Below are 92,088 nucleotides of genomic sequence, written 5' to 3' on the forward strand. Positions count from 1 at the left end.
TGGAAAATGATTATTATCTTTGCTTGGTAATGGATTTAAGCATGCTTAAGTTTACGTTCAATTAATAATTGATTTTCGGATGTACGGAATAGATTTGAATACCTTGCTGTTTGCATTTGGGCTGACGCTGTTTGCCGGTCTCTCCACCGGTATAGGAAGTGCCATGGCCTTTTTTGCCAAGCGTACCAATACCCGGTTTTTGTCCTTAGCCCTTGGCTTTTCTGCCGGTGTGATGATTTATGTCTCCTTTGTTGAAATTTTCTTTAAGGCGCAGGAGGAGCTGACAGGACATTTAGGCGAAAAATCCGGCACGTGGGTGACGGTGGCTGCCTTTTTTGGAGGAATGCTGTTGATCGCGCTGATTGACCGCTTTATTCCCAAGGGTGAAAACCCCCACGAAATCAACATGGTGGAGAATATGACGGAGGCACAGCGACTTCAAAAGACCAAGGAGAAAAAACTAATGCGCATGGGCCTGATGACCGGACTCGCCATTGCCATCCATAATTTTCCGGAGGGTCTGGCCACCTTTACGGCTGCCATAGCTGATCCCAACTTAGGTATTGCCATTGCAGTGGCCATCGCCATTCACAACATTCCGGAAGGTATTGCCATTTCAGTGCCCATTTATTATGCCACCGGTAGTCGTCGGAAGGCGTTTAAATACAGTTTTTTGTCGGGACTGGCAGAACCCATCGGTGCCATTTTTGGTTTTATGGTATTAATGCCTTTTATGGGGCCCATGTTGTTTGGAATCGTCTTTGCTTCTGTGGCTGGCATTATGGTGTTTATCAGTCTGGATGAATTGTTACCAGCTGCCCGGGAATATGGGGAGCACCACCTTTCTATTTACGGGATGTTTGGTGGGATGGTGGTGATGGCTCTCAGCCTGTTGATGTTCATTTAGTTTTTGCAAGAAGACTAAGATTTGTTTTTTTAGTCACGATTTTAATGAAAAAAGGTTTGAGATAATGCGGAGAACGGAAAGGTTTAAGAAAGTTATTGCCTGGTTTCAGGAGAACATGCCTGTGGCTGAAACGGAGCTGCACTATACCACTCCTTATGAGTTATTGGTGGCGGTGATTCTCTCAGCTCAGTGTACCGATAAGCGGGTGAACTTGATCACACCGCCTTTTTTTGAACGCTTCCCCACGGCTGAAGTTCTATCTAAGGCAGAAATCGCTGAGGTTTTTGAATACATTCGTTCCTGCAGCTATCCCAATAACAAAAGTAAAAGTCTGGTCGGCATGGCCCAGAAGCTGGTGGGGGAGTTCAATAACGTAGTTCCTTCCGATATCACAGAGCTTCAAAAGTTGCCTGGGGTTGGTCGAAAAACAGCCAATGTGATCGCTTCTGTGGTTTTTGATCAACCGGCTCTTGCCGTGGATACCCATGTGTTTCGGGTGGCGGCGCGCATTGGCCTGACCAAAGACGCCAAGACGCCTTTGGAAACGGAGCGGCAGTTGGTAAAGCACATCCCTGAATCCCTGCTGGCCATTGCTCATCACTGGCTCATCTTACACGGCCGATATGTTTGTGTGGCGCGTAAACCCAAGTGTGCTGAATGCGGACTGCAAGCATTTTGTGATTTCTACCACCGAAATAATAAGGTTTAACCTTACCTGGATTTAGAGAATAGCCAGTCGAGCAAGCCAGGAAGTTCAAACGTAGGGTCCCAGGCATTGTGATTGGCATTCGGGAATTCGGTGTATTTAACATCTGCACCGGCCGATTTAAGGGCCTCATACATTTCTTGGGAAAAATTTACCGGCACCACATCGTCCTTGGCCCCGTGGGTTATCCACAATGAGGTGTAGGGGGCATAATTGGCAGCAGCGTTGGTATTGCCTCCTCCGCAAATGGGAATGGCTGCCGCAAACAATTGCGGATGTCTGGCCAGAATATCAAAAGTCCCCATAGCCCCCATGGACAGTCCCATGATATAGAGTCGGTCGGGGTCAACGGCTTCGGATGCCAATAAAGCATGTACTAAATCAATGACCATCTGCTGCTCTTTGACCGGCGTTTCTTTCATGTTTTTGAAAGTGTCACTCAGTTCGTCTCTCAGGGTTGTTCGAACGGCAATCTCCACCCAGTATTTGTTCTCCGGGCATTGCGGAAATACCACAATGGCCGGATAGTTCAGACGGTTTTCCGGGTCTGTAAACAGGGTGGCACCATGTGTGAGCTGCTTTTCATTGTCGCTGCCCCGTTCACCGGCTCCGTGCATAAAAAGGACCAAGGGATACTTTGCAGCCGGGTCGTAGTTGTCGGGATAAAGCACCCTGTATAACAAGGAGTCTCCGGTTTCGCTGTGAAAGACCTTCTTTTTGTAGGCACGCTTCATACTGCTTTGTGAATCGAATTGCAGTTTTACAGCAACTGGCAAATGGTCCGATGGGAAGCGATTGTTTTGAAAGTCGGTCAGCGCACCATATTTAGCCACTTGGAAATCGTCCGATACAAAAACGTAATCGATGCGGTTTTTCAAGGGCGCATTTAAATTGAAACCTGAAAAGGTGCCAACGGGTCCATAAGGTGGGCTTTCAGAAACAACATAGGCATCGTGCAGAAAGTTTGAGATGTGCTTGATTTGTTCCGTATCCGGCGTGGAGTTGAGGTCGCCGCAAAAAATGACAGGCTGATCTCCGGCTATTTCACGGATTTTTTTCACCATTAACTTTCCCGATTCTTTTCGGGCAACGACCCCTTCATGGTCGAAATGCGCATTGAAAACATAAAACGACAGGCCATTTTCTTTATCTAAGAACTGTGCCCATGAGCAGACTCTGTGACAGCATGTGGCATCCCAGCCCAGAGATGGTGCGTCAGGTGTTTCACTGAGCCAGAAGTCGCCCGACTGAAGCAACTCAAATCGCTCCTTTTTATAGAATATGGCGGCATGCTCTCCACCCTGAAGACCATCATCCCGACCCGAACCCGTGTAGGCAAAGGCCTCCATGGTGAGTAAATCTTCTATTTGTCCAAAAAAAGCTTCCTGGGTGCCGATGATGTCGAATTCGTGGTAGCGAATTAGATCCATCACAAACTCACTGCGATGGGGCCAGGCGTTTTCTCCGTCGGATGTGGTGTTTAGACGAAGATTAAAGGAAGCCACGTTGATGGGGATGTCCCGCTGGGCTGTGAGTGATAGTTGCCAGGTGGCAACTATCAGAAATAGTAATAATTTTTTCATTTTATTTTTTTTGTGCTCGAGCCGCATGGGCTTTTCCTTTTTTTCTGAGGCGGAAAAGAAATTTCTGTTTTTATAGGAATTTTTATCCACGCATTAAGCTCCATGCATCTTTAAGTTTTTATTATCTGAACAAGTGTATCAAATATAACTGTTTTTGTAAAAAGAAGCCGCCTGACAGGCACCCTCTTAGTTCAATCATGTAAAAAATAGGAGTCCACGAATCGAAGATCAACGAAGTCAATTTCACTTATGCGAATAAAACAAACTCTTAAAATTTTTAATTCGTTTAATTGGCGTAATTCGTGGATACCCTTTTTTTTATTCCTCCAGCCTAAAATCAGTAGAATTATCAGTGTCTGAATTGGGACCTATGAAGACTTTGAAATCGCCTGATTCAGCGGCCAGGCGCAGGTCCTGGTGATAGAAGGCCAGATCGTCAACGTTGAGCGTGAAGGTCACTTCTTTGGATTCGCCCGGTTTCAGGTTGATTTTCTCAAAGGCTTTGAGTTCTTTCACCGGGGGTGTCAGACTCCTGATAACATCCCTAATGTATAATTGAACGACTTCTTCGCCTTCAAAGTCACCGGTGTTGGTAACTTTTACAGAGGCCTTTAGCTGCCCATCGGGCTGGATACTTGTCTCATCGATTACCACATCGCTGTATTCAAAAGAAGTATAACTCAGTCCGTACCCAAAAGCAAAAAGTGGTGAGTTGGGAACATCCAAATAGTTGGAACGGAATTTCTGGAATTCATCGCCCGGGTTGGGGCGTCCCGTCACTCTTTGGTTATAGTAGATGGGTGTCTGACCCACATTTCGGGGAAAAGTCATGGTGAGTTTGCCAGAGGGGTTGTAGACGCCCAAAAGTACGTCGGCAATGCCATTGCCGGCTTCTATGCCCGCATGCCAGGTCAGCAGAAGAGCATCTGCCAGTTCATTTTCTTCTTCAAGGGCGAGGGGGCGACCACTCATGATGACCAAAACCAGTGGTTTACCGGTTTGGGCCAGTGCTCTTACCAGTTTCTTCTGGTTTTCAGGCAGTGTAATGTCCGAACGACTGGACGATTCGCCACTCATTTCAGAGGCTTCACCAACTACAGCCACGATGACATCAGAGCTGTTGGCCATGGTCAATGCTTCACGCAGCATTAACTCCGGTGAACGTTCATCGATATCGATGCGGGTTCCAAAAACATTCACTTTTTCAGCAAACGCCGGGTCATCACTAATATTGGCCCCTTTGGCATATTGGATTCTGGCATTGGTGCCCAGTGACTTTTGCAGGCCTTCCAAAAGGGGAACCGACATTTGCGGATCTCCGGAAACAGCCCAGGTACCCAGCATGTTGTTTTTGTTGTTGGCCAGGGGACCTACCAGTGCAATGCGTGTGTGGCGACCAAGCGGCAGGGTTTGGTTGGCGTTTTTCAAAAGCACTGCAGAGCGGGCGGCTACATCACGTGCAAAACTTCGGTTGGCCTCGGTAAGGATTCGGTTTTCAGGTCTGCTGTCATCAATGTAACGATAGGGATCGTCGAAGAGTCCCAGCTGGTATTTGGCCTGAAGAATTCTGCGGCAGGCCTTATTGATAGCTTCTTCGGATACAGTGCCTTCATCCAAAGAATTTTTGAGGGTGGTCAGAAAGCCTTCCCCCACCATGTCCATATCCAGTCCGGCCTTCAGCGCCAGGGCCGAAACGGCTTGTAAGTCGCCCAATCCATGATCCACCATTTCATTGACGGAGGTATAGTCCGAAACCACAAAGCCATCAAAATCCCACCGGTCGCGCAAAATGTCCGTCAGCAACCATTTGTTGGCCGAGGCCGGTACACCATCCACGTCGTTAAAACTGGTCATTATACTGCCCGCCCCTTCTTCAATGGCTGCTAAAAAGGGTGGAAAATAATCGTTGAACATTCTTATTCGGCTCATATCTACCGTGTTGTAGTCCCTGCCGCCTTCCGGTGCACCATAAAGCGCAAAATGCTTAACCGTAGCCATCATGGTATTCGCCGCGGTCAAATCATCTCCCTGATAGCCGCGCACCATGGCACGGGCAATTTGTGACCCCAAATACGGATCTTCGCCGCCACCTTCCGCCACGCGCCCCCAGCGGGCGTCCCGTGAGATGTCTACCATGGGCGAAAAATTCCAGTTGAGTCCGTCAGCTGTGGCTTCTTCCGCCGCTACCCGGGCGGTTTTTTCAATCATGGCCATATCCCAGCTGGCTGACAGACCGAGGGGTATCGGAAAAACGGTTTTGTAGCCGTGGATCACATCCGATCCGAATAGCATGGGAATCTTCAAGCGGCTTCTTTCCACGGCCAGGGTTTGTGCCTGTCGAACCTTTTCAGGACCAGTCACCCCAAATATGCCTCCCACTTTTCCCTCAATAATCTTGGCCTCTACATCGGTGCTGACCGCCGAGCCGGTGGGAATACCTCCTCCGGGAGTGATGAGGTTGAGCTGGCCGATTTTCTCTTCAATGGTCATCTGGCTCATCAGGTCGTCCACAAACCCATCCATCTCACTTCCTTTTTCCTCTTGGCTGCAGGCCAGCAGGAGCGTTGTTGCTAAAGCCAATAAAATAATTTGTCTCATAATGGTCTGTTTTTATTTCAATGCTAATTTATTCTGGATATATTTTGTTTTATGGGGCAAAGACCACCCAATGATCTTATGCACGTATTTAAATATCATTTGGTTATGCTATTGTTGTTTTTGTATGATAAGTTTGGTGCTGTATTGATGGGCACCGCAGCGCACATTGGTTAGATATACCCCGTTGGGCAGTTCTGAAATGTTAACCACCAGACCTGTTTCTCCAGCTGTCAGTTGTTGTGATTGCACCATTTGCCCGTGGAGCGTAAATATATTGACATGGATTGGCTGGTTATTGTCCTTAGTCGACCATTCAATGCCCACCTGCTTACTGGCCGGATTGGGATAAAGCCTCAATTCTTCTGATGCCGGGACCGATCGGGTGCTCGTGGATGTTTGATACGCAAAGCCCAGTTGGTTGAGTCCTGCCTGCAAATCGGCATCCTTCATCACGGTGTTCCATAGCAGGCCCGTGCGATGATTTTCCAACATCGACACAATGGGGCCCTGATCAATACCAATATAGCTTTTCTGGACCCAGTTGTACTTTTCGTTAAAAGCATCGTAGGGGCCATACAAACCGAAAAGATCCTGACCTCTTTCCCGGTAGAAATATTTCAAGGCCATCATGGAGGCTTCAGGGAGGTAGGGCATGCTGGACAAGGCGGCGGTAGGACTAATGGTCCCGTTGTCGTTGTTCATGGGTTCATGGGCTGTATAGCCAAAGGGATCATCACTCGCCGTTAATCCCCAGCAATTCGTGCTGTAGCCTTTGTGGTTCAATGGATTGTCTATGGCATAGGCGTGGTGAATCTTAACGGTGTTGACATACTCCTGCCAGTAATTCGCATATTGATCGGACAGTCCCCGGGGATTAATGCCCAAATGGCTGTAATGCACCCAAAACAGCGGGCCACCCCAGTTGGGAGAGAGGAACAGCTCGTGGGTGTAGAACACGCGACGGTTGACCATATCGCCATTTCCAGCCCAGCCCTGTTCGTAGACCTCCTTAGGAATGGAGTGGGTGGGCGAGGCGGCCGCCAGAATGTAGGTGACGAGTGCTTCATTCCAACCGTAGATCTTCATGTTCTTGGCAAAGTGGGTGTTGGGCGACCAGTGCCAGAAAAGAACGTTCTGGTCCCCGTTCCGGTACCAGTCCCATTCAATGGCCTCCCAGAGCTGGGTGGCTTTCTCCCTTATCTGGACGGAGGCGTTGTCCGTACCGGTAAAATAATTGCGCACTGCCAGTAGGCCCTGGGCCACAAAGGAAGTCTCCACCAGATCTCCTCCGTCGTCCCCCGCTGAAAAGGGAAGTGTTTGGTAGGTGTCCCCGTCGTACCAGTGCGACCAGGCACCGTGGTGCCTTTCGCAGGTCTCGAGGGAGGTGAGAATTTTCAGGACCCGCTCCTTAATGGCCTCAGGGTTCTCAAACGCCCGCTCATGCGCCACAATCATGGCCATCAGTCCCATCCCGGTGGCTCCTGAGGTCACGGTACTGCCACCCACATGACTCCTTTCCATGGCCATGCCGCTGCCGGCATGGGCCCCTTCCCAGAAATAGCGGAAACTGTAGCTTTGCACCATGTCCATCAACTCGTCATCCGTAAAATCCCTAATGACAGCACTGGCTTCCGCTGCCTGGGAGGTTTCGCCGGATGCCTCTGCCACAATCCGGTAATGAACCGTGCTGTTGCGGTATTGTTGCGGTACAAAATCCAGACAATAGGGCTCCTCTGTTGTATGGCGCAGCTGATAGGTTTCCTGGTTGTCAAAGGAGGCATATATCTGATAACTCATACCCTCCGCGGGGTGAGCCCACCGGAGTTCTGTGTGGCTGTCATAGCCTGTGGCTGTGACCGTTTCGACGGGTGGAATGACTTCTGAAAGAAGCGCAAAGGGGATGCCTGACAAAACAGAGAGGAGTATACCTTTCATTTTTGAAAAATTAATGGTGTATGGTGTTCGTTTACCACTTCCAACAGAAGGGAAGCCTAATTCTAATCCCGAAGGTGCGGTGTGGCGAAACCTAATCTTTTTAAGCCGCTTTGAACGTCGCTGTTTTGCATAAATAACTCCCACAAAAGAGCACTTCTGTGGTTCTCAATCATGATGGCAATGGGGCCCTGATCAATGGCCAGGTACCTTTGCGGATACCATTGGTATTCTTCGCTAAAGGCATCGTAAAACCCATAAGGCCCCCATATTTGATGGCCCCAGATTCTCATAAAAATGACGCATCACCAGCATGACTTCCCCGGGGGCATAGGGCAGTGACGACAGTGCGGCTGTGGGTGTAATAACGCCTAAATCGAAGGCGGGGCTATGTCCCGCATACCCGGTGAGGTTCGACTGGTCAGAATCCGGTTTTTGGTCCGTTTGTCCCTGGAAGTAGGCCGCAGCCCCCGGTACGCTGTAGCTGGCTGTTAAACCCCAGCTCCTTTCACCATAACCTTTATAGCCGTGGGGATTGTCTATGCAGTGCTGGCGGTTGAGCAGGGTGTGCGCCACATTGTTTTCCCAGTAGTCGGCATACTTATCCGACAGTCCCCTGGGATCCAGTCCCAGAAAGGAGTAATGCGCCCAAAAGAGCGGCCCGCCCTGATCGGATTTGACCCGATGTTTAAGGGTCAATGCCGGATTCTCTGAGGTGGCCGTTATAGAAATGGCCCCACTGCCGGCCCACCCTTCATGGTAGACCGGTGGGGCGATGGGAAAAGTGGGCGAGGCGGCTGCCAGGATGTAGGTAATCATGCACTCATCATAGCCCGTAATTTTATGGTTCATGGCCCATTGCTTGTCGGGCGACCAGTGCCAGTATAGCACATTTTCCCCATCTCTGGTGTGCCAGTTCCATTCTACTTCGCGCCATAGCTGGTCAATTTTTTGTGCCAGCTGCTGTTCATCGCTGTTACCATCTGTAAAGTATTGTTTCACTGTTAGCAAGCCCTGAACCAGAAAGGCTGTTTCCACCAGGTCGCCCCCATTGTCATTTTTGGAAAAGGGCTTCACCTTACCCGTCTGACCATCCAGCCAGTGGGGCCAAACGCCATGAAAGCGGTCGCTTTCTCCAGAAAGCCGACTATTCTGGTCAGGCGCTCAAAGCCTTCCTGTCGCATGATCCAGCCACGCTCTATGCCGGCAATGATGGCCATCAATCCAAAACCCGAACCTCCGGTGGTGACAATGTGTGCGTCATTTTGGGGGTAGTGGCCATCGATGTGAAGGCGTTCACGCGCCATGCCTGAGTTGGGTTCGGCACCTTCCCAAAAATATTGAAAGGTGTAGTATTGAACCGTATCAAGCAGCCGCTCATCTGTTAAAACCTGCGGTTGGGTATCGTTGTTTTTGGGTGAGGACAGGCCACACCCGGTCAGCAGTAAAACGACTGATATAAGGAAGAAAAGATAGTTCATGATGGAAGTTTTTTTGGTATGGAAAAACAGGAGGATGTATCGGTAGCTATACCGTTACATCCCCTGTTAATCATGATTTTACTCAGCGTCTGCGATGATGGTTTCTATCTCTTCCGGCGAGAGCACTTTGTTAAAAAACCTCAGGTCGTCTATGTAACTCAGATCCGATTTATGATCCCAATAGGCAAAGTTGGGCGCCCTGAGCCTATCGAAATGGCATCAGTCCCGGTCCAGTCAATGGCGGCACCTGTCTCAGATGCCAGGGTTTCAACCCCATTGATATAAATAATGCACTCGGTAGCCGAAACGGTGAAGGCCAGATGCACCCATTCTTCAGCGGGCAGGGTAATGACCCCACCATCGTTCCACACTTCGGCGTCGCCTGTGCCAAGGTTCAGTTTAAAACGCTGTTCAGTGGCACTTCCTTCGCGGAAAAAGCGCAGACCTTTGGTTCGGTCTTCACCTTCCGGACTGATGGAAATGATGCCAGCCCGGTCGGGATCGGGATTGGCTTTGTACCACATGGCGGCACTAAAAGCGTCACCGGTCAATCCTGCAGAGGGGAAGGTGATATAAGCGTCGGTGGCTCCCGCATAGGCGTCGGACCCCAGCTTGGCAAGACCTGCGAAGTCGGGCGTGCCGACCATCGCGGCTTCCGTTTCGCTGATGAGCTCTTTGTAGTTGCCATCAAAAGGCATGTAGAAAGTCTCTCCGTCATATTTGGCCTCGTATGTGACGGGCTGACCTTCATCTGCCATTACTGTCTGAACTTCTTCCTGTGACAGGGCTTTGTTAAAGATTCGCAGTTCATCGAAGAGACTCAGATCCGATTTGTGATCCCAATAAGCAAAGTTGGGCGCGCCAGAACCAATTGAGATGTTGGTGGTACCTGTCCAGTCAATCACATCGGCCATTAGGGCGGTTAAAGTGGCTTCTCCGTTGATGTAGATGATGCATTCGGTTTCTGAAATGGAGAAGGCCAGATGTACCCATTGGTTGGCGGTGACATCCACCACGCCGCCATCGTTCCATACTTCTCCATCGCCTGTGCCCAGGTTGAGTTTAAAGCGTTGTTCCGTGGCACTTCCTTCGCGGAAGAAACGCAAACCTTTGGTCCGGTCTTCCCCTTCGGGACTGACAGAAAGCAGTCCGGCCCGGTTGGGTTCGGCATTGGGCTTGTACCAGAAAGCTGCACTAAAGGTATTCCCTTTGAGATCATCCATGGGGAAGGTTATGTAAGAATCGGTGGCGCCTGCATAGGCTTTTCCGGAGATGCCGTTGGCTGAAAAGCCCGGCTCACCTACGATGGTAGCGTCTGTCTGCGAAATCAATTCCATGTAATCGCCATTGAAGGCCATGTAAAACACCTCGCCATCGTATTTAGCTTCATAAGGCGGAACCTTCATGAAATGGACGGTGGCTGAAGAGGTTTTACCCTCAGTGTCTTCGGCTGAAACCACCAGTGTGTGTTCTCCGTTGCTGAGTTCTTCATACAGCAGACTGCCCACAAAACGGCGATAATCTTTAAAGGTATTATAAGTAGCAATCTCAGTGCCATCCAGTGTTACCTTAATTTCGCCAATTTCAATGTCGTCTTCCACCTCAAATTTAATGGTGATGGAGGTGACGGCTTCTGTCACCATTATTTGCGCGCCTTCAGCCGGGTAAGAAATGTCCACTGTTGGCGCAGATTCATCCGGCCCGGCATCTACCGGAGAAATGTCGTCAATGCCATCATTGCAGGCGGTAAAAGTGGCCGTTAGCAATGCGATGATTGTTAAAAATATATGGAATGTCTTCATAATTAACTGTTTAATTAGTTGGCTGCTTTTTTTAGTCTCTTAGAACCGGGAATTGGTCCAGCTGATTTTGTGGATAGGGCAGATAGATGTCGGCTGCTGTGAAGGTTCTTCCTTCATAGTTTAGGGCATTGTACTGTTCCAGGCGTACCATGTCGTAATACCTGATGCCCCATTCCATGGCCAGTTCCGCCAGTTTCTCATCCATCACCTGTTGAGCGGTCACGCCGCTGACAGGGGTTAGACCAGCACGGTCGCGGACCAGATTTACCGCCTGGTCGGCTGTCATTGCCGGGCTGCTGGCACCTCGTGTCAGCGCTTCGGCATGCATCAACAGGATCTCTGCATAGCGGATAATGGTGAAATTTTTATTGTTTCCATAGCCTGTGCGTCCCGGCGTTAGCTGGTCCGAAGGTAAATAATGCTTGCCGCTGGCAAAAGCGCTCTGGGATAGTCATTGATCACGTCACCCGAAGGTGGTATTGCTGATCCAGTTCGGGAGCGTGGCATAGGCCGCATCTTTTTGAATTTCTTCAATGCCCCTGTTGGTAAACAAGACACTGGTTTCCAATCGGCTTTGCTCGCCACGATCCAGCATGAATTTGATCCAGGTGATACTGGGTTCATAAAATCCCCAGCCATCGCTTGCGGTAGCTACTTTGGGCGACCAGCCTGGGGACCATAGAAGGCAAACAGGTGGGCAATGATATCACCGGAGCCCTGACCGAAATCGGAATATTGGATTTCCAGGATGTTTTCGTTGTTTAACTTACCTGGTATTTTAAACAGATTATAAAAGTCCTCTTCCAATTCAAATTTGTCGGAAGCAATGATCGGGGAGGTGGCATCCGCTACTTTTTGGTATTGCTTGAGCTCCAGATTGGCCAGAGCCTGGATGGCCAGGGCTGTATATCTGGTTACGCCGCCACGAATATCGCTTCTCTGGTTGGGATGCAAGTCGGGCAAGTCAGCCATGGCCACATCCATCTCGTCAGAGATGTGTTGCATCACCTGGTCCTTTGTTGCAGGTTCCATGGTTAACAAGTCGGCCGGGTCAGAACTGGTGGGAATAAAAACAGCACCCCATGTCCTGGATAACTGTAAAAGCAACCATCCTCTGAGCACCCTTGCCTCTGCTATGTATTGGTTTCCCAACTGCGCTGAGGCGCCATTAGTAATGTATAAATCTACTTGTTCCATGGCCGAATGGGTAGCAAATATGTCTTTGTAAATGTTTTGCCATAGGGAGTTATACATCCAGAATCCTCTGTTGTAGTTGAATTTATCGGTTTCCGCAAAGTCCTGTTGATCGCCTAATCCACCGTGGTTCACATCATCACCTCTGACAGCAATCAAAGGATGGTCTTCCCAGCCGCGGGACTGAAATTCAGCATAGGCACCTAAAAGCGGTTGAATCATATTTTCAGATACTGTATAGTCGGTTTCCTCCGTGAAAATTCTGTTTTCAGCCGGTTCTTCCAACAGGTCGTGACAGGCAGACACTGATAGCAAAAAGCCGAAGGAGGCGGTGAGCATTAATATATATTTGAATGGTTTCATAACAATCATTTTTGAGGATTAAAATTTAATGTTTAGTCCAACGGTATAAACAGCCGGTATGGGGTAGGTCTGACGATCAATACCATCTGCTACCTCCGGGTTAAAGCCATTGTAATTAAACAAGGTCAAGGGTCGTTCAGCCGTTGCAAAAATCCTTGTCTCAGGAATGGTATTGCCCAGCAGCTCCTTTCCCTTAATGCGATAGCCCAACTGGATGTTTTGAATCCGGAAGAAAGAACCATCTTCCACAAAGTAGTCGCTCATCTTTTGGTTCCAACCTTTCCTGAGGCCTGCCGATGAAGGATATTTGTTGGAGGTTCCCTCGCCATGCCAGCGATTGGTGGCCAAATCAGCATCCAGATTTCCATCGGCCGTCCATATCATTTCTCCTCTTTTTCTGTTGAGTATTTTATTGCCTGTCTGTCCCAAAATATTCAGTGAGAAGTCAATATTTTTATAGTTCAAGCCCAAATTGGCCCCATAGTTAAAGGAAGGGAAGTAGGATCCCAGCACCACCCGATCGGCATCATCAATAGCCCCATCGTTGTTCTGATCTTTGTAGATGAAATCGCCCGGAACCAAACTGTTGGCAACAGCAATCGGATCACCAGACACTTGTGCATCGTTTTGGTAAACCCCTTCAACTTCGTAACCAAAGAAGGCCATCAAGGGTTCCCCGACAATGGATCTTTGTCTGAATTCTGCAGAGCCTCCGTCAATATATTCCTGGCCATACAAATAGAGTACCTCATTTTTCAGGGTGGAGATGTTACCACTGATGCTGTAGGACAGGTCATTGGTCAGCTGGTCGCTCCAGGTAAGGATTACTTCAAGACCTGCGTTCCGTATCTCACCAACATTACGCAACACGGTCTGTCCAATGGAGGGTATGCTTACGTAAATGGCCGCATTTTTAGTGTCTCTTATAAAGTAGTCAATGTCGGTTGACAAGCGACTGTTCAGGAATTCGGCGGTAATCCCCACATTGGTCTCTTCCGTCAATTCCCATTGCAAGGCAGAAAAAGTGCTTTGAGCAATGGTGCCCGTCACCAACTGGTCGTTAATTGCAGTGGTGACGACACTTGTAGTAGCTGCTCCGTCACTGGCTTGTATTCTGTCGTTCCCCAATCTACCCCAGCTGGCGCGCAGTTTTAGAAAGTTGATGGCCATGTTGTTTTGCATAAAACCTTCTTCCGACAACACCCATCCTATACCAACAGTTGGGAAGTAGCCCCATTTTTCCTGGTATTTTGAGCTTCCATCGGCCCGCATGGTTCCATAAAGCAGATATCTGTTGTCGAAGTTGTAGCTACACGGCCAAAATAAGAAAGTCCGTATTGTCTGAGGCCGCCATCACCGACACTGCCTTCCGGTTTGGTTTCAGCCTGACTGATGTACCATGCTTGTCTTTGCTCGTGAGGGAAACCCAGACCACCTGCCATAAGCCTTCATAGGCCTCATCGCGGTAGGAGGTTCCTAACATGGTGACGAGGTTGTGTTGGTTGACTTTTAGTGTGTAGGTGAGTATGTTGTCCCAGTTTTGGTTGATCCAGACCGATGAGGTTTTGTTAATGGTCGATTCTTCCCGCTGAGCTCCACTTGATATAAAGTAGGGTAATCCTATATTGCGCTGGATGAGTGAAGTAAAAGCGTTACTGTAGGAAGTTTTAAAGGTTAAAACCTCAGGAATCAGATCCAGTTCAGCATAGAAGTTGGCATTGAGCTTGCGTATTTTTTGTTGGTTTTCCGTATAATTCATGGCCGGAAAAGGGTTTTTACCATCCCGGTAACCTAACAGCTGAGCGCTGGAGTATTTATCTGGCCAGGCAGCTTCATTCATTTCATCGTACACCGGCATAATGGGGATGGCGTAGTAGGCCGTATGCCAGGCGCTCCCATTTTCCAGATGCTTTGTGGCATTGCTGAAGATCATGTTTCCGCCTACAGTCAGGCGTTCATTAACGTTGTAATCCAGTTTGGACCTTAGATTGAAACGCTCGTAATCATTTTTCATGTCCAGAACACCTTCCTGTGCAAAATAATTGGTACCCAAAGAATAGGATGCATTTTCGCCGCCACCGGTCACATTCAGACTGTGGTTTTGAATGGGGGCTGGTCGAAGAATCTCATTATACCAATCGGTATTGACATTCGGAACATTGGGGTTGATGCGGCTACGGCCATATCTTTGCATGGCATTGTCAATGTAGCGACATCCGTTGGTGAACCGGATTCTAAGGCCATTTGGGTGAACTGCTCGGCGTTGGCCATTTTTAGTATGTCCTGAGCCACCTGATAGCCATAATAGCCATCGTAAGTGATGACGGACTTTTGATTGATGCCGCCCGATTTGGTTTCTATCAGCACTACCCCGTTGGCTGCTCTTACGCCATAAATCGCCGCTGCAGAAGCATCTTTTAATATCGATATGGAGGCGATGTCGGCCGTGTTCAAAAAATCAATATTGTCGAAAAACATGCCATCCACAACGTATAACGGAGCTTCGTTGCCTTGTCCCGGATAGGAGCCAATACCCCTTACACGGATGGTGGGGGCAGCACCCGGTGCACCACTGCTCACTACCTGCAGTCCGGCTACTTTTCCTTGTAGCGCCTGCATGGCCTGGCCAGTCGGTGTTTTATCAAGGTCCTCTGATCTAACTGTGGAAATGGATGAGGTTAAGTCCCGCACCGGTAAGGAGCCGTAGCCTATGACTACTACCTCGTCCAGACTGGAGACTGCAACTTCCATGGCCACATTGATTTGTGTCTGATCGTTAACTGCAATGGTCTGTTGCTCAAATCCAACAGAGCTGATTACCAGGGTCACGCCCGGTTCAGCATCCAGCATGTATTCACCGTCAATGTTGGTTATCGTTCCCTGAGTGGTACCTTCTATTACAACGGATACACCGGGGAGCGGTAAGTCGTCATCTGCTGAAGTAATAACTCCCGAGATGGTCCTGGTTTGTGCAAAGAGCCAGGTGGTAGTTCCAAATAATAGTATCAGGAAAAGGCTCCTTAATAGCGTTCTTTTTCTCATAGTGAAGAAGATTTGAAATTATTACATTTTAACAATTGGTCAAATCTATTAACATTAAAAGACGATGTCCACTAAAAGACCTAATCAAAACTTTCGTCCTGATATTTGTCATCACATCATTGCTTGCTCATTTTTGTGTAAGTGGTTTATTATGAACTAATACTGAGCAGGAAGTCTGTTAAGTTTTCTTCATGGGAGAGCTCGAGTTTTTTCCTTAATCGGTAGCGCTTGAGTTCAAGACTGCGGACAGAGACGTTGAGAAGGGCAGATAATTCTTTGGTGCTGAGGTTCATTTTAAGAAAGGCACAAAAACGCAGGTCATTGCTGGACAGGTGCGGGTACTTTTCACTCAGGTGTTCGTAAAACTTTGAGTTGATATGGTTAAAATTGGTTTCAAACAGTAGCCAGTCGTCATTGCTGTTGAGATTGGAGTCGATGAGCCGGACCAGTTTTGCGATCGCTGCCTTTTGGGTGTCGGGCGCCTTTTTTATTTGGAGGATGCCTTCCTTGAGGGACTCCAACAATTGGTTTTTATTGGCGAGGCGTAAGGCCGAGGTACCTATTTCGTGACTCTTGTGGAGGACTTCCTGTTCTAACCTTTCCTTTTCAAGGGACATGATCTTCTGTTCTGAAAGAATTTTTAAATGCTGCAGTTCTTGTTGTTTTTCCGACTCCAACTCTTTTTTTTGTTTCTGAAGATGGGCGCTGTGGAGTAAAAGTGATACTTTGAGCAGGCCCAAAAGGAGCGCGACATAGGCTGCCAGGGCCCAGTTGGTCAGGTACCAGGGCTTTTGAATGCGGAATTGGTAAAGTAACTTTTGTGACAAGGGGGCTGACGCTACCCTTACGTAGAATTCGTAAGTGCCCGGCGGCAGGTTGTTGTAGCTTTGGTGACCAATGCTTTGTGGGGCCGACCAGTCTTGTTCCAATCCCTTTAACCTTACCTGGTAAAATTGGGGCAAAGCATCGTAACTGGCATTGGTGAAAGTGAAATGCAGGTTGTTTTGATTGGCCTTGAGGGAATGGACTTGTGTGGAATCGGTTGATAGTTGGTAGTTGCGTCGGGCATTACCGGTTTCAGCCACTACCTGGGTGAGTTGAATTCTGGGTATGGCTTCAGATTGATGGCTGAGCGATTCATTCGAGAATAACACCAGCCCATTGTCCATTGTTAACGATGCTAAATGCCCCAGCGTTGAAATGTTTTCGTAATTTTCAATGATTAAGTCGCTTGGCGTCATGAAGCTGGACATTTCCGACAGATTAAATTCCGAGTCGATTTGAAAAAGGTGCGCTCTGTCACTGGAAATGAACCAATACTGATGACGTTCAATCTCAATGATCCGATAAAATCCTTGATAATTGGCCAACTGTTCGTTTATTTTCTCGAAGGGAACAATTTCATCGTTAATTTCATCGTAGGTATAGATGCCGGCAGAGGTGGTGAAAACAATTCGTCCGCGAATGGTGAAAACATGTATGTTGTAATCCTCCGGAAAACCGTCCTCCTTACCGTAATATACCACTCTTTTCAGTTGGGGGCGGTTGGCCTCCATGATGACTTTGTATACCCCTTTTTGATTGTGGGAGGCCCAAAGCACTTCTTGTGAATGCACGGCCACAAAACGAATGGGTTCCTGAAGTCCCTGCGCATGGTGTGAGAAATTCCATTGTCCCCTTTCGTTTTTCCTGTAAAAGGCCAGTCCCACATAAGTGCCCTGCACCATCCAGTCACTGTTAATGGGTTGAAGGTTCCATCCGCCGGCTACCGGCGAAGTCCAACGAGGCGCCTCTCCCGGTTGGTCAATGATAAAAGTCCCGTTGTTATGGCCACAAAAGAGTTGCTGGTCGTGGATGCTTAAATCCCAGACCTGACCCTGTGTGCCTTCAACAAAAGTAAAATTGTTTTTAGAAGTTTGGTTTTGGCTGGCCGCCGTGTAAAACAGCCCGTGGTTGGTGCCGATATACAGGTAGGGGCCAAAAAGGGTGGCATCGTATGAAGCACCCAGCTGACCGGAAATATCGGCAATATAACGGAAGGGCGAATGGGTTTTGACGTAGGTCAGTCCATTGTCAAGTCCCAGCCACACATTCCGGTCCACGTCGAGCAGCATACTCAGAATGGTATTGTTGTTGATACCTTGCGACATATTTAAATGCTCCAGAATTTGGCCTTTTTGATTGACCACGATGCACCATCCTTGATGGTGCCGAACATCATGGTGGTGTCGCTCAATTGAACACTTCTGTTGAGCTGGTTTTTCCGGAGAAATTCCGAGGCTTCACAATTCCAGGAACCCCAAATCTTCCCGGCCTTTTTAAACAAACCATCCAGGGTTGTCCCTACCATTTCATTCGCTCCAAAATTAAACCAGGCAATCACTCTTGAATTCTTAAAAGTGCTGCCACCCTCCATGAGTTGGTAGTCTCCGTTTTTATAAGCGTAGAGGCCCATGTTTTGCAGGTGCACAGCCAATTGACCCTGGTTGCTCATCAGGTACAAAAGGTACGACGGTCCTTTATGGGTGGTCAGCTGGCCATCTTTGTATTCGTAGATGGCTGTGAATGACTGAAAATGAACGGTGCTGTCTTGGCGGATGATTTGCCAGATTTCTTCGTTGTTGGCAATTTTTTGCGGCAACGAATCCGATAGAGAAATGTATTCGAGTGCACCCGTTTTGGCCACTTCGAAAAAACCAAATTCTTCGTAGCCCCCTACATAAACCTTGCCCTGATGGTCGCTCAGGACGGCCCGCACAGGTAGTCGGCTGGGCAAGAGGTAAGTCTGCCATCTGGTACCGTCAAAGCTTAAAAGTCCCTGATTGTTACCAATGTATAGGAACCCGGTGGTGGTATCCTGGTGGAGGTCCCAATTCTGACTATGGGCTTTATAGGCACCTTTGTCGTAGTTTTTGAAAAAATAATTCCCGGTAAAAGGAACTGGCTGTCCATACGCTGGGAGCAGCATCCCCATAAAAAGCAAGGCGTGTACAGCAGCTAAGCGGACCCTTTGCTTTTCTTGGAATGGGGCAATATTTCTCATAAGTAGTCAGCTATTCGTTTCTATATTATCCGGTTTTTTTCGGATAGCCTAAATTACTATTTATCGGTGTTTTATCCAATGGGTAAGGGGTGTATTCATAGAAAAAGCTGCCCTGGCGGGGCAGCTTTTAGATGATCAGAATTTTTGAAATGCCTTATTTCCACAATCCATCGGGGTATTCACCTTTATCGTGCAGCGCTTTCAGCGATGCCTGCACCAATGGCTTGTCCTCCTGGTAAGTTACACCAAACCATTTGGCCGGGGTGTTGATGATTTTTACGCTGGCTTCGCCGGCCTTAACCATATCGTCGGCCGCTATGTTGAAATAGTATTCCGACTTAAGTTCGGATCCTTTTTCTTTCAGGAAGCGCTTAAAGCCATTTTCCAGATGGCCGAAGAATTCGGGTTTGAAAATCCAGAAGTTCATGGAGATGGGCTCTTCACCTGTCAGTTCCTCCTTGTAATCGTCCTCGTAGAAATAGATCTTATCTCCTTCCTTACCAATTTTGGTACGCTCAGTCACCTTGGTCAGGTTGTTGTTGGCATCCGATTCGCATACGCCACGTGAAACGGTGCCATGCTCTGATAGCGTGTTTTTAAGCGCATAGCCAATCATGGCATATTCATTGACATCCTTGCTGCTGTTGATAAACTCGATGGCTTGACCATAGGCATCCTTGCCATAAAAGTCGTCTGCATTGATGATGGCAAAGGGCGTGTTAATCACCTCTTTGGCCATTAACATGGCGTGACCGGTTCCCCAGGGCTTTTGGCGATCCTCAGGAATGGAGAATCCTTCCGGAATTTTATCCAGACTCTGATAGACATACTCGGTTTCAATTTTTCCTTTGAGGCGTGGCTCAAACTGATCTTTGAAGGCCTGGGCAAAATCTTCACGGATCACAAAGACGACCTTGCCAAAGCCGGCACGGATGGCGTCAAATACCGAATAGTCGATGATTGATTCGCCGTCGGGCCCCAGTTCGTCCATTTGTTTAAGGCCACCGTAACGGCTGCCCATACCTGCTGCAAGAATGAGAAGTGTTGGTTTCATGTTATCGTGTATTTAATAGTAGTTTTTACTCTTATTTATAGGACGCTACAAAAGTGCGAATAATTAATTTTTTTATCAAAATTACGAAAAAAGGAGGTGGGGTGCTAATGGGGGATGGCAGTTGCAAACTGCGGGAAGGGATTTGGCGAAGTTGCAAACTTCGCCAAGCAACGTGGAAATAGCATTCCCGATGCCGGGCGAAGTCTCCGACTTCGTCCTTTTTGTTGAATTTGATGGCAGTGTGATAGATCTTTCGTCCTTAATTTTTTCAGTGATTTTGGTTTTGAAAGTCTTTGACGATGCTGGACGTTAGCCAGTTGGCTAAGGCCTGGCGGTTGGATTCAACGACAAAGCGTTGCTGGTCGCGAAAATTCCGGATATTGCCCAGTTCAATAAAAACGGCTACCGGATGGGTGTGTTTGAGCATATATAGATTACGGTGGTTCACCGTGCCGGAGAATCCGCGTTGGGGTTGGTGTTTTTTGTAGTTCTCTTCAAAAGTCTTACTAATGGTTTCGGCCATTTCTTTGCCTTTGGGACTGTTTTCGTGGTGGTAGAAGAAGACATCCAGTTGCTTGTTTTGACTGCGGCTGTCCAAATGTATTTCGATACAGCGTTGATAGGTGGCCGCTTCTTCTTTGGCGAGTTGGTTGATGACCGTCGTTCTTTGTTTGAGCCGCGTCAGTTGATCCAGGGGGATGACCTGTCCCAGAACCGTTTCGTGCTGATCGGGCAGCAGATAGGCACCCGATCGTATGCCATTGAGTGAATCTGCAACAATGACGTGTACGGTGGCACTTTTCTCCAGCAGGTTTTTGGCGAGTCGGAGGGTGATGTCATAGGCATACTCGTCCTCAAAAAGTTGATGTTCGTCATATTGGCCAATGGCGCCCGGGTCGGGCCCCCCGTGACCACTCACCAGATAGAAGACCGCTCCTTTAAGCTCACTGTCGCGAATTTTTAAATTCTGGTGTTCCAACCCAAATAAGGGGTCGACCCATTCTTCGGCCAGAACAGGCACCAGGTACTCCTGGTGCAGATACAGATTGCCGTTGGGGTCGAAACGCCCTTCATTTATTTGCCGAAATCGCTCTGTTTCACTGGCAGGATCCAGGTGGTGTCGACGTAAAAAGGACCAAACACCTTCTCCTTCCTGCGGTTTAGACAGCAAAAAAGTTTCAGCAGGTTGGGCAGAAATCAGTTGGTATATGAAGAATGAAAAAATCCCGATTAATAGAATGCGCATGAAATTCTGGTTGAATGACGCAAAAATAACAGTTTAATCGGGATTTTGTTAATTGTTAGGCGACAATTGGCTTGTTTTTAATGGTGTTAAGATGGATTTTTTAAACGAGCGGAAGTGCTGAAATCTCAATTTATATAAGCTAAGTTGAATAATGCCCCAGATGGGGTTTTTCTGCCTGGCCTCAGCATAGTAATTCGCCAGCATCGACATTTCAATGGGAGATCCGCCCAGGCGTCTGAGGTTAGAGAAGCCGTTGCGATGGGTTTTTCTGCTGTTGAAGCGCATGCGGTTGATGTCCACCAGACTAAAACTGTAACGGTTGTTGCTTTTGTGTACCAAAACGTTGCCCTGACTCAGGTCGAGGTGACGGATTCCCTGCTTGTGCAGTATATGACAGGCATAAAAAGCAAAATCTCTGATGATGGCTTCCTTTTCAGGTAGCTGATTATTGAAGACCTTGGCCAGGGTGAAAGTATGAGCCTCATAAAGTGAAATGTAATAGCTGTGAGAAATAAAGCCGTGCTTATCACGGAATTCGACCCAGGCAACGGGTTCAGGGGTGGCCACACCCATTTCCCGGAGTTTGTAAGCATTGTAGAAGCTTCTTTTGGCTTTGCCCATGCGGAGGAAGGCATAAGCATAACGGTTGATGAGGTTGGGTGGACCAAAGGACTTCACGCATAGTTTATTCCCATTTATTTCGAGGACTTTTATTTCGTTACGAATTTTATAGATGGTCGTGCCGTTTTGGGCAAATCGTTCATTCATTTTGGGAAGTACCGCCGCCAGATGGCCGTAGTTGGGGTTTAATTGATAGCTGAGCATGACAGTCCATTTAATTGTGTGACTGCAATATCAGGTTTTTGAGGCTTGGGGGGCTATTTAAAATACTGAAGTGTATAAATTTAGGGATGGATGGTTGGAAATACCCCTTACAAATCGGCCCAGATACGCGCCATGGAGAAACCCGGAGCTTCCATACTGAGGTTGAGAAAATAGCCAAAGGGCGTGATGGCTGTTTGGTAGTGGCCGTTTTCCAGCCGGGCCTTGGTGGCCTTAAAAAGTTCCCGGGTGAATGAAAGGGAGGCTTTGGAGGCCGACAAATGGGCAAAGGAATGAAGAACAATGGATTCGGTGTTGTTTTTCCGGGCGACCCATTTGAGATGATTGGTCAGTTTCTTTTCACGGCTCAGTATATCCTGAGTTTCATCGGTCTCCTCTGCTTGAATATAGGCCACTATGCAAGAAGAGAACCGGCCCTCCAGGGCCGGTTCGTCCGCTTCTTCGTGGTTTTTATCACCTATGGTATAGGAAAATTTGGAGGTATAAAAACAAAGCACCTTCATGCGCGTATCATTTATTTTAGCAGGGGGGTGATAATTTCATCATAGTCGTCCGCCACCTGGCGAAAGACCGCCATGCTTACACCATGCTCCAATTGCGAAAATTGGTCGTAGTTGGTCCATGATATATAGGTGAGTCCGTCTTCCTTCTCATAGACTGCCACCCGACAAGGCAGCATGGACATGTTAAAACGGTCGTAATCGCTTGTAAGTATCTCTTTGGCTCTGCCACCGTGACAAAGTTCAATGATTTTAGCAGGGGCTACTTCAACGCCGGCTTTGAGCATATTGGCCTGCATGTCGTGGACAATGGGAACAACATAACCCAGTTCTGCCGCATTGGCTTGCAGTTGTTCCACCGTTTGCTCAAAATCGAGGCGACTTTCCCGTTCGGACAGAATGGTTGTCTCATTTTGAGGTTGACAACTCGAAAGGCCCAGCATAAGGGTCAATAAGGCCACTAATGAAATTTTCGTCTTCATGGTTTTAGAATTTAGTGCGTTACTCTATTTAAACAAACCAAGTGCTAAAAGGTTGAAAATCTTGTTTCTTGCTGCTACTTGAGCCATTGATCCAGCCATCCGGAAAACTCCCTTTGCCATAAAATACCATTTTGGGCAGATAGTATCCAGTGATTTTCTTCCGGGAAATAGAGGAATTTGGCCGGAAGGTCTTTGATGCGCGCGGCATTAAAGGCGCCCATTCCCTGCGTGTAGGGAATCCTGAAATCTTTTTCAGAATGAATCACCATCATGGGAGTGTCCCATTGATCGACAAAGAGGTGGGGAGAAAAGGCGTATTGATTGTTGGGATGTTCCCAGTAGGGACCATCCATGTCCCAATCCACAAAAAACATTTCCTCGGTAGTGGTGTACATCATGTCTGCATTGAAAATGCCACAATGGGAAATGAAGGTTTTGAATCGCTTGTTGTGGTTACCGGCCAGCCAGTAAACCGAATACCCGCCGTAGCTGGCGCCTACGGCTCCAAGACGGTCCTCATCCACAAAGGGCTCCCGGGCCAGGGCATCAATGGCGCTAAGGTAGTCCTCCATGTTTTGCCCCCCGTAATCTCCACTGATCTGCTCGTTCCATTCTGTACCAAATCCCGGCAGTCCCCTGCGATTCGGCGCCACAATAATATAATCGTTGGCCGCCATTAACTGGAAATTCCATCGGTAGCTCCAGAACTGACTCACGCCACTTTGCGGGCCTCCCTGACAGTAAAGAATGGTGGGATATTTTTTATTGGGGTCAAAGTCGGGCGGGTAAATCACCCAGGTCAGCATTTGCTGGTTGTCGGTGGTGGTGATCCATCGCTCTTCCACCTTTCCTAAACTTAACTGGTTGAGCAATTGTTCGTTGGTGTTGGTGATGTTGGTGGTGGAGCCATCCTTGATGCCGATTCGGAACAAGTCGGCCGGCGCACTCATACTCACACGTGTGGCAATCAATGCATCCCCGGTATGGGCCACATCATTGAAGTTGTGCTGCCCCTCCGTCACCTGATTGATGCTGCCGTCACGCAAACTCAGTAAATGAATTTGATAGGTGGCCTTGACGTTAGAGGTGAACCAGATAAAATCTCCGTTGCGGTCCCAGGACGGAGCTCCGGCGTTATGGTCGAATGGCGTCGTCAGGTCCCGTTTTTCCCCGGTGGCCATATCCATTAGAAACAGGCGGTTTTTGTCTGCCTCATATCCGTCCCTGGCCATGCTTTCCCATAAAAGACGGGTGCCATCGGGTGAAAATACCGGGTTTTTATCGTAACCAGCCATGCCCTCCGTCAGGTTAGTGGTCAATTTCCCTTCAAGGTCATACATATACAGGTCCGAATTGGTAGAGAAGGCGTATTCCTTGCCCGTCAGTTTCTTGCAGGTGTAAATTAGTTTTTGTCCGTCGGGCGACCACGCCAATTGTTCCATCCCGCCAAAAGGTTTCAGCGGAGCATCGAAGCGTTCGCCTTCCATGATGTCCGTGCCTTCTTTGATCAGCTGACCATTTTCATAGGAAGCAATAAACAGATGGCTGTAAGTATAATCGTGCCAGCTGTCCCAGTGCCGGTACATCAAATCCGTTTCAATACGGGCATTGGCCTTGGGCAGGTCGGGATGCAAATCGTTCACGGTCTGGTCGAGCTTAACCGGTTTAGAATAAGCAATGTGCTTTAAGTCGGGTGAGTAAAGATAGCCCGTAATACCATCTTCAATGTCAGAGATTTGTGTACGTTGACTGCCATCGGGGTTCATTTCCCATAGCTGTGCAGTGCCCGACTCAGAGCTTAAGAAAGTTATTTTTTGGCCATCGGGCCGCCAGTCGGGCTGACCTTCATTCTCTGCTGTGTTGGTTATTTGCGTGGGGCTACCACCATTGGCCGGTACGGTGTACAGATCCGTGTAGGCCCGGTCTTCCGCGATATGGGTATAGGTCACCGAATACAACACCGTTGCACCATCGGGTGAGACTCTGGCATTTCCCAGACGACCAAAAGACCAAAGGGCTTCGGGGGTCATGCGCTCACTGCTTAGCTGCAGGTCGCGGTTGTGATGCGATTCTTTTTCTGAAAGTTTGGATTCATTGGTGCAGGCCGCTGATAAAATCATAAGCGTTAAAAGTCCGGTAATTAAATGTTTCATAGTTTTGTCGTTTCTTTCTTGTTTTCAAAAATAGCTATTATCTTTAAGGGTTGCAAAGGCTTGTTGTTGATCAAAATCTGAAGAGATCCGAAAATTTACCATAAAACATCAAATAATGAAAAGAACTGTATTTGTTGCAGGACTGTTGATGGCTGTATCCATCAGTTTGTTGGCTCAAAACCAGACGGACGTTCGTCTGAAATGGAAAGATAAGGACCATCAGGAAACGGTGATCGTATCGGAGAGCGGGGATTTGTACCGCGATTTGGACCACCACGGCCCGGCTATTGAGAATGAATGGATGGCGCTGCGCTTGTATTTCGATCACAAGGTGGCCATAGATGTGTATAATAAACAGCGTCCCGGACTGGAGTTGGCTGAAGCCGGATGGTATCCTACCGTGGAGCAACAGAAAGAGGGCTGGGGAGCCGATTTGTACAAAGCCGGATCGACTGTTGGCCTGGGTGGTGTCCGGTTATGGGACGGCGAAAAAGAACAGTTTTTGAACCCCGTTACTAAACGCACGGCGCGCGTTCGAAAAGAGGCCAATCATTCGTACATGGAAATGTTATCAGAGGGAATTCCGTATAAAGGGGATACCATCGATGTTCTGGTCCGGGTGACCGTTGTTTCAGGTTTAAGAGAAGCCAAAGTCGAAGCCTTTGCCTTGAGCAGTAAGCCCGTTCAGTTTTTAACCGGCATCAATTACCATGAAGGAACAGAAATCCGGCAGGGGGATGACTTTATCGGTACCTGGGGCGTCCACCCCGAAGATGTGGCTGCTTTTCAATTTGCCATTGGTGCCGGTATCCTTTATAATCCCGAAGATTTTGACAGCATCGACAAGGCCAAAACGCAATTTGTCATGATCAGCAAGCCTACCAAATATTTGGAGACCTGGATCACTTCGGCTTGTGAAAAGGAGGCTGAGTTGAACGATGTCAATGAGTTCTCTCAGTATCTGGATGATTTTCGAAAATAGTTATCCTGACTTTGGTATTAGTAGTTTGTTCTCTGCAATTGTCTAATAAGCTAAAAACCTAACGCCCTATTGTATTATGTGCGTTGTCAAAAAAGCCCGCGATTGCGGGCTTTTTTGGCCTGGATGTTATTTTTTCATCATTTCTTCATCAATCATCCTTAAATTTGCTTTATTAATAATTTGACTACAGCGATATGCAATATCTTTATGGAGTGGTTTTGGTGCTTTTTTTTCTGGTGTCCGGAGGAGGTTTGGCAGCTCAGCAGCAAGAAGTTGAGCAAGAGCCGGAGAAAGAGATGCCGGTAAAAGAAGAGAAGGCCGGGCAGCCGACTGAGGATTTACCTTCTGAAGATAGGTCTCCTGAGAATCAACCTTCTGATTCAAAGCGGGAAAATGATCGTCAGTCGGAACAATCCCAGGCAAAAGTGAAAGAGGTGAAAGGGGCCCGACCTTTGATCAGTAAAGATCGTAAAGGAGCGCGACCTGATATTGAACGTCCCGCAGGTAAAGGTCGCCCGGCAGGAGCAGGACGGCCCGGAGGTGCAGGTCGCCCCGATAAGCCGGAAAAGCCAGACCGTCCCAGCCGACCGGAACGCCCTAATCGACGATAAATGGCCATTATAACAATGAGGAGACTACTGTTTTGCCTTTTGGTAAATGTTCTTACCATCGGTTTAATGGCGGAGACTTCTGCCGACAGTACCAAAACCGATGGTGTGGAGAAAGCCCGACAGGCCTCCTTGTATCTGGGTGCCGGGTATGGCAGTGATTTGCTTTATTCGGGCTATTCTTTGTCGGGACAGAAGCCTTACTACTCCATGGATGTGTTGTATAGTTTTAACAGGCAGTGGAGCGCCTCCGCTGCCATCTATCATTTGGATGGTGCAGAACCAGGTATTGCTTTTTACGATGTGGCGCTGGGTTACCGTCGTTACTTTAATTCGTGGTGGGATGCAGGCGCCTCCCTTTCGGCCTATTTTACCAATCCCTCTATTCAGGACATTTACTTTGGTCATTTTGCCTATTTGACATTGACTGGTGGTTTCGACTGGAGAATACTGTATTCCAAATTGGTGTACAGTGCCTTGCTGGATGATTCCGGGAGTCACTACCTGCAAATGAAAAACAGTCACTATTTTTCCACCAACGATTTTTGGAACGATAAGGCTTATATGGATTTTAATCCGACTTTTAATTTGGTGTTTGGCGACAGGTATAAGTTGATCACAACAACCGCTGGCGACCAAGTCGGACCGGGAGGTGGTGCCGAGGAGGTGGTTGGTTATGAGAGTTTATTTGGCTTAATGGATCTGGAGTTTTCCATCCCCATCGCCTTCAATTATGGCGATTTTAGCGTGGAAGTGGAGCCCTTGTATTACATTCCCATCCATAAAGATCCGGACTATCCTGCTGAGAAGGGGTTTTTCTTCTTTGTGAATATGTATTATAGAATCTTTTAGATCTAACAAATCATGAACACCCTGATAGTTGAGGATGAAAAGGAATTGGCCCAAGAGATAGCCGAGTATCTTCGGAAGGAGCGCTTTATTTGTGATGTGGTGCATACCGGTATGGAAGCCTCTGAAATGATTGCTGTGAATCAGTACGATTTTCTGCTGCTGGATTTGGGCTTGCCCGATTATGACGGACTTGATTTGGTCACTGAAGCGCAAAAGGAGGGGAGTGAAGCAGCCATTATAATCATTACCGCCAGAGGTGCTGTGGAAGATAAAGTAAAAGGACTCAACCTGGGTGCCGACGATTATTTGTCGAAGCCTTTTGCTTTGGTAGAGCTGCTGTCGCGCATGCAGGCTGTGGCCCGACGAAAATTTAAAATGGAGACCAATACCATTGTCTTTGGCGGATTTGAAATGGATGTCAATGCCCGGGTGGTCAAGTTTAACGAGGTCGTGGTAGATGTTACCAGAAAGCAATTTGATTTGCTGCAATATCTGGTGATGAACCGGAATCGGGCACTTTCTCGCATTCAATTGTATGAGCATATTTGGGGGAATATTCTGGATGATCAGTACGACAGTAATTTCATCGATGTACACATTAAAAATCTGCGCAAAAAGTTAAGCGAATATGGTCCGGTAGATTGGTTAGAGACGGTTCGTGGTGTCGGTTATAAAGCCACATTTTAAAAACTAATTAGGAACTAGAATTAAAGGAAGCTTCATGCGATTACAGCACAAACTGGCCTTGGCCAATTTGCTTTTTAAGATAGTGTTCATGGGACTGTTTTTGGCAGTTACACCGTGGTTGTCAGAGCGCATTAATTTGTACCAAACCGATAATGATTTGATTGAGAAGCGGGAGGAGGTGATTGGCCTGATCTCCGATTTCGGTGTGGCGCCTTTTTTGGTGGACGAGACGGAAGACTATTTTGCCAGTTATAACATTCTCAAAGAAGAATTCATTAGTCTTGAGCAGATTGATTTGGACGAATACTGGAATTTTATTGAGGTTACCCAACGCCGCATCGATGATGAGGTGATCGATTACCGGGTGCTCAACTATTCTTTTCTGGTGGATGGGGAGACCTATCTTTTGGAAATCGGTCAAAGCCTTTCCAGTATCGCGGTGACCGAAAGAAATATCCGTCGGGTCACCATCGCCTTTTTATTTCTGTTTTTGCTGGTTTCCGTCCTTTTCGAATTGGCATATACAGGTGCCTTGTTGAAGCCACTTAATAGAATCGTAGCAAAAATCAGGGCCACTACCATACCTGAAAACTACGACCTTACCCCGGTTGTATCATCTACGCAAGATTTTAAGATGCTGGATAGCACCCTTTCTGAATTGATGAAAAAAATTAGTGCTGCCCTTCAAAATGAGCGGGAAATCACCCAGAATATCTCCCATGAACTGCTGACGCCCATTTCCTTGTTACGTAACAAGCTGGAAAATATTTTGATGCGTGAGCAGATAGATGAGGAGCTGGCCATCAAAGTCAATGAGTCACTAGCGACCCTGCACCGACTGAAGACGCTGGTGAACTCCTTGCTTTTAATTGCCCGTATCGAAAGTAACCAGTATTTGCGCAATGATAACGTGCAGATCGGCGATTTGATCAATGAGGTAGTGGAAGAGTTACATCCCATGGCTGATGATGGTGGCGTGGTGCTTATTCAGGATTACACCCGTGAATTGCATTTGTTTCAAGCCAATCGTCCCCTTCTGTTCTCCCTCTTTTTTAATGTGATTAACAACGCTCTGAAACATACACCCAGAGGCGGAGAGATTTGGATCCATGGTTATCGAAAGAAGAAGCGCTGTGTGGTTGAGGTTTTGGATAGTGGTGAAGGTATTCCTGCGGATTTACTGCCAGACATTTTTATGCGCTTTAAGAAGCGCAATGGTGCCGAGGATGATGGCTCAGGCATTGGTCTGGCCATAGCCAAGTCGGTGGCCGATTTTCACCAAATCCGGGTGGAGGTCTCCTCAGAACCGGGCAAGGGAACACGCTTTGTGTTCAGTTGGGAATTGTAATATTTCCTGTTGATTTAGTATGAAATAAATACGGCCGGTGTGGGTGTGCTGTCAGGTCGCTTGGCCGGCGGCTTTTCGCGGATATAATGGTCTTGTCCTCCTTTAAAGCATATATAATAAATATGATTTAAGTTGGTTTTTATAATGCATATGAGTAGAGACCGCATTATATTTGTCATACAAAATCATACAAAAATGCTTCGCTTCTCAAATAAAATAAAATACGGCTTACAGTTTTTGCTCTTCCTCGATGTGGATAGCGAAGATTTTACCGACATACAGCGGGCCGCCTTGTCCTGCGAGATCCCCCAAAAGTTTTTGGAAGGCATCGCTGTCAGCCTCAAAAAACACGGCATACTGGAAGTGAAGCGGGGAGCAGGCGGTGGTTATCGCTTGTCGCGCACCCCCAAAGAAGTTACACTGGCCCAGATTGTTGACGCATTGGAGAGTGTCTCACCCAAAGTGGGCGCCAGCAATAACGAACTAACCAGTCAGGTGGTCGAGGAGACATTAAACGATACCATCGATCAATTTTGGGCTTTGTTGCAGAATATCAGCCTGCATCAAATTCAAAAGAAATATTATGAAAGCGCTGATAAACTGATGTATTATATCTAAAACACGATAGCCATGACAAAAATTGCACAAAACATTACAGAATTAGTAGGAAAAACCCCTTTGGTAAAAATCAACAAGTTGGTCGGCCCCGATGCCGGCGAATTAGTGGCCAAGTTGGAATTTTTCAATCCTGCAGGATCGGTCAAAGACCGTATTGCCTTGAACATGATTGAGGATGCCGAGCGTAAGGGAATTTTGAACAAAGACTCTGTAATTGTGGAACCCACCAGTGGGAACACCGGCGTTGGATTGGCCTTTGTTTCTGCCGTAAAAGGCTACAAGCTGATACTGACCATGCCGGAGAGTATGAGTATTGAGCGTCGCAAGTTGCTGAAAAAGTTCGGTGCCGAGTTGGTGCTGACACCTGCTGCCAATGGTATGAAAGGTGCCATTGCCAAAGCCACTGAAATTGCTGCCGAAAATCCCAATTCTTTCATTCCTCAGCAGTTTAAGAATGCGGCCAATCCGGAAGTGCATCGCCAAACAACCGCCGAAGAAATCTGGGCAGACACCGACGGAAAGGTCGACTTTTTTGTCGCCGGCATCGGTACAGGTGGTACCATTACCGGCGTAGGTGAGGTGCTTAAAGCCAGAAATCCCAATGTGAAAATTATCGCCGTTGAGCCCGAAGCCAGCCCCATTTTGTCGGGCGGACAACCCGGTCCCCACAAAATACAGGGCATTGGTGCCGGATTTATTCCCGATGTACTCAACACCTCCATTTACGATGAGGTAATCAAAGTTGGTAATGAAGAATCCATCGCCATGGCCCATCGGGCAGCCAAGGAAGAAGGTCTCCTTTGTGGCTATTCTTGCGGTGCAGCATTGGTAGCAGCCATTCAGGTGGCCAACCGACCGGAGAACAAAGGGAAGCGCATTGTTGTCATCCTTCCCGACACGGGCGAGCGGTACCTCAGCACCTTCAACATCGAGTAAGTATTTAACGATTTTATCAAATATCGGCTGAAAGTCCGTTTTTTGACATCGCCTTTGAGGTCATCCTTGTGGAGACGCGCCACGTCTTCACAAGGACCCAATATTAAGAAAGTTAAAGAGGTCAATAGATTATTAGGGCGTTAGGTATAAGGTAAGAGCAAGTCCTTAATTATAAGCTTATTACGTATATAGGCAACAGGGTTGTAACTGCTTGTAAATTAAGCAAATAAAAAAAGCATAACGAACTATTGAGAGGCTTTAGCCCCACCATAAATATTAGGTCTTTGGTGCATTAAAGGAGAATGAAGTCATTCTTCATTTTTATCCGTAGAAAGACCTACTTAAATTGTATGTAATAATTTACATAGTTTAATGTATTGCATACGTAGTTACCATTCCTGTTTAAAACCACATCCATTTAACATGTCAGACAACCAGTTATTTAAACCCGAAGAACGCAGTGAGCTGCAGCGGGTGCTTTCGACCATGAACCGGGAGCAGTTGCTTTGGCTTGGCGGCTATATCTCAGCGGCCATCGACTTTGCCCCTTCGGGCCACGATACATACAGCGATCCCATCATTGAGCCCCGTGCGGTGGCCCAGCATGCCGAGCCATCGGCAGCGGCTGAGGACAGTGCCCGCTCCTTGACCATTCTTTATGGTTCCCATTCCGGCAATTCGGAAAAAACAGCTCATATGGCTCGGCATGAGGCCGAGCGTTTGGGCATTTCCTGCAAGGTGAAAAACATGGAGGACTACAACGCCCGCTTTTTGAAAGATGAGGAGCAAATCCTCATGGTGGTCTCCACCCATGGTGAGGGTGAACCGCCATTGGCGGCTCAGGAGTTGTACGATAAACTGGCCTGCAATAAGGGGCCCGACTTGTCGGAGATCCCCTTCGCGGTCATTGCCCTGGGAGATAGTTCCTATCAGAAGTTTTGCCAGACCGGCTATGATTTTCACAGTTTCCTGAAGAAACTGGGCGCCGAACCTTTGCGGGAGGTGGCTGCCCTGGATACGGATTTTAACAATGAACTGCCTTCGCTGATTCCGGCAGTCGTAAAGCTCTTCGCCTCATCCGGATCTTCCCCGGCAGCTGCTCCATCAGCGGCTAAAGAAAGGTCTGCCGATGTGATGGCTTCTGATACGCCCGTGGAGGCGCCAGTGCTGGAAAAGTTGCAGTTGAACGGAAGGGGATCGGAAAAGGAGACCTGGCACATTGAAATATCTACGGATAAAAAAGGATTGGTGTACCAACCGGGCGATGCCCTGGAGGTCTATGCCAACAACAATCCGGAATTGGTTCGGGCGGTACTGGGCAAGGCGGGACTAGAGGGGACCGAAAAGGTGGAAATCAATCAGCGCCGTTATTCACTGGAAGAGGCGCTGACCAATCATTTTGAACTGACCCTGGTCACCCCGCCGGTGGTAAAAAAGTTTGCCACCTTATTGGATGACGACGCGCTCAACAAACTGTTGGATGATGCCGACAAGCTGAACGAATTTATCCGGGGCACCGATGTGCTGGATTTACTGACCAAATATCCGGTGAAGTTGACCATTGGGGAATTGTTGTCCTTTCTGCGTCACCTGCCACCACGTGCTTATTCTATTGCTTCGAGTCCCGCCGAGGTGGGCGACGAGGTGCACATTACCGTCGGTGCCGTGCGCTACGAGAAAGACCAGCGCTGGCGGGGTGGGGTATGCTCTACCTTTTTGGCCGACCGTCTGGAAAACGATGACAGCCTAAAAGTTAAAATTAAGCCCAACAACCAGTTTCGCTTGCCCTCAGATGGTGATACCCCCATTATCATGGTGGGTGCCGGTACCGGCATAGCACCGTTTCGGAGTTTCATTCAGCACCGTTCGGCCACCGGCAGTAAAGGCAAAAACTGGCTCGTGTTTGGCGATCAGCATTTTACCACCGATTTTTTGTACCAGTCGGAATGGCTCAAGTATAAAAAGTCCGGACTACTCACCCGCCTTGACGTCGCCTTTTCACGCGATCAGGCTGAAAAGGTCTATGTGCAGCACCGCATGAAACGCTATGGCAAGGAACTCTATCAATGGATCGCCGGTGGCGCTCACTTTTATGTGTGCGGTGATATGAAAAAAATGGCCGGGGACGTCAAAAATGCTTTTCTCGATATCCTGCAAATTGAAGGTCATATGAGTCGCGAAGAAAGTCAGGCGTATCTGGCCAAATTGCGGAAAGAAAAACGTTACCAGGAAGATGTTTATTAGCGGGCTCGCCCTTGCGCTCAAATGCTCACCCCCAAACTAAAAACAAATTGTATGTCTAAATTACCTGAACCAATTGAGTGGACCCCCTCGCCGGTGGAACACATCAAGATAAAAAGTAACTTTCTGCGCGGCACCATCGTCGAGGGACTCGCCAATGATACCACAGGGGCCATCTGCAGTGATGACACTCAGCTTATTAAGTTTCACGGCAGCTATCAACAAACCGACCGTGACCTGGATGGAGAGCGCAAGAAGCAAAAACTGGAACCGCTTTACAGTTTTATGATACGGGCACGGGTACCGGCGGGTATTGCTACGGCCGATCAGTGGTTGGTGTTCGATCGACTGGCCGATCAGTATGCCAACGGAACGCTTAAATTGACTACCCGACAGGCCTTTCAGTGGCACGGTATTCTGAAGCGCAACCTTAAAAAGACCTTGCAGGGCATCAACACGACACTGCTCGATACCATTGCCGCCTGTGGCGATGTGAACCGCAATGTGATGGCCACCTCCAACGAGGGACTGTCGCCACTGGTGGCTGAAGTGGCGACTTTTGCACAGACCATCAGCGATCATCTGCTGCCAAAGACAACGGCCTACCACGAAATATGGCTCGATAAAAAATTACTTTCAGAAGGTGGCAGCGATGAGGAGCCCATTTTGGGCAAGACCTACCTGCCGAGGAAGTTTAAAATTGCGTTGGCTACGCCGCCTTATAATGATACCGATGTCTTTGCCAACGATATCGGACTCATTGCCATTGGCGAAGGCGACCGGTTGGTCGGCTTCAATGTGGCCGTCGGCGGTGGTATGGGAATGACTTTCGGCAATGCTGAAACTTATCCCAGATTGGCAGACGTGATTGGTTATGTGTCCAAAGAGGAAGCGCTTCAGCTGATTGAAGAGACGGTGAAAATTCAGCGCGATTATGGCAACCGTGAGAACCGCAAACTTGCCCGTTTTAAATATACCCTCGACCGGCTGGGCACGGATGTTTTTAAAGAAATGTTGGAACAACGCAGCGGCATTCGGCTGCAACCTGCCAAACCCTACGAATTTACGCAGAACGGAGATGTTTTTGGATGGAAGCAGAACAGTCGCGGCAAGTGGTTTCTCGGTTTGTTTGTCGAGCATGGCCGGGTGAAGGACGTCGGTAATTATAAGCTCAAATCCGCTTTGCGCGATTTGGCGCGCATCAAGGTATGTGATTTCCGGCTCACCGGAAATCAGGGGCTGGTGCTCGGCCACATCGATGAAGGGGATAAGGTACAGGTCGAGAAAATCCTCAGCAAGTATCAGGTCGATCATGTGGACAATCTTTCTGGTCTGCGCAAGCATGCCATTGCCTGTGTGGCGCTGAATACCTGTACACTGGCCTTTGCCGAAGCAGAGCGCTATCTGCCCCAGTTGAATACCAAAATAGAAGCCATTCTTCAGGAACTGGATCTGACCCACGAGGACATTCTGATACGAATGACCGGCTGTCCCAACGGTTGCGGCCGGCCCTTTCTGGGCGAGATTGGTCTGGTAGGCCGTACCCTTGGAAAATACAACCTTTATCTGGGTGCCGGTTTTTTGGGGGAGCGACTAAATACCCTGTATCGTGAGATGCTTGACGAGAACGAAATCCTGGATGAATTATCTACCCTGTTGGCCCTTTACGCCGAAGAGCGGAACGCGGGGGAGCATTTTGGTGATTTTGTCGTGCGTGCAGGCATTGTAGAGCCCAGTCAGTCAGTTGCAACCATTTAACCGTCAGCCATGAGCAACGAACAAAGACAAAGAAGTATTTTAAAGGCCCTTTCATACCGGATAACCGGCTCTTGTTTCACCATGGCAGCTGCCTACTTTTTTACCGGTGAATTATTGGTGGCCGCCTCCATTGGTGGCATCGAAATTGTCTCCAAACTGCTTCTTTACTATTGGCACGAAAGGCTATGGGATAAGATCAAGTATGGTAAAAAGAAAAGTTCACCAGAATATGAAATTTAAAACAGCGCCATGTCTTTTTTACCCGTTTGTCTGCAAATAGAAAATGAACAAATCCTCATTATTGGCGGCGGCAAAGTCGCCCTTCACAAAATTGAGGGTTTGGAGCGCTTCACCCGTAACATCAAGGTGGTAGCACCCGAGGTGGTCGAGGGCATACGCCAGCGCTCATGGATCGAAGTGGATCAGAAGGGCTATGCGCCTGCTGATTTAGAGGGGCACTTGCTGGTCTTTGCAGCGACCGATGACCCTGAGTTGAATGCCCAAATAAAAAGTGACAGCCTGTCCCACCGCTGTCTTGTGAACCTCGTTGACAATCCCGCCAAGGGCGATTTTGCTTCACCGGCCATTTTCAAGCACAACAACATGGCCGTGGCCGTCAGTTCCAATGGGGAGAACGTTCATGCTTCTGTGCAGTGGCGGAACGAAATTCGCTCGCTGGTGGAGGATGGGACCATTAAGGCCATCCATCACTGATTAATTGGGGGCTACGAAAATAGATCTTATCCGCTCGCTCGGCTTTGCCGCTTTGCTTGCAAAGAATTCCGCTAATTAAACGAATTGAAGATTGACGGAGTTTATTGAGAAAAAGATAGATTTATTCAATTTTAAGGATGGGAATTAAAATCCATATAAATCAACTTTGGTTGATTTAAAATTTATGTAATTCGAGTAATTCGTGGATTCTTTACCCAAAATCCTAAGTGGAAAATAAACATCGAAAACTATGAGTTTGACACTGAAAAAAACATTTCCCCGCGAATCGTGGGGTCATGTCACCATAGCCGGTTTTGGTCCCGGTAATCCTGAATTGCTGACTGTGAAAGCCTTGTCGGCCCTGCAACAGGCCGATGCCATATTTTACGATGATCTGCTGGATGCATCCTACCTCGATAACTTCGAAGCGGAAAAAGTATACGTGGGTAAGCGAAGTACCAATCATGCTTTTCGTCAGGAGGCCATCAATCATAAATTGTGGGAAGCCGCAGTCGCCGGCAAAAACGTGGTACGTTTGAAAGGCGGCGACCCTTTCATTTTTGGTCGCGGCATTGAAGAGTACCACTACCTGGCAGAGCGCTCCGTGGATGTGGAGATCGTGCCGGGTATATCCAGTGCCATGGCAGCCGCTGCCGATGCTTTGGTACCCCTGACCGCACGCGGCATATCCTCTTCGGTGGCCTTTGTATCGGGGCACGACCTCGAAAAGCTGGTCGTTCCCAAGGCCGAAACCCTTGTGGTTTTCATGGGCGCCTCCAATCAGGCGGCTTTGGCCCAACGCTTGATGGCTGAAGACTGGGATCCCGCCACGCCTGTGGCTGTGACGCGCAATGCCTCTTATGCCGATGCGGAAACACGTCGCTATACCCTCACTACCATTCAGGAAACAACAGATTTGTTGCCATCTCCCGCCATTATGATGATTGGCTGGACGGCCGCCCCAACGCCCGATGGTGCTCGTAAGAAATGGTTATATACAGGTTCAGGCATTCAAAATTTCAATGAGGCAGATGGTGTAGCTGTTCACTCACCCCTTATTTCGGTGGAAGGTGATTACAGGGAAAATCCGGACGCATTAGACCAACAGGACCATTTGTTGTTCACCGGAAGAAATGCCGTAGAGCATTTTTTCAAATATCTGAGGCACCACCAAATAGATATTCGTCAGACAGCCGCCATGAAGATTTCGGCCCTCACCCATTCGGCCTCTGTGGCCCTCAAAGAGCGCGGCTTGCTGGTCGATCCGCTGGTCCCGGCCGATGCGAAAAACGGTTTCGCCCAACTCAACCGCTGGATCAGCTTTAAAAATGAGCGCATCCTCATACCGCAGTCAGGAAAGGGCATGCCACTGCTTCTGGAAAGTCTGAAACAGACCGGTAATACGGTTTCCACGCTAACTGTTTATGCCACGCTCAGACATCCCCGTCCCATCCGTCATGATCTCAATGGTTTTTACGGCGTGGTATTCACCTCCGCCTTAACCGTGGAGCACTTTCACGCGTTTTACGGGAGCTTTCCCGACCAACTGGTTTATCGCTTTGGCAATAAAATCGCTGAAGCCATCTTTCACGAATTAAGAGACAAAGAAAAGACCCTATCCGAAAAGGGTGTTAAGCTCGTCCAATAGGGTCGTGTCAGTTTTTGATGAAAAATTATTTAAAGAGTTGCTCCAGCACCCGTTTAATTTCCTCCGTGCCCGGGTTGATGTCGAAGACATGCCGGGGCTTCAGGTAAGTCACTTCCTTTTCCCTTTTGAAGCGTGCTTCACCGCCCCCGGTTATGTTTAGCATGATGGTCGCCTCTTTAGGAACGCGACCTGCCTGCACCTCTGATATAAGGGAGGCTGTGGCGACCGCTGCTGCCGGGTGGATGTCGTTGCCTTCTGTTTCCAAAAAGACCTTCGCCGCCTCCATGGCAGCTTCGTTCGTTACCGCCAGCACATCACCGCCCGCATCCTTCATGCAGTCGTATAAACCACCGGCAATGGGGTAGGGCGGAAAGCGGTTCGAGAGCACCTTGGCCACAATCGTCTCCGCCTGGTGACGGGCATCCTCATCGTCGAGCGGTAACAATTGCCGCGAGTCTGCCTTCCAGGCATTGTATATCGCCAGGAAGGGCGCGTTTTGCGAGACCATTAGCTTCATTTTGTGTCGACCAAAGCGGCCATCCACAATCAGTCGGTCGTTTGCCTCCCAGGCCGCAATGGCACCCGTACCACTGCCCACCGCCTGAAAATAGTAGTCGGGTATTTGACCGATAAAATCAACGGCCGACAAGGTGGTCGTGCCCATGCCATCTCTGCGGGCCACATTGCGTGCTCCACCCTCGGCAAAAAAGCCGGGTAGTGTCACCACCTTGTTAGAAAGGTGGATGGCATCAAAATAATCGCTGCCACTGCGGGTGCAGACCAGCTTAACGTTATCATTAATAGGCTCATCGAACCACATCGCATCCAGATTGTCTTCGGGCACACACAACAACAAAGGCACATTATTATCTGAACACACCCGTGCAAAAGCCCGTGCCGTATTACCCGCCGATGCCACTACCAGCACTCCCTTGGTTGCCTCCGTGATGCGGCCGCACACCGAGTAGGCCTCCGTCTCCTTAAAAGAGCAGGTGCGCATATGGACCCCTTTTTCCGGCCAGTAGCCGCTGAAAGTGATATACAGATTTTCCAGACCCAGGTATTTGGCCAGTCCCTCACTTTTATAGGTCACCGGTGCCGAAGAGCCCTGCAGGTAACGCGTTACCGGCAACCATTCGTCGAAGCGAAAAACCCCCATTGAAGCATCTTTTACCACCAACTGAACCTCCTCGTAAACGGTCCGGACCAGAGTCGGTTCCTTCTCGTTGGGCGCGTCCAGCGTCCATCCCTGGTCGCTAAACTGCTGGCCGGTCTTTATGGATTGCAATAGATAATGTGTTGGCTTAAAATCTTCAGTCATATCACTGTCGTTTAGGACCAGCAAAATTAGGGAATTCCTATAAATGGGGGTGGGTATTTATACTTATTGTGGGAGGAAGGGTGGGGAGGGTATGATGGGTAGAATGGGTAGATGGGGGATTAGGTTGATAGGTTATTAGGTTGATAGGTCGATAGGGTAGGAAGGGTTGATGGGGTGGATTAGGTTATTAGGTCGATAGGGTTGATGGGGTGTGAGGGGTAGATGGGGTGGTGGGGGTGGTTGGAAAAAATAATCTATATTTGGGGGTTGGGTATTAAAGCCCTTCAAACTAATGAACTGTTAACCTAACGATCTATTGCATGAAGAAAGTATTTATATTTTTAGCGGGTTGTTTACTGTTGGTTTTTGGATGTAAACAGACTTCTGCGGAATCTATTGAAGAACAGAAGAAGGAGAATTTCCATATCTACTTATGTTTTGGACAATCCAACATGGAAGGATCTGCTGAGATCGAAGAGCAAGACCAAACGATCCATCCACGGTTTAAAATGTTGTCATCGGTGAATTGCCCGGATGCGCAAAGAGAGCTTGGGGAATGGTATGATGCCGTCCCTCCATTGAGCCAATGCTGGGTGGGACTTTCGCCTGCCGATTATTTTGGAAGAACCATGGTCGAAAATCTGCCGGATAGCATAAAAGTGGGTGTTATTAATGTGGCTGTTGGGGGATGTGATATCCGGTTATTTGATAAAGATGTTTATCAAGCCTATACAGACACCTATCCTGAGGAATGGTTTCAGAATAAGATGGCAGCCTATGGCGGCAATCCCTATGCCCGTCTGGTTGAAATGGCAAAAATTGCCCAGAAAAGCGGTGTGATTAAAGGGATTTTATTGCATCAGGGAGAAACAAACACTGGCGATGAGGAATGGCCCAACTACGTAAAGACTGTCTATGGGAATTTGTTGGCAGATCTTTCCCTGAATGCGGAGGATGTACCCTTACTGGCCGGTGAGGTAGTTGGGGAGGATCAGGGCGGCATTTGTGCCAGCATGAATCCCATCATCAATACACTTCCGGACTTTGTAAAAACGGCCCACGTAATTTCTTCAAAAGGTTGTACCGTAAGAGATGATCAGGTGCATTTTGACTCTAATGGCGTTAGAGAGTTGGGTAAAAGGTATGCAGAAAAGATGCTTTCATTGCTTGCTGTCAAGCAATGAAAGCCTGTTTCTAAAAGGTTTCGTATTCCTCAATATGGATGTTTGGACTGACCTTGATGTCCTCAATGGACGTTTCTTTTTTTCCATTATCAAAAAAGGAAGTGTTTTCATTTTTTGAGGCAGTGGTTTTACTTTCTGTATTCCCCAGCTTGAAGAAAGCGAAAACCTCTTTTAGTTGAACCGCATGAACGTTGAGGTCTTCAGCGCTGGAGGCCATTTCCTCGCTGGCAGCTGCATTTTGTTGGGTTACCTGGTTGAGGTGCTGAATAGAGTTGTTGATCTGGTCGGCACCGACGCCCTGTTCCATGCTGGCCGCTGCAATTTCCTCCACCAGTTGACCGGTTTTTTCAATTTCAGGAAATAGGCTGGTCATCAAGGAAGCAGCATGCTCAGTAGAAGTCAGACTTTTAGAAGTCAGGTTTATGATCTCGTCTGCAGCTGTCTTGCTCATTTCTGCCAATTTACGGACTTCCTGCGCCACTACGGCAAAGCCTTTGCCATGTTCCGCCGCTCTGGCCGCCTCAACCGAAGCATTAAGCGCCAGTATGTTGGTCTGGAAGGCAATGTCATTTACCACTTTTATTTTCTGGTTGATGGTCCTGATGGACTCCAGATTATTGACCGCCGCGTCACTCATCTCTTTGATCCCACTCTGAACTTGTTGGGAAATATGCTGCGTTTGTCGGGCATTTTCCGTGTTCTGATGAATGTTGGCCACCATTTGCTGAATAGCGCTACTGGCCTCCTCGGCATTTGAAGCCTGCTCATTGGCTCCCTGCGACATTTGCTTCGAAACCATTTTAAGCACCTCACCCGAGACGGATAGCTGGTCCGATTTTGAATGCAGATCCGTTATAATGTTGGTTAAATTGTTTTTGAGCTTGTTGATCGACAGCAGAAGTATGCCCAGGTCATGCCGATCATGCATATTTTTATTATCTGTGATAATGGCTAAATCCCCGTCAGCCAATCGGTTGAGGTTGTTGACGGCATCCGACATCGGACGAACAACAGATATAGAAGCATAGTAAAAGCAGATAACGCTAATAATAATATTGGTTAGAGTAATGCCCAGACTAATAAGGATGTTGGCCTCAAAAAACTTGTATTTAAGGCCCGTCATAAACATGATAACAAGCAAATTGATCAACCAAATAACTCCCACCCTCACAAAAACAGACTTCTTAAAAAAACGATTGATCAATAGAACTGCCGTGATACAAGCCAGCGTAATGCTAATTAAGTTACTTACAAAAAAATCCATAACTCTTGAGTTGTTAAAGGTTTAGTAAAATGTGGACATAAATGATTCTTTGCCCGATAGCTGGACAACAGAACACTGTTTTTAGTGGTATGGTATAAGCAAATATATGATAATTGTCATTTAGATAGAATCGTTCCTATCCATTAAGATGGCTGTTTTTGAGCAATAAAAGGAATTGTTTGCTTTCTAATCAATGGTATGTTTCATAATGATATAATAAACATAAAGCAAAAGGAGACTTCTATGTTTCAGAATATCAAATTTTTGATTTGGGGGAACCATCCCTGAAAATGGAACGACCTCAGCCATTAATGCTCTCCCGAAATTGTTCAGTGAATGGTCTTGTTTTTTGACGAAAATCTTATAATTGCTGACGTAGGTTTGAACTTTGGTGGTGGGGTAAAAGTGATATTTTGCAACCACCTACTGGCTTCCGGGTAATCACGAGTATTAACACTTTGATTTGGCCGAAAAAAGTGGTGTGCTTCATGAGCAAATCCGCAGCAATGTGTTTCTGGTAAATAATACTTCAGTGTTACATGGCAACGCTAAACTGATTTTCTCAACTCTTTGGAGTTAAATTAATATCGGTCATGAATGGCTGATAGAAAGAAATCCAAATGATTTTCATCTTATCAAAAATGGAGGTTTTCGCTTTTCAGCAGAGCAATACACTCAACTGCATGAAGAGTGCCTGGATTTAATTCAAAATGAGTTGAAAATTGTCAAGACTGAGAAATTGGCTGTTTTCACCCACCATTGTCCAACCTTTCTCAACTACCCAGAACAATATAAAGGTGATGTACTTAATGAAGCTTTTGCTGTTGAGTTGCACCACCTAATTGAGTTGTCCGAAATTGCTTTTTGGGTATATGGGCATCACCATTGCAATACTCCGGAGTTCTTTATTAGCAAAAGCCAACTTATTACCAATCAGTTGGGCTACGTGCAGCGCAATGAGCACCAATTGTTTGAGGCCAATAAATGCATTGATTTGTGAAAAACAAAATAATAAACCTGTATTTGCTCAATATAGCTAGTTGCTTTATCAATCACAAACAGGTTTATTATGGTCTTTATTTTAACCCAAAAGGGTACCAGTATTTCAATCCAAAAGTATACCATTCTAACTTAATATAAAAGGCAACAGTACGCTATTCCAACAGTACCCCTGGAACAGGGTACTGTTGAGGTGTTTCAACCGCTGATGGGAATATTAATGGCAATATCCGTTTCGGTGCCAATTCCCGCTATCAGACTGAATGCACTGCTATGCATGAAATTACTCATACTTATGGGGTAGGAACATCCTCCAACTGGGCCTATCCTTTTGTTCAAAATTCAATATTTGTCGGTTCAAATGCGGTAGCTAAAATCCAGGAATTTGATGGTTCCAGTGCTACTATTAGCACTGGGGGAAGTCATTTCTGGCCCTATGGACTAAATTATAACTCCAAGTGGTCCACTGCTAATGGTGACAAGCATGCTCAAATTGTTTGGGCAATGGTTCAGGATGGTTTGTAATTGAAAAAATAATTGGAGATAAAAAAAGCTGCCTCTGGTGAGGCGGTTTTTTTAAGGGTCCGGCTTACCTGTAATGATGGCTGTATTCGGTAAAATTGTACTGGTTGAACCGAAATTTTTGGCGTAATAACTCCGAGGGTACTGGCACAAAACGAAGCTTTTTATCCAATTAAAGCTATATTTACTTCTTAAACTAAGCATGCTGAAAATGAAATCTCAATTTTTATTCATTCTATGGATGGCCTTTTTGATAATTGGGTCCTTAAATGCAGTTAGGGCAGAGAGGTGCGAAATGTCTGAATCTGTGCCTTGTGTTTTAAAACCCAGGATAATTAATACAACAGACTTGGGAGCCGATCCGGATGATGAGCAATCGATGGTTCGCCAACTCGTAAGTGCCAATGAATTTGATATTGAAGGTTTAATTGTCGCAACCGGTTGTTGGAAGAGGAGTCAAAGCAACACGGATATGTTGGACAAAATCGTAGAGGCCTATGCTGAAGTTTATTCAAATCTAAGCGTTCATGCTGAGGGTTTTCCCACCCCTGAATACTTAAAGTCCATATCGGTGATGGGGCAAAGGGGTTATGGCATGAGTGACGTGGGGACTGGCAAAGACAGTCCAGGCTCTGATTTGATCATTGCTTCAGTCGATAAGGATGACCCGCGCCCGGTTTGGGTCATGGGCTGGGGAGGCATGAACAATATAGCCCAGGCCATTTGGAAAGTGCGGGAGACACGTTCACCGGAAGAATTGGCAAAATTCTTAAGCAAGCTTAGATTATTTGACATTTTAGGGCAGGATGATGCCGGTGCCTGGATTGCCAGTAACTTCCCTGAAGTTTTTTATATCCGGGCTACAAGTGTTTATGGTTGGCAACCATCCAAAGAGTACCTCGTTGAACACATTCAAAGTCATGGCCCACTGGGAGCTGTTTATCCGGACACCAAATGGGCCACGGAAGGCGATACCCCTGCCTTTATGCATGTATATCCAAATGGTTTGAATGACCCGGAACAAATCGACCAGGGAAGCTGGGGAGGTCGTTTTAATTTATCCAGGAAAGAGAGTATTCGGAGTATGTCTGAAGTGCATAAAATTGAAGAGGAAGGAGAATCAAAATTTGACCCTTATTTTATGTATGGAAACACTGAAGAAGGGGCAGAGGCCATAAAAAGATGGAATAATGGCTATGATAACGATTTTGCTGCCCGAATGGATTGGACCATCGCCAATAGGTACGAAGATGCCAACCATCATCCTTTGGCGGTTTTGAATGGAGATAAGACCCGAAAGGTGTTGCACAGGTCTGCAGTTCCGGGTTCTGTCATAGAGCTAAATGCATCAGGATCGTTAGATCCTGATGGCGATGCATTAAACCATTCATGGTCTATTTATGAGGAGCCCGGTACTTATAAAGGATCTGTAGCCATTCAAAATAGTTCATCAACAAGAGCAAAATTGGAGATACCTGAAGACGCCGGTGGAAAGACCATTCATATAATTTTGGAACTTTATGACAATGGTATCCCCAATTTGTATGCTTATCGCCGCATGATTATTCATGTGCGCTAAGTTAGTGAAGCCGACCAATAATTCATGCGTAAGCCTTTATGGACTTATTCTTTCTTTCTTTGGTTGGGACAGGTGTTTATGCCCAACAGGGCATATAGTCCACAAATCCGAAAGAGGCCGGTAATCAGCAAAATGGCTGCCACAATGAGAAGTGTCATTCCTGCAGTTCCGGTTACCACGCCGCTGAAGTAGAGAATTACCAAAATGGCTGCAATTACAATTCGAACAGCCCGGTCTGTCATACCTACATTCTTTTTCATACTGTTTGTTTTTTTAAGGATAATAACACAATGAGAATTATTTTTGACCTTTCAGGGCCGGCAGGGGTGACCTGAAATTATTATACTTCCGAAATTTGATTCCGCTTGAAGCGGCCTGCACTGAATGGCGTTTGGGCAAAATTCCTTGCTATTGCTCATCGGCTTTTCATCGGCTTCTCATCGGCTTGTTTAATGTAGATAATAGTTGATAATAAAGCAAATTTTATAACAATGAAAAGGAAGGGCATGTAATTTGCTCATTTCGAGGAACTGTTTTTAATCCAAACAATATAAATTCTTTACAATGGGAAAGTGGCTATCCATAATAATTTTGATTTTTCTGATGGCTTCTTGCCATCAGAAAAATTCAGACCAAGCTTCTTATGCTGTGGCTGAAATGGATGAAGAGATGGTTCCAGTATCACGACAATCTGGTGAAGAGCCTCGTCCGCCGGTGGAACCAATCGAAAATCCAGAGGTGATAAAGAAGAAAATCATTAAGGATGGGCGTCTGGGGCTGAGGGTTTCGGAACTTGAAAAGGCAAAAGGGCAAATTGATACCATGATTAAAGATCATGGTGCTATTATGCCAATGAGCGTTTTCATAATACGGACTATGAATCCTCTTATAATCTTCAAATTAGAGTTCCTTCCATAAATTTTGAGCATTTAATTTCTGATATTGAAAATGGGGATGGCCAAATTCTTTACAAAGAGATTGCCGCACGTGACGTAACAGATCAATTTATCGATTTGGAAATAAGACTGGATAATAAAAGGAATTATCTGGAGCGATATAATGATTTGTTGAAACAGGCTAAAAATGTCCAGGAGATACTGGAAATTGAAGAAAAAATTCGCGTTTTGGAAGAAGAAATTGAGAGTACAACCGGCCGACTTAAGTATTTGAGTGACTTGGTGGATTACAGCACGCTTAACTTGACCATCTCTAAGATTGAGGAATTTAAATACAATCCTGATAACCGGGACCGGTTTTCAGAAAGATTGAAACAGTCCTTATCAAAAGGATGGTATGGATTTGTTGATTTCTTGCTCTTCATGATTAGGATTTGGCCATTTTGGATAATTGTTGCCGGGATCGTTTATCTCTGGAGAAAGATTAAAAGGGCTAAACGTAAAAAGTGACGACTAAGCTTGCTCTTTGTTATTTCTCTCGAATTTGTAATGGAATACGGGTGATTTCAACATCTTCCTTGTTGGTGGCATAAGAGACATAAAGAAATTCTCCCCAAATGATACTTTTGGGGTAACTGTATCCTACTCTTTTATATTTCCCCTCGTATCTCAGGGCTTGCAGGTTGTTGCCACTTCGTATTAAAAAGGCTTTGTTGAAAAGAAATCCGCCTTCGCTTAAGGTAATGACCAGCGGATAACGTTGTTTGCTGCCAGTGGGGTTGTCTACCAAAAAGGCGGTGCCATCTGGTAAATTTCCAGCACTTTGCTTGGCTCTGGAGTCGGGGGTGTCGATAATGACAGGGGTGGTCCATGTTTTGCCCCTGTCGTGACTGATAGAGGCTAGTTTTTTATAGGTGCTATGCTGATCGCGAAAAACCATTACGATGGCAGAATCCTTTCTGTAAAACCAGCTGGGCTCAATTTCGCGACTCATTTGGGGGTTGTTGGATGGGAGAAGGGGCATTTCGCCAGCCTTCCAATTGGTGATACCCAAAGGGTCATCTGTATAATAGGGTTTGACTTTCAAGCCGGGTTGCATATGAAAGGCGGTTATGATCCGTCCATCCGGCAATGAACGAAGATCTTGTTCTATGATTCCCATTACCGGTTCGCCATTATCATGGCTGACATGGCGCGGTGCTTGCCAGGTAAGCCCATCAATGGAGGTCATATATTCAGTATGTCCTTGCTTTGATCCGTCGTGAAAGTTGGGCCAGACGCCAATAAAGGCCACTAGCGTTGAGCCATTACTCCACCATCCGCCACTGGTTCTGATTCCCTTATCCCAAGGTTCGGTCAAGGCAATAGGTTGAGCCCATTTTTCCCCATCCTCACTGATGCTGTAGTAAATTTGAGTGTCTTCCCCGTCTTCATCTACAGAGGAACTTTGCCATTGAGCATATAACTTTCCCTTGAAGGGAAATAATACCACCCCATGGTTGTACTTGTTGTCATGCTCCCCCGGACTGAAAATGGTAAAGGTTTCAAGGCCTTCGGCGTATTCCAGTCCTAAAGTATTTGGCTCTTGCAGGTCATACAAGGGCAGGACGGAAAAAGGAGGTTCGCCTTGTGCTGTTAGTTTGTTGGGTAAGCACAGGGAAGCGAAAAGAATTATAGTGGTGAATAGATGAGAAGCTACCATGGTTTTGTTCTGGTTTATATTTTTTGTTTTTTTAGAAAGGAATGGGCATAACCAACTTAAAAATAGAAAAAATCTATATATATCGCTAGATTTTTTGTGCTCTCAGCCTTCTATATGGTGGCCAGATGAAAGGTGTTCTGTAAAACAATGTCCATTTTAGTCTGTTTAACTGACTAGACTCTTGAGGTTTCATCACATTTAAATTCAGTAAAGATGAAAAGGAATTTATTAGTTGTCCTAACGGTTTTGTTGGCAGGTCAATTAACGATGGCCCAAAATGATGGTTTGAAATGGCTGGATATTGAATTGGCCAATTATCCATATCCATATGAGGTTTCGACCTTGTCTTTGCAGGTGCAAAGACAGGATTTAAAAATGGCTTACATGGATGTTAAGCCGGACAATTATAATGGAAGAAACATCGTTTTAATGCACGGAAAAAATTTCAATGGTGCTTATTGGAAAACGACCATTGAGGCTTTAATTCAGGAGGGATTTCGTGTTATTGTGCCTGACCAGATTGGATTCGGGAAATCGTCCAAGCCTGAGCATTTTCATTATACCTTTCAACAATTGGCTCAAAATACCAAGACGCTACTCGACACTTTAGAGATTGATAAAGCTGCCATATTGGGACATTCCATGGGTGGGATGTTGGCCACCCGCTTTGCCTTAATGTATCCTGCCACCACTGAAAAGCTGATTTTGGAAAATCCCATTGGATTGGAGGACTGGAAGCTAAAAGTGCCCTATAAACCAGTTGAATGGTGGTACAAGAATGAGCTTAAAAAGACTTATGAAGGCATTAAAGAATATCAACTGGTCAGCTATTACGACAATCAATGGCAACCTGAATATGACCAATGGGTCAACCTGCTGGCTGGATGGACACTCAATTCAGACTATGAAACCATTGCCTGGAATGCTGCGCTCACCTACGACATGATTTTCACACAGCCCGTTGTTTATGAGTTCCTAAACATAACAATGCCCACGCTTTTAATCATTGGCACAAGAGACCGAACAGCTCTGGGAAAGTCTTTGGTTTCTGATGAGGTACGCAAAACGATGGGCCTCTATAATGAGTTGGGCCGACTAACGCAAAAGAAAATCCCAAATTCACAGTTGGTGGAACTGGCGGATGTGGGACACTTGCCCCATATTGAAGTTTTTGATAAATTTATTCGTTCGTTACTTTTGTTCCTGAAGGAATAGGAGGTGAATGTGATTGGTCTTGTCTGGTAAATGGCTGATGAAATAATAAAGGCTCAGGAAAAGGAAATTGCCGAAATGAAAGCCCTGATTAAAAAATGGCAGTCAGAAAAATAAACAGATGTGACAGATTTTTATAACTTGGAACACTCAATACCTGAAAAAGAAATGGATGAATAGAATGAGGTTATTTGTTATTGTTGTTTTATCGGTATTAAATTCCCATCTGTTGCTGGCTGTCCGGGCGCCAGGTTTTATTGTTACAAATGATTCAGATACCATAACAGGAGAAATAAAGATTCCAATATTTGATAGCTACACAGGTGGACTCAGCCTGTCCGGGATTAATCTGGAGCAATTTCATTCGGTTTTGAGATTTAGAGAAACCGGTACCGGTCGGTTTGAATCCTTTAAACCACATGAGATTGCAGGCTTTGGCTTTGAATATAAGTCAATAGATTACAGGTTTAAGGCATTTTCGATCGCGACCAATAGTATCATCGAGTCTGAAAGGACAAGGTCCCGGTTTTTAGTTTTGTTGTTTAAGGGAGAAGTTTCTGTTTATAAGGATATGGTAAGGATGGATAATTTTGTTGCTGAGAATGCGCTTAGCGACAGGGTTATTGACCATTATGATTATTATTTGTTTGACGATAGACAGGGATTGAAAAGGGTAATTAGAACAGCAAATTATAGAACTGTATCTGAATTATTGAGCTTGTATCAAATTGACCAGGATTTCGTTGAGCAGCTGCCATCTGATTTAAGATTTAAGGATATTGTAGAAATCCTTCAGGGATATGAGAGTTGGAAAAAGCGAAATGTTGCACAGCATAAATTGTGAATCAAAATAAATTATATCTTTGGTTGGTAATCTTAATTCAACCAAATATGAATACTTGTACTTTCCTATTAACAGGATTTTCCTGAACTTCCGGATTTAGTTTTAAATCAAATATATACCGTGATTGTTTCCCAAATAAATGCTTTGTGTGTTTTTTTGGGTAACCGATTATTAAATAGTGAGAATGAGTGATAATACGATTGATAGTTTACGAGAGGCACTGAAGCACTCGCCTGAGAATGGTCCGTTGCGACTATTGCTGGCGGATACTTTATTGGCATTGAGTAGATTTGAGGAAGCTGAAGCGGAGTATTCGACGCTTCTTAAATTGGGTGATCATACCAAAGCGAAGATCGGCCTGGCGCAGGTGTTTTTTAGTAAGGGCAGCTATTCCGCCTGTAATGTGATTTTAGAGGAGGTGATCGATAACGGTACAAGGGATGTAGAGGTATTCACCTTGTATGCGAAAGGCCTTTTGAAAGAAAATTCAGTGGATAGAGCCATTGAAGCCTACCAAAAGGCATTGGCCATGGACCCCGATCATTTTGATGAGGAACTGGACAGCCAGTTGCGACTAAGAGGTGGTAATGAGTCCCCGGAAGAGGGTGAGGAAGAAGAGGTGGACAACCGTTTTTTGCAAAAGCCCGACATCAATTTTAATGATGTTGGTGGAATGGAAGGGGTGAAGAAGGAAATTGAATTGAAAATTATTAAACCCCTACTTCATCCGGAGCTTTACAAAGCTTACGGTAAAAAAACAGGTGGAGGGATTTTGCTGTATGGGCCTCCGGGTTGTGGTAAAACATTTATAGCCAAAGCCACTGCGGGACAAGTAAACGCTAAGTTTTTAAGTATTGGTTTGAATGATGTGTTGGATATGTGGATTGGCAACAGCGAAAAGAATCTGCATGAGTTGTTTGAGCTGGCCAGACACAATACGCCATGCGTATTGTTCATCGATGAAATTGATGCCTTGGGAGCCAGTCGCAGTGATATGAAACAATCAAGTGGCAGGCACTTGATCAATCAATTCCTGCAGGAACTGGATGGCATAAATAGCACCAACGAGGGGGTTCTTATTGTGGGTGCCACCAACACGCCCTGGAATCTGGACCCTGCTTTCAGGCGACCAGGCAGGTTTGACAGAATTGTTTTTGTCCCACCTCCGGATGTGAAATCACGGGACTCTATTTTAAGATTGAAATTGAGCAATAAACCGACAGGGACCATCGATTTTCAGAGCATCGCGAAGAAAGCGGAGAATTATTCGGGGGCGGATATCGATGCCATCATTGATATGGCCATTGAAGAGAAGTTGGAATCCGCTTTTGTGGATGGTATCCCAAAACCGCTTGAAACCAGCGATTTGGTTAAGGCCTTAAAAAAGCACAAGCCCAGCACGCAGGAATGGTTTGCCACCGCGAAGAATTATGCCTTGTTCGCCAATGATTCAGGCCTTTATGATGATATTTTGACTTATTTGAAAATAAAAAAGTAACATGGCAGAAGACAATCGACTGGTTAAAGTTGAAATATTTATTCAACAGAATAGATTTTTGGAGGCTGAGAAGGTCCTTTCCGACTTGCTCTCTGAAAATCCCAATGATACCCAATATCTGTCGTTACTTGCGGAGGTTAACCTGCAACAGGGCAAATTGGACAATGCTCATGTGATCATTAACAGTGCTATCGGACTATCGCCGGATGCGCCGCATTTATTCTATATCAAGTCGCGTATTGCCATTCAGCAGGGGACTTTGGGGGAGGCGGAAAAGTTTATTCATCAAGCCATTGATCTGGATCCCTATGATGCCGACTATTTTGCATTGTTGGCCAGTATTCAGCTGGGTCGCAAGCGCTTCAACGAAGCGCTTGAAACGGCCAACCGTGCCCTGGAAATTGAAGCGGAGCATCTGTTGGCCCTGAATACCAGAAGTACGGCCTTAAATAAGCTCAAACGCAGCGAAGAATCATTCGATACCATTGAAGGGGCCTTGCGTGAGGATCCCAACAATGCTTATACGCATGCCAATTATGGCTGGGGTTTGCTGGAAAAGGGCGATCATAAAAAATCCTTGGAGCATTTTAAGGAAGCTTTAAAAAAAGACCCCACTTTTGAATATGCACAAGCTGGCATGCTGGAAGCCTTGAAAGCCGCTAATCCGGTTTACCGACTGTTTTTGAAATACGCTTTTTGGATGAGTAATCTGACATCCAGATACCAATGGGGAGTTATTATCGGTTTTTATATTGTGATTAGAGTATTGAATGCGGTTGCCCGTAATAACGAGGGTCTGCAGCCCTATCTGACCCCGGTAATTATCGGACTTGCCCTGATTGCCTTTTCAACCTGGGTTATTGCCCCAATCAGTAATTTGTTTCTGCGTTTCAATAAATACGGACAGTTGCTGCTCGACAAAAAAGAAAAGTTGAGTTCAAATTATGTGGCTGCCAGTTTTGGATTGTTTGTGGCTGGACTCCTGGCCTATTTTTCCCTGTCTGATGCCAGGTTCTTACCCATTGCGATTTTTGGATTTGCCATGATGGTGCCTTTTAGCGCGATGTTTTCTCCCTCGAAGTATAAAAATGCTTTACTGATCTACGCCGTTGTCATGGCGGTGGTAGGTTTAATGGCCATTGGTCTGACCTTTGCTACCGGTGATATTTTCAATACTATGACGCTGGTTTTTGTGGTCGGCTTTGTTGGCTTTCAATGGGTGGCTAACTTCTTGCTTATTAAAGAGGATAATCAGTAAACACGAATGAAAAACTCCTGTCAATAACTTAACTTAAATCTTAATTCTACCTGATATGAAAACAAAAATAAGCGTAATTGGGCTATTTGTTTTAACCCTTATGATTACCAGTTGTACCTCCAGCGGGAAGCCGAAGGATTTTGATTATGGGCATGCGCAAAATAATAAATATCTCAACTCGTTTTTTGGGTTAGAGGTTTCATTGCCAGAAGATTGGGTTGTTCAAAGCAAGGAGCAGTTTGAGGATATTGCTAAGTTGGGAAAGGATATTGCTGTTGGCGATGACGAGAATTTGAAAGCTGTGGTAGAGGCTTCAGAAGTAAATTCAGCCAACTTGCTGGCCGTTTTTAAGTACGAAATGGGTGCGCCTGTTGATTATAACCCCAGTTTCATGTTAGTGGCTGAAAATTTAAAAAATGCACCGGGTGTTAAAAATGGTGGCGACTATCTCTTCCAGACAAGAAAGCTTCTCAAACTCTCGCAAATACAATACGACCATATTGATGAGGCGTTTACAAGGGAGATGATTAACAATCAAGAGTTTTACCATATGAATTGTACCATAAACTATATGGGGTTTATTATTCACCAAAAGTATTATTCCACTATTCAGAATGGGTTTTGCCTAAGTGCCATTATATCATTTGTTGACGAGGAACAAAGGAATGATCTGGAGCAGGTGGTTAATGCAATGGTATTCAGTAATTAATAAAAGGATTTGAACTTGTTGAATTAATGAACTTGCAACCTTATGATAATTAAAAGCTATGGCAGAATTGAAAACAAAGCAAAATGATGCGGACGTTCACGAGTTTATCAATGCCGCAGCTGATAGTGAGCAAAAGCGAAAGGACAGCTTTGAGTTGTTGAAGTTGATGCAGGATTTTACAGGTTATGAGCCTAAGATGTGGGGGGCCTCCATCATCGGATTTGGGAGTTACCATTATAAATCTGAAAGAAGCAGCCAGGAAGGAGATTGGCCCCTTGTGGGATTTTCTCCCAGAAAATCGGCTATTTCTTTGTATGTGTATTCTGGTTGTTCCGGCCAGGAGGATTTGCTGAAAGACTTGGGGAAATTTAAAATGGGTAAGGCTTGCATCTATGTTAAAAAATTATCTGACATTAATCAAGAGGCCTTGAGAAAACTGGTGATATCAACCATTGATTTTCTTCAATCAAAACATAGTAATCAAAATAAGTAAAATCGAATTCCGATGTTGACATATGAACGAATTTATGGTTGTAATCCTTCGGGTAGGTTAGTTTTGGGTGAATTAAATAAAACTAAAAACAGAAGAATATGAATACCATGATAAAGATTTATTTGAAGTTGTTTTTGAGGTTTGCATTGATTTTTGGACTGTTAATATTTTTATTTGATTTCCTTCTGGATGGAAAAGTGGAATACGTCCAGAAAAGTATTACAACCCTCCTTTTTGCTGCATTTATGGCATGGTTTTCTGTTCGAAGTGCCAGAAAGAGGAAACTTGAAATCGTCGGGGGAGAATTGACCGAAGCGGATTTTGTTGTTTCTAAAAGTGAGTCAGTGCCAAAGCATCATACAATTCAGGAAGTATATGAGTTGCTGAAAACGCATGACACGACCAGGAAATGGAAATTTAAATTGAGCGATTCGGGAATTGTTGGAAAAACCAAGTTGTCATGGTCCTCCTGGGGCGAGCGGATTTTTATTCGGGATTTGGATGATAAATTGGTCATTGAAAGTAAGCCGATCTTTATAACAACGATTGTGGACAATGGAAAAAACCATGAGAATGTGCAACTGATTAAGGAGGTCATAGCGCAATAAGATTTCTCCCGGAAAGAATACTTACCGGGTCATGTCATTTCGAAAATATGGAAAAATTCATGGATGATAAAGTGATGCAGGATAAGGCAGTAAGCCTTATGGATAAAGGGTTTAATTGTTCGCAATCTGTTTTGTCCGCCTATTCGGAGGTTCTGGGTTTCGATAAGGAGCTGGCACTAGGTGTGTCATGCGGATTTGGTGCTGGTATGGGGCGCTTGCAGGGAACTTGTGGAGCGGTTACCGGAGCTATATGGTTTTGGGTATTTATTGCAGCCAAAAGTATTCGGATAACGGGACGCGAAAGGCCCATTCATACTTGATGATTCAGGCGTTTAATAAGGAATTCATCAAAAAACATAAAAGTACAGATTGTCGTAAGTTGTTGAATTGCGATTTGACAGCAGAAGAGGGGCAACAATATTTTCAGGATAACCAGCTGGTGGATTCTGTTTGCAAGCACTGCATCCGGGATTCCGTTCAATTCATCAATAAACAAATTGGAACCTGAAATAATGGATGGTCATAAATGAATATGGCCAATGTTTAATTATGGATGGCTTCCTCTCAATAGCGATTTAATTGGCTGAGCAACTCATAATAGGTGTATTCGGTTTCTAGAAATTGCATCCAGGTTTCCTGGATAAAACGGACATCTGTCAGATATTCCGAGAAGCTTATCTGACCGGCTTTCAGCAATTCTAAATGGCTTTGTGAAACTTGTTCTTCTTCCATTACTGCCTTCATTTGCTGGAAATTGTTTTGGAGTGTGGCGGCTTGATGAAATAAATTGGAGGCCCTCCTTTCCAGCTCACCTTCTTGTTGGGTCAATCTCGCTGCTGCCCAGTCAATTTGCAAGCGGGCCTGTTTGACCTTGTTGGTGTTTTGCCACAGGGGAATGCTGATGCCTACGTGAAATCCTTTCAGGTTTTGGTCCATAAAGGATTCCGATCTGTAGCCGGCCGCGAAAGTGGGCAGCCTGTTCATTTTTTGATGGCTTACTTCTTTTTCTGATTGCTTGAGGCCTAATTGGGCCATGGTTAAATCGGGGTGGCTGTCAGCCAGGTTTATCAGGAGGGAATCCAGATCCGGCAGCTTCCATTCCAGGGGGTATTCATATATAAGATGGTCGATGGAATGACCGCCGTTGAGTTGACGGAGATATTGTCTTTGCACTTTTATTTCGGATTGCGTCTTTTGCCATTCCGTTTGGACCCCGATGTTGTAGATTCTGGCCTTGTCGAAGGCTGGCTTGGATATTTCACCCCTTTCAAAACCTTCTTGCATGATGGCCACCAATTGTTCCCCATCTTTTTTTCTTGTTTTTAGCAGCGCTTCTTGTTTGTTGAGCCATACCAGGTGGAAGTAAACCGACCGGGCATTGTGCAGAATTTCTCTTTTTTCTTTCTCGGCCAATGCCTCCTTTTGCTGGTAATTTAATTCTTGAATGGCTGATTTAGAGGTATAGTATCCCGGCCATTTGAAGGATTGGGTAATTTCCAGTTCCTTTTGGTTTCCTGGCAGGTCGGGTCCGGACCAAAGGTGGTTGTAGGTGACCTCGGGATTTTCGGGGTAGGTACCAGTTTTGGCTTTGGTCTTTTCTGCATTTAACCATTTTTGAAGGGTGATTAATTGCGTGTTGTTTTGTTCAATGCTTTGCATCAGGTGGCTGAACGACTGTCCAAACCCCGGAAGTGAAAAGCATAGCAATAGGAGGATATTAATGGCTCGTTTCATCTTTTTTTGTTTTAACCAGGTAATAAACGGCAGGAACGATAAAAGCATTCAGTAAAGTGGCGCTAAATAAGCCCCCCAGGATGACTACGGCCATGGGACTTTGAATTTCATTGCCGGGCCGGTCACCCGCTATGGCCAGCGGAATGAGTGCCAGGGCAGCTGTTAAGGCGGTCATTAAAATGGGGTTGAGCCGGTCAAGTGCACCATGTAAAATGGCTTTTCTAAGGGGCTCACCTTCCTCCAACAGGGCGTTGAAGCGCGATACCAGCAGAATGCCGTTGCGGGTGGCAATGCCAAACAAGGTGATGAAGCCTATTATGGCCGGTATGCTCAACATGCCTGAGGTGATCCAAATGCTAAACACACCACCAATTAAGGCCAATGGCAGGTTGAGCAGGATGACTGCCGAAACGGTGACATTTCGAAATTCCATGTACAGCAGCAGGAAGATGATTAAAATGGCGATCATGGAGGTGTAAAACAACAGTCCGGCCGCCTTTTCCTCACTTTCAAACTGTCCGCCATACTCAATGTAGTAATTTTCAGGCAGTTGGATGTTTTGCTCAATGGCGTTCTGAACATCCGTGACGACCCCCCGTAAATCGCGGCCGGATACGTTGGCGGAGACCACCACTTTGCGCTGCACATTTTCCCTGCCGATGGTGTTGGGGCCCGATGCCGAAAGGATCTCTGCTACTTCTTTCAGGGCTATTTTTTTTCCATCGTGGGTGTCAATCAGGGTGTTCTTGATGGATTCTATGGATTGACGGTAACGGTCGTTGTACCGCAAAATCAAATCGAAACGCCTGTCGCCTTCGTAGACTTCCGATACTTTTTCTCCGGCAAAGGCTACATCAATGAATTCGGCCAATTCGTTGACCGGTATGCCGTATTGCAATAGCATTTCCCGTTTGGGCTTTATCTGTAATTGCGGAATTTCTACCTGCTGTTCTACATTGACATCTACCAGACCATCAATATTGGTTATGACGGATTTGATCTGGTTGGACAAGGAAAACATTTGATGCAGATCGGTTCCAAATACCTTGATGGCGATATTGGCCCGGGTGCCCGAAAGCATGTGGTCGATGCGGTGAGACAAGGGCTGACCGATGGTGATGTTGATGCCCCGGATGGTTGCCAGACGACTGCGTAATTCTTCCAAAAAGGCCTCTTTTGACCGGCCGTTTAATGTGAAAGGAATATCAATTTCAGATGAGAACACGCCCTGGGCGTGTTCGTCCAGTTCGGCCCGTCCTGTTCTCCGGACAACCGTATTAATCTCCTCCATTTCGAGCATTTCCTTCTCTAACAGGAGGTTCATTTTGTTGCTTTCGTCTAAGGAGATGCCTGGCAGACTAACAGTACTCAGGGTGAGCATGCCTTCGTTAAACTCAGGCAAGAAGCTTCGTCCCAAAGAGAAAAAGACAAATATGGCGGCCATAAAGAGCACGCCAGCTGCGGCCAACATGCTCTTTTTGAGCTTGAAGGAACGCTCCAGTGCCTTTCCATATTGTTTGTTGAGCCATCGTACCCAGCGACTTCCGGTTTTGTGACCGGCCAGTTGTTTTTCGCTGGTCAGCATGTAGCTGCAAAGCACCGGTGTCAGTGTAAGGGCCACTATCAGGGAGGCAAAAAGGGACACGATAAAGGAGATGCCCAGGGGTTTTAACATTTTACCTTCCATGCCTGATAGAAAGAACAGGGGGATAAAAGCCACGATAATGATCAGGGTCGCATTTAGAATGGAGGCCCGGATTTCTTTGGAGGCATTGAAGATGACCGAGAGTTTGGCTTCCTGCTCCTGTTTGGGTAGGCGGGCATTTTCTTTGAGCCGTTTGAGCACATTGTCCACATCAATGATGGCATCATCCACAAGGGAACCGATGGCGATGGCCATACCACCCAGCGACATGGTATTGATGGTTAAGCCCAGCCATTTAAGGGTAAGCACCGAAACCAGAAGGGATAAGGGGATGGCAATGAGGGAGATGATGGTTGTTCTGAAATTCAACAGGAAGAGGAAGAGGATGATGGCGACAAACAACCCGCCTTCCAGCAGCGCGCGGATGACGTTATCTACGGCCCGGGTTATAAAATCAGCCTGTCGGAAAACGTCGCTTCTGATTTTTACGTGGGCAGGCAGATTTTCCTGTAAACTGGCAATGGCCGCGTCAATTTTTTCGGTTAAAACAAGCGTGTTGGTGTTGGGCTGTTTTAGAATCGTCATAACCACTGCGGGCTGACTATTCAAATAACCAGCCCCAATTTTAGGTGAGGTGCCTGTCTTTATAAGGGCTACATCATTGATGGATATGGGCTGACCATTATGAACTTTAATTACCGAACGCCCTATGTCCCCGAGATGATTGGTGCGAATGATGCCACGAATAACGTACTCATTGCCAAAATCGTTGAGGAAGCTGCCAGTGGCATTTTCATTCAGGTGTTCGCAAGCCTTCAACAGCTCCTGAAAGCTGACTCCGAAATGGTCCATTTTTTCAGGGTCGGCCTCTATGATATATTGCTTGTGATCACCGCCCATTACTACTACCTGAGACACACCACCTATGGAGAGCAGGCGGTTACGTATTTGCCAGTCGGCAATGGTTCTCAAGTCCATCGGCGAGATGGAATCGGACGAAACGGTCAGGACCATAATTTCTCCAATGATGGAGGATTGGGGAGCCAGCACCGGATTGCTGGCATTTTCCGGCAGTTGTTCTGCTACCGTTGCCATTTTCTCACTGACGATCTGGCGGGCCTTGAAAATATCCGTATCCCACTCAAAATCGACCCATACAATGGAAATGCCGGTGGCTGAGGAGGAGCGTACCCGGCGGACATCTGCTGCGCCGTTGACGGCTGTTTCAATGGGAAAGGTGACCAGTCGCTCAACTTCTTCGGTGGCCATGCCATGGGCCTCGGTTATAACAACCACCGATGGGGCCGTCAGGTCCGGAAATACGTCCACTTCCATTTGGGTGGCGACATAGCCTCCCCCCAATAAAAGGACCAAGGCCAGAAACAACACCAGAAGCCTGTTTTTTAATGAAAAGTCAATAATTTGGTTCAGCATGGTTTCCTATTTAATGGGTGTGACCATGTATGGGTAAATCGCCCGACATGGCTGCCAGTTTTATCTGATAGGCACCTTGGGTGACGATGCGTTCACCAACCGCAAGGCCTGAAGTGATTTCTACCTGAATCCCGTCGTTGTTGGCCAATTGAACGGGCCGCTTGACAAAGGATTCGCCGCCGGTTTGCACAAAAACAAAATATTGTCCCTGCTCTTCAATGATGGCCGACAAAGGGACGACCAAGGCCTGGTCCTTCTTGCCTGTTTTCAGAAAGGCTTCCAGGTACATGCCGTTCATGAGTCGGCCGTTGTTCTGAACCGCAAATGTTATGGGTATGCGGCTGTGGTTTTCGCTGACAAAGGGGGTTTGGGCGATTAATTGTCCCCGGACAGCTTCAAGTGTTAAAGCCTCCTTGTCATCGGGCAGGGAGAAGGTGGCATCGAATATTTCGCTGACTTTCTGAAAATCAGACGCATTTACATAGGCTTCGTTGCGTAGGTCCTGATTGCTGCCGATGTCCATGAGGACAGAACTTTTATCCACAAATTGTCCGTTGCGCACAGCGATATGACTAACGAATCCGTCGATGGGGGAGGTGATTTTCAGGCCATTCCCGGAGACTTGATTGGCCAATTGATAATACCGCAATGAATCCTGCTGGTATTGTGTTTCGATGGCCAGAAAATCTTTTTCTGATATCACTTGCTTTTCAACCAACTGTTTGGTGCGGAGATAATCGGTTTTGCTTTTGTTGAAGGCTATTTGGGCTTGTGTAAGTCGTGCATCCAGACTGTTTTCGATACCGGTGCTGGCGACTACGGCCACCAGGTCGCCTTTCTGGAGTTTTTGTCCAGGCACAACCATCAGCTTCACCTGTCCCTCCGTTTGAGCATTCAAGGTCAAGGAGGATAACGCCTGTCCCTTAACTTTTGCCGAGGTGTGAATAACCGAATAGAAGGGTTGAAGCTTTATTTCCTGTGTGGCAAAATCCGTCTTCCAGGCCTGCTCTTTTAAAAAAGAAATGGCATCGGCATCGTGCTCATCCTCTGTTGCGTGGGACGCTTCATTCGCATGGCCGTAAACCGGTATGTCAGGTATTTCAAAGGAGGCCTTTCCGGAGGGGCTTTCAAGTTCAAATTTTAGCTGGTAGTTGCCTGCTTCTTTAGGTTGCAGAGCGGGTCGGAAGATTCCTTGGGAAGCGGGGCTTTCAACCCGGTGCCGAAGACCTTTGCCATCTTTTACAATGCTAACTGTTAGCTGGCCTTTGGTCACCGGTTGGTAGTCGTCCAGTTGCGTCAAGTGGGCGGCAAAAATGCTTGTCTGCCCTACCGTTAAGGCCGGGAATTCTACAAAAAGTTCGTATGCGTCTGAAAAGAGGGTAAAGCTTTGAGTTTCCGGCACTGGGTTATCATGTGCCTCGTGATCTTCTGTTTCAAGCCCCCCATTGCCATCATGTTCGTGTCCCCCGGTAGGGTGGTTGCAGGACAGGAAGAGGCTGGTCACGGCGATGGTTGAAAAAAATAAGCGTGCTTTCATGGCTTTTAGTTTTGGTAAGATTCCGGAGCCTGAAGCTCCGGAATCCTGATCTTAATGGACATGACCATCTTCGTGGTCATGGTCGTGATGTTCTGCTGGTGTTGAAGTGTTTGTGCTGTCGCCAACGACAAACTCTTCCTGTTCAACCTGTTCATGGTCGTGCTCATGGTCATGGTTTTCAGTGCCATGGTCATGTCCGTGGTCGTCGCTGTTGTCCGTTCTTAAACCACAGGAAGCAGCCATGAATGTCAGGTAAGCAGAGAGCATCAACAAATACATGAATCGCTTCATAATTGATTGAATTTAGTATTCACCCAAAGGTGAATGGAATTAAAAATAGAGTGATCGTTTTCCTGGAAATCAGGCCATAGAAGGAGGAGCCCGTAAGCCGATGGCTCCGGGTTTAAAGATGCTGGTTATCAGGAAGGGCTTGTCGCTAAAGCGGATCAGGTCCATTTCCGGAGGAGGAGAAATCCTGACGTTGCTACTTCTAGAAAGAACGGCAACTGTTGAAAAGGGCACTTGAACATCCTTGTTGAAATTGATGCGGAAATAGTCAAAGTCTCCATCTGCTGAGAGATGCTGATGGAAGGGGAAGTTGCTCGCATCTGCATCCTCTGAATCATGGTGGTGGTTTCCTTCGCCATGATGTAAGTGATCGAAATCAGAGGAAGAATGATGGTGACCAGGATGGGTGGAACGAAGCGAAAGAACAGAATTATCCAGATCATGATGATGATGGGGAATCATCTCGTGACTTAAAGCGGCCAAAAAGGCCAGCAGGAGTAATATGGAATAGATTCTTAACTTCACTTTTACAAAGATAAGGTTTTTAGAATGATTTCAAATAACAGAAATTCAGATCGTTTTTATTAAAGAAATAATCGTGATTCTTTTTGCGTGATTTAATCTTTTTCCCATTTTGGTTATAGGTTATGGTTAATCGAATTTCTCTCTTTTTGTTTCTAGCTTATTTTGTCGGATGACCAAAGAGGCCTAAATATTATATGGCTGGTGCTGGCTTACAGATCCTTTACACACCTGAATCCGAGATGCATCATTCCTGAATCCGGAGAAGATTTCATACGGGCGGAGGCCCGGTATCCTGCACAGTAGGAATCGTTGCATAAAAAGGAACCGCCCCTGATTGTTTTTTGGGGCATGTTGGGCGATAAGGGATCATAGGATTGCTCAGGACCTTTGGGGTTTTTGTTGACCGGGTTGTTTTTGAGAGAGGCATAATATTGGGCGTGGTACCAATCTGCCGTCCACTGCCATACGTTTCCGGCCATGTCATACAAGCCAAAAGCGTTGGGCGCAAACGACGCGACAGGTGCTCCGTATTCATAGCCATCACTGGCCTTGTTGGAGTAGGGGAATTCGCCCTGCCAGTAGTTGGCTCTTTCGGGCGAAACTGGCTCATTGCCCCAGGGGTAAATGTATTCATCATGACCACCTCTGGCTGCATATTCCCATTCGGCTTCTGTGGGCAGGCGTTTGCCTGCCCATTGGGCATACGCCTGTGCATCAAACCAGGAAACATGAACCACGGGGAAGTTTTCTTTTCCCTCGATGGAAGAACCCGGCCCCTGAGGTTGTCGCCAGTTGGCTCCCGCCATCCATTTCCACCACGAGTGGTGGTTGTTTAATGAGACTTCTTTTTGAGGCGCAGAGAACACCAATGAAGCTGGAATGAGCAAAGAATCCGCAGGCTTGGGCGTGCCGGGTGGCAATTGTTGCTTTATTTCTTCCCAATCCGGCGCCACCTCAGCTGTTGTTACATAACCTGTTGCTTCCACAAAGGCTGCAAACTGTTGGTTGGTAACGGGATGTGCATCCATTAAAAAGCTGTCTACCTGAACAGAAGCATTCGGAAATTCGTCCGCTCTGGCAAATTCCTTTTCCCGGGCACCCATGGTGAAGGTGCCACCCGGAATGACCACCATACCTTCTGTTGATGTTGTTTCCTGTCCGGGAGGAGCATTTTCGGCCGACAAGTCAAATCTTGCGTGGGCCTGCGGCATGCAGCAGGATTTGGTGGCTGCTTCATCCTGTTGTTGTTTTGAAGGGTTTGTCTGACAGCCTGCAGTTATTGCGAGAAGCGCCGTTAGCGCTAAAACTATTTTCATTTCCAGGTCCGTTTAAAAATTTTTTGGCATCGCATCCTGGTGAGATGGATACTTTTTAAACAGCCGCTGGTAATTATTGTTTAAGGCAGCGGCTCCATTTAGGCGTGAACAATTCTTTGCAGAGCCGGCAAAATAATCAAGTGATTATTTTGTTCCATTAATTAGTGTTTATAATACAAGTGCGGATTATCAATTCTAAAAAAATTAATTCGCCACTTTTAATTGCTCCACCACTTGCCTCACCTGCTCGGCATCGGGATAGTCTTTCAATATCTCCATGGCATAGCTCAAGGCCTTTTCTCCTTGATTGTTATCCAGGTAGAAGCGCAACAGAGCCGAACGACTGTTCAGGTTGTCGATCACTTCTATCTCGTTTTTCAAATATTGTTCAGCTTTTCCTTTGTCTTTCATGAAATCATACATCATGGCGATGTTGTGATTGACGCGCGGGCGTTCCGGAGCCATTTCTTCCCTGTCACAAACAGCAGCACCATCAGCAGCGCGGCAATACCGCCCAGACCAAAGGTGCGGTTGAATTTGATGGCCCGGGTATCTATTCTTTGGGGGTGCAGGTGCAGAAGGAGTCTGGTGATTGCTTTATGTGTGGCCGGCTCTTTCATCGATGTTGACGTTTTGTGGGTGAATGCAGGCCCTTGAGATGAATTATGAAGGGCAAATATAATAAACTCAATGGAATGTTTTACATTCTTGAAACGCTGTTAAGTTGTTCTGGCAAAAAGATCCGATAGGCTAAGTGATGCCATAAATTTGGCTTCTATTATACTGAAGCAAGGGGGACCTCCAAGGAAAAATCAATAATTGGGATGGTGTCGGTACCTGTCCAATAGCTTTTATTTTCTAGTCAATTTCATAGAAGAACTCCGGATGTTTAATTGGCCGCTTAGGGTAATTTCGTGCGCATCCTGAAAACCACGTATTCTGTTTTTTGTGAGCGAAAGATTGGCTGGGCCAGTCAACTGAAATATTTTCTTATAGTTTTGGTATTTAAGGTGCTCTGTTGCAGAATGAGTTTTATAAACTAAAATGAAGCATTACATTTACCAAATAAAATAAATAACAATGAAACGAGCATGACAAGATTTGTCACTAAAGAACATGTATAAACTTCAATCATGCAAGTTCCATCAGACCAATAACTTAGACTAATTTTATACTGATGAAAAATGTAATTCTGGTTTCATTTCTGGTTCTGATTGGAATCCATTCATTGGCCCAACAGACCGACATTAAATTCCTGTCGGGTACGGATGCTGCAAATACGGTCGAGTGGGATTTTTATTGCACCGATGGCAGGAACAGTGGAAAATGGAGCAAAATACCGGTCCCATCCAACTGGGAATTGCAGGGCTTTGGAACCTACAATTATGGGCACGATGAAGAACGCGGCAAAGAACACGGATTATACAAATACGAATTTGAAGTTCCACAAGACTGGAAAGGAAAAACAGTAAATGTTGTCTTTGATGGCTCCATGACCGATACCCGGGTGAAAATAAATGGTAAATCGGCCGGAGAAATGCACCAGGGCGCATTTTACCGCTTTAAATATGACATCTCAAAACTACTGAAATACGGAAATACAAACCTTCTGGAAGTTGATGTAGCCAAACACTCTTCCAATGAATCGGTTAATCGGGCCGAGCGCCTGGCCGACTTCTGGATTTTTGGCGGAATTTTTCGTCCGGTTTATTTAGAAGCTATGCCGGCTGTGCACATGAAGCGCATTGCCATTGATGCAAAAGCCGATGGTTCTTTTCGCTCATTCATCGAATTAAATCAATCAAAAGCGGATTATTCAGTTACCGTTGATTTATTTGATTTGAAAGGAAATAACATTGGGATCAGTGTGAGCAAAAGCGTTTCGAAAGGCGAAACCGAAACCTGGGTGGAAGGTCAGTTCGACGGAATAAAATCGTGGAATCCGGAGTGGCCTGCCTTATACGATATAAAAATCAGCCTAAACAGGAATGGCCAAGTGATTCATGAACTCACTGAACGAATCGGATTTCGTACAGTTGAGTTACGTGAGCACGATGGTTTTTATATCAACGGTGAAAAAGTCGTCTTTAAGGGTGTTAACCGCCACTCTTTCTGGCCGGAAACAGGCAGGGCTTTAAGCGAAGAAAATCATTTACAGGATATTCGTTTGATGAAGGAGATGAACATGAATGCCGTGCGTAGCTCGCACTATGTTCCTGATAAAAGATTTCTGGAATTGTGTGACTCCCTTGGTCTCTTTGTTTTAAACGAAGTTACGGGCTGGCAGGATGGCTACGATACCATTGTTGGACCAAAGCTTGTAAAAGAAACTGTTTTAAAAGATGAAAACCACCCAAGTGTCGTCATCTGGAATCACGGAAATGAAGGTGGCTGGAATTTTGCCAATGAAAAAGGCTTTCATCAATACGATATTCAAAAACGGCCCGTACTCTATCCATGGCTGCTGAAAAATGGTGCAGATACTTTTCATTACCCTGAGTTCAATCAAGGCATTGGCCGAAATGTTTTTGGTAACGATCCTTTTATGCCGACTGAATTGCTGCATGGTTTGTACGATGGTGGACATGGTGCGGGACTAGAAGCATTTTGGAGAAGCTACGAAGCTTCCCCACTTTTAGCAGGTGGATTTTTGTGGGTATTGTGTGACGAAGCCGTTTTGCGTACCGACAAGGAAGGAACTGTTTATGATTCAGATGGAAATCATGCACCTGATGGAATATTGGGGCCGCATCGTGAGAAAGAAGGCAGTTTTTACACGATTAAAGAAATTTGGTCGCCGGTACAGGTTGAACCGGTGACCATCAATAAACAATGGAATGGCAGACTGTTTTTGAAAAATAAATTCATATATACCCATTTAAATGATTGCGCATTTAGCTGGAGAGCCTATAAAACCGAAGTGGGGACTACCAAAAAACGGCTTACCGGCTCAGGCGTTGTGACCAATGCCGATGCTGAACCTGGTGAAACAGTCAGAGTGACTGTAGATTATGGCGATGCCTTGCAGGAAGCGGATATTTTTGAATTCACAGCTTTAAATCATGAAGGAAGTGAACTCTATACCTGGAGCTGGCCGGTTGTCCAGCCAAAGGAAATTGCCCAAAGAAGTATCATCGGTGACAACACGGGCCAGGTTTCAGTAGAGGAAACCGATACAAACGTTAGGGCTACCGCAAACGGAATTGAAGTGGTTTTCAATAAAAAAGACGGCACCATTCAATCGGTGAAAAATGCCAATGGTTTGGTTTCGTTAAACGGGGGACCAGTTCCGGTTGGTGTTGAAACCGAAGTGGTTGAAACAAATTGGGAAAACAGTTTAGATGGTCATTTTCAATTTGTAATTAATTATTCGAAATATCCCGGACAAGCCGTATGGAAATTACATGAAAACGGACTGCTCGAACTCGAAGTTCAACACATTTCATATATGATTGGTAAATATGGCGGAATACGAAACATTGATTATATAGGCATTTCATTCAATTACCCCGAGGAAAAAGTAGAAGGAATCACCTGGATGGGACAGGGCCCCTACCGTGTTTGGAAAAACCGTACAAAAGGGCATAATCTTGGTGTTTGGCAAAAGGCTATAACAACACCCTGACAGGCGAAAGTTTTAACAACTTAGTTTACCCCGAATTTAAAGGGTATCACGGAAAATTGTATTGGGCTAAACTGGAAACAACGGAATCGGATTTTACGGTAATTTCTGAAACACCCAACCTGTATTTCCAACTGTTTACTCCGGGAACACCGCAAGACGCCAGGCCCGGAACATCACCGGCATTCCCTGATGCTGACTTGTCGTTTTTATATGAAATTCCGGCCATTGGCACCAAGTTTAAAGATGCGAGTGAACTGGGCCCCAAAAGTCATAAAGGTTTATACAGAGGTCATCCGGGCGATGAGGGATATCCCATCAAATTGTGGTTTGATTTCCGGTAGCCATTTTGTTTTTCAGTATTTATAAAACAAATTCAAACAAAATGAGCAAAGTTTTATCTGATTTAAATATTGCCTTGGGTGATCGGGGCTCTTAATCTTCATAAGAGGAAAAATGTTTTTCTGCCTTCTTTCAGGGGTGTTTTCTCAACCAGGCGATGCTAAAGGCTTGTCTACCGTGACGGACTAGGCCTGCGCCAGGGAAAATGGAAATACATTGTAGCGGGTGAGCGCTCTGGTTTTGGCTACAATCGTCACAATATGGGCGAAGGACATAGCCTTCAGATTGAAAAACTGGATGCCACGGAATATTTGTTTGATTTGGAAGTTGACCCTAAAGAAACCGTTAACCTGTCCGAATTGATGAAATCGGCCCGCACGGAATCGGAAGTATTATTTTGTTTATTGTAAATAAAATAATGTCACTTTTGTTTATTAAAGCCTTCTTCCCTGAATGATTCTAAGCAATACGGCTATGACAGCAATCACTAAAAGAATGTGGATGATTCCTCCGGCCTGGAATCCTAAAAATCCAACCAGCCAAAGAATGATTAGCACCACTGCGACTATGTATAACAAATTTCCCATGATTTTTTAAATTTAAGGTGGATATTAACTATACGACAAAGATGCGGCTTCTGAAAACAATAATTGTTACATAACTATTATTACAATTTATATAATTCACTTATTTTTCTGTCTAAAGTTTAATAGATTTATAAATTATGATGTCCTTTAATTGCACAAAAAAACTTCATGATCAAAGGTTTTGTAGTGATAGTGAGGCGATGGTGTTTTGTTAGTATTAAACAAAATCAGAAAATGTTTTTGACGAAATGCTTACCAGCCAGAAGACGAGGGCGGATTGTTTTGAGGGATGCCTGACATGTGCCCAACCCGGTGCGGGAAAGCTGATTTTTATTCCGGAAAAACGTGAAGGATCAGATCAAAGGTGTTCCAGATTATGTCCCCGTTTTTGCTTGAGCAGTTTGTAGAAGGAGGGCGAGAGGCCGGTGACTTTCTTAAATTGATTGGACAGGTGTGCTACACTGCTATACTGCAGTCTGTAGGATATCTGAGTTAAATTCAGATCATCATAAAGCAGTAGTTCCTTCACCTTTTCAATTCTGTGCATGATGATGTAATGCTGCAGGGTAATGCCTTTTACTTCAGAAAAAATGTTGGACAGGTAGGTGTAATCGTAGCCCAGTTTTTCGCTGATATAATCTGAGAAGTTCACCTTGGGTAGCTCATCGCTGTGATGAATCATTTCGGTCACCACATTTTTTATTCTTTCAATCAGGATGCTCTTCTTGTCATCAAGGAGCTCCAGGCCGGATTCAAGCAAGAGTATTTTAAGTTGGTCGTGTTGTTCGGGCGTTATGTCCTCCAGTATCTCCACCACACCCAAATCAATAACCACGTATTTGATACCTAATTTCTTGAGTTTCTCTTTTTTACCATCAATTTGCATCGAAGGCTAACCATGTATTTAATGAAAAGCTTCATGCTCCCAATCTGTTTTTGAATTGTTCCTGCTATGACAAATTTACATCAAAATCATTGAGATAAATAATTTATAAGACGGGACTGTTTTCCATCCCTTCGAAATGCTCGATTTTAAGTTGACTGCTTTCCTTTTGGATCAGGGAAGGATGGCTGCCTTTTTTATCCGTTTTGATCTGTCGCAGTTCGCTTTGGTGCACATCATCCAGAATAAATGCCGGGCGGCCGTCTGACTGCATCAAACGGACTTCAATATGATCAAAGGTCAGATTTTTGGCATGTCGCACATAGAAGCCATGGGCCGGTAAATCACCGAAATACATGGGGTCGGGATAGCCATCTTCATTTTCAGGGACTTCTGTTTGGGCCTGGGTTTCAGGCGCACCGCCATCAGCCAGCATCCGGATGTTGCTGAAGGTGACACCCTCTACGGGGTGTCCCGGAATGCCCATGACCATGGCGCAATAACGGGGTGGAACACCGGTCATGGTGACGTTGGAAATGAGGATGCGATTGGTTTTGCCGGGTACAATACCTTCCGGTCCTCTAAGTCGTCTGCCCAATCGGATAAAAAAGCCCGAGTCGAGGATGTCCCGCATGGTAATGTTGGTGATGGTAATGTCTTCCATGAATCCGCCGTCCACGGTCTCCAGAGCAAATCCCCGGCAATGATCAAAGGTGATGTTGCTGATGGTAATGTTTTTAAAGCCGCCGTTGGATTCGGTACCCAATTTGATGCGACCGGTCACTGCTCCTTTGTCGGGCGCCGCTTTTTGCGTGGTTTGGAAGGTGCCATTCAGCATGGTTCCCAAATCATAGCCCGAAACGTGACAGTTGTTAATGACCACATTTTCAGTGGCACGTGCATAGCCAAGTCCATAGCTGCTTTTGAGCACAATGGCATCGTCGTTGGGGGTGTTGATTTGACAGTTGGAAATGCGTACGTTCCGACAGGCATCAATGTTGATGCCATCCCGGTTGGAGTCTATCTTTACATTGTCAATGGTGAAATTGTCCACCCCTGTGGGTAAAATGCCAAAATGCCCGCCACGGAAGATGGTGATGTCCTTGATCGTGATATTTCTACATTCTTTCAAAGCAATGGCTTTATTCCCCAAACCCGGGGTTCGCCGACCGTGTTTGACCAGTCCGTGCCCGTCAATGCGGCCGTAGCCTTCTATTACAATGTTTTCCAGACCAATGCCCCAAATGAGGCTGTTTTTCCAGTGACTGTGGCCAAAATCCTGGTATTCCAGTGAGTCGCCCCACACATTTGGTTCGGCAGGGTCGTAGCCCTGGCCGGGGTGGTTGTCCGGACTGGCAGCCAGAAGGGTAGCGCCCATGTCGAGATGCAGTCGGATGTTACTTTTAAGACGAATGGAGAAGGAGGGATATATTCCTGGTGGAAAGTAGATGGTTCCGCCACCTTTTTCGGAAGCGGCTTCAATGGCAGAATTAATGGCCTGGGTATCCAGCGTCTTTCCGTCTCCCTGAGCCCCATAGTCTTTTATGTTATGCCATTCGCCGGCCCATGCCGGCGATTGCAGAGAAATAAGGAGGGACAGGGTAAACAGGAATTTGAAATAATTCATGGAAGTCGTGTGTTTTTGTTGAAGGGCCAATCACCCGGGAATCTTTTTGCGTAACAACAAATTTAGTGTTTTTTGATTGATTTAAAATAAGAAGGGGCCGCGAATCGTTATTCGCAGTCCCTTCTACCTTAACCCTAACCCAAAAATCAATATGTTTTTATATTTCCATCACCACATTCAGACTTAACGCAATATCAAGGGTGGTGGTTGTTTTGCTTTCTACTTCTACATTTTCTATGGTTTCGATGACCTCCACTTCACCTTCTTCGGTGGTGCGAACGACGACTAAATCATAGGATCCTTCTGCCAGAAAGGCGATGTGGTAGTAGTCATCAACATCCACGACATCACTGCTCACGGCATTGGGGAAACGCGGCATTTCTTCTTCCGGCTCTGCGGCTTCGTCTTCGGTATAGCTGCCTTCTGCATAGGCATATACCACATAATTGGCTTCGTCTTCAATGCCCGAGAGGTGACCTTCAATGCTTCCGGCCTGGTTGTCAACCACCAGTCGAATGACCGGCTTAAGGATGTAGCGGTCGTTCATGCCGGTTTTTACAATCGACTTGCGAACATCAAAGTCGGCTGTGACATAGGCTTCTCCGTTTACGGGTATGCTAAAGGCTCCAACGGCTTTGAAACCCGACTGGCTACCTGAGGGTACAAATAAGGGGGAGGTGGATCCATCGTCGAATTCGATGTAAGCACCTGAAGTTGTGGGGGCTCCTTGTCCGTATTCCGTAGCGTCCAGCATGAATCTTAGCTGACTGTAATGACCGGCGTTCAATTCAAAATTCCCCAGCATCTCAAATTCCCCACGGGTCAGTGCCAGTAAATCATAGGTTGCTGGTCCTTCAAAATCTTCAATGGTGACCCAGCCATCGGCGGAAGAATGGTATTGCAGCCCCACAACGGTAATATATACACCGGAAATGCCATCCGTATCGATGGGGGCATCCGTAATGGCCAGATTGAGTGTGCCTTTTCCTTTTTCACTTTCTTCACACGCGGTGAAGGCAATTAAGGTAAATGCCATGAGCATTATTCCAAAGATATTTTTCATAGTACTGTTTTTTTATGATTAACTGAATCCGGGTAAATAAACTTTACCCGGATATTTAGTTTTAACGGTGTGTTTATTGTCGGTTACTTTCCGCCCTTTGAACGGTTTTCAGTCCGGGCACGCTGGGCATTGCCTGCTGATTCCCCGGATCTTTCGGGACGGGCATTTTTTCTGTTTTCCATGCGGGCATTTTCCTGGCGCATGGATTGTGAGCGGGTACGGGCTGCTTCGCTGCGCTCTAAACCACGACTGCGTTTCTGAAGGGCTTCTTCTTTACGGGCATTTTTGCGTTCTGTACGTTCCAGTCTTTTTTGCTCACGTTTTTGCAAGGCATCTTCGGCAGGAACGCCATCATGGACGCGTTCTTGCGCCTGTAGGGCTTCACGGGTTCTTGTTTGCTCGGGCTCCTGTGCTATGGCACCTGCACTGACCAGTACGAGGGCTGCCAAAAATAATTTTGTTTTCATTTTTTTTCTTTTAGTTGATGTTTACATCTAAAAGGGTTAAACACCCGATTCTGATTGTTTGATGATTCAAAGATGCGACCCTGAACATGAATAAATGGTGAAGTTTTTAACAATAGGTCGTTAGATTATTAGGTCGTTAGGTATTAGCAAGTCCTTAATTATAAGTCAATTACGCATACAGGCGGCAGGATCATAACTGCTTGTAAATTAAGCAAATAAAAAAGTTTAACGAACTATTGATTAAGGAAGGTTGTTTTTTTTTCGAAATCAGATTTTTTTGCGGATGCAGATAAAAAAAGAGAGCCGGCGTAACCGGCTCTCTGGGAGAATAGTGCTTTTGTTTAAGCGGAAAGAAATGTTAGACGCGCTTGCTTTTAAAAAGAATTATTTCGCAAACAGTTGTTGATGATGGGTGAAAACCTAATGGCTTTCTGCTATTTCATTTTCCGTACTAAAGGACGGCGCTAGCAGTCCGGCACTGTTGAACAGACTGGCTTCACTGCCATTTTTGTAGGCATAGCGGGCATTCACAGGTTCGGATACCTGGGGAGAACTCAGGATGAGGGTGTCACCCTTGATCTCTGTCTGAGCCGGATGGAAAACCCCGTCTTCCTCGGCTATTTCAAACTGGTTGGGTACCTCTTCGTTGATAATTAGGGCATCCTCCGTATGTCTGAACGACAGGTGGAGGGCATTGCCTTGTGTTTCTTTTTCTGCCGGAACAGGGCCCGAGAAGGGCACCTCCATCTGATAATCATGGGCCAGTGCCCATAAAGCTAACCTTTCACCTACATCGGTTTTATTGGCCGGATGTATGTTGTCCACATTACCAATGTCCAAAGTTGAAATCATGCCCGTGTTGGGCAAATCCATCATGCGGCGCTGGGCTTCACGCAGGTGGGCCGATGCATGACCATCTAAATCGTTGTAGTGCCAGGGTGCCAATTGCACATAATAGAAGGAAAGATCAGGGTTTTCGAACTGGTTGCGCCAGTCGGTCACCAACATGGATTTCAGTCGCATGTACTGATGGGCCCGGCCAACGTTGGATTCGCCCTGGTACCAGATGGCGCCTTTCAAGGTATAGGGGGTTAAGGGGGCTATCATGGCATTGTAAAGCACAGATGGCGTGTGAGCGGTCAGGGCCAGCGACAAAGAGGGACGGTCAGCAAAGTCATTGTCTTCGGGATTTAAGAGGTAAAGTCGGTTGCCTCTTAATTCACCTACCACCATGTAGGGCCAATCGCCTGCCAGATGAATGGCTGCTTCCGGCTGATTTTCCGGCGCAATTGTCAGGTCCTCCGACTGCCCGCCGAAACCGCCACCCCCCTGGGTGTCAATCACTCTTACAGCAATGACGGCTCTGCCGGCATTGACCCATTCAGAGGCAATGGTGTAGCGACGCTCCATTTGCCAAAAGCCGTCTTCTTCGGTGGCGCCCACCTGTATGCCATTGAAGTAGGTCACATCCCGATCGTCAATGGGACCCAAATTTAAAACCAAATTCCGGCCTTCCCATTCGGCAGGAATTTTTACTTCCCGGCGCAGCCAGACAGCGCCGTCAAATGCTCCTATCTCGCTTTCTTCGAAGGTGCCGGGGATCGACATAACGGGCCATTCCTCGGTAGAGGTGGATGGATTGGTGCAGTATTCGTCAAAAATATCGATGCCAATTAAGGGGTCCTTATTGTCCTTTATAGAGATTAGGGTGCTTTCGTGTTGATTGAGCCACTCGTTGTACAGCTCTGCCTGTGGACCCAATTCTTTGATTTGTTCGATAATGCTGCTGTAATCTTTATCTATGGCGAGCATTTGGCCGCTGACCCACGCTTCTGCCGGCGTTCCGCCCCAGCTGCTGTGAATGATGCCTATGGGAACGTTCAGCTCCCGGTGGAGTTTTCGGGCAAAGAAATAGGCGGTGGCGCTAAAGCGGCCGGAAGTCTCCGGGGAGGCCATCTGCCAGTTGCCCGTTACATCCTCCAGTGGCAGGGCACTGGTGTTGCGGACCACTGTAAACATCCGGATGTCCGGATTCTCAGAGGCGTTTATGGTGGCTTCTGAATCCATGATCAAATCATTGGGCGGCCAGCCGGTCAGGGGCATTTCCATGTTCGATTGTCCCGACCCCAACCACACTTCGCCCAGCAATACGTTGTTGATGGTGATGGACGACTGGCGGGCCGAAACGGTCAGGACATACGGACCACCTGCTTTAGCAGTGGTCAGGTTGAGCAGCCAGGTGCTGTCATCAGCTGCGGTAGCAGATGCGCTGGCGCCCCAGTCGCCACTCACCGTCACCTCGGTGCCCGGAGAGGCCTTGCCCCAAATGGCGGCTTGGCTGTTTTGCTGCAGTACCATGTTGTCTGTAAACAGGGCAGGCAGACTTAATTGCGCATCTTTGGCGCAAGCGCTCAAAAGAAGGGTGGTCATGACCAGGAGGGCTGTTTTGATGAAGTTCGATAATTGCATTGTGCTGAATTTATAGGATTGTTGATAGAAATAAGCCGTTATTTCGTTTCTTGAACAGAAACAAATGCTATATTGTCCGGGTGCTGATTTTTTAACCCACGTAAATTTAAGAAATATTATCTTTCGGAATTGATATTATTTATGCAATGATGCGTACAGAATTATTAAATAGGTCGCCCAGGAGCGAAAAAATTGATTTGTCGGTGGTCATTGTTACCTACAATTGCCGGTCGTTTGTGCAGTTGTGTTTGTACAGTTTATTGTGGCAGACGGATGAGCGTCTGGAAGTGATTGTGGTGGACAATGACAGTCAAGATGATACGGTTCAGTCAATCAAGGAGCAGTTTCCGCAGGTGATCCTTATCGCCAACCAAAGCAATGTGGGTTTTGGCACTGCCTGTAATCAGGGCATGCAAATAGCGCGTGGACGTTATTATCTGATGTTGAATCCCGATACTTTTGTGCCCGAGGACCTCTCACAAAGGGTGGTGACTTTTATGGATGCCCACCAAACGTGCGGAGCCATGGGCGTTCATATGTGCGACGGTACGGGGCGCTTTTTGCCGGAATCAAAAAGAGGATTGCCCACCTTGTTTCGCTCCTTTTGCCGGTTTTCCGGCTTGTCCACGCTGTTCCCTGCCTCCAAAACATGGGCCGGCTATTACATGGGGCATCTGCCGGTGGAAGAGACCGCTCCGGTTGAAATTCTTTCCGGGGCTTTTATGGTGCTTTCCAGAGCCGCCATTGAAAAGGTGGGCGGTTTTGATGAGACGTTTTTTATGTATGGGGAGGACATTGACCTGTCCTGGCGCATTCATCAGGCTGGTTTCACCAATTATTATGTGTCGGACATTAAGATTGTGCATTTTAAAGGAGAAAGTACAGCGAAGGACCAGCGTTATGTGAAGATGTTTTATGGGGCCATGGAACTGTTTTATAAAAAACATTTTGGCGCGCGCCAAAATGGGGTGCAGCGACTTTTGGTCCAATGGATGATTGCTACCCTCGGTCTGTTATCCTCCTTGCGCCGGCTATTACCGTCTCCTCAGGTGGTAGCTCCTGCCTATCCGCTGCAGGGCGATTATGTCGTTTTGGCGGGCGACCAATGGTCCTCTTCCTGCGTTGCTGATACCCTGATTTCCGGAAAGGGAAAAGTGTTGTCAGATGCTGCTTTAAAGGATGCTGTATCTGCAGAAACCTGCCTTCTGGATGTTTCCTCATGCCGTCCGTCAAAAATTCTTGATTTTGTGCGAATAAAAGGTTTTTTTTGTAAAAGGCTGTTGTGGTTGGCTCCCGGACGAAAAATGGTTTTTCATCCGGTTTCTTCTTCTAACAGAACCGTTATTACCAAACTTGATTAGCCCGATGAAGGTCGTTTTGTGAGATGATGTGATAATAGTCAGTTTGCCGAATGTGTTAATTGTTTGATTTGGGTTTTTGATATTCATTAGAAGCTATTTGATTATGCGGACTATTTTTACTGTTTTTTTGTTACTGAGCTTTTTTGCTTTGGATGGCTTTTCTCAACGTCGTGCATTGCGAACGGCCGAGTCACATATCGACAACAATCGTTTCACACAGGCCATTAGTGTGCTGCAACCCTTATTGGTGGGTGAGGATGTGAACAGGGAAGCCTATCTTTTATCGGGCATTGCTTATTTGAGTGTGCCCGGTGGTTCTGAAAGGGCTCTGGAGTTATTTGATATCGCCATTGAGCATTATCCACTGGAGGACAAACCCTCACGAAGAGCTCTCGAGGCACGGTTTTACAAGGCACAGGCCTTGCACCTGGATTACCGTTTCGAGGAGGCCCTCGGCTTACATACCGAGCTTTTGGAAGTGATTCCTTCATCGGAGGGTGACCTGATTGAGGCCGTGAATCGGGAAATTGCCTATGGAGAGCAAGCGCTCTATATGGTTCAGAATCCGGTCCCCTTTGAGATTCAAACGATGGGCAGGGCTTTCAATTCTTCACACGACGATCATAGTCCGGTAGTGGCTCTGGATGAATCGACCATTTACTTTACCTCAAACCGCCCCCTGAGTGAAACCGAAAGAGAGGAGGGGCAGTATTTTGAAAATATTTATGTTTCCTATTGGCGGGATGGGGCGTGGACAGCTGCCACCCCTTTGGAACTGCCCGGAAATTACTATGGTAACCGGGCCACTGTTAGCTTAAGTCCCGATGGCAATTCCCTTTTCTTTTTTCAAAACGATGGCGCCATTGGGAATCTTTATGAAAGTCGACTGGAGTTTGGCGAATGGACAGAGCCCATTCCCTTTCCTCCGCCAATTAATTCGGGTTATAATGAAAGTCATGCCAGTCTGAGCCTCGATGGCGAGCGCATTTACTTCACCAGTGACCGGCCAGGTGGCTATGGGGGAAAGGATTTGTATGTGTCTCATCTTTTGCCCGATGGCTTTTGGGGTGAACCGCTGAATCTGGGGCCTGAAATCAATACCCCGCTGAACGAGGAGAGTCCTTTCTTGCATCCCGATGGTCGCACCCTCTATTTCTCTTCAGAGGGACATGCTTCCATGGGTGGTTATGATATTTTTTCCAGCATTTTGGACGATGTGGACGGGGAGTGGAGTGAACCCACTAATTTGGGCTACCCCATTAATACACCGGATGACGATATCTTTTTCATGCCTACACCGGACGGACAAAGGGTGTACTATGCCTCGCGCCAACCCGATGGCTTCGGTTCCACAGACATTTACCTGATTACTTTTCCTTCAGAAGATGACCGATCATTGGCCGTTGTGGCCAGCCACATTTATGATGAAAATAAAATGCCCTACAGCGATGCTGTGGTGCGGATCTACGACCAAGAGAATGAGTTGCTGCAAGGTATTTACCGGCCCAATTCTCTCACCGGTAAGTTTGTAGCGGTATTGCCAGCAGGAAGGAGCTACCGCTTAGAATTACAGACTGAAGGTTATGAGCCTTTTGAGCAAGTTTTCACACTTGAAGTGCGAGATGTTTATGGGACCCGTAATCGTGCCACCTATCTGGAGCCTATTATGTTGAAGAGGGGGGAGTAGGCCAATAGGTTATTTGGTCAATGGGGTAGGAAGGGCAGGAAGGGTTGGTCGGGTATTAGGTCAGGAGGTGAAGCGAAGCGGAATCCGCGAAGCGGGACGAAGCGAAGCGGAATCCCGCAAGGCGGGATCAATAGGTTAATAGGTCAATAGGTTGAGAGGGGGAGAAGGGTTGATTGGGCAGGAAGGGTGAGAGGGGGTGATGGGGAAGGAAGGGAAGAAAGGATCAAGAGGGGGAGAAGGGTAGGAAGGGTGGATGGGGAATAAGGTTGAGAGGGGAGGTTGTTGGTTGGGATGGGTCTGGTGTAGCGATATTATAAGGTATTTTCAAATAAAGTATAAAAGGCAGGTGATGGTTTAAATTTCCATCGCCTGCCTTATTTCTTACTGGTACTGAATTTTTCTTTCCTAAGTTCTAATAAGTACCTGGTGAATTCTACCTAAGTTCTTACTGAACCATAATCTTAAATACTTTGTCGAATGGATTGTTTGAAACCTTTACCAGTTTTAATCCCGGACCGTTCAGGCAGAAGCATCCAAAACAATGGTGCCCATTCCTTTGGCCTGGGTGATTAGACTTCCGGTGCTGGAATATACGGTGACATTACCTTCTGTTTGGTCGTTCATGTCAACAGTCAGTTGGCCATTTGTTTCGTTGAACCATACCTGTACATTAGATGCATCGAAATTAGGAATCTTTGTGGCTGCGGACTTACTGATAGCAATGGTTTCTGATTCGAGATCTACTCTGATGTCATATTTTCCGGCATCTGCGGCATCAATGATCCAGGTATTATCAGTTCCTGATCCGGATAGCGTAACCTGATAATTGGTTAAGCCTAAATCTTGACCTTGTGTTAATGGCATAATCCAATCCCAACCATCATCAAAAGTCTTTATGGTGGCTATTTTAAAACTTCCGGCAACCAAATCTCCTGTCCATGTGAATAGGGCCGGATTCAACTCATCCACTTGCATGTCTGATGCCAAATCCAAACTCCAAGCGCCCGGGGTAGCATCACCGACTAGCGAAAGGTTCGGATAATAGTCAAGTTCAATGATTTGAATAGTGGAAGCATCCAAATCAATGGTGATGGAATAACTTCCAGGTGTGGTGACACTCCACTTATTGTCAGGTCCCTCACAGCCGGTCGTAACAATGTAGTCTGTTGCGGTTAAAGCCTGTCCATCCTCTGTTGCATTAATCCATTCACCTTCACAAAAATCACCATTAAAAGCATGGAATTTAAAACTTCCGGCTTTTAACTCACCTCTATAGGTGAAAATTTGGCCATTTTGATCCAGTTGAAGGCCATTAGCAGCCCAACCTGCTGAAGTAGCATCCCCAACAATGGACATGTAATCGTACTGCGCATGGACTGTTGAAAGAGAAAACAAGCCCAGCAAAAACAAACTAATTAAATGTAGATTTAGTTTCATAATTAAAAGTTTTAAGGATTAAAAAAAACTGTCTTAGGAGAAAATCAATGGCAAGAACGAAGTTCGCTGCCATTGATTTATCAGGTGTAAAATTGATTGGTGAATTGAAATGCTTATTTATGGGTCACAGTAAGCTTAAGGTCTTTGTCAGGCTCAGGTATCGTTATCACACAGGTGTTATTTTCCTTATCCCAATACCATTGTAATTTTTCATTGTCGGATGGCCTTCTCGATTGGCGAATCTTTTTGCCATTTAGTTCGATGCGTTTGGGCTCCTGTGTGTTAATTACTTTTATGTGGTAGTCACGTTGGGTCAATGGATAGCCATTTGTTTCCTGAGCGGAAACTTTTAATTCGGCACCACTATTGTTGAAGCTGTACTGAATAATCCGCTTACCAAATTGATCCCTTTTGTAATTATTTGATTCGCCATCGTCTTCATATAACGAAAATTCCGTTGCCTGATGGCCGTTGTTGGCGGGAAACACCATAAATGTCAGAGGGTAATTGTCCTCTTCGTGGATGTATTGCATCACGGGCATCATGGGGATAATGGATCCCTTTTTGACGAAAATGGGAACGGTTGATAAATCTACGGGATAATCTATCCACTGTCGCCCCCTAAAAATATTTGACGGATCATGAAAATCCACCCATTCACCGGCAGGCAGGTAAACCCGTTTGATAGAGGCATACTGTTCCACGACAGGCGCCACCAGCAACTCACTTCCGAAAAGAAACTGATGTTCCGCTTTTAAGGCTTCCGCATCATCGGGATACTCCAAAATAAGGGCCCGCATAATGGGCAGTCCCGTATCGTAAGCCTCCCTTGAATAACTGTACAAGTACGGAAACAGTTGATATTTTAGCTCAATGGCTTCCTTAACAATTTCCAGGACCTCTTCGCCAAACAACCACGGTTCCACGGCATTGTTGCCTTCGTGATGAATGCGGCTCAGTGGATTAAAGGCGCCAAATTGCAACCATCGGGTGTATAGCTCAGCAAAGCCTGAATAGCTTGAAATGTCCCCGCAATAACCGGAAATATCGGTGGCCCAAAAGGGGATGAGTCCCATACCGGATGAGAGGGCCAGGGGAATCTGACCCGCCAGACTCGACCAGCCGTTTAATATATTACCTCCATTACCTGCATCACCCGACCATCCAAAGGTATAGCGCTGTAAACCGGCATAGGCGGCTCTGGTCATCTGAAAAATCCGGGTGTTGGGATTGTGTTTCTCAAACTGTTCCGTCACAATTCGATCCCATTCCAAGCCATATACATTATGTATTTCATCGTGCATGCCTGCATGGTGCTGCATATTGAGTCGGTCTACATCTTCTTCGTTGCTCCAGGCGGGTTCGCCCATGTCTGTCCAAAAACCTTTAACCCCGTCATTGATGGGCTTTTGCTGGTATTCACCCCACCAGTTGGCCACCTCCGGATGGGTAAAATCAACCACCCCACAATTGCCACCCCATGGCCATGGCATGTCATAACTTTCTCCGGTTCGGATGTCGGTAGCGAAAAAGCCCAATGAGTCGGCTTCAAACCATTGACTTTCGTTGACTTGCGAAATAACGGGGTCCTGGGATACCACGACTTTAAATCCTTTATCCGCCAAGTCGCTCAGCATTTTTCGAGGGTTTTCATAATTGCCCTCTCTCCAGTTAAAGTCCTGCAAATGCTGTGTCCATCCAATATCCTGATAGATGATGTCGCAGGGGATATTTCTGGATCTGTAGCCTTCAGCAATGTCCCTTGTCAGGTCTTCTCTGGTCAGCAAGCCGCGACTTTGAGAGAATCCCAGTGCCCAGTTCGGGGGCATGATGGGCTGTCCGGTTAATTGGGTATAGCGACCAATTATTTGCTTATAGTCGGGTCCGTACATTACGTAGTAAACCATTTCGCCGCCTGGTACCTGAAACGAATAGTAATCCTCCGATTCAGAACCCATTTTAAATTCTGTCTTATAGGTGTTGTCCAAAAAGACACCATAGCCATAACTGCTCAAAAAAAAGGGAATACTCTTATAAAGCGGGTCTTCGTCTGCCGAGTAGCAAGGTTTATCACTGTTCCACATCGTAAAGGACTGGCCTCGTCGGTTGAGTGAGCCTCCCTTTTCTCCCAGTCCCAGGAAAAATTCATCTTTTTTGAGGGTTTTATACACCACTTTGTCCGCTTGCTTTTGCACAAAACCGTTTTCCTGGTAGTCATCGAGCAGCAGGCGCTGATATTTATCGAAAATGCTTAGTCTGAAGGGCCGGGCATTAATTCTAAGAATCAACGTCCCTGTATATATTTCATAGCCTGCGGGGTTTCCTGGATATTCACTTCTTCGATACCCTCAAAGGCTTCATTAACAACCGCGAAGGAGGGGTTTGAGCGCATGAATTCACCCTTTGGATCCATCCAGACTTTGATCACATCGGATCCCAATATCGATAATTTGACCTGAAAGTCGTTTTCGCAGGTGAAAACCACTTCCTTTCCATCGATTTTGTATGCCAGAATATTTCCGGGACGAATGTCTTCTGACCGATCCATACCTGTCCCGGTAGCTCCGGGTAACAGAAACCAAGTAAAACAAACCAACAGCAACAACCTATATAACTTCATAATATTTCGTTTAGTATTCTATCACAATCATGCCCCAATACTTAAGACCTGGCATTTTAAAAGAGGTACTCACTGCGTTTTGGTTAAAGCTAATTTCTTGAGGAACGCCACCATTCAAATCTGGTGAAGCCACCCATATCCTCTTAACCGTACGATCGGTTCTGAATTTCATGCCGGCATCTTCAATCATCGTGGGTTCCGGTTGGTTGCCGTTAAGGTCGCGCCAGTCAAAACTGTTGGCCACCGACAGGTTGATTAAATGGATGACCTGTTTGTTGTCCACCAATTTTCCTACAGATGCCACTTTGCCTGTTTGTGGAGGCCATGCGGCCACATCCATGCGTCCGTTGGTGCAGGAAATATCCACACTTTCTGTGTTGAAAGTTCCACCGTCGCGCAAAAGGTTTTGATAGCCCACCATAAAATCGTAGTAGTTGACCAGTGCCCTTTGCAAGTCCCCTTTCATCTGCAGATTATTGTTGGGAAAATACTCTTTGCCCAGCATGTGCTCACCCAGCTCCAGGTGGGAGCCACCGAAGGCAAACATCACCGCGTCGGTCAGCAAAACCCCCGGCGTATTGAAGTAGCCTGGCCATCGGCTACATTGTAATTCATGTAAGCGGCAAAAACGGTTTTTAAATCGTTTCTGAATGCGTTGTTTTCATGGATGATGCGCTCCAAATCAGTGAATTTTGGGGTGTCACCCCAGACTTCATTGTAAAAGAAATCAATGTCTCCTTGTGCAATTTGTTCCTGCCCGTATTCACTCACCGCATTCATGATGAGCGCTTTCTCAGGATGTTCATTTTTCATGGCATCGATGAACTTCAGGTATTGTTCCGGCAGATTCACAACGTTACCGTTGTAATCGTAAACGGTTTCCCTGTTGCCCAACTGATCAATCTGAAAGCCATCAAAATCAAAGACCTGGTACACATCGTCATTTTGTTGGGCCATATAGTTTAACCAACCGGAATGACCCGGATCGGTCAGGTAGATGTCGCTCCAAAAGTACGGTTTGGGCAAGCCATGGTAATCCTTGTTATTTCTGAACTTGTCCTTAAAAATGTACCATTCCTCTTGTACGCCATCACTGGCACCATCACTCAAAACGCCAAAACAAAGGTTGTAAAAGATGGATTTCATGCCTCTCTCTCGTCCTTCAGCAATGTATTGGTCGATCGTCTGTTTTGAATTGGTGCGGTTGGCTATCTCTTTCCATGTTTCTGCCGGGTTTGCCGGAGTACCTGCCAGCGGTTTGTGGTGTTTGTAGTGCCAGTCCTGGTACTGCACACCGTTGATGTGGTGGCGGTTCAGGTTGTGGATGACTTTTTTAATGGCTTCCTCACTCATTGGTCCATAATGCGATAAAAAGCCATATCTGGGGAATTTTTTCCAGTCGGAAGATACATCCACAGCCATGCTACCCATATAGCTTTCATGGTCTTCCCCTTTTGACACAATTTCCACCATATATCCTCTAAAGTCCTCCTGTGGAGGCGTCCAGGTCCATGTTTTACCGCTTGCCGGAACTTCTTCTATCACATCGCCCAAATAGGAGTATCTGATATAAACGTCACTTCCCAATTCTTTATCTGCCTTAAAAGAAACCTGCTCCCCGGGCATGTATAGCGCCTTGTCCTTTTCTAACTGAACAGCTGTAACAATGTTGGCATCGCACCATTGTTGTTCGTTAAATCGTTGCTGTCGTCGCACGATACAAACAGAGCGGCAAGGAGTGTGATTAACAAAAGTCTCATCATAATCAACGTCTTAAAAGTATCTCTGCAGCTGTTGCATAACAACAGCCGTAGAGATTATTTATGTTCAATATTTACTGCTTAACAATACGCACCGTTTCTTTTAATTGATCCAGGGTGATGGTATAGGTTCCGGCCGACTGGATGTTCCATTTCATGTCCACATCCATATAATCGGCATATTCGGGTGCTGATTTGTCGGTGAAAAGCATATCTTCTACCTCACCTGTTGGCACTCTGTCTGCCTCAACCGGCATAAACCATGCCCCATTCCAATCACTTTGCTTGTCGCATGAAAATTTTAATTCGCCGGCGGTAATTGCTCCTGTCCATGAAAATACATACGGATTTTCCGAATCTAAGGTCATGGGGCTTGCATTGCCTAAATCCCAGCCACCGGGTGCTGCACTTCCGACAAGGTACATGTTTTCATAAGGCGTAAACACGCTCATGACCATTTTTTCCTCACCTTCTGTGATGTCCAGGTACAGTTTGTAGGGCTTATTCGATTCGGCTTCACTTAACAACACTTGTGATCGCCTTCGCCATTCTGCATGACCTCTGAATGTGTATAGGGTGCATTCGCAATGGTGGGATGGTACATGTCGTCCCAGCTTCCCGAAGCAGTCCCGAACTTAAATTCGCCTCCTCCGGTCCATTCCATTACATCTCCAAATCGGAATAGGAAGGGATTGATCACATCCTGCTTCATGGCAACATGACTCCATCCGGTGAAGGATCCGACAAAATAGATGTGGTCATATTTTGGTCCCGCCATGCCATCGGTTTCTTCAATGGAATAGGTCAGGTCAATAATGTTGACCGTAATGCGGTAAAATGCACTCGCAGGTACGGTGAATGGCTCATCCGGATCCTCGTCACTTTCGCGTAAATACAAAGCCTCAGATGTGCCAGACATGGTTTTGTTGTAGGAGGGTAAAAATTCGCCCAGACTGGTAATGAATTTAAAGGAGCCTGGGTTGCGTAACTCGCCGGTCCATACAAACCCACCTGCTTCGCCACTTATGGCGGTCATTTTGGTGGCCGCACCGGCATCCCAGCCATTAGGGGTGGCATCGCCTACCAGATAAAGCGTCTTGCTTACCGGGCGATAGGGGGTCACCACTATTTTGATGGGGTCACTTAGCTGTGGTTCTACCGTCTCATTCAAGACTTCCGCCACAATGCTTACTTCTATGGTGGCATCTTCATCAATTGGCAGGGCCAATTCTTCCAGCATTAGCCTGGTCAGCTGCTCATTGGTGTAGCTCAAGGAATAGACGCCTTTACCCATATATTCCACAATGCCTCCCTGAAAGGCGTTGCCTTCCACATCCATGCGAAAAGTGTACTCAATGGCGGCGCCGGTTCCCATGTTCGACCCACTGGTCCATTCAAAGGTAATGGCTCTGGCATCTGGTGCTTTTACGTCCAGATCAAGGGTGTCTGCGCTGGCCGAAACGGTCAAAACATCGTATCCTTTATTTAGTTCCATATGGTCTTCGGTACATGAGGTAAAGCCCATGCCTGTCAAAAGTGCCACTATCCAACTATATATCTTAATTGTTCTCATAACTGGTCATTCTTTAGTTCCTGGTTTGGATTAATACCCTTTGTTTTGTGTCATTTGAGGATTGTCATCAATTTCCTCCTGCGGAATGGGAAAGAGCAATCTGTCCCTGGTCACGTTTTGCTTGCCGATTGATTTGAAGAAATTAACAGCATAGGCCCCATCCTGAATCCGCACCAGGTCGAACCAGCGATGGCCCTCAAACGCCAATTCCATCCTTCTTTCATGAATGATTAGCTCCCTCATCTGATCCTGGGTCTGATCTTCTATTGGAGCAAGGCCTGCTCTGTCGCGAACCATATTTAAGGGCTCTTCAGCTTCGTTGGTGCGTCCCAGTTCATTCAATGCCTCCGCCTTCATCAGAAGCACATCCGCATACCTGTATACCACAAAGTTGGCGGGGTTGGTATTGTACTCATACGAAACGCTGAATGGTGCAAGGAATTTTCGGACATTGTAGCCTGTTCCGCTCCACGAAGGGTCATAATCTTTGCCATCAAAGGATGGTCCGCCTTCATAAAAAATGGTTATGTCTTTGCGCAAATCACCTTCTTCATAAGCATCCACAAATTCCTGGGTGGGTTGATTCCAACCCCAGCCACCGGCTACCAGACCGGAGTTTCGGGGTCCCATGAAGGTGCTTAGCCATGAGGAACGGTTAGCGTTGCCCCAGAAATCTTCGCTGGGATCTCCGTCGTATTGCACTTCAAATAATGACTCCGGATTGTTGTCAATGCGCGCATCAAAATTGTCGGCATAATTGTACAGAGCTAAATCATACCCTAAGGCTGTTACGGAATCACACAGGTTTATGACGCTGGTGTAGAAATCTCCCTGCAGAATATTGGTAGACGCCAGTGTTAGTTTAATTTTTGCCATCATAGCCAGCGCGGCATCTTTACTGGCACGACCTAAATCGCTATTGCCATATTCGCTTTTTGCCGGCAGAAGTTCAATGGCCGCTTGTGTGTCTTTGAGTATTTGACGATAGACCTCCTCCTGAGGTTTTCTTTTCTGACTTAAGTCACTGCCCGGCAGTGCAGGGGTTAGGGACAAGGGAACATCCCCGAATACCCGTACCAAAATAAAGTTGTAATGGGCTCTTAAAAAGTAGGCTTCACCTAACAAGCGATTTTTTAAAGCCTCATCAATGTCCAGCTGCGGGATTTCTTGCAATACGAGGTTGCAACGCAGGATTCCCGGATTGGGTCCCCGCCAAATATCTACGGCAGCTGCGTTGGCCGAAGAGGCCGTGAAATTGGCCAAATCGGAGGTCTCTATACCATCTGTTCCGCCGTTGGCACCCACCACACTATTGCCTGCCATTATATCGGTGGTCCACATGCGCATGTTGTATAGCTTGGGCCATTGTAGTGGCTGGTAGGCGGCATTTACCATGGCAACGGCATCGGCTTCGGTTAAAGTACCATCGGTACTTACCTTGTCCATCGGTGCCTTCTCCAGAAAGTCTTCACAGGAAGTGAAAGTGAGCAAAAGGGCTAAAGTCAGTGTTGCGAAAAAAGTTATATTTTTCATAGGAATATTTATTAGAAGTTCAGGTTTAAACCAATACTGTATGTCCGTGTGAGCGGGTATGCACCATAATCAATACCATTGATACCAACTTCGGGATCAATGCCTGAATAACCGGTGATGGTTGCCAGATTCTGAGCGGACAGGTAGATTCTTGCCTCACCTATGTCAAAGCGGTTTAACAATTCTTTCGGAATGGAATAGCCCAGCGAAACATTCTTTAATCTCAGATAGCTTCCGTCCTCAATGTATCTGTTGGATGCTCTGGTGTTTTTATTTGGGTCATCGTAGATGGCTCTTGGCATGGAGGTGTTCGTATGGCCGGGTGTCCAGCGATTTAAAACAGCTGTGCTCTGGTTCTCAGAAACCTTCATGCCTTCCAGGGTCATTCGGTTGGCATTGTAGATATCATTGCCGGCATGCCCATGCAAAAATATTTCCAGGTCGAACCCCTTCCAGGCTAAACGGTTGTTCATGGAGTAAATAATGGAAGGGTTCGGATTTCCAATGTAAGTGCGGTCCTGGTCATTGATGATGCCGTCGTTGTTCAAATCTTTAAAGCGAATGTCGCCCGGCGCCGTTCCGCCAACAATTTGAACAGCGGAATTGCTAACCTCCTGAGGGTTTTGAAAAATGCCATCTACCACAAATCCGTAAAATGAATTCATGGGGTGATTGACCGATTGAATGGAAATATTGGAATTCTCAATGGAATTCTGATACATGGGTGAATCGCTGTTCAAATCAACGATCTCGTTTTTATTTAAAGTCGTATTCACGGAAGTTGTCCAATCGAACGCGCCTCTCAATATGTGGGTGGTCAAACTCAATTCAACACCTTTGTTCGACATTTGTCCGGCATTGATGTTGGGCACATCATGGTCTGAATACCCTGTAGAAATGGGCACCGCCATCGGCACCAACATGTTATTGGTGTTTTTTACGTAGCCGTCCAAGCTAAGCATGAGTCGTTGGTTAAACATGGTCAGGTCAACGCCAACGTTCATTTGCTCAACTTCTTCCCACATAATGCCTGGGTTGGGCATCCTGTTGGCCACCAGTGTAGATACCGGGTTGCCATTGAACATATAGGTTCCCATGTCATAGATGGCAGCAAACTCGTAATTGCCGATGTTTTGGTTCCCGGTTACACCGTAACCCACACGTGCTTTAAGGTCGTTTAGCAAGTAGAAATCAGGAAACCAGCTCTCTTCACTGATTCTCCATGCTCCCGAGAAAGAAGGAAACAATCCCCATTTGTTGTTTTCGCCAAATCGAGAGGATCCATCGCGGCGGACAGTTGCGGTCACTAAATATTTGTTGGCAAAGGTATAGTTGATACGACCGATGTATGAAAGCAAAGACCACTCACTGGCATTTCCATTCAGACTTTGAATCTTAAGTCCGTTGTCCAGTTGGTTGTTTTCATCCCTTAAAAATGTATTGACAGATCCACTCATAAAATCGAACTGATTGGTCTGCGCACTGATGCCACCCATCGCATTCACGGTATGATTGCCAAAGCTTTGATCGTAAGTGAAATAATTGTCCCACAAATAAGTTAAGCTTTTATTGGCACTTTGGTGCTTAAAAGAAGTCTCCACAGCAATTGGTTTCCAGGCATATGCAGGGGAAAAACTGCTTCCATACCAGCTTTTAAAATCAATACCACCCAGGGTTTTGAATTTTAGTCCTTTAAAAAGAGATATCTCGGCTGAGATATTTCCCAGAACGTTATAGCCTTTGGTTTCCTGCGTGTTTTTTTCTGTTGTGCCAATAGGGTTGCGGATACCTCCTACCCATTCAACCGGACCTTCCGGTCCGCTCCATGAGCCGTCGTCGAAGTAGAGCGATTGGGTAGGTAATGCGCGCATGGTGGCCATTATGTCGTAGTCGCCTTGACTTTTGATGTCGTGACTAACGGTGAGTTGGTTCGAAAATTTGATCCATTCTTTTACCTGGGCATCTTTATTGAACTGAAAAGTGTACCTGCGGAACTTTGTGTTGCGCACCAGTCCCTCCTGATCAAAGACGCTCCCGGATACATAATAAGTGCTGTTGTCTGAACCGCCGGAATAGCTTAAGGAATAGTTTTGCATGGGTGCCAAATCAATTAATTCGCCCATCCAGTCGGTTCCCTTGCCCAAAGCAGTAGGGTCGGTCCAGTCGGGATTGGTCGTCATGCCGGCATTTTGAAGCATGTCATTGTTCAATTGGGCATACTGAGTCGCATTCAACAGGGTAGGCATGCCAATGGCTTCCTGAACGCTGAAGTTACTGCTGAAGGAGATCTGGCTTTCACCTTTCGTTCCCCTTTTAGTGGTAATCATTACAACTCCGTTAGCACCCCGTGCGCCATAGATGGCTGTGGCAGATGCATCCTTTAGAACATCCACCGTTTCAATGTCGTTGGGATTGAGGGCATTCAAACCTAAATCGGTAGGTACCCCGTCAATAACCACTAGAGGATTACTGTCGTTGATGGTGCCCAGACCCCTGATCTTCATCGTTACATTATCACCCGGCTTGCCGGTATTGACTACTTGAAGACCAGAAGCTCTACCCTGAAGGCTTCGCCAATACTGGATACCGGTGCAGAAGTTAAATCTCCCGAAGATACGGAGGAGACCGCCCCCGTCAGGTCGCTTTTCTTCATGGTACCATAACCTATCACAACCACTTCCTCCATGTTAAATATGGTACTTTCCAAAACGATGTCTACCCGCCCCGATGACGGAACAGTTGCTTCCAGGATTTCATAGCCGATAAAAGAAAATACCAGCACATCGCCGGTATTGGCCATGATTGAATAGGATCCGTCGATATCACTCACTGTTCCCAGCGTGGTTCCTTTGACCGATATCGACACGCCCGGTATCTTATCACCGTTTGTCCGGTCGGTTATTTGGCCGGTAACATTAATTTGTTGACTTTCTGCCATGGAAGCAAAAAGAAGTCCCATAACTAATAGGGCGATTTTTAGGTAATTATTTATTCTCTGCATGGCACATTAAAAATAATGGTTAACAATAAGTAAAATGTTCTGTCTGAAAAGGATGTCTTTTAGCCTGTTTTATTCATGTCTTTTCGTCAGTTAACACTTCTTCATTCGTCGAGTTTTTTTTGTCAAATTTCTCATGGCGATTTTCTTTAGATTCGGAAACAAACATTAACACATCAAAAGTACGTCTCCTGTTCGCTGTGGAGAAATTTATATTAAAAATTCAAGATTGCATTATGTGTTAAAAGATTAAAATATAGAATGATAGGGTGTTGTTGGTGAGTGAAAAATACAGATGCCGTTCAGGAAAAATCCATACCGGAATGGCTTTTTTTTCGCTATTTCCTGGTATAAACCATATCTTGGGTCGACTATATTGGTTAGATATTTGTTAATTTTGTCATAGAAAGTAAAGATGCATGTATAGGATAAGACCCATGAGTGCCTTTTTTGTTTCAATAGCCATCCTTACTATGGGGGCTTTTCTTTTTAATGGTTGTCATGACAAATCATCCAGTCAAAAAGAGCTTTTTGATCAGTTGAATGAGTTGATCAGGCAGGATGTTGAAGCCATTGGTGAAAAGGAAAGTGCTATCAGAACCTTTCATTTACCAATGAATAGGGCCCTTGAAACAGGAAACCAGGACAGTATCCTCAAGGCTTATTTAAATTTGGCTAAGGTTTATGAACATTACATTTACGATAGTGCCTTTCATTATTATCGACAGGTGCTGGATCTCAGTGCGCAACAACACCGTGATTCTGTTTATGCTTATTCTAAATTCCGATTAGGGCGCTTGTTGTCCTCGGTTGGCTTATACTCTGAAGCCATTGATTCACTTAGGACCATTGATTTATCGCTACTGGATTCTTTTTACATCGTTAAATATTACGAACAACTTACCTATACGTATTATGATCTTGCCGATTTTCAGGATGATAATTTCTTTGCCCCCGGAAACCGAAAAATTGCCTCAGCCTATGTTGATTCTACCATTCAGGTTGGCCCTCCAAATTCTGGTGAAGTTTTAGGTGTCAAAGCATTCCGGTTTCTGGCTACTCAGCAAGTGGACTCAGCAGAAATTTACTATCAACGTATTCTGAATACTCCAAAAATGGAGTCCGCGCATCAGGCAATGGCCCATGCTGTTCTGGGATTTATTCATTTAAATGATGCGAGAAATGAATCCGGTCAGGATCACCTTATAAAATCGGCCATCATCGATTATGAAATGGGCATCAAAGGTGGTATTTCACTTATTGTCCTTGCCGACCATTTATACAAAACTGGTCAAAACGACATTGCTTATCAATACATCAAAAAGGCGCGCAGTGATGCCGACATTTTTGGATCGAGAATGCGTCGTTTGCATGCTTCTGATGTTTATGCTAAAATTGAGCAGGATGTGCTGTTTTCTGAAGTGAAGAAAAAACAGGTGCTCACCAAATATTTGGTGGGTATAACTTTGTTAATCATTGCACTGACTTTTTTTTCCATTGTGTTGTTCCGTCAGATCTTTAGCATGAAAAAAATCCAGTCAATAATAAGACGAAACTATGTGGAAACGAAATCTGTCAATATTCAATTACAGGAATCCAATAAAATTAAGGAACGTTATATCGGGTATTTCTTACGGATGAATGCCAAATATATTGAGAAGCTGGTTAGTATTGTTACCTCCATTAACAAATTGATAATCAGTAAAAATACTGACAAAATTGAATCCTTGCTGAATAATATTAAACCCAAGGAAGAGCGGGACCATTTACTTAAAAGTTTCGATCAGATTTTTTTAAGCATTTTTCCAAATTTTATTTCTGACATTAAAAATTTATTGCGTCCGGAAGAGGAGTTATTTATAAAAAAGGGGCATCTATTGAACAATGAATTACGGGTTTTTGCCTTAATAAGAATTGGTGTTGACGAGAGCGAAAGTATTGCAGAAATTCTCAATATTTCCGTAAATACCGTTTATTCCTATAAAGCCAAATTTAAGAATAAGACGAATCTCAGCAGCGATGATATTGATGACAAAATCATGCAAATCCGTGCGGGTACCGGACAATGATTCTTTGAATGAATGATTAATTTTTGGGTGTATGATACAAAACGATGAAGTTTTATTGCGCGCGGTAGAGCCGGGTGATGTGGATTTGCTATATGATTGGGAAAATCGTATGGAGCTTTGGCCGGTGAGTAATACTTTGGCGCCCTTCAGCAAAGCCAGTTGGTCAGGTATGTGAAGAATGCAGCACTGGATGTGTTTCAGACGAGGCAGTTGCGCTTAATGATTGATGCACACAAGGTGCACGAGGTACCTGTAACGGTGGGGATGATTGATCTGTTTGATTTCGATCCATTTCATAACCGGGCAGGGTTGGGTATTATGGTGAACCAGGAATGGCGGGGCAGGGGTGTAGCGGCTTCCGCGTTAAAACTTTTTATGTCCTATGCCTTCAGTACCCTGGGACTTCACCAGCTGTACTGTCATATTTCTGAATCCAATACGGCCAGTATTAAATTGTTCGAGTCGGCCGGTTTCACTCTGGTCGGTGTGAAACAGGAGTGGCTAAAGACCAGCAAGGGTTATGAAGATGAATTAATGTTTCAATGTTTCAGACCGTCTTCCCGTTGATGGTTTCAAAATCTGGCATCTGACCTATTACCTGATGGTTTTGCCCGGTTTTGTCGAGCAAAATACAATAATTGTCCATGCCATTGGTCACCACTAAGTAATCCACTTGCAGGGGGATGTTGTACCTGGCCGCCTGCGCCAGGGTCGTGTTATTCACTGGTACTTCCGGTGCTTTGCATTCAACAATCAAGGCGGGTTTTCCTTGTCGGTTATAGAGAACGATATCCGCCCGCTGCCGGAGTCCGTTCACCACCACCATTCGTTCAACAGCCATCAATGAGGCCGGGTATTTGGCCGCCAGCATGAAATGAATGAAATGTTGTCGTACCCATTCTTCGGGTGTGAGCACAACAAATTTCTTACGGATGATGTCGAAAATATGTTTTTTCCCTTTTTCTTCTTTGACCCTTGCGTCGAAAGGAGGCAATTTGAGTGCTTGCATTGGTTGGTTATTTGGCGCAAATTACTATAAAATCATTAAAATCCTCTATCTTAGTCTATCGGCTTTTAGGCAGTCGGCCGCCGAAAATGCTTTGCCTTGTCCATTCCAAAGCGAGATCGTAAAAGCGCTTTGTTTAAATTCAAAGATAACATATGAAGACAAAACAAGAAATAGTTGAAGATTGGTTGCCCAGATACACAGGACGACCGCTCGATCAGTTCGATGATTATATTTTATTGACCAATTTTGGACATTATGTAGAATTGTTTTCTAAATGGAATGATGCCCCCATATTTGGGGAAGGACATAATATGCCAATTGCAGTGCCAAAGGCATTACCATCATTAATTTTGGTATGGGGAGTCCCAATGCGGCGACCATCATGGATCTTTTAAGTGCCATTAATCCTAAGGCGGTTTTGTTTTTGGGTAAGTGCGGGGGTTTGAAGAATATCAATAAGTTGGGCGATTTGATCTTGCCCATTGCCGCCATTCGAAGTGATGGTACTTCCAACGATTATTTACCTCCGGAAGTGCCGGCATTACCGGCTTTTAGTCTGCAACGAGCTGTATCTACCTCTATCAGAGATTCGGGAAGGGACTATTTTACAGGAACCGTTTTTACCACCAATAAAAGGGTGTGGGAGTATGATGAGCGTTTCAAAAAGTACCTGAGTAAAACCCGGGCCATGGCCATTGATATGGAAACGGCGACTATTTTTACGGTGGGTTTTGCCAACTCTATTCCCACAGGCGCTTTGTTACTGGTTTCTGACCAACCCATGATTTCGACCGGAATCAAAACAGCCGAAAGTGATAAGAAAGTCACGAAGGAGTTTGTGGAGAATCATATTCGGGTGGGGGTCAATGCGCTGGAAGAGATTATTCACAATGGGAAATCGGTGAAGCATTTGAAGTTTGATAATTGAGAGGGTGAGAAGGGTAAGAGAGGGTGAGAAGGGTAGGTAGGGTTGATGGGGATTAGGTCAAGAGGTCAATAGGTTGTTAGGTCGTTAGGTCAGGAGGTGGAGCGAAGCGGAATCGGCGGGACGAAGTGAAGCGGGATCAAGAGGGTGAGAAGCGTGAGAAGGGG

86 protein-coding genes and 1 pseudogene are annotated in these 92,088 nt (G+C 46.1%); 37 read left to right on the forward strand and 50 right to left on the reverse strand.

All coding sequences use genetic code 11. The features are described from left to right. Window positions 1-79 precede the first annotated feature (79 nt). Complete coding sequence (zupT, locus tag JCM15548_RS07615) at window positions 80-907, forward strand: zinc transporter ZupT (RefSeq protein ID WP_062124016.1); 828 nt, start codon at window positions 80-82, stop codon at window positions 905-907. Between the two features lie 64 nt (window positions 908-971). After that, complete coding sequence (gene nth, locus JCM15548_RS07620; RefSeq protein WP_062124018.1) at window positions 972-1,616, forward strand: endonuclease III; 645 nt, start codon at window positions 972-974, stop codon at window positions 1,614-1,616. Between the two features lie 2 nt (window positions 1,617-1,618). Here nth and JCM15548_RS23315 read toward each other — a convergent pair whose 3' ends face one another. The 21 genes from JCM15548_RS23315 to dpp5 form a co-directional block, all read right to left on the reverse strand. Further along, window positions 1,619-3,196, reverse strand: a complete 1,578-nt coding sequence (locus JCM15548_RS23315) for an endonuclease/exonuclease/phosphatase family protein (protein WP_227625569.1) — start codon at window positions 3,194-3,196, stop codon at window positions 1,619-1,621. Window positions 3,197-3,514: 318 nt separating this feature from the next. Further along, window positions 3,515-5,794 carry a beta-glucosidase BglX gene (bglX, locus tag JCM15548_RS07630; protein WP_062124019.1) on the reverse strand — a complete coding sequence of 760 codons (2,280 nt, stop codon included), beginning with the start codon at window positions 5,792-5,794 and terminating at the stop codon, window positions 3,515-3,517. 108 nt (window positions 5,795-5,902) lie between these two features. Further along, window positions 5,903-7,729, reverse strand: coding sequence for a glucoamylase family protein (locus tag JCM15548_RS07635; RefSeq protein ID WP_083985027.1), 1,827 nt, complete (start codon window positions 7,727-7,729; stop codon window positions 5,903-5,905). A gap of 62 nt (window positions 7,730-7,791) precedes the next feature. Beyond that, complete coding sequence (locus JCM15548_RS25190) at window positions 7,792-8,019, reverse strand: glucoamylase family protein (protein ID WP_262486934.1); 228 nt, start codon at window positions 8,017-8,019, stop codon at window positions 7,792-7,794. Next, window positions 7,964-8,803, reverse strand: coding sequence for a glucoamylase family protein (locus JCM15548_RS25195; protein ID WP_262486935.1), 840 nt, complete (start codon window positions 8,801-8,803; stop codon window positions 7,964-7,966). The genes JCM15548_RS25190 and JCM15548_RS25195 overlap by 56 nt, the downstream gene beginning before the upstream one ends. Further along, window positions 8,800-9,207: a hypothetical protein gene (locus JCM15548_RS23325; RefSeq protein WP_227625570.1), complete on the reverse strand. Its 408-nt coding sequence runs from the start codon at window positions 9,205-9,207 to the stop codon at window positions 8,800-8,802. The genes JCM15548_RS25195 and JCM15548_RS23325 overlap by 4 nt, the downstream gene beginning before the upstream one ends. A gap of 158 nt (window positions 9,208-9,365) precedes the next feature. Continuing rightward, window positions 9,366-11,009, reverse strand: a complete 1,644-nt coding sequence (locus JCM15548_RS07645; RefSeq protein WP_227625571.1) for a LamG-like jellyroll fold domain-containing protein — start codon at window positions 11,007-11,009, stop codon at window positions 9,366-9,368. A 31-nt stretch (window positions 11,010-11,040) separates the two neighbouring features. Then, a complete protein-coding gene (locus JCM15548_RS23330; protein ID WP_262486936.1) occupies window positions 11,041-11,337 on the reverse strand; it encodes a RagB/SusD family nutrient uptake outer membrane protein in 297 nt (98 codons plus the stop codon). A 135-nt stretch (window positions 11,338-11,472) separates the two neighbouring features. Continuing rightward, the gene (locus JCM15548_RS25200; RefSeq protein ID WP_262486937.1) at window positions 11,473-11,604 is read right to left on the reverse strand and encodes a hypothetical protein; all 132 of its coding nucleotides are present in this window, start codon (window positions 11,602-11,604) and stop codon (window positions 11,473-11,475) included. A gap of 56 nt (window positions 11,605-11,660) precedes the next feature. Continuing rightward, window positions 11,661-12,566, reverse strand: a complete 906-nt coding sequence (locus tag JCM15548_RS23335; protein WP_227625572.1) for a RagB/SusD family nutrient uptake outer membrane protein — start codon at window positions 12,564-12,566, stop codon at window positions 11,661-11,663. 18 nt (window positions 12,567-12,584) lie between these two features. Beyond that, entirely contained in the window at window positions 12,585-13,838 is a 1,254-nt protein-coding gene (locus tag JCM15548_RS23340) for a SusC/RagA family TonB-linked outer membrane protein (RefSeq protein ID WP_227625573.1), read from the reverse strand. 37 nt (window positions 13,839-13,875) lie between these two features. Then, window positions 13,876-14,760: a TonB-dependent receptor gene (locus JCM15548_RS23345; RefSeq protein ID WP_227625574.1), complete on the reverse strand. Its 885-nt coding sequence runs from the start codon at window positions 14,758-14,760 to the stop codon at window positions 13,876-13,878. After that, the gene (locus JCM15548_RS23350) at window positions 14,655-15,608 is read right to left on the reverse strand and encodes a TonB-dependent receptor plug domain-containing protein (RefSeq protein WP_227625575.1); all 954 of its coding nucleotides are present in this window, start codon (window positions 15,606-15,608) and stop codon (window positions 14,655-14,657) included. The genes JCM15548_RS23345 and JCM15548_RS23350 overlap by 106 nt, the downstream gene beginning before the upstream one ends. Before the next feature lie 149 nt (window positions 15,609-15,757). Then, a complete protein-coding gene (locus JCM15548_RS07660; RefSeq protein WP_062124024.1) occupies window positions 15,758-17,758 on the reverse strand; it encodes a triple tyrosine motif-containing protein in 2,001 nt (666 codons plus the stop codon). Between the two features lie 2 nt (window positions 17,759-17,760). After that, window positions 17,761-18,651, reverse strand: coding sequence for a hypothetical protein (locus tag JCM15548_RS07665; protein WP_062124026.1), 891 nt, complete (start codon window positions 18,649-18,651; stop codon window positions 17,761-17,763). A gap of 154 nt (window positions 18,652-18,805) precedes the next feature. Then, window positions 18,806-19,705, reverse strand: coding sequence for a nucleotidyltransferase family protein (locus JCM15548_RS07670; protein WP_062124028.1), 900 nt, complete (start codon window positions 19,703-19,705; stop codon window positions 18,806-18,808). A 268-nt stretch (window positions 19,706-19,973) separates the two neighbouring features. Beyond that, window positions 19,974-20,951 carry an N-acetylmuramoyl-L-alanine amidase family protein gene (locus JCM15548_RS07675; RefSeq protein WP_062124030.1) on the reverse strand — a complete coding sequence of 326 codons (978 nt, stop codon included), beginning with the start codon at window positions 20,949-20,951 and terminating at the stop codon, window positions 19,974-19,976. 48 nt (window positions 20,952-20,999) lie between these two features. Then, on the reverse strand, window positions 21,000-21,776 hold the full coding sequence (locus JCM15548_RS07680) for a lipopolysaccharide kinase InaA family protein (protein ID WP_062124032.1): 777 nt from the start codon (window positions 21,774-21,776) through the stop codon (window positions 21,000-21,002). A 107-nt stretch (window positions 21,777-21,883) separates the two neighbouring features. Then, window positions 21,884-22,297, reverse strand: coding sequence for a threonyl-tRNA synthetase editing domain-containing protein (locus tag JCM15548_RS07685; protein WP_062124034.1), 414 nt, complete (start codon window positions 22,295-22,297; stop codon window positions 21,884-21,886). Between the two features lie 11 nt (window positions 22,298-22,308). Next, window positions 22,309-22,776, reverse strand: a complete 468-nt coding sequence (locus JCM15548_RS07690) for a DUF302 domain-containing protein (protein ID WP_062124036.1) — start codon at window positions 22,774-22,776, stop codon at window positions 22,309-22,311. Between the two features lie 74 nt (window positions 22,777-22,850). Beyond that, window positions 22,851-24,929 (reverse strand): dipeptidyl-peptidase Dpp5, encoded by a 2,079-nt coding sequence (dpp5, locus tag JCM15548_RS07695; protein WP_062124038.1) that lies wholly within the window; start codon window positions 24,927-24,929, stop codon window positions 22,851-22,853. Between the two features lie 115 nt (window positions 24,930-25,044). Here dpp5 and JCM15548_RS07700 point away from each other — a divergent pair, with 115 nt between their 5' ends. The 12 genes from JCM15548_RS07700 (at window position 25,045) to cobA (ending at window position 37,321) form a co-directional block, all read left to right on the forward strand. Continuing rightward, window positions 25,045-25,911 carry a DUF4861 family protein gene (locus tag JCM15548_RS07700; RefSeq protein WP_062124040.1) on the forward strand — a complete coding sequence of 289 codons (867 nt, stop codon included), beginning with the start codon at window positions 25,045-25,047 and terminating at the stop codon, window positions 25,909-25,911. Window positions 25,912-26,105: 194 nt separating this feature from the next. Beyond that, window positions 26,106-26,522 (forward strand): hypothetical protein, encoded by a 417-nt coding sequence (locus tag JCM15548_RS07705; RefSeq protein WP_062124042.1) that lies wholly within the window; start codon window positions 26,106-26,108, stop codon window positions 26,520-26,522. A gap of 15 nt (window positions 26,523-26,537) precedes the next feature. Next, on the forward strand, window positions 26,538-27,371 hold the full coding sequence (locus tag JCM15548_RS07710; protein ID WP_157482515.1) for a hypothetical protein: 834 nt from the start codon (window positions 26,538-26,540) through the stop codon (window positions 27,369-27,371). 12 nt (window positions 27,372-27,383) lie between these two features. Beyond that, a complete protein-coding gene (locus JCM15548_RS07715; RefSeq protein ID WP_062124046.1) occupies window positions 27,384-28,058 on the forward strand; it encodes a response regulator transcription factor in 675 nt (224 codons plus the stop codon). Window positions 28,059-28,092: 34 nt separating this feature from the next. Further along, window positions 28,093-29,406 carry a sensor histidine kinase gene (locus JCM15548_RS07720; protein WP_062124048.1) on the forward strand — a complete coding sequence of 438 codons (1,314 nt, stop codon included), beginning with the start codon at window positions 28,093-28,095 and terminating at the stop codon, window positions 29,404-29,406. Window positions 29,407-29,601: 195 nt separating this feature from the next. Next, window positions 29,602-30,024, forward strand: a complete 423-nt coding sequence (locus JCM15548_RS07725; protein WP_062124050.1) for an RrF2 family transcriptional regulator — start codon at window positions 29,602-29,604, stop codon at window positions 30,022-30,024. A gap of 12 nt (window positions 30,025-30,036) precedes the next feature. Beyond that, complete coding sequence (cysK, locus tag JCM15548_RS07730) at window positions 30,037-30,960, forward strand: cysteine synthase A (RefSeq protein WP_062124052.1); 924 nt, start codon at window positions 30,037-30,039, stop codon at window positions 30,958-30,960. 423 nt (window positions 30,961-31,383) lie between these two features. Then, on the forward strand, window positions 31,384-33,204 hold the full coding sequence (locus JCM15548_RS07735; protein WP_062124054.1) for an assimilatory sulfite reductase (NADPH) flavoprotein subunit: 1,821 nt from the start codon (window positions 31,384-31,386) through the stop codon (window positions 33,202-33,204). Window positions 33,205-33,255: 51 nt separating this feature from the next. Then, window positions 33,256-34,959, forward strand: coding sequence for an NADPH-dependent assimilatory sulfite reductase hemoprotein subunit (locus JCM15548_RS07740; RefSeq protein ID WP_062124057.1), 1,704 nt, complete (start codon window positions 33,256-33,258; stop codon window positions 34,957-34,959). Between the two features lie 9 nt (window positions 34,960-34,968). Next, window positions 34,969-35,199, forward strand: a complete 231-nt coding sequence (locus tag JCM15548_RS07745; RefSeq protein WP_062124059.1) for a DUF2061 domain-containing protein — start codon at window positions 34,969-34,971, stop codon at window positions 35,197-35,199. A 9-nt stretch (window positions 35,200-35,208) separates the two neighbouring features. Continuing rightward, on the forward strand, window positions 35,209-35,673 hold the full coding sequence (locus JCM15548_RS07750) for a precorrin-2 dehydrogenase/sirohydrochlorin ferrochelatase family protein (RefSeq protein ID WP_062124061.1): 465 nt from the start codon (window positions 35,209-35,211) through the stop codon (window positions 35,671-35,673). Window positions 35,674-35,923: 250 nt separating this feature from the next. After that, entirely contained in the window at window positions 35,924-37,321 is a 1,398-nt protein-coding gene (cobA, locus tag JCM15548_RS07755; RefSeq protein ID WP_062124063.1) for a uroporphyrinogen-III C-methyltransferase, read from the forward strand. 25 nt (window positions 37,322-37,346) lie between these two features. On the opposite strand, the gene JCM15548_RS07760 is transcribed toward cobA, so the two are convergent. Next, window positions 37,347-38,642 (reverse strand): cysteate synthase, encoded by a 1,296-nt coding sequence (locus JCM15548_RS07760; protein ID WP_173427657.1) that lies wholly within the window; start codon window positions 38,640-38,642, stop codon window positions 37,347-37,349. Window positions 38,643-38,962: 320 nt separating this feature from the next. Here JCM15548_RS07760 and JCM15548_RS07765 point away from each other — a divergent pair, with 320 nt between their 5' ends. Continuing rightward, window positions 38,963-39,826 carry a sialate O-acetylesterase gene (locus JCM15548_RS07765; protein ID WP_062124065.1) on the forward strand — a complete coding sequence of 288 codons (864 nt, stop codon included), beginning with the start codon at window positions 38,963-38,965 and terminating at the stop codon, window positions 39,824-39,826. Between the two features lie 10 nt (window positions 39,827-39,836). On the opposite strand, the gene JCM15548_RS07770 is transcribed toward JCM15548_RS07765, so the two are convergent. After that, window positions 39,837-41,090, reverse strand: a complete 1,254-nt coding sequence (locus JCM15548_RS07770; protein ID WP_062124067.1) for a methyl-accepting chemotaxis protein — start codon at window positions 41,088-41,090, stop codon at window positions 39,837-39,839. A gap of 715 nt (window positions 41,091-41,805) precedes the next feature. Between JCM15548_RS07770 and JCM15548_RS07780 the strand changes: the two genes are divergently transcribed. From JCM15548_RS07780 to JCM15548_RS07790, 3 genes are all read left to right on the forward strand, one after another. Next, window positions 41,806-42,090 (forward strand): metallophosphoesterase family protein, encoded by a 285-nt coding sequence (locus JCM15548_RS07780; protein ID WP_062124071.1) that lies wholly within the window; start codon window positions 41,806-41,808, stop codon window positions 42,088-42,090. Between the two features lie 272 nt (window positions 42,091-42,362). Beyond that, on the forward strand, window positions 42,363-42,614 hold the full coding sequence (locus JCM15548_RS07785; protein WP_062124073.1) for a hypothetical protein: 252 nt from the start codon (window positions 42,363-42,365) through the stop codon (window positions 42,612-42,614). A 292-nt stretch (window positions 42,615-42,906) separates the two neighbouring features. Next, the gene (locus JCM15548_RS07790) at window positions 42,907-44,190 is read left to right on the forward strand and encodes a nucleoside hydrolase-like domain-containing protein (RefSeq protein WP_062124150.1); all 1,284 of its coding nucleotides are present in this window, start codon (window positions 42,907-42,909) and stop codon (window positions 44,188-44,190) included. Window positions 44,191-44,234: 44 nt separating this feature from the next. Here the strand turns inward: JCM15548_RS07790 and JCM15548_RS07795 are convergent, their stop codons facing one another. Beyond that, entirely contained in the window at window positions 44,235-44,450 is a 216-nt protein-coding gene (locus tag JCM15548_RS07795; protein ID WP_062124075.1) for a YgaP family membrane protein, read from the reverse strand. A gap of 304 nt (window positions 44,451-44,754) precedes the next feature. Between JCM15548_RS07795 and JCM15548_RS07800 the strand changes: the two genes are divergently transcribed. Beyond that, the gene (locus JCM15548_RS07800; RefSeq protein ID WP_062124076.1) at window positions 44,755-45,108 is read left to right on the forward strand and encodes a hypothetical protein; all 354 of its coding nucleotides are present in this window, start codon (window positions 44,755-44,757) and stop codon (window positions 45,106-45,108) included. Continuing rightward, window positions 45,090-45,596, forward strand: a complete 507-nt coding sequence (locus JCM15548_RS07805) for a DUF4349 domain-containing protein (protein WP_083985031.1) — start codon at window positions 45,090-45,092, stop codon at window positions 45,594-45,596. The genes JCM15548_RS07800 and JCM15548_RS07805 overlap by 19 nt, the downstream gene beginning before the upstream one ends. Window positions 45,597-45,615: 19 nt before the next feature. Here the strand turns inward: JCM15548_RS07805 and JCM15548_RS07810 are convergent, their stop codons facing one another. Continuing rightward, a complete protein-coding gene (locus tag JCM15548_RS07810) occupies window positions 45,616-46,788 on the reverse strand; it encodes a sialidase family protein (protein ID WP_083985032.1) in 1,173 nt (390 codons plus the stop codon). 213 nt (window positions 46,789-47,001) lie between these two features. On the opposite strand from JCM15548_RS07810, the gene JCM15548_RS07815 reads away from it, so the two are divergent. The 8 genes and pseudogenes from JCM15548_RS07815 (at window position 47,002) to JCM15548_RS26225 (ending at window position 53,918) form a co-directional block, all read left to right on the forward strand. Continuing rightward, a complete protein-coding gene (locus JCM15548_RS07815) occupies window positions 47,002-48,003 on the forward strand; it encodes an alpha/beta fold hydrolase (RefSeq protein ID WP_062124080.1) in 1,002 nt (333 codons plus the stop codon). 169 nt (window positions 48,004-48,172) lie between these two features. Continuing rightward, window positions 48,173-48,844: a hypothetical protein gene (locus JCM15548_RS07820; RefSeq protein ID WP_157482517.1), complete on the forward strand. Its 672-nt coding sequence runs from the start codon at window positions 48,173-48,175 to the stop codon at window positions 48,842-48,844. Between the two features lie 184 nt (window positions 48,845-49,028). Continuing rightward, entirely contained in the window at window positions 49,029-50,342 is a 1,314-nt protein-coding gene (locus tag JCM15548_RS07825; RefSeq protein WP_062124084.1) for an AAA family ATPase, read from the forward strand. Window position 50,343: 1 nt separating this feature from the next. Further along, window positions 50,344-51,600, forward strand: coding sequence for a tetratricopeptide repeat protein (locus JCM15548_RS07830; protein ID WP_062124087.1), 1,257 nt, complete (start codon window positions 50,344-50,346; stop codon window positions 51,598-51,600). A 55-nt stretch (window positions 51,601-51,655) separates the two neighbouring features. Continuing rightward, window positions 51,656-52,309: a hypothetical protein gene (locus JCM15548_RS07835; protein ID WP_157482519.1), complete on the forward strand. Its 654-nt coding sequence runs from the start codon at window positions 51,656-51,658 to the stop codon at window positions 52,307-52,309. Between the two features lie 58 nt (window positions 52,310-52,367). Then, window positions 52,368-52,802, forward strand: coding sequence for a DUF1801 domain-containing protein (locus JCM15548_RS07840; RefSeq protein WP_062124090.1), 435 nt, complete (start codon window positions 52,368-52,370; stop codon window positions 52,800-52,802). A gap of 98 nt (window positions 52,803-52,900) precedes the next feature. Then, window positions 52,901-53,410 carry a hypothetical protein gene (locus JCM15548_RS07845; protein WP_062124092.1) on the forward strand — a complete coding sequence of 170 codons (510 nt, stop codon included), beginning with the start codon at window positions 52,901-52,903 and terminating at the stop codon, window positions 53,408-53,410. A 98-nt stretch (window positions 53,411-53,508) separates the two neighbouring features. After that, window positions 53,509-53,918, forward strand: a pseudogene (locus JCM15548_RS26225) (C-GCAxxG-C-C family protein). Between the two features lie 56 nt (window positions 53,919-53,974). Here the strand turns inward: JCM15548_RS26225 and JCM15548_RS07860 are convergent. From JCM15548_RS07860 to JCM15548_RS07895, 8 genes are all read right to left on the reverse strand, one after another. Further along, window positions 53,975-55,144, reverse strand: a complete 1,170-nt coding sequence (locus tag JCM15548_RS07860; RefSeq protein WP_062124098.1) for a TolC family protein — start codon at window positions 55,142-55,144, stop codon at window positions 53,975-53,977. Next, entirely contained in the window at window positions 55,128-58,223 is a 3,096-nt protein-coding gene (locus tag JCM15548_RS07865; protein WP_062124099.1) for an efflux RND transporter permease subunit, read from the reverse strand. The genes JCM15548_RS07860 and JCM15548_RS07865 overlap by 17 nt, the downstream gene beginning before the upstream one ends. 10 nt (window positions 58,224-58,233) lie before the next feature. Continuing rightward, window positions 58,234-59,760, reverse strand: coding sequence for an efflux RND transporter periplasmic adaptor subunit (locus tag JCM15548_RS07870; protein WP_062124101.1), 1,527 nt, complete (start codon window positions 59,758-59,760; stop codon window positions 58,234-58,236). A gap of 51 nt (window positions 59,761-59,811) precedes the next feature. Then, complete coding sequence (locus JCM15548_RS07875; RefSeq protein ID WP_062124103.1) at window positions 59,812-60,051, reverse strand: hypothetical protein; 240 nt, start codon at window positions 60,049-60,051, stop codon at window positions 59,812-59,814. Between the two features lie 69 nt (window positions 60,052-60,120). Continuing rightward, a complete protein-coding gene (locus JCM15548_RS07880) occupies window positions 60,121-60,573 on the reverse strand; it encodes a hypothetical protein (RefSeq protein ID WP_062124106.1) in 453 nt (150 codons plus the stop codon). A gap of 209 nt (window positions 60,574-60,782) precedes the next feature. Further along, entirely contained in the window at window positions 60,783-61,889 is a 1,107-nt protein-coding gene (locus JCM15548_RS07885; RefSeq protein WP_062124108.1) for a formylglycine-generating enzyme family protein, read from the reverse strand. A gap of 204 nt (window positions 61,890-62,093) precedes the next feature. Continuing rightward, on the reverse strand, window positions 62,094-62,354 hold the full coding sequence (locus JCM15548_RS07890; protein ID WP_162198195.1) for a tetratricopeptide repeat protein: 261 nt from the start codon (window positions 62,352-62,354) through the stop codon (window positions 62,094-62,096). Next, the gene (locus tag JCM15548_RS07895; protein WP_062124112.1) at window positions 62,312-62,509 is read right to left on the reverse strand and encodes a hypothetical protein; all 198 of its coding nucleotides are present in this window, start codon (window positions 62,507-62,509) and stop codon (window positions 62,312-62,314) included. Before JCM15548_RS07895 ends, JCM15548_RS07890 begins: the two co-directional genes overlap by 43 nt. Before the next feature lie 557 nt (window positions 62,510-63,066). Between JCM15548_RS07895 and JCM15548_RS07900 the strand changes: the two genes are divergently transcribed. From JCM15548_RS07900 to JCM15548_RS21560, 3 genes are all read left to right on the forward strand, one after another. Further along, window positions 63,067-65,514: a glycoside hydrolase family 2 protein gene (locus JCM15548_RS07900; RefSeq protein WP_062124114.1), complete on the forward strand. Its 2,448-nt coding sequence runs from the start codon at window positions 63,067-63,069 to the stop codon at window positions 65,512-65,514. Next, on the forward strand, window positions 65,487-65,855 hold the full coding sequence (locus JCM15548_RS07905) for a hypothetical protein (RefSeq protein WP_062124116.1): 369 nt from the start codon (window positions 65,487-65,489) through the stop codon (window positions 65,853-65,855). The genes JCM15548_RS07900 and JCM15548_RS07905 overlap by 28 nt, the downstream gene beginning before the upstream one ends. Before the next feature lie 258 nt (window positions 65,856-66,113). After that, window positions 66,114-66,263, forward strand: coding sequence for a hypothetical protein (locus JCM15548_RS21560; RefSeq protein ID WP_157482523.1), 150 nt, complete (start codon window positions 66,114-66,116; stop codon window positions 66,261-66,263). Between the two features lie 24 nt (window positions 66,264-66,287). On the opposite strand, the gene JCM15548_RS21565 is transcribed toward JCM15548_RS21560, so the two are convergent. The 6 genes from JCM15548_RS21565 to JCM15548_RS07930 form a co-directional block, all read right to left on the reverse strand. After that, on the reverse strand, window positions 66,288-66,440 hold the full coding sequence (locus tag JCM15548_RS21565; protein ID WP_157482525.1) for a lmo0937 family membrane protein: 153 nt from the start codon (window positions 66,438-66,440) through the stop codon (window positions 66,288-66,290). 358 nt (window positions 66,441-66,798) lie between these two features. After that, window positions 66,799-67,326, reverse strand: coding sequence for a helix-turn-helix domain-containing protein (locus JCM15548_RS07910; protein WP_157482527.1), 528 nt, complete (start codon window positions 67,324-67,326; stop codon window positions 66,799-66,801). Between the two features lie 103 nt (window positions 67,327-67,429). After that, window positions 67,430-68,950, reverse strand: a complete 1,521-nt coding sequence (locus JCM15548_RS07915; protein ID WP_083985034.1) for a rhamnogalacturonidase — start codon at window positions 68,948-68,950, stop codon at window positions 67,430-67,432. A gap of 157 nt (window positions 68,951-69,107) precedes the next feature. Next, the gene (locus JCM15548_RS07920) at window positions 69,108-70,013 is read right to left on the reverse strand and encodes a DUF4382 domain-containing protein (RefSeq protein WP_062124118.1); all 906 of its coding nucleotides are present in this window, start codon (window positions 70,011-70,013) and stop codon (window positions 69,108-69,110) included. A gap of 83 nt (window positions 70,014-70,096) precedes the next feature. Beyond that, the gene (locus tag JCM15548_RS07925; protein WP_062124121.1) at window positions 70,097-70,480 is read right to left on the reverse strand and encodes a hypothetical protein; all 384 of its coding nucleotides are present in this window, start codon (window positions 70,478-70,480) and stop codon (window positions 70,097-70,099) included. Window positions 70,481-70,900: 420 nt separating this feature from the next. Next, window positions 70,901-72,949 carry a sialate O-acetylesterase gene (locus tag JCM15548_RS07930; RefSeq protein ID WP_062124123.1) on the reverse strand — a complete coding sequence of 683 codons (2,049 nt, stop codon included), beginning with the start codon at window positions 72,947-72,949 and terminating at the stop codon, window positions 70,901-70,903. A 146-nt stretch (window positions 72,950-73,095) separates the two neighbouring features. Between JCM15548_RS07930 and JCM15548_RS07935 the strand changes: the two genes are divergently transcribed. Further along, window positions 73,096-74,310: a glycosyltransferase family 2 protein gene (locus tag JCM15548_RS07935; RefSeq protein WP_062124125.1), complete on the forward strand. Its 1,215-nt coding sequence runs from the start codon at window positions 73,096-73,098 to the stop codon at window positions 74,308-74,310. A gap of 103 nt (window positions 74,311-74,413) precedes the next feature. Next, window positions 74,414-75,997 (forward strand): PD40 domain-containing protein, encoded by a 1,584-nt coding sequence (locus tag JCM15548_RS07940; RefSeq protein WP_062124127.1) that lies wholly within the window; start codon window positions 74,414-74,416, stop codon window positions 75,995-75,997. Window positions 75,998-76,516: 519 nt separating this feature from the next. Here JCM15548_RS07940 and JCM15548_RS07945 read toward each other — a convergent pair. From JCM15548_RS07945 to JCM15548_RS23365, 10 genes are all read right to left on the reverse strand, one after another. Further along, window positions 76,517-77,434 (reverse strand): SusF/SusE family carbohydrate-binding protein, encoded by a 918-nt coding sequence (locus JCM15548_RS07945; RefSeq protein ID WP_062124129.1) that lies wholly within the window; start codon window positions 77,432-77,434, stop codon window positions 76,517-76,519. Between the two features lie 113 nt (window positions 77,435-77,547). Then, the gene (locus JCM15548_RS07950) at window positions 77,548-79,722 is read right to left on the reverse strand and encodes a glycoside hydrolase family 31 protein (RefSeq protein WP_227625576.1); all 2,175 of its coding nucleotides are present in this window, start codon (window positions 79,720-79,722) and stop codon (window positions 77,548-77,550) included. After that, window positions 79,719-80,054, reverse strand: a complete 336-nt coding sequence (locus tag JCM15548_RS23360) for an alpha-glucosidase domain-containing protein (RefSeq protein ID WP_227625577.1) — start codon at window positions 80,052-80,054, stop codon at window positions 79,719-79,721. The genes JCM15548_RS07950 and JCM15548_RS23360 overlap by 4 nt, the downstream gene beginning before the upstream one ends. Window positions 80,055-80,064: 10 nt before the next feature. Beyond that, complete coding sequence (locus JCM15548_RS25210; protein WP_262486938.1) at window positions 80,065-80,619, reverse strand: glycoside hydrolase family 66 protein; 555 nt, start codon at window positions 80,617-80,619, stop codon at window positions 80,065-80,067. Continuing rightward, window positions 80,613-81,770, reverse strand: a complete 1,158-nt coding sequence (locus JCM15548_RS25215) for a glycoside hydrolase family 66 protein (protein ID WP_262486939.1) — start codon at window positions 81,768-81,770, stop codon at window positions 80,613-80,615. Before JCM15548_RS25215 ends, JCM15548_RS25210 begins: the two co-directional genes overlap by 7 nt. Before the next feature lie 118 nt (window positions 81,771-81,888). Further along, window positions 81,889-82,344: a SusF/SusE family carbohydrate-binding protein gene (locus tag JCM15548_RS07960; RefSeq protein WP_062124130.1), complete on the reverse strand. Its 456-nt coding sequence runs from the start codon at window positions 82,342-82,344 to the stop codon at window positions 81,889-81,891. Beyond that, window positions 82,335-83,387 carry a SusE domain-containing protein gene (locus JCM15548_RS07965; protein ID WP_062124134.1) on the reverse strand — a complete coding sequence of 351 codons (1,053 nt, stop codon included), beginning with the start codon at window positions 83,385-83,387 and terminating at the stop codon, window positions 82,335-82,337. The genes JCM15548_RS07960 and JCM15548_RS07965 overlap by 10 nt, the downstream gene beginning before the upstream one ends. 30 nt (window positions 83,388-83,417) lie before the next feature. Continuing rightward, window positions 83,418-84,920, reverse strand: coding sequence for a RagB/SusD family nutrient uptake outer membrane protein (locus JCM15548_RS07970; protein ID WP_062124136.1), 1,503 nt, complete (start codon window positions 84,918-84,920; stop codon window positions 83,418-83,420). 11 nt (window positions 84,921-84,931) lie between these two features. Then, a complete protein-coding gene (locus JCM15548_RS07975; protein ID WP_369403683.1) occupies window positions 84,932-87,535 on the reverse strand; it encodes a SusC/RagA family TonB-linked outer membrane protein in 2,604 nt (867 codons plus the stop codon). Then, window positions 87,457-87,879: a carboxypeptidase-like regulatory domain-containing protein gene (locus tag JCM15548_RS23365; RefSeq protein WP_227625578.1), complete on the reverse strand. Its 423-nt coding sequence runs from the start codon at window positions 87,877-87,879 to the stop codon at window positions 87,457-87,459. The genes JCM15548_RS07975 and JCM15548_RS23365 overlap by 79 nt, the downstream gene beginning before the upstream one ends. A 458-nt stretch (window positions 87,880-88,337) precedes the next feature. Here JCM15548_RS23365 and JCM15548_RS07980 point away from each other — a divergent pair, with 458 nt between their 5' ends. Genes JCM15548_RS07980 through JCM15548_RS07985 form a run of 3 tightly spaced genes read left to right on the forward strand, consistent with a single transcriptional unit; the run spans window position 88,338 to window position 90,554 of the window. Further along, a complete protein-coding gene (locus JCM15548_RS07980) occupies window positions 88,338-89,987 on the forward strand; it encodes a SusR-related protein (protein WP_157482530.1) in 1,650 nt (549 codons plus the stop codon). Between the two features lie 31 nt (window positions 89,988-90,018). Then, on the forward strand, window positions 90,019-90,162 hold the full coding sequence (locus tag JCM15548_RS23370) for a hypothetical protein (protein ID WP_227625579.1): 144 nt from the start codon (window positions 90,019-90,021) through the stop codon (window positions 90,160-90,162). After that, window positions 90,159-90,554: a GNAT family N-acetyltransferase gene (locus JCM15548_RS07985; protein WP_227625580.1), complete on the forward strand. Its 396-nt coding sequence runs from the start codon at window positions 90,159-90,161 to the stop codon at window positions 90,552-90,554. Before JCM15548_RS23370 ends, JCM15548_RS07985 begins: the two co-directional genes overlap by 4 nt. Here JCM15548_RS07985 and JCM15548_RS07990 read toward each other — a convergent pair. Then, a complete protein-coding gene (locus JCM15548_RS07990; protein WP_062124146.1) occupies window positions 90,535-90,996 on the reverse strand; it encodes a type I restriction enzyme HsdR N-terminal domain-containing protein in 462 nt (153 codons plus the stop codon). The genes JCM15548_RS07985 and JCM15548_RS07990 overlap by 20 nt on opposite strands. A 355-nt stretch (window positions 90,997-91,351) precedes the next feature. Between JCM15548_RS07990 and JCM15548_RS07995 the strand changes: the two genes are divergently transcribed. Beyond that, window positions 91,352-91,924, forward strand: coding sequence for an AMP nucleosidase (locus tag JCM15548_RS07995; protein WP_262486940.1), 573 nt, complete (start codon window positions 91,352-91,354; stop codon window positions 91,922-91,924). The last annotated feature ends 164 nt before the right edge of the window (window positions 91,925-92,088 follow it).

Origin of the sequence: Geofilum rubicundum JCM 15548, assembly GCF_000974365.1 — a bacterium.
In the GTDB taxonomy this organism is placed as follows: Bacteria; Bacteroidota; Bacteroidia; order Bacteroidales; family Marinilabiliaceae; genus Geofilum; species Geofilum rubicundum.

Coding starts and splice junctions, on each gene's coding strand:
- JCM15548_RS07940 (WP_062124127.1), top strand. CDS start 74,414: ATGCGGACTATTTTTACTGTTTTTTTGTTACTGAGCTTTTTTGCTTTG.
- JCM15548_RS07690 (WP_062124036.1), bottom strand. CDS start 22,776: ATGAAGACGAAAATTTCATTAGTGGCCTTATTGACCCTTATGCTGGGC.
- JCM15548_RS21565 (WP_157482525.1), bottom strand. CDS start 66,440: ATGGGAAATTTGTTATACATAGTCGCAGTGGTGCTAATCATTCTTTGG.
- JCM15548_RS07750 (WP_062124061.1), top strand. CDS start 35,209: ATGTCTTTTTTACCCGTTTGTCTGCAAATAGAAAATGAACAAATCCTC.
- JCM15548_RS07980 (WP_157482530.1), top strand. CDS start 88,338: ATGTATAGGATAAGACCCATGAGTGCCTTTTTTGTTTCAATAGCCATC.
- JCM15548_RS07740 (WP_062124057.1), top strand. CDS start 33,256: ATGTCTAAATTACCTGAACCAATTGAGTGGACCCCCTCGCCGGTGGAA.
- JCM15548_RS07765 (WP_062124065.1), top strand. CDS start 38,963: ATGAAGAAAGTATTTATATTTTTAGCGGGTTGTTTACTGTTGGTTTTT.
- JCM15548_RS07815 (WP_062124080.1), top strand. CDS start 47,002: ATGAAAAGGAATTTATTAGTTGTCCTAACGGTTTTGTTGGCAGGTCAA.
- JCM15548_RS07790 (WP_062124150.1), top strand. CDS start 42,907: ATGTCTGAATCTGTGCCTTGTGTTTTAAAACCCAGGATAATTAATACA.
- JCM15548_RS07685 (WP_062124034.1), bottom strand. CDS start 22,297: ATGAAGGTGCTTTGTTTTTATACCTCCAAATTTTCCTATACCATAGGT.
- JCM15548_RS23360 (WP_227625577.1), bottom strand. CDS start 80,054: ATGAAGTTATATAGGTTGTTGCTGTTGGTTTGTTTTACTTGGTTTCTG.
- cysK (WP_062124052.1), top strand. CDS start 30,037: ATGACAAAAATTGCACAAAACATTACAGAATTAGTAGGAAAAACCCCT.
- JCM15548_RS07915 (WP_083985034.1), bottom strand. CDS start 68,950: ATGAATTATTTCAAATTCCTGTTTACCCTGTCCCTCCTTATTTCTCTG.
- JCM15548_RS07875 (WP_062124103.1), bottom strand. CDS start 60,051: ATGAAGCGATTCATGTATTTGTTGATGCTCTCTGCTTACCTGACATTC.
- JCM15548_RS07820 (WP_157482517.1), top strand. CDS start 48,173: ATGAATAGAATGAGGTTATTTGTTATTGTTGTTTTATCGGTATTAAAT.
- JCM15548_RS07945 (WP_062124129.1), bottom strand. CDS start 77,434: ATGAAACTAAATCTACATTTAATTAGTTTGTTTTTGCTGGGCTTGTTT.
- JCM15548_RS07845 (WP_062124092.1), top strand. CDS start 52,901: ATGAATACCATGATAAAGATTTATTTGAAGTTGTTTTTGAGGTTTGCA.
- JCM15548_RS07900 (WP_062124114.1), top strand. CDS start 63,067: ATGAAAAATGTAATTCTGGTTTCATTTCTGGTTCTGATTGGAATCCAT.
- JCM15548_RS21560 (WP_157482523.1), top strand. CDS start 66,114: ATGGGCGAAGGACATAGCCTTCAGATTGAAAAACTGGATGCCACGGAA.
- JCM15548_RS07910 (WP_157482527.1), bottom strand. CDS start 67,326: ATGCAAATTGATGGTAAAAAAGAGAAACTCAAGAAATTAGGTATCAAA.
- JCM15548_RS23350 (WP_227625575.1), bottom strand. CDS start 15,608: ATGAGAAAAAGAACGCTATTAAGGAGCCTTTTCCTGATACTATTATTT.
- JCM15548_RS07840 (WP_062124090.1), top strand. CDS start 52,368: ATGGCAGAATTGAAAACAAAGCAAAATGATGCGGACGTTCACGAGTTT.
- JCM15548_RS07700 (WP_062124040.1), top strand. CDS start 25,045: ATGAAAAGAACTGTATTTGTTGCAGGACTGTTGATGGCTGTATCCATC.
- JCM15548_RS07865 (WP_062124099.1), bottom strand. CDS start 58,223: ATGCTGAACCAAATTATTGACTTTTCATTAAAAAACAGGCTTCTGGTG.
- JCM15548_RS07680 (WP_062124032.1), bottom strand. CDS start 21,776: ATGCTCAGCTATCAATTAAACCCCAACTACGGCCATCTGGCGGCGGTA.
- JCM15548_RS23365 (WP_227625578.1), bottom strand. CDS start 87,879: ATGGGACTTCTTTTTGCTTCCATGGCAGAAAGTCAACAAATTAATGTT.
- JCM15548_RS23315 (WP_227625569.1), bottom strand. CDS start 3,196: ATGAAAAAATTATTACTATTTCTGATAGTTGCCACCTGGCAACTATCA.
- JCM15548_RS07645 (WP_227625571.1), bottom strand. CDS start 11,009: ATGAAGACATTCCATATATTTTTAACAATCATCGCATTGCTAACGGCC.
- JCM15548_RS23335 (WP_227625572.1), bottom strand. CDS start 12,566: ATGAAACCATTCAAATATATATTAATGCTCACCGCCTCCTTCGGCTTT.
- JCM15548_RS23370 (WP_227625579.1), top strand. CDS start 90,019: ATGATACAAAACGATGAAGTTTTATTGCGCGCGGTAGAGCCGGGTGAT.
- JCM15548_RS07920 (WP_062124118.1), bottom strand. CDS start 70,013: ATGAAAAATATCTTTGGAATAATGCTCATGGCATTTACCTTAATTGCC.
- JCM15548_RS07925 (WP_062124121.1), bottom strand. CDS start 70,480: ATGAAAACAAAATTATTTTTGGCAGCCCTCGTACTGGTCAGTGCAGGT.
- bglX (WP_062124019.1), bottom strand. CDS start 5,794: ATGAGACAAATTATTTTATTGGCTTTAGCAACAACGCTCCTGCTGGCC.
- JCM15548_RS25200 (WP_262486937.1), bottom strand. CDS start 11,604: ATGCTGGATCGTGGCGAGCAAAGCCGATTGGAAACCAGTGTCTTGTTT.
- JCM15548_RS07810 (WP_083985032.1), bottom strand. CDS start 46,788: ATGGTAGCTTCTCATCTATTCACCACTATAATTCTTTTCGCTTCCCTG.
- JCM15548_RS07705 (WP_062124042.1), top strand. CDS start 26,106: ATGCAATATCTTTATGGAGTGGTTTTGGTGCTTTTTTTTCTGGTGTCC.
- JCM15548_RS07830 (WP_062124087.1), top strand. CDS start 50,344: ATGGCAGAAGACAATCGACTGGTTAAAGTTGAAATATTTATTCAACAG.
- JCM15548_RS07795 (WP_062124075.1), bottom strand. CDS start 44,450: ATGAAAAAGAATGTAGGTATGACAGACCGGGCTGTTCGAATTGTAATT.
- JCM15548_RS23330 (WP_262486936.1), bottom strand. CDS start 11,337: ATGCATGCCGAAGCGCTGACACGAGGTGCCAGCAGCCCGGCAATGACA.
- dpp5 (WP_062124038.1), bottom strand. CDS start 24,929: ATGAAACATTTAATTACCGGACTTTTAACGCTTATGATTTTATCAGCG.
- JCM15548_RS07930 (WP_062124123.1), bottom strand. CDS start 72,949: ATGCAATTATCGAACTTCATCAAAACAGCCCTCCTGGTCATGACCACC.
- JCM15548_RS07735 (WP_062124054.1), top strand. CDS start 31,384: ATGTCAGACAACCAGTTATTTAAACCCGAAGAACGCAGTGAGCTGCAG.
- JCM15548_RS07770 (WP_062124067.1), bottom strand. CDS start 41,090: ATGGATTTTTTTGTAAGTAACTTAATTAGCATTACGCTGGCTTGTATC.
- JCM15548_RS07860 (WP_062124098.1), bottom strand. CDS start 55,144: ATGAAACGAGCCATTAATATCCTCCTATTGCTATGCTTTTCACTTCCG.
- JCM15548_RS07890 (WP_162198195.1), bottom strand. CDS start 62,354: ATGGCTCCGGAACGCCCGCGCGTCAATCACAACATCGCCATGATGTAT.
- JCM15548_RS07725 (WP_062124050.1), top strand. CDS start 29,602: ATGCTTCGCTTCTCAAATAAAATAAAATACGGCTTACAGTTTTTGCTC.
- nth (WP_062124018.1), top strand. CDS start 972: ATGCGGAGAACGGAAAGGTTTAAGAAAGTTATTGCCTGGTTTCAGGAG.
- JCM15548_RS25190 (WP_262486934.1), bottom strand. CDS start 8,019: ATGAGAATCTGGGGCCATCAAATATGGGGGCCTTATGGGTTTTACGAT.
- JCM15548_RS07635 (WP_083985027.1), bottom strand. CDS start 7,729: ATGAAAGGTATACTCCTCTCTGTTTTGTCAGGCATCCCCTTTGCGCTT.
- JCM15548_RS07825 (WP_062124084.1), top strand. CDS start 49,029: ATGAGTGATAATACGATTGATAGTTTACGAGAGGCACTGAAGCACTCG.
- zupT (WP_062124016.1), top strand. CDS start 80: ATGTACGGAATAGATTTGAATACCTTGCTGTTTGCATTTGGGCTGACG.
- JCM15548_RS07800 (WP_062124076.1), top strand. CDS start 44,755: ATGGGAAAGTGGCTATCCATAATAATTTTGATTTTTCTGATGGCTTCT.
- JCM15548_RS23345 (WP_227625574.1), bottom strand. CDS start 14,760: ATGCAAAGATATGGCCGTAGCCGCATCAACCCCAATGTTCCGAATGTC.
- JCM15548_RS07665 (WP_062124026.1), bottom strand. CDS start 18,651: ATGAGAAATATTGCCCCATTCCAAGAAAAGCAAAGGGTCCGCTTAGCT.
- JCM15548_RS07935 (WP_062124125.1), top strand. CDS start 73,096: ATGATGCGTACAGAATTATTAAATAGGTCGCCCAGGAGCGAAAAAATT.
- JCM15548_RS23340 (WP_227625573.1), bottom strand. CDS start 13,838: ATGCGGGCCGATGGAAGCTCAAAATACCAGGAAAAATGGGGCTACTTC.
- JCM15548_RS07990 (WP_062124146.1), bottom strand. CDS start 90,996: ATGCAAGCACTCAAATTGCCTCCTTTCGACGCAAGGGTCAAAGAAGAA.
- JCM15548_RS07970 (WP_062124136.1), bottom strand. CDS start 84,920: ATGAAAAATATAACTTTTTTCGCAACACTGACTTTAGCCCTTTTGCTC.
- JCM15548_RS07670 (WP_062124028.1), bottom strand. CDS start 19,705: ATGAAACCAACACTTCTCATTCTTGCAGCAGGTATGGGCAGCCGTTAC.
- JCM15548_RS07715 (WP_062124046.1), top strand. CDS start 27,384: ATGAACACCCTGATAGTTGAGGATGAAAAGGAATTGGCCCAAGAGATA.
- JCM15548_RS07760 (WP_173427657.1), bottom strand. CDS start 38,642: ATGACTGAAGATTTTAAGCCAACACATTATCTATTGCAATCCATAAAG.
- JCM15548_RS07660 (WP_062124024.1), bottom strand. CDS start 17,758: ATGTCGCAAGGTATCAACAACAATACCATTCTGAGTATGCTGCTCGAC.
- JCM15548_RS23325 (WP_227625570.1), bottom strand. CDS start 9,207: ATGAACTATCTTTTCTTCCTTATATCAGTCGTTTTACTGCTGACCGGG.
- JCM15548_RS07785 (WP_062124073.1), top strand. CDS start 42,363: ATGCATGAAATTACTCATACTTATGGGGTAGGAACATCCTCCAACTGG.
- JCM15548_RS07885 (WP_062124108.1), bottom strand. CDS start 61,889: ATGAAAATAGTTTTAGCGCTAACGGCGCTTCTCGCAATAACTGCAGGC.
- JCM15548_RS07965 (WP_062124134.1), bottom strand. CDS start 83,387: ATGAGAACAATTAAGATATATAGTTGGATAGTGGCACTTTTGACAGGC.
- JCM15548_RS07870 (WP_062124101.1), bottom strand. CDS start 59,760: ATGAAAGCACGCTTATTTTTTTCAACCATCGCCGTGACCAGCCTCTTC.
- JCM15548_RS07710 (WP_157482515.1), top strand. CDS start 26,538: ATGAGGAGACTACTGTTTTGCCTTTTGGTAAATGTTCTTACCATCGGT.
- JCM15548_RS07895 (WP_062124112.1), bottom strand. CDS start 62,509: ATGAAAGAGCCGGCCACACATAAAGCAATCACCAGACTCCTTCTGCAC.
- JCM15548_RS07835 (WP_157482519.1), top strand. CDS start 51,656: ATGAAAACAAAAATAAGCGTAATTGGGCTATTTGTTTTAACCCTTATG.
- JCM15548_RS07675 (WP_062124030.1), bottom strand. CDS start 20,951: ATGCGCATTCTATTAATCGGGATTTTTTCATTCTTCATATACCAACTG.
- JCM15548_RS07720 (WP_062124048.1), top strand. CDS start 28,093: ATGCGATTACAGCACAAACTGGCCTTGGCCAATTTGCTTTTTAAGATA.
- cobA (WP_062124063.1), top strand. CDS start 35,924: ATGAGTTTGACACTGAAAAAAACATTTCCCCGCGAATCGTGGGGTCAT.
- JCM15548_RS07995 (WP_262486940.1), top strand. CDS start 91,352: ATGGGGAGTCCCAATGCGGCGACCATCATGGATCTTTTAAGTGCCATT.
- JCM15548_RS07745 (WP_062124059.1), top strand. CDS start 34,969: ATGAGCAACGAACAAAGACAAAGAAGTATTTTAAAGGCCCTTTCATAC.